The organism is Stenotrophomonas capsici (genome assembly GCF_034961085.1).
Classification (GTDB): domain Bacteria; phylum Pseudomonadota; class Gammaproteobacteria; order Xanthomonadales; family Xanthomonadaceae; genus Stenotrophomonas; species Stenotrophomonas capsici.
The window spans coordinates 56167-165642 of sequence record NZ_JAYFUH010000085.1; the positions used below are offsets into that span (position 1 = coordinate 56167).

The 109476-nt window shown below is 67.5% G+C and carries 117 protein-coding genes and 1 tRNA gene (1 of these 118 only partly in view); 51 read left to right on the plus strand and 67 right to left on the minus strand.

Features of this window, described 5'->3' with window-relative positions; all coding sequences use genetic code 11:
• Positions 1-139 precede the first annotated feature (139 nt).
• From dnaX to VA603_RS07505, 5 genes are all read left to right on the plus strand, one after another.
• A complete protein-coding gene (gene dnaX, locus VA603_RS07485; RefSeq protein WP_323438411.1) occupies positions 140-2071 on the plus strand; it encodes a DNA polymerase III subunit gamma/tau in 1932 nt (643 codons plus the stop codon).
• A 5-nt stretch (positions 2072-2076) separates the two neighbouring features.
• A complete protein-coding gene (locus VA603_RS07490) occupies positions 2077-2397 on the plus strand; it encodes a YbaB/EbfC family nucleoid-associated protein (RefSeq protein ID WP_132864806.1) in 321 nt (106 codons plus the stop codon).
• Positions 2398-2488: 91 nt separating this feature from the next.
• Positions 2489-3088, plus strand: coding sequence for a recombination mediator RecR (recR, locus tag VA603_RS07495; protein WP_132864805.1), 600 nt, complete (start codon positions 2489-2491; stop codon positions 3086-3088).
• A 51-nt stretch (positions 3089-3139) separates the two neighbouring features.
• Positions 3140-3490, plus strand: a complete 351-nt coding sequence (locus VA603_RS07500) for a histidine triad nucleotide-binding protein (protein WP_132864804.1) — start codon at positions 3140-3142, stop codon at positions 3488-3490.
• A gap of 59 nt (positions 3491-3549) precedes the next feature.
• Complete coding sequence (locus VA603_RS07505) at positions 3550-4848, plus strand: hypothetical protein (RefSeq protein WP_323438412.1); 1299 nt, start codon at positions 3550-3552, stop codon at positions 4846-4848.
• Positions 4849-4917: 69 nt separating this feature from the next.
• On the opposite strand, the gene VA603_RS07510 is transcribed toward VA603_RS07505, so the two are convergent.
• The 4 genes from VA603_RS07510 to VA603_RS07525 are packed head-to-tail and all read right to left on the minus strand — an operon-like array spanning position 4918 to position 9310.
• The gene (locus tag VA603_RS07510; protein WP_132864802.1) at positions 4918-5445 is read right to left on the minus strand and encodes a Slp family lipoprotein; all 528 of its coding nucleotides are present in this window, start codon (positions 5443-5445) and stop codon (positions 4918-4920) included.
• Positions 5442-7403 carry a transglutaminase TgpA family protein gene (locus VA603_RS07515; protein WP_323438413.1) on the minus strand — a complete coding sequence of 654 codons (1962 nt, stop codon included), beginning with the start codon at positions 7401-7403 and terminating at the stop codon, positions 5442-5444. The genes VA603_RS07510 and VA603_RS07515 overlap by 4 nt, the downstream gene beginning before the upstream one ends.
• Positions 7400-8356 carry a DUF58 domain-containing protein gene (locus VA603_RS07520; RefSeq protein WP_323438414.1) on the minus strand — a complete coding sequence of 319 codons (957 nt, stop codon included), beginning with the start codon at positions 8354-8356 and terminating at the stop codon, positions 7400-7402. Before VA603_RS07520 ends, VA603_RS07515 begins: the two co-directional genes overlap by 4 nt.
• Positions 8357-9310 (minus strand): AAA family ATPase, encoded by a 954-nt coding sequence (locus tag VA603_RS07525; protein ID WP_425603675.1) that lies wholly within the window; start codon positions 9308-9310, stop codon positions 8357-8359.
• 38 nt (positions 9311-9348) lie between these two features.
• On the opposite strand from VA603_RS07525, the gene VA603_RS07530 reads away from it, so the two are divergent.
• Entirely contained in the window at positions 9349-11193 is a 1845-nt protein-coding gene (locus VA603_RS07530) for a glycosyltransferase family 39 protein (RefSeq protein WP_323438498.1), read from the plus strand.
• Between the two features lie 32 nt (positions 11194-11225).
• On the opposite strand, the gene VA603_RS07535 is transcribed toward VA603_RS07530, so the two are convergent.
• The gene (locus VA603_RS07535) at positions 11226-11798 is read right to left on the minus strand and encodes a Maf family protein (RefSeq protein WP_323438416.1); all 573 of its coding nucleotides are present in this window, start codon (positions 11796-11798) and stop codon (positions 11226-11228) included.
• 115 nt (positions 11799-11913) lie between these two features.
• Here VA603_RS07535 and VA603_RS07540 point away from each other — a divergent pair, with 115 nt between their 5' ends.
• From VA603_RS07540 to VA603_RS07620, 17 genes are all read left to right on the plus strand, one after another.
• Positions 11914-12423: a YceD family protein gene (locus VA603_RS07540; protein WP_323438499.1), complete on the plus strand. Its 510-nt coding sequence runs from the start codon at positions 11914-11916 to the stop codon at positions 12421-12423.
• 104 nt (positions 12424-12527) lie between these two features.
• Positions 12528-12725 (plus strand): 50S ribosomal protein L32, encoded by a 198-nt coding sequence (gene rpmF, locus VA603_RS07545; protein ID WP_132864798.1) that lies wholly within the window; start codon positions 12528-12530, stop codon positions 12723-12725.
• 88 nt (positions 12726-12813) lie between these two features.
• Complete coding sequence (locus VA603_RS07550) at positions 12814-13779, plus strand: beta-ketoacyl-ACP synthase III (protein ID WP_132864797.1); 966 nt, start codon at positions 12814-12816, stop codon at positions 13777-13779.
• A 62-nt stretch (positions 13780-13841) separates the two neighbouring features.
• Positions 13842-14624 (plus strand): BUD32 family EKC/KEOPS complex subunit, encoded by a 783-nt coding sequence (locus tag VA603_RS07555; protein ID WP_323438417.1) that lies wholly within the window; start codon positions 13842-13844, stop codon positions 14622-14624.
• Positions 14625-14706: 82 nt separating this feature from the next.
• The gene (gene fabD / locus VA603_RS07560) at positions 14707-15651 is read left to right on the plus strand and encodes an ACP S-malonyltransferase (protein WP_192286527.1); all 945 of its coding nucleotides are present in this window, start codon (positions 14707-14709) and stop codon (positions 15649-15651) included.
• Positions 15652-15740: 89 nt separating this feature from the next.
• Positions 15741-16484, plus strand: a complete 744-nt coding sequence (fabG, locus tag VA603_RS07565; RefSeq protein WP_132864794.1) for a 3-oxoacyl-ACP reductase FabG — start codon at positions 15741-15743, stop codon at positions 16482-16484.
• 149 nt (positions 16485-16633) lie between these two features.
• Positions 16634-16873, plus strand: coding sequence for an acyl carrier protein (acpP, locus tag VA603_RS07570; protein ID WP_132864793.1), 240 nt, complete (start codon positions 16634-16636; stop codon positions 16871-16873).
• Between the two features lie 130 nt (positions 16874-17003).
• A complete protein-coding gene (gene fabF / locus VA603_RS07575; protein WP_313253991.1) occupies positions 17004-18266 on the plus strand; it encodes a beta-ketoacyl-ACP synthase II in 1263 nt (420 codons plus the stop codon).
• A gap of 153 nt (positions 18267-18419) precedes the next feature.
• Complete coding sequence (locus tag VA603_RS07580) at positions 18420-19775, plus strand: aminodeoxychorismate synthase component I (RefSeq protein ID WP_323438418.1); 1356 nt, start codon at positions 18420-18422, stop codon at positions 19773-19775.
• Positions 19776-19845: 70 nt separating this feature from the next.
• Positions 19846-20907: an endolytic transglycosylase MltG gene (gene mltG / locus VA603_RS07585; RefSeq protein ID WP_323438500.1), complete on the plus strand. Its 1062-nt coding sequence runs from the start codon at positions 19846-19848 to the stop codon at positions 20905-20907.
• A complete protein-coding gene (gene tmk / locus VA603_RS07590; RefSeq protein ID WP_192286523.1) occupies positions 20904-21572 on the plus strand; it encodes a dTMP kinase in 669 nt (222 codons plus the stop codon). The genes mltG and tmk overlap by 4 nt, the downstream gene beginning before the upstream one ends.
• Positions 21565-22524 (plus strand): DNA polymerase III subunit delta', encoded by a 960-nt coding sequence (locus VA603_RS07595; protein WP_323438419.1) that lies wholly within the window; start codon positions 21565-21567, stop codon positions 22522-22524. Before tmk ends, VA603_RS07595 begins: the two co-directional genes overlap by 8 nt.
• Positions 22521-22874 (plus strand): PilZ domain-containing protein, encoded by a 354-nt coding sequence (locus VA603_RS07600; RefSeq protein ID WP_132864788.1) that lies wholly within the window; start codon positions 22521-22523, stop codon positions 22872-22874. The genes VA603_RS07595 and VA603_RS07600 overlap by 4 nt, the downstream gene beginning before the upstream one ends.
• Positions 22875-22937: 63 nt before the next feature.
• Positions 22938-23012: transfer RNA gene (locus VA603_RS07605), tRNA-Val, on the plus strand.
• A 326-nt stretch (positions 23013-23338) separates the two neighbouring features.
• The gene (locus VA603_RS07610; protein ID WP_313319653.1) at positions 23339-23911 is read left to right on the plus strand and encodes a Panacea domain-containing protein; all 573 of its coding nucleotides are present in this window, start codon (positions 23339-23341) and stop codon (positions 23909-23911) included.
• Complete coding sequence (locus tag VA603_RS07615; protein WP_323438420.1) at positions 23835-24410, plus strand: hypothetical protein; 576 nt, start codon at positions 23835-23837, stop codon at positions 24408-24410. The genes VA603_RS07610 and VA603_RS07615 overlap by 77 nt, the downstream gene beginning before the upstream one ends.
• Before the next feature lie 97 nt (positions 24411-24507).
• A complete protein-coding gene (locus VA603_RS07620) occupies positions 24508-25356 on the plus strand; it encodes a hypothetical protein (protein ID WP_323438421.1) in 849 nt (282 codons plus the stop codon).
• A 252-nt stretch (positions 25357-25608) separates the two neighbouring features.
• Here the strand turns inward: VA603_RS07620 and VA603_RS07625 are convergent, their stop codons facing one another.
• Complete coding sequence (locus VA603_RS07625) at positions 25609-26064, minus strand: hypothetical protein (RefSeq protein ID WP_323438422.1); 456 nt, start codon at positions 26062-26064, stop codon at positions 25609-25611.
• A gap of 77 nt (positions 26065-26141) precedes the next feature.
• Between VA603_RS07625 and VA603_RS07630 the strand changes: the two genes are divergently transcribed.
• The 5 genes from VA603_RS07630 (at position 26142) to VA603_RS07650 (ending at position 31092) form a co-directional block, all read left to right on the plus strand.
• Positions 26142-26561 (plus strand): VOC family protein, encoded by a 420-nt coding sequence (locus VA603_RS07630; protein ID WP_323438423.1) that lies wholly within the window; start codon positions 26142-26144, stop codon positions 26559-26561.
• Positions 26562-26667: 106 nt separating this feature from the next.
• On the plus strand, positions 26668-27093 hold the full coding sequence (locus tag VA603_RS07635) for a hypothetical protein (RefSeq protein ID WP_323438424.1): 426 nt from the start codon (positions 26668-26670) through the stop codon (positions 27091-27093).
• Positions 27094-27392: 299 nt separating this feature from the next.
• Positions 27393-27812 (plus strand): GNAT family N-acetyltransferase, encoded by a 420-nt coding sequence (locus VA603_RS07640; protein ID WP_323438425.1) that lies wholly within the window; start codon positions 27393-27395, stop codon positions 27810-27812.
• Positions 27813-28117: 305 nt separating this feature from the next.
• A complete protein-coding gene (locus tag VA603_RS07645) occupies positions 28118-29143 on the plus strand; it encodes an Lnb N-terminal periplasmic domain-containing protein (RefSeq protein WP_313253976.1) in 1026 nt (341 codons plus the stop codon).
• Positions 29140-31092, plus strand: a complete 1953-nt coding sequence (locus VA603_RS07650) for an alpha/beta hydrolase (RefSeq protein WP_323438426.1) — start codon at positions 29140-29142, stop codon at positions 31090-31092. The genes VA603_RS07645 and VA603_RS07650 overlap by 4 nt, the downstream gene beginning before the upstream one ends.
• A gap of 66 nt (positions 31093-31158) precedes the next feature.
• On the opposite strand, the gene VA603_RS07655 is transcribed toward VA603_RS07650, so the two are convergent.
• The 5 genes from VA603_RS07655 to VA603_RS07675 form a co-directional block, all read right to left on the minus strand.
• The gene (locus VA603_RS07655) at positions 31159-31566 is read right to left on the minus strand and encodes a hypothetical protein (RefSeq protein WP_132864781.1); all 408 of its coding nucleotides are present in this window, start codon (positions 31564-31566) and stop codon (positions 31159-31161) included.
• 73 nt (positions 31567-31639) lie between these two features.
• The gene (locus VA603_RS07660) at positions 31640-33013 is read right to left on the minus strand and encodes a phosphatase domain-containing putative toxin (RefSeq protein ID WP_323438427.1); all 1374 of its coding nucleotides are present in this window, start codon (positions 33011-33013) and stop codon (positions 31640-31642) included.
• Between the two features lie 269 nt (positions 33014-33282).
• On the minus strand, positions 33283-33741 hold the full coding sequence (locus VA603_RS07665; protein ID WP_132864779.1) for a DUF4426 domain-containing protein: 459 nt from the start codon (positions 33739-33741) through the stop codon (positions 33283-33285).
• Between the two features lie 25 nt (positions 33742-33766).
• Entirely contained in the window at positions 33767-34612 is an 846-nt protein-coding gene (gene proC / locus VA603_RS07670) for a pyrroline-5-carboxylate reductase (RefSeq protein WP_132864778.1), read from the minus strand.
• 18 nt (positions 34613-34630) lie between these two features.
• The gene (locus VA603_RS07675; RefSeq protein ID WP_425603677.1) at positions 34631-35293 is read right to left on the minus strand and encodes a YggS family pyridoxal phosphate-dependent enzyme; all 663 of its coding nucleotides are present in this window, start codon (positions 35291-35293) and stop codon (positions 34631-34633) included.
• A 97-nt stretch (positions 35294-35390) separates the two neighbouring features.
• Here VA603_RS07675 and VA603_RS07680 point away from each other — a divergent pair, with 97 nt between their 5' ends.
• Together VA603_RS07680 and VA603_RS07685 are read left to right on the plus strand one after the other, a co-directional pair.
• Positions 35391-36428, plus strand: coding sequence for a type IV pilus twitching motility protein PilT (locus VA603_RS07680; RefSeq protein WP_132864776.1), 1038 nt, complete (start codon positions 35391-35393; stop codon positions 36426-36428).
• Between the two features lie 114 nt (positions 36429-36542).
• Complete coding sequence (locus VA603_RS07685; protein ID WP_132864775.1) at positions 36543-37673, plus strand: PilT/PilU family type 4a pilus ATPase; 1131 nt, start codon at positions 36543-36545, stop codon at positions 37671-37673.
• Between the two features lie 327 nt (positions 37674-38000).
• Here VA603_RS07685 and VA603_RS07690 read toward each other — a convergent pair whose 3' ends face one another.
• Positions 38001-38537, minus strand: a complete 537-nt coding sequence (locus VA603_RS07690) for a DNA-3-methyladenine glycosylase I (protein ID WP_132864774.1) — start codon at positions 38535-38537, stop codon at positions 38001-38003.
• Positions 38538-38615: 78 nt separating this feature from the next.
• On the opposite strand from VA603_RS07690, the gene VA603_RS07695 reads away from it, so the two are divergent.
• From VA603_RS07695 to VA603_RS07705, 3 genes are read left to right on the plus strand one after another with little or no spacing between them, the layout of a single operon-like run.
• Positions 38616-39182 carry a YqgE/AlgH family protein gene (locus VA603_RS07695; protein ID WP_323438429.1) on the plus strand — a complete coding sequence of 189 codons (567 nt, stop codon included), beginning with the start codon at positions 38616-38618 and terminating at the stop codon, positions 39180-39182.
• Positions 39175-39642: a Holliday junction resolvase RuvX gene (gene ruvX / locus VA603_RS07700; protein WP_323438430.1), complete on the plus strand. Its 468-nt coding sequence runs from the start codon at positions 39175-39177 to the stop codon at positions 39640-39642. The genes VA603_RS07695 and ruvX overlap by 8 nt, the downstream gene beginning before the upstream one ends.
• A 19-nt stretch (positions 39643-39661) precedes the next feature.
• Positions 39662-40612 carry an aspartate carbamoyltransferase catalytic subunit gene (locus VA603_RS07705; protein ID WP_132864771.1) on the plus strand — a complete coding sequence of 317 codons (951 nt, stop codon included), beginning with the start codon at positions 39662-39664 and terminating at the stop codon, positions 40610-40612.
• Between the two features lie 83 nt (positions 40613-40695).
• On the opposite strand, the gene VA603_RS07710 is transcribed toward VA603_RS07705, so the two are convergent.
• From VA603_RS07710 to VA603_RS07785, 16 genes are all read right to left on the minus strand, one after another.
• Positions 40696-41430 carry a tetratricopeptide repeat protein gene (locus VA603_RS07710; protein ID WP_323438431.1) on the minus strand — a complete coding sequence of 245 codons (735 nt, stop codon included), beginning with the start codon at positions 41428-41430 and terminating at the stop codon, positions 40696-40698.
• A 70-nt stretch (positions 41431-41500) separates the two neighbouring features.
• Entirely contained in the window at positions 41501-41767 is a 267-nt protein-coding gene (locus VA603_RS07715) for a hypothetical protein (RefSeq protein WP_132864769.1), read from the minus strand.
• 114 nt (positions 41768-41881) lie between these two features.
• On the minus strand, positions 41882-43243 hold the full coding sequence (gene mgtE / locus VA603_RS07720; protein ID WP_132864768.1) for a magnesium transporter: 1362 nt from the start codon (positions 43241-43243) through the stop codon (positions 41882-41884).
• A 118-nt stretch (positions 43244-43361) separates the two neighbouring features.
• Positions 43362-45080: a phosphoenolpyruvate--protein phosphotransferase gene (ptsP, locus tag VA603_RS07725; RefSeq protein WP_192286504.1), complete on the minus strand. Its 1719-nt coding sequence runs from the start codon at positions 45078-45080 to the stop codon at positions 43362-43364.
• Between the two features lie 46 nt (positions 45081-45126).
• Positions 45127-45396 (minus strand): HPr family phosphocarrier protein, encoded by a 270-nt coding sequence (locus VA603_RS07730; RefSeq protein WP_132864766.1) that lies wholly within the window; start codon positions 45394-45396, stop codon positions 45127-45129.
• Complete coding sequence (locus VA603_RS07735) at positions 45389-45781, minus strand: PTS sugar transporter subunit IIA (protein ID WP_132864765.1); 393 nt, start codon at positions 45779-45781, stop codon at positions 45389-45391. The genes VA603_RS07730 and VA603_RS07735 overlap by 8 nt, the downstream gene beginning before the upstream one ends.
• Before the next feature lie 76 nt (positions 45782-45857).
• A complete protein-coding gene (gene rapZ, locus VA603_RS07740; protein ID WP_323438432.1) occupies positions 45858-46736 on the minus strand; it encodes an RNase adapter RapZ in 879 nt (292 codons plus the stop codon).
• Complete coding sequence (gene hprK, locus VA603_RS07745) at positions 46733-47683, minus strand: HPr(Ser) kinase/phosphatase (RefSeq protein WP_132864763.1); 951 nt, start codon at positions 47681-47683, stop codon at positions 46733-46735. The genes rapZ and hprK overlap by 4 nt, the downstream gene beginning before the upstream one ends.
• The gene (locus VA603_RS07750; RefSeq protein ID WP_192286502.1) at positions 47680-48132 is read right to left on the minus strand and encodes a PTS sugar transporter subunit IIA; all 453 of its coding nucleotides are present in this window, start codon (positions 48130-48132) and stop codon (positions 47680-47682) included. Before VA603_RS07750 ends, hprK begins: the two co-directional genes overlap by 4 nt.
• A 24-nt stretch (positions 48133-48156) precedes the next feature.
• Positions 48157-48471, minus strand: coding sequence for a ribosome hibernation-promoting factor, HPF/YfiA family (gene hpf / locus VA603_RS07755; RefSeq protein WP_132864761.1), 315 nt, complete (start codon positions 48469-48471; stop codon positions 48157-48159).
• A 59-nt stretch (positions 48472-48530) separates the two neighbouring features.
• A complete protein-coding gene (locus tag VA603_RS07760) occupies positions 48531-49964 on the minus strand; it encodes an RNA polymerase factor sigma-54 (RefSeq protein WP_323438433.1) in 1434 nt (477 codons plus the stop codon).
• A 42-nt stretch (positions 49965-50006) separates the two neighbouring features.
• Entirely contained in the window at positions 50007-50726 is a 720-nt protein-coding gene (gene lptB / locus VA603_RS07765; RefSeq protein ID WP_192286500.1) for an LPS export ABC transporter ATP-binding protein, read from the minus strand.
• Positions 50726-51253, minus strand: coding sequence for a lipopolysaccharide transport periplasmic protein LptA (gene lptA, locus VA603_RS07770; RefSeq protein ID WP_132864758.1), 528 nt, complete (start codon positions 51251-51253; stop codon positions 50726-50728). Before lptA ends, lptB begins: the two co-directional genes overlap by 1 nt.
• The gene (gene lptC / locus VA603_RS07775; protein ID WP_132864757.1) at positions 51231-51797 is read right to left on the minus strand and encodes an LPS export ABC transporter periplasmic protein LptC; all 567 of its coding nucleotides are present in this window, start codon (positions 51795-51797) and stop codon (positions 51231-51233) included. The genes lptA and lptC overlap by 23 nt, the downstream gene beginning before the upstream one ends.
• Entirely contained in the window at positions 51797-52342 is a 546-nt protein-coding gene (locus VA603_RS07780) for a KdsC family phosphatase (RefSeq protein ID WP_323438434.1), read from the minus strand. The genes lptC and VA603_RS07780 overlap by 1 nt, the downstream gene beginning before the upstream one ends.
• A gap of 58 nt (positions 52343-52400) precedes the next feature.
• Entirely contained in the window at positions 52401-53402 is a 1002-nt protein-coding gene (locus tag VA603_RS07785) for a KpsF/GutQ family sugar-phosphate isomerase (RefSeq protein ID WP_132864755.1), read from the minus strand.
• Between the two features lie 53 nt (positions 53403-53455).
• On the opposite strand from VA603_RS07785, the gene VA603_RS07790 reads away from it, so the two are divergent.
• Genes VA603_RS07790 through VA603_RS07800 form a run of 3 tightly spaced genes read left to right on the plus strand, consistent with a single transcriptional unit; the run spans position 53456 to position 55307 of the window.
• Positions 53456-53686 carry a BolA family protein gene (locus VA603_RS07790; protein WP_323438435.1) on the plus strand — a complete coding sequence of 77 codons (231 nt, stop codon included), beginning with the start codon at positions 53456-53458 and terminating at the stop codon, positions 53684-53686.
• Between the two features lie 41 nt (positions 53687-53727).
• Positions 53728-55002 (plus strand): UDP-N-acetylglucosamine 1-carboxyvinyltransferase, encoded by a 1275-nt coding sequence (murA, locus tag VA603_RS07795; RefSeq protein ID WP_132864753.1) that lies wholly within the window; start codon positions 53728-53730, stop codon positions 55000-55002.
• Positions 54999-55307: an EF-hand domain-containing protein gene (locus tag VA603_RS07800; RefSeq protein WP_132864752.1), complete on the plus strand. Its 309-nt coding sequence runs from the start codon at positions 54999-55001 to the stop codon at positions 55305-55307. Before murA ends, VA603_RS07800 begins: the two co-directional genes overlap by 4 nt.
• 122 nt (positions 55308-55429) lie before the next feature.
• Here VA603_RS07800 and VA603_RS07805 read toward each other — a convergent pair whose 3' ends face one another.
• The 6 genes from VA603_RS07805 to purM form a co-directional block, all read right to left on the minus strand.
• Positions 55430-56104, minus strand: coding sequence for a DUF3108 domain-containing protein (locus VA603_RS07805; protein ID WP_323438436.1), 675 nt, complete (start codon positions 56102-56104; stop codon positions 55430-55432).
• A gap of 2 nt (positions 56105-56106) precedes the next feature.
• Complete coding sequence (locus VA603_RS07810; RefSeq protein ID WP_323438437.1) at positions 56107-56883, minus strand: DUF3108 domain-containing protein; 777 nt, start codon at positions 56881-56883, stop codon at positions 56107-56109.
• A 66-nt stretch (positions 56884-56949) separates the two neighbouring features.
• Positions 56950-57609, minus strand: coding sequence for a phosphoribosylglycinamide formyltransferase (gene purN / locus VA603_RS07815; RefSeq protein WP_323438438.1), 660 nt, complete (start codon positions 57607-57609; stop codon positions 56950-56952).
• Positions 57606-58214, minus strand: a complete 609-nt coding sequence (locus VA603_RS07820) for a DUF2238 domain-containing protein (protein ID WP_313253926.1) — start codon at positions 58212-58214, stop codon at positions 57606-57608. Before VA603_RS07820 ends, purN begins: the two co-directional genes overlap by 4 nt.
• 43 nt (positions 58215-58257) lie before the next feature.
• The gene (locus tag VA603_RS07825; RefSeq protein WP_192286492.1) at positions 58258-58701 is read right to left on the minus strand and encodes a hypothetical protein; all 444 of its coding nucleotides are present in this window, start codon (positions 58699-58701) and stop codon (positions 58258-58260) included.
• Positions 58702-58730: 29 nt separating this feature from the next.
• Positions 58731-59789 (minus strand): phosphoribosylformylglycinamidine cyclo-ligase, encoded by a 1059-nt coding sequence (purM, locus tag VA603_RS07830; RefSeq protein WP_323438439.1) that lies wholly within the window; start codon positions 59787-59789, stop codon positions 58731-58733.
• A 97-nt stretch (positions 59790-59886) separates the two neighbouring features.
• Between purM and VA603_RS07835 the strand changes: the two genes are divergently transcribed.
• The 3 genes from VA603_RS07835 to hda are packed head-to-tail and all read left to right on the plus strand — an operon-like array spanning position 59887 to position 62893.
• The gene (locus VA603_RS07835; RefSeq protein ID WP_323438440.1) at positions 59887-61020 is read left to right on the plus strand and encodes a DUF2066 domain-containing protein; all 1134 of its coding nucleotides are present in this window, start codon (positions 59887-59889) and stop codon (positions 61018-61020) included.
• On the plus strand, positions 61017-62192 hold the full coding sequence (locus tag VA603_RS07840; RefSeq protein WP_323438441.1) for an AI-2E family transporter: 1176 nt from the start codon (positions 61017-61019) through the stop codon (positions 62190-62192). Before VA603_RS07835 ends, VA603_RS07840 begins: the two co-directional genes overlap by 4 nt.
• Positions 62189-62893: a DnaA regulatory inactivator Hda gene (gene hda / locus VA603_RS07845; protein ID WP_323438442.1), complete on the plus strand. Its 705-nt coding sequence runs from the start codon at positions 62189-62191 to the stop codon at positions 62891-62893. The genes VA603_RS07840 and hda overlap by 4 nt, the downstream gene beginning before the upstream one ends.
• A 161-nt stretch (positions 62894-63054) precedes the next feature.
• Here the strand turns inward: hda and murU are convergent, their stop codons facing one another.
• The 4 genes from murU to VA603_RS07865 form a co-directional block, all read right to left on the minus strand.
• Positions 63055-63768: an N-acetylmuramate alpha-1-phosphate uridylyltransferase MurU gene (gene murU, locus VA603_RS07850; RefSeq protein WP_323438443.1), complete on the minus strand. Its 714-nt coding sequence runs from the start codon at positions 63766-63768 to the stop codon at positions 63055-63057.
• On the minus strand, positions 63765-64775 hold the full coding sequence (locus VA603_RS07855) for an aminoglycoside phosphotransferase family protein (RefSeq protein WP_323438444.1): 1011 nt from the start codon (positions 64773-64775) through the stop codon (positions 63765-63767). Before VA603_RS07855 ends, murU begins: the two co-directional genes overlap by 4 nt.
• Positions 64776-64836: 61 nt before the next feature.
• A complete protein-coding gene (locus VA603_RS07860; RefSeq protein WP_313253911.1) occupies positions 64837-65109 on the minus strand; it encodes a GlsB/YeaQ/YmgE family stress response membrane protein in 273 nt (90 codons plus the stop codon).
• Between the two features lie 71 nt (positions 65110-65180).
• Positions 65181-66674 carry a M20 family metallopeptidase gene (locus tag VA603_RS07865; protein WP_323438445.1) on the minus strand — a complete coding sequence of 498 codons (1494 nt, stop codon included), beginning with the start codon at positions 66672-66674 and terminating at the stop codon, positions 65181-65183.
• 136 nt (positions 66675-66810) lie between these two features.
• On the opposite strand from VA603_RS07865, the gene VA603_RS07870 reads away from it, so the two are divergent.
• Positions 66811-67218 (plus strand): ComEA family DNA-binding protein, encoded by a 408-nt coding sequence (locus VA603_RS07870; protein ID WP_192287272.1) that lies wholly within the window; start codon positions 66811-66813, stop codon positions 67216-67218.
• Between the two features lie 598 nt (positions 67219-67816).
• Here the strand turns inward: VA603_RS07870 and VA603_RS07875 are convergent.
• A complete protein-coding gene (locus VA603_RS07875; protein WP_192286485.1) occupies positions 67817-69223 on the minus strand; it encodes a GntP family permease in 1407 nt (468 codons plus the stop codon).
• A 160-nt stretch (positions 69224-69383) separates the two neighbouring features.
• Between VA603_RS07875 and VA603_RS07880 the strand changes: the two genes are divergently transcribed.
• Together VA603_RS07880 and VA603_RS07885 are read left to right on the plus strand one after the other, a co-directional pair.
• On the plus strand, positions 69384-71624 hold the full coding sequence (locus VA603_RS07880) for a TonB-dependent receptor (RefSeq protein WP_132864736.1): 2241 nt from the start codon (positions 69384-69386) through the stop codon (positions 71622-71624).
• 516 nt (positions 71625-72140) lie between these two features.
• Complete coding sequence (locus VA603_RS07885) at positions 72141-75476, plus strand: PAS-domain containing protein (RefSeq protein ID WP_323438446.1); 3336 nt, start codon at positions 72141-72143, stop codon at positions 75474-75476.
• A gap of 72 nt (positions 75477-75548) precedes the next feature.
• On the opposite strand, the gene VA603_RS07890 is transcribed toward VA603_RS07885, so the two are convergent.
• Positions 75549-75872 carry an ArsR/SmtB family transcription factor gene (locus VA603_RS07890; RefSeq protein WP_323438447.1) on the minus strand — a complete coding sequence of 108 codons (324 nt, stop codon included), beginning with the start codon at positions 75870-75872 and terminating at the stop codon, positions 75549-75551.
• Positions 75873-75950: 78 nt separating this feature from the next.
• Between VA603_RS07890 and VA603_RS07895 the strand changes: the two genes are divergently transcribed.
• The 3 genes from VA603_RS07895 to VA603_RS07905 are packed head-to-tail and all read left to right on the plus strand — an operon-like array spanning position 75951 to position 77673.
• Positions 75951-76841, plus strand: coding sequence for an MBL fold metallo-hydrolase (locus VA603_RS07895; RefSeq protein WP_323438448.1), 891 nt, complete (start codon positions 75951-75953; stop codon positions 76839-76841).
• Positions 76838-77251, plus strand: coding sequence for a YeeE/YedE family protein (locus VA603_RS07900; RefSeq protein WP_323438449.1), 414 nt, complete (start codon positions 76838-76840; stop codon positions 77249-77251). The genes VA603_RS07895 and VA603_RS07900 overlap by 4 nt, the downstream gene beginning before the upstream one ends.
• A complete protein-coding gene (locus VA603_RS07905) occupies positions 77248-77673 on the plus strand; it encodes a DUF6691 family protein (RefSeq protein WP_323438450.1) in 426 nt (141 codons plus the stop codon). Before VA603_RS07900 ends, VA603_RS07905 begins: the two co-directional genes overlap by 4 nt.
• Positions 77674-77781: 108 nt before the next feature.
• Here the strand turns inward: VA603_RS07905 and VA603_RS07910 are convergent, their stop codons facing one another.
• Both VA603_RS07910 and VA603_RS07915 read right to left on the minus strand, forming a co-directional pair.
• The gene (locus VA603_RS07910; RefSeq protein WP_132864728.1) at positions 77782-78444 is read right to left on the minus strand and encodes a response regulator transcription factor; all 663 of its coding nucleotides are present in this window, start codon (positions 78442-78444) and stop codon (positions 77782-77784) included.
• A 123-nt stretch (positions 78445-78567) separates the two neighbouring features.
• Positions 78568-79365 carry a 3-hydroxybutyrate dehydrogenase gene (locus VA603_RS07915; RefSeq protein WP_132864727.1) on the minus strand — a complete coding sequence of 266 codons (798 nt, stop codon included), beginning with the start codon at positions 79363-79365 and terminating at the stop codon, positions 78568-78570.
• 115 nt (positions 79366-79480) lie between these two features.
• On the opposite strand from VA603_RS07915, the gene VA603_RS07920 reads away from it, so the two are divergent.
• Complete coding sequence (locus VA603_RS07920) at positions 79481-81313, plus strand: 3-hydroxybutyrate oligomer hydrolase family protein (RefSeq protein WP_323438451.1); 1833 nt, start codon at positions 79481-79483, stop codon at positions 81311-81313.
• 181 nt (positions 81314-81494) lie between these two features.
• Complete coding sequence (locus tag VA603_RS07925; RefSeq protein WP_323438452.1) at positions 81495-82091, plus strand: HutD/Ves family protein; 597 nt, start codon at positions 81495-81497, stop codon at positions 82089-82091.
• A 62-nt stretch (positions 82092-82153) separates the two neighbouring features.
• Here the strand turns inward: VA603_RS07925 and VA603_RS07930 are convergent, their stop codons facing one another.
• From VA603_RS07930 to VA603_RS08025, 20 genes are all read right to left on the minus strand, one after another.
• Positions 82154-83764 carry a sulfite reductase subunit alpha gene (locus VA603_RS07930; protein ID WP_323438453.1) on the minus strand — a complete coding sequence of 537 codons (1611 nt, stop codon included), beginning with the start codon at positions 83762-83764 and terminating at the stop codon, positions 82154-82156.
• Positions 83761-84735, minus strand: a complete 975-nt coding sequence (locus tag VA603_RS07935) for an FAD:protein FMN transferase (RefSeq protein WP_323438454.1) — start codon at positions 84733-84735, stop codon at positions 83761-83763. The genes VA603_RS07930 and VA603_RS07935 overlap by 4 nt, the downstream gene beginning before the upstream one ends.
• A 171-nt stretch (positions 84736-84906) precedes the next feature.
• A complete protein-coding gene (locus VA603_RS07940) occupies positions 84907-85713 on the minus strand; it encodes a DUF4198 domain-containing protein (RefSeq protein ID WP_132864722.1) in 807 nt (268 codons plus the stop codon).
• 28 nt (positions 85714-85741) lie between these two features.
• Positions 85742-86263: a DUF2271 domain-containing protein gene (locus VA603_RS07945; RefSeq protein ID WP_132864721.1), complete on the minus strand. Its 522-nt coding sequence runs from the start codon at positions 86261-86263 to the stop codon at positions 85742-85744.
• Between the two features lie 25 nt (positions 86264-86288).
• The gene (locus tag VA603_RS07950) at positions 86289-86933 is read right to left on the minus strand and encodes a PepSY-associated TM helix domain-containing protein (RefSeq protein ID WP_323438455.1); all 645 of its coding nucleotides are present in this window, start codon (positions 86931-86933) and stop codon (positions 86289-86291) included.
• A gap of 80 nt (positions 86934-87013) precedes the next feature.
• On the minus strand, positions 87014-88087 hold the full coding sequence (locus VA603_RS07955) for an acyltransferase family protein (protein ID WP_323438456.1): 1074 nt from the start codon (positions 88085-88087) through the stop codon (positions 87014-87016).
• 166 nt (positions 88088-88253) lie between these two features.
• On the minus strand, positions 88254-90659 hold the full coding sequence (locus tag VA603_RS07960) for a TonB-dependent receptor domain-containing protein (RefSeq protein ID WP_323438457.1): 2406 nt from the start codon (positions 90657-90659) through the stop codon (positions 88254-88256).
• 125 nt (positions 90660-90784) lie between these two features.
• On the minus strand, positions 90785-91186 hold the full coding sequence (locus VA603_RS07965; protein ID WP_323438458.1) for a hypothetical protein: 402 nt from the start codon (positions 91184-91186) through the stop codon (positions 90785-90787).
• Positions 91187-91301: 115 nt separating this feature from the next.
• Positions 91302-91958, minus strand: a complete 657-nt coding sequence (locus VA603_RS07970) for a tetratricopeptide repeat protein (protein ID WP_323438501.1) — start codon at positions 91956-91958, stop codon at positions 91302-91304.
• Positions 91959-92014: 56 nt separating this feature from the next.
• On the minus strand, positions 92015-92707 hold the full coding sequence (locus VA603_RS07975) for a Fe2+-dependent dioxygenase (protein WP_192286468.1): 693 nt from the start codon (positions 92705-92707) through the stop codon (positions 92015-92017).
• A 64-nt stretch (positions 92708-92771) separates the two neighbouring features.
• Positions 92772-95051, minus strand: coding sequence for a TonB-dependent receptor (locus VA603_RS07980; protein WP_323438459.1), 2280 nt, complete (start codon positions 95049-95051; stop codon positions 92772-92774).
• A gap of 120 nt (positions 95052-95171) precedes the next feature.
• Positions 95172-95585 (minus strand): hypothetical protein, encoded by a 414-nt coding sequence (locus VA603_RS07985; protein ID WP_132864714.1) that lies wholly within the window; start codon positions 95583-95585, stop codon positions 95172-95174.
• A gap of 316 nt (positions 95586-95901) precedes the next feature.
• Complete coding sequence (locus VA603_RS07990; protein ID WP_323438460.1) at positions 95902-96234, minus strand: non-heme iron oxygenase ferredoxin subunit; 333 nt, start codon at positions 96232-96234, stop codon at positions 95902-95904.
• Entirely contained in the window at positions 96231-96767 is a 537-nt protein-coding gene (locus VA603_RS07995; protein WP_132864712.1) for a GNAT family N-acetyltransferase, read from the minus strand. The genes VA603_RS07990 and VA603_RS07995 overlap by 4 nt, the downstream gene beginning before the upstream one ends.
• Before the next feature lie 177 nt (positions 96768-96944).
• Complete coding sequence (locus VA603_RS08000; RefSeq protein WP_132864711.1) at positions 96945-98201, minus strand: cysteine desulfurase; 1257 nt, start codon at positions 98199-98201, stop codon at positions 96945-96947.
• Positions 98198-99460, minus strand: coding sequence for a Fe-S cluster assembly protein SufD (gene sufD / locus VA603_RS08005; RefSeq protein ID WP_323438461.1), 1263 nt, complete (start codon positions 99458-99460; stop codon positions 98198-98200). The genes VA603_RS08000 and sufD overlap by 4 nt, the downstream gene beginning before the upstream one ends.
• On the minus strand, positions 99460-100224 hold the full coding sequence (gene sufC / locus VA603_RS08010; protein WP_132864709.1) for a Fe-S cluster assembly ATPase SufC: 765 nt from the start codon (positions 100222-100224) through the stop codon (positions 99460-99462). The genes sufD and sufC overlap by 1 nt, the downstream gene beginning before the upstream one ends.
• A gap of 39 nt (positions 100225-100263) precedes the next feature.
• Positions 100264-100674: a lysozyme inhibitor LprI family protein gene (locus tag VA603_RS08015; RefSeq protein WP_132864708.1), complete on the minus strand. Its 411-nt coding sequence runs from the start codon at positions 100672-100674 to the stop codon at positions 100264-100266.
• Positions 100671-102146, minus strand: coding sequence for a Fe-S cluster assembly protein SufB (gene sufB / locus VA603_RS08020; protein WP_323438462.1), 1476 nt, complete (start codon positions 102144-102146; stop codon positions 100671-100673). Before sufB ends, VA603_RS08015 begins: the two co-directional genes overlap by 4 nt.
• 18 nt (positions 102147-102164) lie before the next feature.
• Positions 102165-102611 (minus strand): SUF system Fe-S cluster assembly regulator, encoded by a 447-nt coding sequence (locus VA603_RS08025; protein ID WP_132864706.1) that lies wholly within the window; start codon positions 102609-102611, stop codon positions 102165-102167.
• A 260-nt stretch (positions 102612-102871) separates the two neighbouring features.
• On the opposite strand from VA603_RS08025, the gene VA603_RS08030 reads away from it, so the two are divergent.
• Positions 102872-103339, plus strand: a complete 468-nt coding sequence (locus VA603_RS08030) for an SET domain-containing protein (protein ID WP_132864705.1) — start codon at positions 102872-102874, stop codon at positions 103337-103339.
• Between the two features lie 144 nt (positions 103340-103483).
• On the opposite strand, the gene VA603_RS08035 is transcribed toward VA603_RS08030, so the two are convergent.
• From VA603_RS08035 to VA603_RS08050, 4 genes are all read right to left on the minus strand, one after another.
• Positions 103484-104068, minus strand: a complete 585-nt coding sequence (locus VA603_RS08035; RefSeq protein WP_132864704.1) for a YceB family lipoprotein — start codon at positions 104066-104068, stop codon at positions 103484-103486.
• Positions 104069-104141: 73 nt separating this feature from the next.
• Positions 104142-104681 (minus strand): hypothetical protein, encoded by a 540-nt coding sequence (locus tag VA603_RS08040; RefSeq protein ID WP_132864703.1) that lies wholly within the window; start codon positions 104679-104681, stop codon positions 104142-104144.
• A 64-nt stretch (positions 104682-104745) separates the two neighbouring features.
• Positions 104746-105051 (minus strand): DUF3861 family protein, encoded by a 306-nt coding sequence (locus VA603_RS08045; RefSeq protein ID WP_323438463.1) that lies wholly within the window; start codon positions 105049-105051, stop codon positions 104746-104748.
• Between the two features lie 203 nt (positions 105052-105254).
• Entirely contained in the window at positions 105255-105653 is a 399-nt protein-coding gene (locus VA603_RS08050; protein ID WP_132864701.1) for an HU family DNA-binding protein, read from the minus strand.
• Positions 105654-105954: 301 nt separating this feature from the next.
• Between VA603_RS08050 and VA603_RS08055 the strand changes: the two genes are divergently transcribed.
• From VA603_RS08055 to VA603_RS08065, 3 genes are all read left to right on the plus strand, one after another.
• Positions 105955-106389: an OsmC family protein gene (locus tag VA603_RS08055; RefSeq protein WP_132864700.1), complete on the plus strand. Its 435-nt coding sequence runs from the start codon at positions 105955-105957 to the stop codon at positions 106387-106389.
• 142 nt (positions 106390-106531) lie between these two features.
• Positions 106532-107197 carry a glycine zipper 2TM domain-containing protein gene (locus VA603_RS08060; RefSeq protein WP_132866151.1) on the plus strand — a complete coding sequence of 222 codons (666 nt, stop codon included), beginning with the start codon at positions 106532-106534 and terminating at the stop codon, positions 107195-107197.
• An 89-nt stretch (positions 107198-107286) separates the two neighbouring features.
• Positions 107287-108972 (plus strand): amidohydrolase, encoded by a 1686-nt coding sequence (locus tag VA603_RS08065; RefSeq protein WP_192286460.1) that lies wholly within the window; start codon positions 107287-107289, stop codon positions 108970-108972.
• 97 nt (positions 108973-109069) lie between these two features.
• Here VA603_RS08065 and VA603_RS08070 read toward each other — a convergent pair whose 3' ends face one another.
• Positions 109070-109476, minus strand: the 3' end of a protein-coding gene (locus VA603_RS08070; protein WP_323438464.1) for a fatty acid--CoA ligase. The gene runs 1252 nt beyond the window's last position; 407 of the gene's 1659 nt are visible here — the last part of the coding sequence; its start codon lies beyond the right edge, outside the window — the gene reads right to left on this strand; its stop codon occupies positions 109070-109072.

Below are 109476 nucleotides of genomic sequence, written 5' to 3' on the forward strand. Positions count from 1 at the left end.
GATCCTGCTGCTGCAATGCCTCAGCAGGGGCGCAGATTCTATAGGGACTGGCCGCCGGCCACAAGCACCCCCCTGGACAGGGTGCTGGCGGACAGGGTGGGCATGGCACAATGGGGCTTCAGATGAAGACGGTTGCCTGATGTCCTATCTCGTCCTTGCCCGCAAGTGGCGTCCGAAGCGTTTTGCCGAGCTGGTGGGCCAGGAACACGTGGTCCGCGCGCTGAGCAATGCGCTCGACAGTGGCCGCGTCCACCACGCCTTCCTGTTCACCGGCACCCGCGGTGTCGGCAAGACCACCATTGCCCGCATCTTCGCCAAGTCGCTGAACTGCGAGCAGGGCACCAGCGCCGACCCGTGCGGCCAGTGCCGGGCCTGCCTGGACATCGACGCCGGCCGCTACATCGACCTGCTGGAAATCGACGCCGCCTCCAATACCGGCGTGGATGACGTGCGCGAGGTGATCGAGAACGCCCAGTACATGCCCTCGCGCGGCAAGTACAAGGTCTACCTGATCGACGAAGTGCACATGCTGTCCAAGGCGGCGTTCAACGCGCTGCTCAAGACGCTGGAAGAGCCGCCGGAGCACGTGAAGTTCCTGCTGGCCACCACCGACCCGCAGAAGCTGCCGGTCACCGTGCTCAGCCGCTGCCTGCAGTTCAACCTCAAGCGCCTGGACGAGGAGCAGATCCGCGGCCAGATGACCCGCATCCTCACCGCCGAGGAGATCGCGTTCGACGACAGCGCCCTGGTGCAGCTGGCGCGCGCAGCCGATGGCTCGCTGCGCGATGGCCTGTCGCTGCTGGACCAGTCCATCGCCTATGCCGGTGGCGCGCTGCGCGATGACGTGGTGCGCGCCATGCTGGGGACGGTCGACCGCACCCAGGTGGCGGCGATGCTGGACGCCCTGGCCGATGGTGATGGCACGCGGCTGCTGCAGGTGGTCGCGGCGCTGGCTGATTTCTCGCCGGACTGGAGCGGCGTGCTGGACGCGCTGGCCGAGGCGCTGCACCGCATCCAGGTACAGCAGCTGGTCCCGGGCACCGTGGTGCCGGGCGAGGGCGTGGATGCGGTGGCCTTCGGCCAGCGGTTGCGCCCGGAAGTGGTCCAGCTCTGGTACCAGATGGCCCTGGGCGGCCGTCGCGACCTGCACCTGGCGCCCAGCCCGCGTGCCGGTTTTGAAATGACCGTGCTGCGCATGCTGGCGTTCCGTCCGGCCGGCGCGGTACCGGCCGTGCCGGAAGGCTCGGGGCAGGGCACCGGGGAACAGGTCGGTGCCGCAACGACGGGCAGCGGTGTGACGGCCGCGGCCGTTGCCGCGCCAGTGACTGCGTCCAAGCCGGTTGCTGAGCCCGTGGTGCCGGTGGCACCGCCTGCAGCCGTGGCCGACGTGGCTGTGGCACCGGTGAAGCCGGTCGCGCCGGTCGTGGCCGCATCCGAGCCGGCGCCGCCGGCCAAGTCGCAGGTAGCCGATGACGACCTGCCGCCGTGGGCGGTGGAGGCGGCTGAAGCCGCCGCGCGTGACGAGGCGATGGCGGCGGAAATGGCGATGTCCGAACCGGTCGAGGAAGCGCCGGTACGTCAGGCCGCGCCGGCGGTTCCGGTGGCCCCGACCGCGCCAGCGCGCCCGAGCGGAATCGAGATCGCCCCGGCCGCCAAGCCGGCGGCCACCGGCGGTGGGCGCGCGCTGGACAGCGCCGAACAATGGCTGGACCTGATCGTCGACAGCGGCCTTTCCGGCCCGTCGCGCGAACTGGCCGCCAACACGGCGTTCGTCAGCTTCCAGAACGGCGTGCTGAAGCTGGCGCTGCTGCCGGGCTTTGAGTACCTGCAGTCCGAGCGCGCGTTGGCGACGCTGGCGCAGGCCTTGTCGCAGGCCTTGGGCAGCACTCCGAAGATCGTGATTGAAACCGGCAACGTCCAGGCCGAGACGTTGCACGAGCGCGCTGATCGCCAGCGCGGTGAGCAGCAAACCGCGGCCGAAGCCGTTTTCATGGCCGACCCCCAGGTGCAGCAGCTGATCCAGCAGGGCGCCCGGGTCGTGGCCGACTCCATCCGTCCCTTCAAAGAGTAAGAACCATGCGCGGCAATATCGCCCAAATGATGCAGCAGGCCCAGAAGATGCAGGAGAACCTGCAGAAGGCCCAGGAAGAAATCGCCAAGCTGGAAGTCACCGGCAGCGCCGGTGGCGGCATGGTCAGCGTGACGCTGACCGGCACCAAGGAGTGCCGCAAGGTGCGCATCGATCCGTCGGTGCTGTCCGACCAGGAGATGGTGGAAGACCTGATCGCCGCCGCCTTCAATGATGCCTCCAACAAGATCGACGCCGAATCGCAGAGCCGCATGGGCTCGGCCACGGCCGGCATGAAGCTGCCGCCGGGCATGAAGCTGCCGTTCTGATGATGCTGGCGCCGGCCGGGCCGGCACCTGCGTTACCCGTGTCGCGAAGCCTCCGGGCTTCGCGCGCTTGTTTTGAAGAGAGCCTGTCGCGATGAGCCTGCCGCTGCTGGAACAACTGATCGAAGCCTTCCGTGTGTTGCCGGGCGTCGGCCAGAAGACGGCCCAGCGCATGGCGTACCACGTGCTGGAGCGCGCACGCGACGGCGGCCAGCGCTTGTCCGAGGTTCTGGCCGAGGCCATCGAGAAGATCGGCCACTGCGAGCAGTGCCGGGATTTCAGCGAAACCCCGGTGTGTGCGGTCTGCGCCAGCAGCAGCCGCGAGCGGCAGACGCTGTGCGTGGTCGAATCACCGGCCGACCGGCTGGCGATCGAGCACGCCACCAGCTACCGCGGCGTGTACTACGTGCTGCAGGGGCGGCTGTCGCCGCTGGACGGCATCGGCCCGCGCGAGCTGGGGCTGGACAAGCTCGAAGCCCGGTTGGCGCAAGGTGAGGTCACCGAGCTGATCATCGCCACCAATTCCACCGTCGAAGGCGAGGCCACCGCGCACTACCTGGCGCAGCTGGCGCGCCGCAACAAGGTACGGCCCAGCCGCCTGGCACAGGGCCTGCCGCTGGGTGGCGAACTGGAGTACGTGGACCGCGGCACCTTGTCGCATGCCTTCGGCAGTCGCAGCGAAATCAGCGAATAAGCCACGGTGGGGCGGTAAGCTGTAGGCCGTTCAACGCCAGTGAGCCGTCGCATGACCGATACGATTTTCGGCAAGATCATCCGCCGCGAGATTCCCGCCAACATCGTCTATGAAGATGACGAGGTGCTGGGCTTCAAGGACATCGCCCCGCAGGCGCCGGTGCATGTCCTGTTCATTCCCAAGAACGACGTCATCCCGACCCTGGACGACCTGCAGCCCTCGCAGGCGCACCTGGTGGGCAAGCTGGCCCTGGCTGCTGCCGAGTACGCGCGCAGGGAAGGCTTTGCGCAGAACGGCTACCGCATCGTCATGAACTGCCGCGAAGATGCCGGCCAGACGGTGTTCCACATCCACCTGCATCTGCTGGCCGGCGCGCCGCTGGGGCATTTCGGCGCGGCGTGAGCCGACATCGGTGGGTTTGACGACGCGCGGAACACGGTTCCGCCATGAGGGGGTGTTCGGTGGCTGGAGGCATCTGCAGGCGCATTGGCCTGCTGTTCGTGTTGTTCCCGTCGGCAGCATTCGCACAGGGCTTGCCGGAGGCATCCGTCGCCAGCGCGGCCTTCCAGCGCATGCAGCAGCTGTGTACGGCCGATGATGGCAAGACCTGGGGCGTGAGCCTGTGCGGGCCAGTGCTGTTGGCCGATCCGGCCAGCCGCCAGTTCATTGCCAACATGGACGGCGTGGATGCCGCGCTGGAGCGCGAAGGCGCACTCTTCCGTGGCCGCTTGCCCGACAAGGTGCCGGTGGCCAACACCGCGGTGGATTGGAATGGGCGTACCTGGACGATGTTGATGCTGCCGCTGCCGGAAGATCCGGTGGCGCAGTCCATCCTCTTCATGCACGAGGCCTGGCACCGCATCCAGGCGCAGATCGGCCTGCGCGCCACCCATGCCGACCAGGACCAGCTGGAGACGGCGCAGGGGCGTACGGCCCTGCGGCTGGAGCTGCGTGCGTTGCGTGCGGCAATGGAGGCAACGGACGCGGCGCAGCGGCAACGGGCCAGCCGTGATGCCTTGACCTTCCGGGGCTGGCGGCAGGCGCGTTTCCCGGAGGCGCGTGCTGCCGAGGATGCGATGGAGCGCCATGAGGGCATCGCCGAGTACACCGGCCGCATCCTCGCGCAGGATGCGGCGCAGGAAGCACACCTTGCCGAACACCTGCGCCGCGGCGACGGCGTGACCGCCTATGCCCGTTCCTTCGCCTACTACACCGGGCCTGCCTACGGTGTCCTGCTGGACCGGGCTGCGCCGGACTGGCGCACCCGTTGGAACCGGAAGGACGGATTGCCACAGCTGCTTGCGGTCGCCCTGGGGGTACCCATCGACGCCGATGAGGCCGCGTTCCGGCGTGCTGGCGCGCGCCATGGCCTGGCCGAGGTCGAGGCCGAGGAGGCCGCCCGCGCCAGGCAGCAGGCCGAGGTGTTGGCGGCCCTGCGTGCGCAGCTGGTCGATGGCCCGGTGCTGGGCGTACCGGTGAACGGTGCCAGCTTCAGTTTCGATCCGAACCGGGTGACGCCGCTGCCACCGCAGGGTGCGGTGTACGGGGTGATCCGCGCGGCAGCCGAATGGGGCGTGCTGGAGGTGCGTGGTGATGGGCTGTTGTCCAGCGACTGGAAGCGGCTGTCGGTGGCCCATGCCGGGGCACGGCAAACGGCCGAGGGCTGGGCGGGCGAGGGATGGGAGCTCGCCCTCAAGCCTGGCTGGGTGCTGCGGCCTGATGCCCGCGAGGGCGACTGGACGATCCGCCGGCAGGAGTGAGTTCTCCTGCCGCCACGAAAAACGCCGCCCGGAGGCGGCGTTTCCTGTTTGCCGTGAGCGCTGGGCGTCTTACCACCAGCCGCCGCGCCAACCCCAGCCCCAGCCGGGCCCCCAACCCGGGCCCCACGGGCCGTACGGGTAGGCAGGCACCACTTCCACTTCACGCTGCACCGGCCACAGGTAGACCACGTCGGCGTTGATCTTCGGCAGTGGGTAGTCGTACTCGCCGATCTTGGTGGTCTGGTAGCCATCGATGCGGCCGATGAAGGTCACGTCGCGGCCCGGCTCGAATACCGCCGGGTCGTAGAAGCCGGCGCGGCAGGCGATGAAGCGGCCGTCGCTGGCGTCGGAGGAGGTGCTGCTCGGGCGACCGGTACCGGTGAGCGGACGGGCGATCATCTGGAAGCAGGTCTCACCCTGGCTCGGCAGGGTTTCAATGATGCGACCACCCCAGCGCACCGGCGTACCGGTCTGCTTCTGCGCCACCGAATCACGCGGGGAAACCGTGCTGAACTGCCCCTGCAGCGGCTTGGGAGCGGTGGCACAGGCGGCCAGCGTGAGGCTGGCGGCGACAATCAGGGCAATGCGGGTGTTCATGGTGATGCTCCGGGTTTCGGGCGGTGCCTGCGCAGGTCCCGCAATAATGAAACGTGGTCGGACAGGACGCCAGCGTAGCGTGCTTCGGCGAAACGTTTGCTGAGCGCCATCAGACCGCTGCCGGGGTAGCGGAGTTCCACCCGGCGCGCCCAATCGCCGGCCGGCTCGTGGGGCTCGCGGGCCAGGCCGAGGCGGGCATAGCGCCGGCCCAGCCGGTGCCAGGCGCGCAGCAGCGGGTCGCGCTGGCGCTCGCCGCGTGCCAGCAGCCAGGCCATGCCTCCCATGGCGATTACGGCGAAGCCGGCGAACAGGGCAACCAGTTGCGAGGGCGACAGTTCCCCCACGCCGAAGGGGCGGAGCAGGTGCTGCTGGCGCTGGGCATCGAAGGAAAGGAAAGCGGTGTTCCAGCCACGGCGCATCCAGTCCCCGAACTGCAGGATACTGTCCCAGCGACCGGACAGGTCCAGTCCGTCAGCAGCGGCGCCATCCAGGGCGAGGCGGTCTTCCAGGGTGTCGTAGATGCGCTCCGGGGCTACCGCGGCGGTGGGGTCCACCCGCACCCAGCCGCGTTCGGGCAGCCACACTTCGGCCCAGGCATGGGCATCCATCCGCCGGACCACCCAGTAGTCGCCGAAGCGGTTGCGCACGCCGCCCGCGTAGCCGGTGACCACGCGGGCCGGGATGCCGGCACCGCGCATCAACACCACGAAGGACGAACTGAAGTGCTGGCAGAAACCCTGCTTCTGGTCGAACAGGAACTCATCCACGCTGTGGCGCCCGGGCAAGGGCGTGGACAGCGTGTAGGCGAACTCGCGGTGGATCCAGTCCAGGCTGCGCTGCACGATGGCAGCATCATCGGTGCCGGCCTCGCTGCGCCATTGCCGGGCCAGGGCGAGGGTCCGAGGGTTGAAGCCATCGGGCAGTTGAAGGTTCATCCGGCGCCCGCCGGGCGAGAGTGCGTCGGCAAAAACCGGGGAGGTCGAGGATTGCAGTCGCCAGCGGGTCAGTGCGGACAGCGGGCGGGCACTGGTGAGCGAGAACTCGGCGTCCATCTCCGCGTCTTCCGGCGCGTGGGTGGGTAGATCAAGGGCGACGAGCTGGCGGTTGTCGGTGGGCTCGTACTCGATCTGGTAGTCCCAGCGCGTGGCATCGGCATTGAAGCGCGGTGGCGCTGCGTCGCGCCGAGCATCCGCCCGGACCCAGAGCCGGCCGTCAAACCGGCTGAGCACGGGCCCCCGCCAGTAGCGTTGTTCGGGCGCGGGCGTGGCGCCGAAGAACTGTGCGCGCAGGGCGGGCGTGTCGTCGGCCATCAAGTCCAGCCAAGCGCTGGGGTCCATGCTGTCGGACAGGCCGGGGCGGCCCACCGCACGTTCGGGAATGCCCCAGAGCGGACTGCCCAGGCGCGGCACCAGCCAGAACGCCGCCATCGCCAGTGGCAGGGCAAGCGCCATCAGGCGGCCTACCGTGCGCAGTTGGGCCGTCACGGGCAAGGGGGTGATGCCGGCTTCCTCATCGGCCAGCCGCTGCAGGGCAAGCAGTGCGCTGGTCACTGCGGCCACGGCCAGCAACAGGGTGGTCGGACTCTGGTCGAGCAGGAACGCGGCAAAGGGCGCGAACAGCGCGAAGCCGATCAGGCTGCGTGCATCGCGCAGGCTGCGCAGCTCGCTGGACTTGATGGCCAGCATCGCGGCCAACAATGCGCAACCGGTGTCCCGACCTGGTCGAGCCCCCATCTGCCAATAGATCGCCACCAGCATGGCCGCGACCAGCAACAGGCGCAGCACCAGCGGCGAGGCATGCCGCCAGGACAGCGCCGCCACGATCACCGCCGCCGCGGCGATCACGCCTGCCAGCACGCCAGGCAACTGCAGCAACAGTGGCAACAGGGCCAGGGCGGTGGTCAGCATCGCCCCGCTGCGTGCGGTGTTGCTGGCGTCAGGAGCGTTGTCGCGCTTCATGCGGGCGGTAGCAGGGCAAGGGCGCGCAGGCACAGGTGGCGATGGGCATCGCCGCTGGCCGGGCCGATCGGTGGGGTGCCGGGCAGGCGCAACTGGTAACGGCGGCCCTCGCGTTCGGCATCGTCCACCCAGCGTGCGAGGCGGGAGATGCGGCGCTCATGGGGCAGTGCGTGCAGCTGTTGCCAGTCCAGTACCAGTTCGGTGCCGGCCGGGCGCTCGTACTCGCGCACCAGCAGCGTGTCTCGGCGTGCGGAGTGTTTCCAGGCGATGGTCCGGCGTGCATCACCGGCACGATAGGGCCGCAACTGCTGCAGTTCGTCGCCTAGCGGATGCACCCGGGTACGCGTGGAATGGTTGCCGGTATCGGGCAGGGGCGGCGGGTTGGCTTCGGGCGTGGGATAGACCAGCAGCGGTGCTTCGGGCCAGAACCAGCTCCACGCACGTACCAGGCCAAGCGGTTGGGTGGTGGAGACGCGGATGCGCGACAGGTCCATCCAGCCGCGCGCGGTGGTGGGCAGCCACAGGTCGGCCTCGGCCTGGCTGTCCTGGGCCAGGCTGGCGTTGCCGTGGACCTGTTCGTGGTCGAGCTGCAGTGCACGTCGGCTGCGGCTGTCGCTGCGTGACAGCGCGAGCCGCAACTGGATGGGGGTGCCGGCCGCCACCGGCTCGGCGGACATCGCCTCCAGGCGGAGGCCGGACAACTGCAGGTGGGCGTACACGGCACTGGCCATGGCGGTGGTGGCCAGCGCCAGGGCCAGCAGCAGCGCCGGGTTGTTGTTGTAGTTCAGTGCGCCCAGCAGCATCACGGCCAGCAGTGCGGCCAGGAACAATCCGAAGCGGGTCGGCAGCACGTAGATGCGGCGCCGGTCCAGTTGCACCGGCAGCGTTTCGGGGTGGCGTGGGCGCGCCAGCCATTGCAGTGACTGCAGGCGTTGCCGCAGGCGGTCGATCATTCAATCGACCTTGACGCTGTGCAGGATGGCGCGTGCCAGGGTCGGGCCGGACGAGGACTCGGCCTCGGCGACCAGCCGGTGCCCGGCCACGGCGATGAACAAGGCCTGCACATCCTCGGGCACCACATGCCCGCGGCCCAGCAGCAGCGCATGCGCCTTGGCCGCGCGCAACAACGCGATGCCGGCGCGCGGCGACAGGCCGACCTTCACCCCCGGATGCTGGCGACTGCGGGTCAGCAGCGCCTGCACGTAGTCGATCAGTGCGTCGCTGGCGTGCACCTGTTCCACCGCCTCGCGCAGCTGCAGGATGTCCTGGTCGGACAGGCGGGGCGTGGTGCGCGCGATCAGGTCACGGCGGCTGCCGCCACTGAGCAGCGCGCGTTCGGCCTGGGCATTCGGGTAGCCCAGGGTCAGGCGCAGCAGGAAGCGGTCCAGCTGCGAGTCGGGCAGCGGGAAGGTGCCGGACAGGTCCACCGGGTTCTGCGTGGCGATCACGAAGAAGGGATCCGGCAATGCATGCGTGACGCCGTCCAGGGTGACCTGCTGCTCGGCCATCGCTTCGAGCAGCGCGCTCTGGGTGCGCGGCGGCGCGCGATTGATCTCATCGGCCAGCAGGACGTTGCAGAACACCGGCCCGGGATGGAACTGGAAGCTGCGGCTCTGCGCGTCGTAGACCGAGATGCCCAGCACGTCGGCCGGTAGCAGGTCCGAGGTGAACTGCACGCGCTGGAACTGCAGGCCGAGCGTGGAGGCCATGGCGTGGGCCAGCGTGGTCTTGCCGAGCCCGGGCAGATCCTCGATCAGCAGGTGTCCCCCGGACAACAGGGCGACAAATGCCAGCCGTACTTCCTGTGCCTTGCCCAGCAGCAGGGCGTTGACCTGTTCCTGCGCCTTGTACAGGGAGGGCAACGTGACATCGGTTAGCATTCCGGGTGTGGCCAGACTCATGGTCATCTCTCGATTCTTGCAACTTTGAGGAAGTGTAAGTGCCTATCAGGGGGGAGCGCCGCGCCTACATCATGTTCCTGACGTTGTGGGTGTTGGCCACGGCGGTCAAGGTCCTGGTGGCGTCACGGTTGCCGTTGTTCGTCGACGAAGCGTTCTATTGGCAGGAAGGCCAGCATCTTGCGGCGGCCTATTCGGACCTGCCGGGGTTGACGGCCTGGCTGACGCGACTGGGCGTGGAAGTGGCCGGCGGGCATCGTCTCGGCGTGCGCCTGCCATTCCTGGCGCTGGGTGCATTGTTGCCGTGGATGGTGGCGTGGATCACCGGGCGTTGGTTCGGCGGGCGGATCGGCTGGCAGGCCGGTTGCCTGGCGTTGCTGATGCCGATGTCGGCCACGCTGGGCATCCTGGCGGTGCCGGACGTGCCGATGGCCATCGCGGCATTGCTCTGCCTCGGGGCGGGTGCGCGGCTGTTGCGCGGCGTGGATGCCGGCGGTGCGCTGCTGCTCGCGCTGGGCCTGGTGGTGGGGGCCCTGAGCCACTATCGGTTCCTCGGCGTGATCATCGTGGGATTCATTGCCTTGGTGCTGTTGCCGGAAGGGCGGCGTGTATTGCGTGATCCCCGGATCTGGATCGCGCTGGCCACCGGCATCGTGGCATGGCTGCCATTGATGGCATGGAACCTGGAAAACCAGGACGCTGGCCTGAAGTTCCAGATCATCGAGCGCCACCCCTGGGTGTTCAGCAGCGAGGGTCTGCTGTTCCTGCTGATACAGCCGCTGATGGTCACGCCGGTGCTGTTCGTGGCCATGGTGATGGTGGGCATCAGCGGCGTACGCAAGGCTGCGGGTGGGTTCCATCACGTGCAGTGGCGCTACTTCGCGTTGGTGGGCGCCGCCTCGACGGCGTTGATCTTCCTGCTGGGCTTCTTCACCGATGCCGAGCGGATCAGCTTCCATTGGCCGCTGCCCGGATATCTGGCCCTGCTGGTCGGGGTGCCGATGCTGCTGACGCATTGGCCGAAGGCGTGGCGGCGCGCGGTATGGGTGACGGCGGCGATCGGCCTGGTCGTCGCGCTGGGGTACTACCTGGTCGTGTCCATGCCCGGCCTGCGCCAGGAGATGGCGGGTAGCAAGTACTACCCGCGCAATTTCGCCGGCTGGTCACCGCTGGCCGCGGCCGTGCGCGAAGAGTTGCAGCACATGCCGGCCGACACCACGGTCCTGGCCGGCAGTTTCAAGGTGGGTTCCGAGCTGGGGTTCGGCCTGGACGATCCGTCCATCCAGGTGCTGCCGCATCCGCTCAACGATCGTCATGGGCGTACCGCGCAGCTGGCCCTGTGGGGCCTGGTCAGCGATGGTCATCGCGACAAGCCGCAATTGCTGGTGCTGGCTCCCAGTGACCAGCGCTACCGCGACCTGCTGGCCCGCTATCACGCGGTCTGCGAACTGGTCGGGCCGCTGCCGCCGCCACGGGTGGTGTCGTTGGACCATGGTTTCCAGCGGTTCCTGCTGTTCCGGCTACCAGCAACCCGGCAGGAGGGGCCGTGCGTCACCCCGGCGATGGCCTGGGTGGATGTGCCGGCGGCCGGTGCGTCGGTCGCGCGCGGCGCGGTCGACGTGCAGGGGTGGGCATTCAAGGACGGTGTCGGGCTGGACCGCGTGGAGCTGCTGGTGGACGGGCACAGTGTCGGTGATGCCGTCTATGGACGGGTCTTCGACATCCGCCAGGCGTGGCCGGGCACGAATGACCCGCAGCATCCGGCGGTGGGCTTCGACGCCAGGGTGGATACCCGCGCGCTGGCGCCGGGCCGGCATTGGCTGGGCATGCGCCTGCACGGCAAGGACGGCAGCGTCGAGGAATGGGCCGAACAGCCGTTCGTGGTGGAGTAGGGCGCTCTCCCGGGTGCTTGCGCTGCCGGCGATCAGGGCAGCGCGTAGCCGGCGCGCCGCAGCAACTGTGACAGGGCGATCAGCGGCAGGCCGACCAGTGCGGTCGGGTCGCTGCAATGGATGGCCTCGAACAGGCTGATGCCCAATCCCTCGCACTTGAAGCTGCCGGCACAGTCCAATGGTTGCTCGGCGTCAACGTAGCGGCGGATTTCTTCGTGGTTCAAGGCGCGGAACCGGACCCGGGTGACGTCCATGGCCTGCAGGTGCTCGCGGCCATTGTCCAGGCACAGCGCGGTATGGAAGCGCACCTCCTGGCCGGACATGGCGGCCAGTTGCGCGCAGGCGGCGTCGACAGTGCCCGGCTTGCCCAGCGGCGCCCCATTCAGTTCGGCGACCTGGTCCGAGCCGATCACCCAGTCGCCCGGGTGTCCGGCCGCCACGGCCTGCGCCTTGGCCGCCGCCAGACGGGCGGCCAGCGCAGCCGGCGCCTCCCCGGCCAGCGGGGTTTCATCGACTTGGGGGGCGATGGAGCTGAACGGCAGCCGCAGCCGGGACAGCAATTCGGCCCGGTAGCGGGAAGTGGAGGCGAGGATCAGGTCGGTCATGTGGGAAAATGGCGGATCCGGGCGTGGCAGTCTGCTGCGACCAGCCCGTGGTGACAATGATTCCTTGCCGCCGGGTTTGACAGCGGCGGGCCTGGTCCTTAACATTCTGCAGCTTATGTCCGCGAACGTGCCCGAATTGCTGGATGCTTGGCGGATGGTCGCAGCACGCAGGTGCTTCGATGGCCAGGTGCCCTTGTCCGATTTGCCCCGCCTGCAGGGCCTTGTTGCCGATGCCGAAGGGCAGTGCCGTTACGCACTGGAATTTGGGCGCGACGAGGTGTTGAAGGTAGCCTATGTCGAGTTGACCATCGATACCGAGCTGCCGCTGATCTGTCAGCGCAGCATGCAGCGTTTCCTGCTGCCGGTGGCGATCCGCCAGCGACTGGGCCTGATCCGCGACGAGGAAGAGGAATCGGCGCTTCCGCCGGATTACGAAGCGCTGCTGGTGCCGGAAGATGGCAACCTGCAGCCGCTGGAACTGGTCGAGGATGAATTGGTGTTGGCGGTGCCGGTGGTGGCGCTGGCACCGGGGAGCGAGGCGGTCGAACGTGACTGGCCGGCGACCGAAGAGGAACAGAGCAAGGCCAATCCGTTCGCGGCATTGGCGGCGCTGAAGAAACAATAGCGGCCGGTTATCGTCGGCGGCTGCGGCGAAAGCGAGTAGTGCAGGACGCTGGCGTCCCGTGCAATTAAACGACGAAGCAAACGAACCGAGTTTGGAGCAATCCCATGGCTGTGCAGAAATCCCGTGTTACCCCGTCCCGCCGCGGCCAGCGTCGTGCGCACGACGCCCTGAGCGCCAAGCAGCTGTCCACCGACCCGACCACGGGTGAAGTGCACCTGCGCCACCACATCACCGCCGACGGTTTCTACCGTGGCAAGAAGGTGATCACGACCAAGTCGTCCTCGGTCGTCGAAGAAGATTGATTCGTGACTGCCGCCACGTACGCGTGGCGGCGGTTGCACCGATTCTTCCGGGGCCGCCTTCGGGCGGCTTCGCGCAACAGGAAACAGCATGAGCAAGCGGATCTACTCGAGGATCGCGGGCACTGGTAGTTACTTGCCCGAGAAAGTGTTGACCAACGACGATCTGACCAAGATCGTGGACACGACCGATGAGTGGATTCAGTCGCGAACGGGTATCCGTGAGCGACATATCGCTGCCGAAGGCGAAACCACCAGCGATCTCGGCTATCACGCCGCGGTGCGTGCGCTGGAGGCGGCCGGCATCGAGGCTTCGCAGCTGGACATGATCGTCGTGGGGACCACCACGCCGGACATCATTTTCCCGTCCACCGCCTGTCTGATCCAGGCGCGCCTCGGCGCGGCCGGCTCGGCGGCGTTTGACGTCAATGCGGCATGTTCGGGCTTCCTGTTTGCCCTGAGCGTGGCCGATAAATTCATCCGCAGCGGCGACGCCAGGCATGTGCTGGTGATCGGTGCGGAAACCCTGACCCGCATCGTCGACTGGAACGACCGCACCACCTGCGTGTTGTTCGGCGATGGCGCGGGCGCCGTCGTGCTCAAGGCCGACGAAGACACCGGCATTCTCAGCACCCACCTGCATGCCGACGGCAGCAAGAAGGAGCTGCTGTGGAACCCGATCGGCGTGTCGGTCGGCCTGGACAAGCCCGGCAAGATCAACATGAAGGGCAACGACGTGTTCAAGTACGCCGTCAAGGCGCTGGACTCGGTCGTCGACGAAACCCTGCAGGCCAACGGCCTGGATAAGTCCGACCTGGACTGGTTGATCCCGCACCAGGCCAACCTGCGCATCATCGAAGCCACGGCCAGGCGCCTGGACATGTCGATGGACCAAGTGGTGGTGACCGTGGACAAGCATGGCAACACCTCGGCCGGCTCGGTGCCGCTGGCACTGGATGCGGCGATCCGCTCCGGCCGGGTCGAGCGTGGCCAGCTGCTGCTGCTGGAAGCCTTCGGCGGCGGCTTCACCTGGGGTTCGGCGTTGCTGCGTTACTGATCACGGTTTGCGTGCCGGCCGCGGCGTGAGGCGGCGGCACGGGTGATCCGGGAGGTTGCGTCATGGCAGAAGCCATTCTTATCGAGGGCCAGCGTGCGTGGCTCAAGTACTACGGTGAAGGCAGCCGGGCATTCGCCCTTGGCCTGCTGAACCTTGTCGCCCATCGTTTCGGCATGGACGCGTTGCGGCCGCCGCCGCACCGGGGTGGCGAGCAGGCGCGTGACATCGAGGCGCGCCGCCTGGCCGAGTTGCGCGAGCAGGGCGTGAACGTTCCGGCCGTCATCGGCGAGGGGCGGGCGGCCCTGTTGCTGGAGCATACCGGCGACTCCTTCAACCAATGCATGCGCGATGCCGATGATGCCGGCCGCGACCGGCTGGTGAAGGCCGCCATGGCCACCCTTGCCGATGCGCATGCGCGCGGGGCCTACCTGGGCCAGCCGCTGCCGCGCAACATGACCTGGGACGGCGAGAACGTCGGTTTCCTCGATTTCGAGGAGGACCCGCTGGAAGTGATGGACCTGCCCACGGCGCAGGCGCGCGACTGGCTGATGTTCGGCTACGGCGTGGCCAAGTACTACGACCACCGTGGCGAGGTCTTGCAGGACCTGCTGATCGAGGCGATGGAGCGGGCGCAGGGGCCGGTGGTCGAGCAGGCCAACGAGGTGACCGCGCGGCTGCAGTCACTGGCGCGCCTGTTGAAGCGGGCGGGCCGGTCCGGCCGGGTGCTGGCGCAGGCCATTTTCGCCCTGCACGCGGCCACTTCGCTGGGCCTGGTGCTGCTGACGGTGGTCTGCGTGGACTGGCTGATCGACGGCCAGGTCGACCTGCTGGGCATGCTCGGCTGAGCGCCCTGCATACGCTTCAGTACAGACGAGCGGGCAGGTTCGCGCTTATGATGCCCCGCTTCGAAGTGCAGCAGATGACCGCGTGACTGATTCCCGACTCGCTTTCGTGTTCCCCGGCCAGGGCTCCCAGTCCCTGGGCATGTTGGCCGAACTGGCTGAATTGCACCCGCAGATCCGCGAAACCTTCGCCGAGGCGTCCGATGGCGCCGGCGTGGACCTGTGGGCGTTGTCGCAGGGCGGCCCGGAAGAGCAGCTCAACCGCACCGAGTTCACCCAGCCGGCACTGCTGGCTGCGAGCATCGCGGTGTGGCGCCTGTGGAACGCACAGGGCGGTGCCAAGCCGGCCGTGCTGGCCGGGCACAGCCTGGGTGAATACACCGCGCTGGTCGCTGCCGGTGCCTTGTCGCTGCGTGAAGGCGCACACCTGGTGCGTCTGCGCGGCCAGCTGATGCAGGACGCGGCCCCGGCCGGCGTCGGCGCCATGGCGGCCGTGCTCGGTGCCGAGGACGCTATGGTGCTGGAGGTCTGCGCCGAAGCGGCGGGCAGCCAGGTCGTGGTGCCGGCCAATTTCAATTCCCCGGGCCAGATCGTCATTGGTGGCGATGCCGACGCGGTCGACCGCGCGCTGGCGCTGCTGGCCGAGAAGGGCGTGCGCAAGGCGGTGAAACTGGCCGTCAGCGTGCCCTCGCACACCCCCTTGATGCGTGAAGCCGCCAACCGCCTGGCCGAAGTGATGGCCGGGCTGGACTGGCGCGCGCCGCAGCTGCCGGTGGTGCAGAACGTCGATGCCAAGGTGCATGACGGCGTGGATGCCATCCGCCAGGCGCTGGTGCAGCAGCTGTACCAGCCGGTGCAGTGGACCGGTTGCGTGCAGGCGCTGGCCGCCCGTGGCGTGAGCCGCGTGGCCGAGTGCGGCCCGGGCAAGGTGCTGACCGGCCTGGTCAAGCGCATCGACAAGACCATCGAAGGCCGCTCGCTGGCGACCCCGGCCGATTTCGCCGGTGCGCTGGAAGAGTGGGCCAACTGATCCCATGGGCATGAGGGCGGGCGCAACCTGCGTCCGGCCGTGAACGGCTGCCGCCACCGCGGCGCCGCCTGAAAGAAGAGAGAAACCGCATGAGCAAGCCATTGCAGGGTGAAATCGCGCTCGTCACCGGCGCCAGCCGCGGCATCGGTGCCGCCATCGCCGACGAACTGGCCGCCCAGGGCGCCACCGTCATCGGCACCGCCACCACCGAGTCCGGCGCCGCCGCCATCGGCGAACGCCTGGCCGCGCAGGGCGGCCACGGCCGCGCCCTGAACGTGACCGAGCCCGGCGCGGTGGACGCGCTGATCGAGGCGGTCAGCAAGGAGTTCGGCGCCATCACCATCCTGGTGAACAACGCCGGCATCACCCGCGACAACCTGCTGATGCGCATGAAGGACGAGGACTGGCAGGCCATCCTCGATACCAACCTGACCAGCGTCTACCGCACCTCCAAGGCGGTGATGCGCGGCATGATGAAGGCGCGCAAGGGCCGCATCATCAACATCGCCTCGGTGATCGGCGTGACCGGCAATGCCGGCCAGGCCAACTACGCCGCGGCCAAGGCCGGCATCATTGCCTTCTCCAAGTCGCTGGCCAAGGAAATCGGCAGCCGTGGCGTGACCGTGAACGTGGTCGCACCCGGCTTCATCGATACCGACATGACCAAGGACCTGCCCGAGGACGCCAAGGCGGCGATGCTCGGCCAGGTCGCGCTGGGCCGCCTCGGCGAGCCGGCGGACATCGCCAAGGCGGTGGGCTTCCTGGCCGGCCCGTCGGCCAGCTACATCACCGGCGAAACCCTCCACGTCAACGGCGGGCTGTACATGCCGTAAGCGTGTGGTGCAGGGACTGCACCCAAGTGGTTGATCGCCGGGGTTTTTTGCCAGAATGCATCGGCCCGGCGCTTTCCACTACACTATCCCACGGCCATCACCACGTGGTGGCGTCTTTTGAACCACTACTCCATCTGGAGCGATATCCAATGAGCACCATCGAAGAACGCGTCAAGAAGATTGTTGTCGAGCAGCTTGGCGTCAAGGAAGAAGAAGTCACCAACAGCGCATCGTTCGTCGATGACCTGGGTGCAGACTCGCTGGACACCGTCGAGCTGGTGATGGCGCTGGAAGAAGAGTTCGAGTGCGAAATCCCGGACGAGGAAGCCGAGAAGATCGGTACCGTCCAGGCTGCCATCGACTACGTCAAGGCGCACGTCAAGGCGTAATCCACGCCTGACAGAACGCGGCCGGCATGAACTTCCGCCCGCGTTGCAAATCCATGGGGCCGCGGATGCGGCCCTGTGCTTTTCACCGCTTCAACCCCCGCCCCCGTGAACGGGGCCAGGAGAATCCGCAATGAGTCGTCGCGTCGTCGTTACCGGCATGGGCATGGTGTCGCCGCTGGGCAATGATCTGGCCAGCAGCTGGGAAGGCATCATCAATGGCCGCTCGGGCATTGGCCCGCTGACGAACGTTGCAGATGCCTATCTGGAACGTTTCACCACCAAGATCGCAGGTGAGGTCAAGGATTTCGACATCACCGCCGACAACCCGTTGTTCGGCAAGTTCAGGGTCAGTGGCAAGGATGCCAAGAAGATGGACCCGTTCATCCACTACGGCCTGGGTGCCGCCTTCATGGCGCTGCATGACTCTGGCCTGGAAATCACCGAGGCCAATGCCGAGCGCATCGGCGCCATCGTCGGCGCCGGCATCGGTGGCCTGCTGGGCATCGAGGAACAGACCATCGAGTTCCACGAGGGCAAGAAGATCTCGCCCTTCTACGTGCCCAAGACCATCATCAACATGCTGCCGGGCCAGCTGAGCATCATCACCGGCCTGAAGGGGCCGTCGTTCTCGGCGGTGTCGGCCTGCGCCACGTCCAACCATTCCATCGGCACGGCGATGCGCATGATCCAGTACGGCGATGCCGACGTGATGGTCGCCGGCGGCGCCGAGCGGGGTTCCTCGCCGACCGCCCTGGGCGGCTTCTGCGCGATGAAGGCCATGTCCACCCGCAACGACGCACCGGAAAAGGCATCGCGCCCGTGGGACAAGGGTCGCGACGGCTTCGTGCTGGGCGATGGTGCCGGCATCCTGATCCTGGAAGAGTACGAGCACGCCAAGGCGCGCGGCGCACGCATCTACTGCGAGCTGGCCGGCTTCGGCGCAAGCTCCGACGCGTACCACATGACTGCGCCGAGCGAGAACGGCGAAGGCGCCGCCCGCTGCATGGTCGCGGCGATGAAGGACGCCGGCGTCACCCCGGAGCAGGTGGGCTACCTCAACGCGCACGGCACCTCCACGCCGCTGGGCGACCTGGGCGAGACCATGGCGATGAAGACCGCCTTCGGCGAGCATGCCTACAAGCTGCTGGTCAGCTCCACCAAGTCGATGACCGGCCACCTGCTCGGCGCGGCCGGCGGCGTGGAAGCCATCTTCTCGGTGATGGCGCTGGAGACCGGCATCATCCCGCCGACGATCAATCTGGAAGATCCGAGCGAAGGCTGCGACCTGGATTACGTGCCGAACGTGGCCCGCAAGGCACAGGTGGACGTGGTGATGTCCAACGGCTTCGGCTTCGGCGGCACCAACGGCACGCTGGTGTTCAAGCGCATCTAAGCTTTAAGCCCCTCTCCCGCAAGCGGGAGAGAGGTTGGGGTGAGGGCGGCTTTTTTAAGGGCTTTAGCAGCTCCCCCTCATCCGCCCTTCGGGCACCTTCTCCCGCAGACGGGAGAAGGGAAGAGCCTGCATTTCTGACATTTCGGGCCCACGATGCACATCCTCCCCCTGCACGCCGACACCGACCTGCTGGGGCTGCATCGGCTCGCGCCGCATCGCTATCCCGTCCTGCTGGAATCCACCGCTGCCGGCAAGCAGGGCCAGTGGGACATGCTGCTGATCGCCGACGGCGGGCAGCTGCGGCTGGAAGCCGATGGCCAGGTGCATCGTGAAGACGGCAGCGTACTGGCCGGCACCTTCCTCGACGTCCTCGACCAGCACTGGCAGGCGCTGCGCACCGCGCGCGCGCCGTTGTTCGCTGAATTCCCGTTCCGCGGCGGCTGGGCGCTGCTGCTGGATTACGAACTGGCCGGGCAGGTCGAGCCGATCCTGAACCTGCCGGCGCGCGCCGATGGCCTGCCGTCCGCCGTGGCCCTGCGTTGCCCCGCCGCGATCCTGCGCGAGCGCGACAGCGGGCGCTGCGTGGCGGTGGCCGAGGACGACCATGCCGGGCTGCTGGCCGACCTGCAGCAGCACGTGCAGGACGCCACCGCGTTGGCGCCGCTGCCGCGCTGGCAGGCCCCGGCGGACATCACCGAAGACGCCGGCCAGCGTTTCACCGATGGCGTGCGCCGGGTGATCGATTACCTGCATGCTGGTGACGTGTTCCAGGTGAACCTGTCGCGGCGCTGGCAGGCGCACTTCGACGCGGCACTGCCGCCGGAGGCGCTGTATGCGCGCCTGCGCACCGCCAACCCGGCGCCATTCGCCGGCCTGTTCGTCGCCGCCGGGCGGGCGGTGGTCAGCTCCTCGCCGGAGCGCCTGGTATCGGTGAGCGGTGACGTGGTGCAGACCCGGCCGATCGCCGGCACCCGCCCGCGGTTCGCCGGGGACGACGATGCCGCGCGCATCCAGGAGCTGGTCGGCCACCCGAAGGAACGTGCCGAGCACGTGATGCTGATCGACCTGGAGCGCAACGACCTGGGCCGCATCGCCGCGGCCGGCAGCGTCGAGGTCGATGAACTGATGACGGTGGAAAGCTACGCCCATGTCCACCACATCGTCAGCAACGTGCGCGCCCGCCTGCGTCCGGAGGTGACGCCGGGCGAGGTGATCGCCGCCACTTTCCCGGGCGGCACCATCACCGGCTGCCCGAAGGTGCGCTGCATGGAAATCATCGCCGAGCTGGAACAGACCGCGCGCGGGGCCTACACCGGTGCCTTCGGCTGGCTGAACCGGGACGGCGACATGGACCTGAACATCCTGATCCGCACCGCCGAGGTGCAGGGCGCGGCGGCGACGTTCCGCACCGGCGCCGGCATCGTGGTCGATTCGGACCCGGCCAAGGAACTGGACGAGACCCGGGCCAAGGCACGCGGCCTGCTGCGGGCGCTGGATCCGGTCGAATGAAGGCTGCCTTTGGCCGGCGTTGCCGGCCACGCGGTATCCTGCGCACCGGATTGAATTGATCGGGGTGACCATGGCGGGTGCCAAGCGCGGATGTCTGGCAGTGCTGGCGGTGGTGGTATTGCTGGTGGCATTGGCCGGCGCTGCGGGTGTAGCGCTGGTGTGGGTGCGGCAGGTGGATTTCGCCGTGACTCCGGTGACCCCGAGCCAGCCCAGCGTGGTGGTCGCTTCCGGCGATTCGTTCAGTACCGTGCTCGGCAAGCTGCGCGCGGCCGGCATCGACGAAGGCCATGACCTGCAATGGCAGTGGCTGGCGCGGGAGCTGGATGCGGCCGGCAAGATCAAGGTCGGCGAGTACGCACTGGAACCGGCGCCTACCCCGGAGGCCCTGCTGCGCAACATGCGCCAGGGCAAGGTGCTGCAGTACCGGGTGACCATCGTCGAGGGTTGGAACATCCGCCAGCTGCGCGCCGCGCTCAACCGCGCCGATCCGCTGCGGCACACCACCACCGAGATGAGCGACAGCGAGCTGATGGCGGCGCTGGGCTTCCCTGACCAGCACCCGGAAGGGCGCTTCCTGCCGGAAACCTACGTCTACCAGCGTGGTGACACCGACGTGGACGTGCTCAAGCGCGCCCATGCCGCGATGGAGAAGGAACTGGCCGCGGCCTGGGCCGACCGTGCCGATGACCTGCCGCTCAGCTCGCCGTACGAGCTGCTGACGCTGGCATCGATCATCGAGAAGGAAACCGGCCTGGCCAGCGAGCGCCCGCAGATTGCCGGGGTGTTCGCCCGTCGCCTGAAGATGGGCATGCGCCTGCAGACCGACCCGAGCGTGATCTACGGCATCGGCAGCGCCTACGACGGCAACATCCGCAAGGTGCACCTGACCACCGACACGCCCTACAACACCTACACGCGCGCCGGCCTGACGCCGACGCCGATCGCGATGCCGGGCCGTGATGCCCTGCACGCCGCCGCCCGGCCGGCGGCAGGGGATGCGCTGTACTTCGTCGCCGTGGGCGACGGCAGTGGCGCGCATGCGTTCTCGGCCACCTATGCCGAGCACAACGCCGCGGTCGCACGCTACCTGCAGCGGCTGCGCGGGAAGAACAACGAGGCAGTACAACAATGAACCAAGCGTTGCTCCGGCATCCGCGTTTCGTCAGCCTGGAAGGCGGCGAGGGTGCCGGCAAGACCACGGCGATCAACGCCATCCGCGACCTGCTGCGGGCACAGGGCCATGAAGTGGTGTTGACCCGCGAGCCGGGCGGCACGCCGTTGGCCGAACGCATCCGCGGGCTGGTGCTGACGCCGGATGCGGAGATCGCCGGCGAGCCGCTGTCGCCGGAAGCCGAGCTGCTGCTGGTGTTCGCCGCGCGCGCCCAGCATGTGCGGCAGGTGATCCGGCCGGCGCTGCAACGCGGCGCGTTCGTGGTCAGCGACCGCTTCACCGATTCCAGCTACGCCTACCAGGGCGCCGGCCGCGGCCTGGACCCGCAATGGATCGCGGACCTGGAAAAGCGCGCCGTTGGCCTGCAGCCGGGGCTGACCCTGCTGCTGGACGTGGACGTGGCCGTCGGCCGCGCCCGCGCCAATGGCCGCGACCTGTGGCCTGACCGCATCGAGACCGAGCAGGACGACTTCTTCCAGCGCGTGCGTGCGCAGTTCCGCCAGCGCGCCCAGAACGACCCGCAGCGTTTCAGCCTGATCGACGCCAGCCAGGACCAGGCCGGCGTCGCCGCCCAGGTGCGCGGCGCAGTCAGCCACTGGCTTGAACAGGAGCGCGTGCATGAGTGAGCCCTTCGCCCCCTGGCAGCAACGCGCCTATGACCAGACCGTGGCCGCGCTCGACGCCGGGCGGCTGGGCCACGGCCTGCTGATGTGCGGGCCGGCGGGCATGGGCAAGCGCGCGGTGGCCTTGAAGCTGGCCGAGCACGTGCTTGGGCATGGCGTCGATGCCGCCGTCCGGCAGCGCAATGCCCAGCTGATCGCCGCCGGCACCCACCCGGACCTGCAGCTGACCTCGTTCATCCCGAACAAGACCGGCGACAAGCTGCGCACCGAGATCGTCATCGAGCAGATCCGCGAGATCTCGCAGAAGCTGGCGCTGACCCCGCAGTACGGGGTGGCGCAGGTGGTGATCGTCGACCCGGCCGATGCAATCAACCGCGCCGCCTGCAACGCCCTGCTCAAGACGCTGGAAGAACCGGCGCCCGGCCGTTACCTGTGGCTGGTGAGCGCCGACCCGGCGCGGCTGCCGCAGACCATCCGCAGCCGCTGCCAGCGGCTGGAGTTCCGGCTGCCGCCGCGCGAGGAAGCGCTGGCCTGGCTGCAGGCACGCGGCTACACCGAAGGCGTCTCGCGCGAGGCGCTGGATGCCGCGCGCGGCCACCCGGCGCTGGCCGACCGGTGGCTGCAGGGCGAGGGCATGGCCCTGCGCCGGCAGGTGGCCAGCGAGCTGGAGCAGCTGTCGTTGGGCAAGCTGGGCAGCGTCGAACTGGCCCAGCGCTGGACCGGCGACGAGCACGCCGACCTGCGCCTGCGCCATGCCGCCGACCTGGCCCTGAAGAAGGCTGCCGACGGCTTGACCGATCCGGCGCGATTGAACAAGCTGGCCGCCTGGTTTGATGCGGCCAACCGCACCCGCGACCTGCTGCGCACCACGGTGCGCGCCGACCTCGCCGTGGTGGAGCTGCTGCTGGCGTGGAACGCGGCCAACCAGATGCAATCCAAGGGGACCAATCGATGAGTGCGATGAACGCACGCCAGGGCATCCTGTCGCTGGCAGTGAAGGACAAGGCCGCGCTGTACAGCGCCTACATGCCGTTCGTGAAGAACGGCGGCGTGTTCGTGCCCACGCCCAAGCGCTACTTCCTGGGCGATGAAGTGTTCCTGCTGCTGACCCTGCCGGATTCCAGCGAGCGCCTGCCGGTGGCCGGCAAGGTGGTCTGGGTGACCCCGCTGGGCGCGCAGGGCAACCGCCAGGCCGGCATCGGCGTGCAGCTGGCCGACGGCGTGGACGGTGAGGGCATCCGCAACAAGATCGAGACGCTGCTGGCCGGCACCTCGAGCTCGGACAAGCCCACGCAGACGATGTGAAGATTGTTTGTGAAAACCGTTGACGTGCTCGCTCAAGCCCCTATAATGAGCGGCTCGCAACACGGGCGGTTAGCTCAGCGGTAGAGCATTGCCTTCACACGGCAAGGGTCACAGGTTCGATCCCTGTACCGCCCACCATAAAAATCAAAGTGTTGCAGAAGAACCGGCGAAAGCCGGTTTTTTGTTGTCCTGCAAAGCTCCTGCAAACTGACTTCGCTAATTCGCGTCGTCGATGGCCCTTCTGTTGCGTCCTCCAATCGGAGAGAGCAATTGCGTCAGCCCGGGCCAGCCCCAATGTAATTTCTTGTGGTTGGCCCGTTGACTTAGCCACAACATGTGGTATATCGCCCCTGCCGGGGCGGATGTACAATTGCTTCGCATGGCGCTTAGCGAATGCTTGCGCTGCCGAGTCTGCAGGACATGGCCTGTGGACTCCTGACTACCTCCCCCCTGGAGTGACTGACATGACGTATTCGCCAGCCACCATTGCCAACTATTTCATCGACAAAGCGTCGCGTGAGGTGCGGGCGGTTACGCCTATGCAACTCCTCAAGCTGGTGTATATCGCGCACGGCTGGCATCTCGGGTTCCGTGGTGAGCCACTAATCAACGAGCCCGTCGAGGCTTGGCAGTACGGTCCAGTAATCAAGAGTCTGTACCGTTCGATCAAGCACTATGGGAGCTCAGCAGTGACCGATCGTTTGAGCACTTCTTTCTTCCCATGGGCGGGACCCTCAACGGTTGAGGACCCGAAGGTGGTGAGCTTGCTCGATAGTGTTTGGGAGGGGTACAGCCACTTTGGAGGAATTAAACTCTCCGAAATGACGCATATGAAGGGATCGCCATGGTGGAAGGTTTGGAACGACGAGGGAGGGCATGCTCGGAAGAATGCTGTCATCCCCGATGCGGACATCCAGAAGTTCTACCAGAAGAAGATTCGCGCGCATAAGGAAGGGCACTATGAATCAAGGACGCGGGACCAAGCCCAAGAGCGGCGATTCAAGAGCGAGCGCAAAGCCGTCGACGCCAATTGCTGAAGAAGATGGCTCGGCGGAAGCGAGTACTATCACTGATTCAGCTAAGGATGAAGGGGCTGTAAAGCCCCCCGCACCGGCAAACGGCGACCCGGGGAAAATCGATCCAGATCTAACTCCCGATGGAATGAAAAGGGAGCTCGAGAAGAACGTAGCCGCAAATAGAAGTAAGCGCTGGTGGGCGTTTGCGTTTGTTGGGCTCGTAGTTGCGGCCTTCTTCGCACTGCTTCTTGCTGCTTTCTGCAAGTTATTTTTTGGTACTTATCTGGTCGATGCCATCAAGGCGGCCAACGAGAGCTGGCAGTGGCATGTGCTGGTGTTCCTAGGTGTGTCTCTTGTGCTGCTCGCAGCTATACCACTTTCTCTCAGCTTGGCGATGGTCAAGATGATTGGAGGTGGGGGCCAGGAGGAATCGGGAGCAGCGGTGAAGACTCCGTCTGTTGAACTCGTGAAAGCATTGGCAGACATCTTCAAAGCCGTAGCAGCGTCGATTAAGCCGTAAGACATGCAATGGTTGCGGGTGAGCGGCCTTCCTTTCAGTTGGCGCTGTGTCTCTACGGGACCTGAAGGATCGGATCTAGACATCAAGGAGGTGGGGGATGCAGTTTGCATTGCTTACGATAGATGGAAGTGATCTCGGTGCGGCTCAGGTCGAGCTGTTGCAACCCTCTGAACGAGGTTTGCTGAGGGGGCAGCTCGTATGTAGAACATGTCGTGGTCCGGCGCATTTTCGCCGGAGAAGCACGAATGGAAATGCCGCGTGTTTTGCAGCAAGACATGTCTCCGGCTGTCCCGAGGCGGTGTTGTCTGATTCGCCTTGGCCAGAGCCAGGTGATGAAGAGGTTGCTCGGTGGGAGGCGAATGAAAATGTTATTGCCTTGGCCATCGATGGTGCTGAAGATGCCACTGAACCTGATGATTCAACCGCTCGCGTAAGGACGCCAGGCCAAGGAGCCCACCGGTATGCTAGAACCGGTCCGGCGTTTGGTTCGACCATTCAACGTGGAGCAACGAACTTGCTTCGTCAATTGGTCAACTGGCCTACCTTCAAAACGTCTTCCGTGAACATGCGCCTCCCGAGTGGAGAGCTGGTTCCTGTACACACGTTCTTCTCGCGCGTTAGGGATGCAAGCAGGGAGGGACATGTTGGTCATCTGCGTGGATTTTGGGGCCTTGTGCATACGTTGGATGATTGGAATGGGCGCGGCCTGTGGATTAACAGTCCCCCTGCTTACAATTTGGATTCCCTCAGGCTGTTCCTGCCAAGCTCTATTCATCCCGCGATAATCGAAAAGTTTGGGCTAGCGAGTATTGATGAGCTGAGGGGGCGCTACGTGCTGCTAATTGATACTGCGCGAATTTCTGGCGGTAACAGATTTATGGCCGATGTGTATCAGGTGGAGAGGTTTGCGACCATTCCTAAACCCGAGAACGACCCTAACGACTGACCCGCGAAGACAGCGAAGGCTCCCTAATAATCGTATATCTAGGTGATGTTCGCGTCGTTTTCGGTCGATTTTCATTGCTCATTGTGGGCAGCGGCTAGGTAGCATTTACTCGGCGGGGCACGTCACATCTGGGTGCAGAAGATGGGCTGTTGGGTGGCCCGGTCACCGGCATGAGGTATCTGGATCTGTGAGGCTGCCGGCCCGGACTGCAGGTGTTGTTGGGGACACCGCCTGCTGGTCCCTCCTGGCGAATCAGTCGGCCAGCGTTATCGCGGGATTGGCATTGCTGCGGCGGGGGATGTTCTTGCCGGCCGCAGCGGCCTCCCGGATCAGCGACTCTTCCTGGCGCTCCAGCTCCAACTGCTGCGCCTCCAGCCGCTCCTTCTTGCGGTCGTCGGTGATGGTCACCTCGCCCTGGTAGAGGGCTTCAACTTTGGCGCGCAGGCGCTCACGGATGGCGTCGGGGAAGAACTTGCACGCGTAAGCGTGGGCACTGTCGGGATAAGCCGATACGGCAGGGCAGGCGCCGCCAGTGAAGGCGCTTGGCCGAATCTTGACGCTGTTGGCCTCGCGCTCGATGTGAGTATTGATGGCAGCCAGCGCATCATCTTTCGACGGCATGCCGTCGATCAGGTTGCGGATCTCGTCAGCCAGGTCTTCGATCTGGGCGCGGATGCTCGTCGCCTTGGGCAACAAGTAGCTGGTCATGGTCGCAACGGCACCAGACAGTGCGGAATGACGTTCCGAACTGGAACCGTGCAGAATGGCCCCCACAGGAGCCTTCCATGCCAAACCCCTTTTTCGTGCAGCGAATCGATCACGTGGTGTTCCGGGTGGCTGACCTGGAGCGGAGCATTGGTTTCTACGGGGCCGTGCTCGGTTGCGAGGTTGTCCGGCGGCGTGAGCATCTGGGGCTTGTTCACCTGCGTGCTGGTGCGTCGATGATCGACCTGGTGAGCCTGGACGGTCCGCTGGGGTCGCGCGGTGGCGCGGCGGCCGGGAAGGAGGGGCGGAATGTCGATCATCTGTGCCTGCGCATCGCGCCGTTCGATGAGGCCCGCCTTGTCGCTCACCTTGAACAGCACGGCGTCTCGGCGGTGGGCAAGGCCGAGGTCAATTTCGGTGCCGAGGGCGATGGCCTTTCGCTGTACTTCCTCGACCCGGACGGGAACACGATCGAGCTGAAGGGGCCGTCTGAAAACTGAGGCGCGATTTGTTTCCGGGAACAGGGGGCAGAGCCAGGTTCATGTTGGCATGGGCGCCTGTACCGGGGTCTGATTGTGGCAATGGTTCATCAAGGGATGCGACTGCGTGAAAAGCCCCGGCCAACTGATGGCTATTTCAATCAAGAAAGTCCTGCTGCCCGCGTTGCGCCAGCGCGGCTTCGGCGGTAGCGGCGTGGCACACTTCGTTCGCGCCAGTGACGCTCACCGCGACTTCCTGTCGATCCAGTACTGGACGTATGGCGGTAGCTTCATCCTGGAGTTCAGCCGCGTTCCCGCGGCTTGGGTTGATCCGGAGTCCGGCGAAGCGCCGAAGAGGGTGTTCGAGACGGACCCGCTGTTGAGAAAGCGCTTGATCGATACGGAACAGCACAAGGATTTCCGCGGCTTCAGTTTCAAGGCTTTCGGCAGCGAGCAAAGCCGGTACGACCAGTTGGCGGCCTCCGTTGTTGCATTGTTGCCGCAGATCGAGGCGTGGCTGGAGGACGGGATCCAAGGGCCGAATATCCACTGAAATGCGGCGTCACCCTGCTGGTCTGCGGCGGACTGTCGTGTTGAAACCGCCTGGCCAGCGTCGGCGGGTGGCGTAGCCGGTAAGCGCAGCGCAGGGGTGCCATGACGCATGCGGGTGCGAGGCACTCACTCTGACTTGCAGGCCGCGTGCTCGGAACGTTGAGCGTCCGGGTGCCGTGCGTTCCCTCGAACGAGTGGTGCTGGGCGCTAGGCTTGGCGACCCACCGACGTCACATCGACTTCAGGCGCCAGTCGGCGTCTACTTGCATCTCCGTCTTTCTCCAATCGCGAGTGCAATGAATGAATCCTTCGGCTTCCTATTCCTGCCTGCTGCAGACGCCTTCGGTGCAGACGTACCGCGCGCTTCGGGTGGGTGCCGGATTGAGTGCAAAGAGCGATACGGCGGCCGAGCGCGGCTTGCCCAATACCTTGTTCGCGGTGCAGGTGCTGCACGGCGATGAGGTGATCGGGATGGGCCGGGTGATCGGTGATGGCGGCTGTTTCTACCAGGTGGTGGATATCGCGGTGCTGCCCGCGCACCAGGGGCAGGGGCTGGGCAAGCGGATCATGGGCGAGATCATGAAGTACATCGAGGCCGAGGTGCCGGCCAGCGGTTACGTCAGTTTGATCGCCGACGGGCAGGCGCAGGACCTGTATGCGCAGTTTGGGTTTGTCCTTACCGCCCCGCGGTCGGTGGGAATGGCGTACCTGCGGCGCTAACCGGGGCGAGGTGCGCAGCGGGATTGCCGGTCCCGCTGCGCCGGGTTTATCCGGGCTGCGCTGCGAGGGGAATGGCCGTTGTTTCGTCCCGGCCTCCGGGTCAGGGACACCGGTTCCCGTTCGGCGGGCAGGGCCCGGGGCGGTTTCACTCGGCTTTCCGCATTCAGCAGGCTATCTTTACGCCCGCCCGCGAGGGGCCGGTGTCCCTAGCCTGGCGGGCAGAGTATTCCAGGGCGGTGGGTAGCCGCCGATAGCCAGTGCACGGTCGTGCGGAGGTGGGTGTGGTCCAGGAAGGGAAGCAGCGCATGCGCCGCGTGTTGGGTGGTGTGGGCGGAGCGTTGTTGGCGCTGTGTTGCCTGTTGGTGGGTATCTGGGGCGGCTTCGCGCTGTGGTACCAGTTCCCCGGGGGCGTGGTGGCGCGGGTGGTGGCGATCCTGGTGTGGTGCGTGCCCAGCATATGGGCGGTGCGCGCCGGCTTTTCGCCCCGGCGGCGCTGGCATTCGCTGGCGGTGTTCGGCGGGGTGTTCGCGCTGATGCTGGCGTGGTGGTCGACCATCACCCCGCTGCAGGACCGTGACTGGGCCGACGACGTGGCCCAGCCGCTGCACGCGCGCATCGAGGGCGACCGGCTGGTGATCGACAACGTGCGCGACTTCCAGTGGCGCAGCAAGACCGATTACGACGTGCGCTGGGAGCGGCGCGAGTACGACCTGTCACAGGTGCAGTCGGTGGACATGATCCTGTCCTACTGGATGGGCCCGGCCATCGCCCACACGCTGGTGTCCTTCGGCTTCGCCGATGGCCGGCAGCTGGTGTTCTCGCTGGAGATCCGCAAGGAGCAGGGGGAGTCGTTCTCGGCGCTGGGCGGGTTCTTCCGCAAGTTCGAGGCGGTGCTGGTGGCCTCGGACGAGCGCGACATCGTGCAGGTGCGCAGCAACGTGCGCGGCGAGGATGTCTACCTGTACCGGTTGCAGGGGCTGACACCGGAGAAGATGCGCGAGCTGTTGCGTTTCTACGTGGAGCGCGGACAAGCGTTGGAGCAGGCCCCGGCGTTCTACAACACGCTTACCAGCAACTGCACCACGGTGGTGTTCGAGCTGATGCGACGCATCGTGCCGGGCCTGCCGCTGGATTACCGCTTGTTGGCCTCCGGCTACCTGGCCGAATATGCGCAGGATGTCGGCGGGCTGACCCCGGGTGTTCCCTACGAACACCTGCACCGGCTTGGCCGCATCACCCAGCGGGCACGCCAAGCCGATGATGGCCCCGATTTCTCGGCACGGATACGCCAGGGCGTACCCGGCATCTCCCCCCAAGGAAACGTTCCATGAGTCCCATTGCGCAAGCATGGATGCGCCGGCTGCTGCCGGTGATGGCGGTCGCGGCGCTGCTGCTGTCCAGCGGCTGCGCGATGGTGAAGATGAAGTCGGTCACGGCCACCGACCACGTGGCGCTCAAGCGCGGCGACATCCTGACCGACGGCAAGCTCAGCGCGTTGTCGCAGGAAGCGCTGTCGGTGATCGGCCTGACCGCCAGTGCCTGCGGCAAGGACCTGCCGGCCTGCCGGCAGACCGTGGCGACCATCGACGGGCTGCAGACCGAGCAACGGCTCTCGACGCTGGCCGAGCTATGGATGCAGGAGGCCCTGGCGGTCACGCCCAAGTCCAAGCCCGGGCAGCCGCCGGAGCTGTCACCCGCGGCACTGGACGCCTGGCTGGAAACGGCGCGCTATTCCTATGCGTACCTGTTCTTCAGTGGCCGCACGCCGGCGCAACGGGCACTGGAAGACCGCCTCACCCAGGTGCGTGACTACTACAACTACGCCACCGAGCAGGCCTCGTCGGTGGTGTTCCAGCGCAGCAAGGCGCGGGCGCTGGAAGGCGAGGACCTGACCAAGCCGGTGCAGGTGGACAGCTGGACCATCCGCAGCGAGTTCGACCAGCTCAACCTGACCGGCATCCCCAGCCAGCTGGTGGCCGCCTCGTCGGTGAGCTTTGCCGGCCTGCGCAGTTCCTACCGTCGCGACGGTTTCGGCGCCGAGCTGGTGGTGGTGCTGGAGAAAGCGCCACTGGCGGTGCCGGTGGAAGGCGAGGGCGGGCCGACCCTGCCGGTGTTCAGCGAGATGCCGGCGATCAACGCGACCACGCTGCTGTACTTCAGCGGTGACACGCTGGAGGAAGTATTGGCCACGCGCGACATCCGCCTGGAGGCGTACTCGCCCGACCTCACCAGCACCATCATGCTGCGCGGCCAGGAAGTGCCGCTGGCGGCGAACTTCACCGCCGCCTACGGCGTATGGCTTGCCCAATCGGGGTTCGCCACCGAGTCGTTGCGCACGCTGTTTGGCCGCGGCGAGGGCATCCGCGAGCCGCATATCTACCTGATGCAGCCGTACGACCCGAACCGCCGCATCATCTTCATGCTGCACGGGTTGGCCAGCAGCCCGGAGGCCTGGGTGAACCTGGCCAACGAGATCATGGGCGACCCGGAGATGCGCCGGCACTACCAGGTGTGGTCGGTGTACTACCCGACCAACGCGCCGATCGCGTTGAACCGGTACACGGTGAGCAACGCGTTCAACCAGACCTTGAAGCACTTCGACCCCAACGGCACCGCGCCGGCCACGCATGACATGGTGTTCATCGGCCACAGCATGGGCGGGGTGATCGCGCGGCTGATGCTCAGCAGTTCCGGCGATGTGCTGTGGAACGACGCGGTGCAGCGCTTCAAGCTGGAGGGCGACCGGCTGACGCGGGTGCAGGGCCGGCTCGGGCCGCTGCTGAACTTCACCCCGCAGCCGAACGTGGAACGGGCGATCTTCATCGCGTCCCCGCACAAGGGCACCGATGCGGCGGGCAACCGGCTGGGGCGGATGATCGGCCGGCTGGTGCGGTTGCCGTTCACCATCCTGGGCAAGTTCGGCGAAGTGTTCCTGGAGCTGCAGGAGCCCGGCGAGGCCGGCAAGAAGCCGAAGGAACCGCAGGTCGGCAACAGCATCGAGAACCTCAAGGCCAGCGACCCCTTCATCCGGAAGTCGGCGGACCTGCCGATCGCGCCGGGCCTGAAGTACCACTCGATCATCGCCCAGCGCAAAGCCGACGTGCCCACCGCGCAGTCCGATGACGGGCTGGTGCCGTACTGGAGCGCGCACCTGGACGGCGCGCTGTCGGAGAAGGTGGTGATCTCCGGCCACAGCGTGCAGGAAACCCCGGAGGCGGTGCTGGAAGTGCGGCGCATCCTGCGCGAGGACCTGCGCGAGGTGGACGGCGTGCAGCACTGAGCGCGCCACCCCCGGCATCAACGAACAAGGCCACCGCGAGGTGGCCTTGTTCGTTGCGCAAGCGGGTCAGATGGCCGCTTCGATGCCCGGCATCGCAAGCCGCGAGCGGGTCAGTGCCATGCCCAGGTTGGCGGTGCGGCGGCAGACGAACACCATCACGTAGTCCGGGTAGCGCTTGCCGCGCATGAAGATGTGGATCAGGTTCTCGCTGTTGACGATGATTTCCTGAAAGTAATGTGCGCCTTCCTGCTCCTGCAGGCCACGGGCGCGGCGGAACATCTGCTCGATGCTGCGGATGTTCGGGCCCTGGTACAGGTCGGCGGTGGCGGCGGCGACCAGGTCCAGCACTTCGCGCGGATGCGAATCGACGGTACGGACCGAGAGCAGCATGCCGGAGCTGATGTCGACGTAACCGGCGGCCACGCATTCGGGAACGGAGGCAACGGCCTGTTGCAGGGTGGTATCGAGGGACATGGGGGTGGTTCCTTGAGGGGGAGGCAAACGCAATGCGCGCGGGCCGGGAGGCCCGCGTGCGGAAAGGGGGGAGTCAGCAGGCGCGGATCAGCAGGTTTTCTTCGAGGGCGTGCAGCAGGTCTTCCTGCTCGCGCGATTGCACGAAGCCCGGTTCCAGGGTGCGCAGGCGGCGCAGTGCTTCGTCGGCGGTGAGCCCTTCGCGGACCAGCCATGCCGCCAGCACCATGCCGGTGCGGCCGAGCCCGGCCAGGCAATGCACGGCGACGACTTCGCCCTCGCGCAGCATCACTTCGATCTTGGCCAGCAGCAGCTTGGCCCACAGCAGCGGCGGTGCGCCGCGGTCGGCGATACCCAGGTGGTAGCTGCGCAGGCCGTGCGGGGCCAGCAGCGCGTCGGGCATCGGGTTTTCGGTCAGGTTGACCAGCACGGTGACGCCCATGCCGCGCAGCAGGGCCAGGTCGTGGTCGGCTGCGAACACCACGCCCGGCATCGGGCAACCGGCGAGCTTGCCGGGTACCAGCCAATGGAAGCCATTGGGGCCACGGCGCGACGGCGTCGCCGGCAGGCGGACCGGTTGCACGACGGGTGCCGGAGCGGGTGGCGGCGCAACCTCCGCTGAGGGAGCGACCTGCAGCGGGGCAGGGGGGGGCACGTTGTCGGCCAGTTCCTCGGCGCGCGCGTCCGGCGCCGGCACATGGCAGCTGCCGGTGCGCAGGAACTGCGCCAGTACCGGGTGCTGCATGGCGTTGCTGAAGAAGGCGGCCGTGTCGGCATCCACCTGCACGTGGCCGCCGGCCAGCAGGATCACCCGCGAGGCGATGCGGCGGGCCTGGCCCTGGTGGTGCAGGGTGACCAGGCAGGCATGGTCACGGCCCAGGCGTTCGATCAGGCCGAGCACGACCTCGGCCTCGTGCGGCTCCAGTTCGCTGGTGGGCTCGTCGATCAGCAGCAGCGGGCTGCCGCTGAAGGCCGCGCGGACGATGGCCAGCTGGCGGGCAAGCACGCGCGGCAGGTCGATGACCCTGTGCGACAGGTGCTCGACCAGGGCGTCGGCGGCCAGTGCCTGCAGGCGCGCGACGATGTCCTCGCGCAGGATGTGCTGGCTGCCCCCAGGATGCTGGCGCAGTGCGGCGGCCAGGTTTTCCTGCACGCTGAAGCCCAGTTCGCGTGGCTGCTGGTGGACCAGCACCGGCGGCCGTTGCGCGGCCTCCAGCGGTGCGCCGTTGAACAGCAGCCGCCCCCAGCGTTCGCCGTGGGCGTTGTGCTGGCCCGACAGTGCCTGCAGCAGCGAGGACTTGCCGGTGCCTCCGGGACCCATCAGCACCACGATGCCGGGGCCGTCCAGGGTCAGGTCGAGGTGGGCCAGCACCGTACGGCGGCCACGGCTCATGCCCCAGCCTTCCAGCTGCAGCAACGAGGGGACAGCAGTTTGAACAGGGGAGGTCATGGAACCTTGTCCGACGCAGACCGCATCCGGCGGGCGCGGGCGGAAGAGGGAAAGGCGGGCAGTATGGTTTGCCTCAAATCCCTGTCAATTTGACTTTGTGTTGACGCGCATCAACATCCGTGAATAGGGAGGGGGCGCCGGGTATTGTCCGAAAGCCCTGCTATCCAATTGATGTGGAAGGGAAAAGGTGGCTGGCCGATAGGTCATGGCCTTGTCCTGCCAATGTCATCGGGCCGGCCCCGACGTCACATTTCCGGTTTCGGCCGGATTCAGAAATTTCGCGCGAAACGCACCGTCCCCTGCGCGGTTGGCGCAGCCACCTGCAGTTCCAGCCGCAACTGGTCGCGGGGATGGGCATCGAGCACGCCGATCAGGTCGGTATAGGGGCCGGTCCGGACTTCACGCAGCAGCACCTGCTGGCGTTGGCCAGACAGGTCGGTCGCGGTGGCCTGCACGCTGCCGCCGGCCGGCAGCTCCTCGCCGTTGCTGAGCTGGCGCAGCGCGACCACCAGCAGGGCGCGGTCGGCTTCGCGGTTGACGCCGTAGCTGCGGGCGACCGCCTCGTTCATGGCCAGCGTGGGCAGCAGGTTGTAGTGCACGCGCAGGCTGCCCAGGTCGGCATGCCCCGGTTGTGGCTGCACCGGCGAGGCCGGGCGCGGGGTTTCCTGCGCCGAGCAGGCGGCCAATGACAGCACGGCGGACAACAGCAGCAGCGGGAACCGGGACATGCGGACCTCCGGGTGGGCGGTGGGGTCAGTCGTTGGCGGCGGAGAGCTCGCGGCCACGGCGGGTGGCCGCGTCGATGGCGCGGGCGGTCAGTGCTTCGAAGCCGCCGGCCTGGAAGGTCTCGATGGCGGCCTGGGTGGTGCCCCCCGGCGAGGTGACGCGGCGGCGCAGCTCGGCCGGCGCCTCGCCGGCCTCGGTGAGCATGCGCGCCGCACCGAGCACGGTGTCCAGCACCAGCGTGCGCGCGGCCTCGGCGGGCAGGCCCTGCTCGAGCGCGGCTGCCTCCATCGCCTCGGCCAGCAGGAACACATAGGCCGGACCGCTGCCGGACACGGCGGTCACCGCATCCATCCTGGCTTCCTCGTCGATCCACACCGTGCGCCCGGCGCTGGCCAGTACCTGTTCGGCCTGCGCGTGCTGGCTGGCCGAGACGCGTGCGTTGGCGAACAGCCCGGTCACGCCGGCACCGAGCAGGGCCGGGGTGTTGGGCATGGCGCGTACGACCGCCTGGTCGCCGCCCAGCCAGCGGTCCAGCTGCCCGGCGGTGATGCCGGCGGCAATCGAGACCACCACCGGCTGCCGTGCCGCGGCGTGGGCGGCCAGCTCGCCGCAGACCGCGCGCATCACCTGCGGCTTGACCGCCATCAACCACAGCCCGGCTTGGCCGGCGGCACCGGCGGCGCCCTCGTGGACGTTCACGCCGAAGTCCTGCTGCAGTGCCTCGCGCAGCGCCTGCACCGGTTCGGCGACGTGGATGCGGGTGGCCGGCATGCCGCGCCGGACCAGCCCGGCGATCAGGCTGCGGGCCATGTTGCCGCCGCCCACGAAGGCGATGTCGGTGTCGGGAAGGGCGGCGTGCGGCGTGCTGGTCATCGTGGAATCTCGGTTGGATCAGGGAGTCGGGCGTTGGCCGAACAGCGCGGTACCCACCCGCACCATGGTCGAACCGGCGGCGATGGCCTCGGCGAAATCGCTGCTCATGCCCATCGACAGAGTATCCACGTGGGCATGGCGGGCGGCCAGCGCGTCGAACAGGCCGCGCATGCGGGTGAAGGCGGCCTGGCGCCTGTCGCGCTCGGGGAACGGGGCCGGGATGGCCATCAGGCCGCGCAGGCGCAGCCGCGCATGCGCGGCGATGGCCTCGGCCAGCGCCGGGACCTGCGCCGGCTGGCAGCCGTGCTTGCTGTCCTCGTCGTCGATGTTCACCTGGATCAGCACATTCAGCGGCGGCAGCGCCGGCGGCCGGTGCCGTGCCAGGGCCTCGACCAGCTTGGGCCGGTCCACGGTCTGCACCCAGTGGAAGCTGCGCGCGGCCACCTCGGCCTTGTTCGACTGCAGGTGGCCGATCAGGTGCCATTCCAGCGCCAGCGCGGCCAGTTCCTGGATCTTGGCGGCCGCTTCCTGCACGTAGTTTTCACCGAACGCGCGCTGACCTTGTGCGGCCAGCGCGGCGATCGCCGCGGCCGGCTGCAGCTTGGAAACGGCCAGCAGGCGGACCGGCTGGCCAGGCCGGGAAACAGCGTCGATCTGCTGCTGGAGTGAGGCCAGGGACACGGTTTGCAAAGACATCAACCTCTTACGCGGGAAGGCTATACTGCCCGCCAGGGGAAACACCTTCCAGATACTCGCAACGCAGGGGACATAGCGGCGTATGGATATCGCTGAACTTTTGGCGTTCTCGGTCAAGAACAAGGCCTCGGACCTCCATCTCTCGGCCGGCTTGCCGCCGATGATCCGTGTCGACGGTGACGTCCGTCGCATCAACATTCCCGCGCTGGACCACAAGCAGGTGCACGCGCTGGTCTACGACATCATGTCGGACAAGCAGCGGCGCGACTTCGAAGAGTTCCTCGAGGTCGACTTCTCCTTCGAGATCCCGTCGCTGGCGCGCTTCCGCGTCAATGCCTTCAACCAGAACCGCGGCGCCGGTGCGGTGTTCCGTACCATTCCCTCCGAAGTGCTCACGCTGGAAGACCTTGGCTGCCCGCCGATCTTCCGCCAGCTGATCGAGCAGCCGCAGGGCCTGATCCTGGTGACCGGACCGACCGGCTCGGGCAAGTCGACCACGCTGGCTGCGATGATCGACCACATCAACAAGAACGAATACGGCCACATCCTCACCGTCGAGGACCCGATCGAATTCGTGCACACCTCGCAGAAGTGCCTGATCAACCAGCGCGAGGTGCACCGCGACACGCACGGCTTCAACGAGGCCCTGCGCTCGGCGCTGCGTGAAGACCCGGACATCATCCTGGTCGGCGAATTGCGTGACCTGGAAACCATCCGCCTGGCGCTGACCGCCGCGGAAACCGGCCACCTCGTGTTCGGCACCCTGCACACCAGCTCGGCGGCCAAGACCATCGACCGTATCATCGACGTGTTCCCGGCCGGCGAGAAGCCGATGGTGCGCTCGATGCTGTCCGAATCGCTGCGCGCGGTGATCTCGCAGGCGCTGCTGAAGAAGGTGGGCGGCGGCCGTATCGCCTCGCACGAAATCATGGTGGCCACCCCGGCCATCCGCAACCTGATCCGCGAAGACAAGGTGGCGCAGATGTATTCGTCCATCCAGACCGGTCAGCAGGTGGGCATGCAGACCCTGGACCAGAACCTGCAGGACCTGGTCAAGCGCAGCCTGATCACCCGCAATCAGGCCAAGGAATACGCCAAGGACAAGCGGCTGTTCGAGTAAGCAGGCAAGGCGGGGCAGGGGCCCGGCAACGGTGCATGGCACCGGCCGCAACCTGCCTCCAGTCGTCGCAACCCTGTTTCGTGACCACCCTTATTGGCTCCGAGGGAGCATGCCATGAGCACCATTGATTTCACCTCGTTCCTCAAGCTGATGGCGCACCAGAAAGCGTCGGACCTGTTCATCACCGCCGGCATGCCGCCGTCGATGAAGGTCAACGGCAAGCTGTCGCCGATCACCCAGACCCCGCTGACCAGCCAGCAGAGCCGCGACCTGGTGCTGAACGTGATGACGCCGGCACAGCGCGAGGAATTCGAGAAAACCCACGAGTGCAACTTCGCCATCGGCGTGTCCGGCGTGGGCCGTTTCCGCGTGAGCTGTTTCTACCAGCGCAACCAGGTGGGCATGGTGCTGCGTCGCATCGAGACGCGCATTCCCACCGTGGAGGAGCTGAACCTGCCGGCGGTGATCAAGACGCTGGCCATGACCAAGCGCGGCATCATCCTGTTCGTCGGCGCCACCGGCACCGGCAAGTCGACCTCGCTGGCGGCCATGATCGGCTACCGCAACCAGAACTCCAGCGGCCACATCATCACCATCGAGGACCCGATCGAATTCGTGCACAAGCACGAAGGCTGCATCGTCACCCAGCGTGAAGTGGGCATCGACACCGACAGCTGGGAGGCGGCGCTGAAGAACACCCTGCGCCAGGCGCCGGACGTGATCATGATCGGCGAAATCCGTACCCGCGAGGGCATGGACCACGCCATCGCCTTCGCCGAAACCGGCCACCTGGTGTTGGCCACGCTGCACGCCAACAACGCCAACCAGGCGATGGACCGCATCATCAACTTCTTCCCGGAAGACCGCCGCAACCAGCTGTTGATGGACCTGTCTCTGAACCTCAAGGGCGTGGTCGCGCAGCAGCTGGTGCCCAAGCCCGACGGCAAGGGCCGTCGCGTGGCGATGGAAATCCTGCTGGGCACGCCGCTGGTGCAGGACTACATCCGCGACGGCGAGATCCACAAGCTCAAGGAAGTGATGAAGGACTCGGTGCAACTGGGCATGAAGACCTTCGACCAGAGCCTGTTCGAGCTGTACCAGGCCGGCGAGATCAGCTACGACGACGCACTGCGCTACGCCGACTCGCAGAACGAGGTGCGCCTGCGCATCAAGCTCTCGCAGGGGGGCGATGCCAAGACCCTGTCGCAGGGTCTGGATGGTGTGGAGATCGCCGAGGTCCGTTGAGGGCTGGAGGCGAGTGGAAAGGCTGGTCCTGCGGAAGCGGGACTGGCCTTTTTGTTTTGGAGTACTGCGCGAACGGCGTACCCCTCCCCGGCCCTCCCCTTGCTGCGCAAAGGGAGGGGGAGAGGCCGCATTACTGCGCAGAAAATGGTGTTGCTGCCGCCTGATCGATCGCAGGAACAGCCCCCCTCCCTTTGCGCAGCAAGGGGAGGGTTGGGGAGGGGTGCTCTTCGCTCGATTTCCCCGCGAAGCAAAGGGGATGGCCGGGAAGGGGGGAGGCGCTTTCCAGCCCATCCCCGCTTCGCGGCTGAAGCCGCTCCTACCCGGTCTTCAGCCCTTCAACCACTTCGGCTTGAGCTTCAGCACCCGTGCGTACACCGGGCAGCTTTCGTGGTGCGCACCGGGCAGGTAGCCCAGGCTCATCAGGAACTCGCCGGTGATCTCGCCGCCGGTGAAACGGAAGGTTTTCTTGAACAGCTTCACCCATTCGGCCTTGCTCAACGGGTGGTGCGCGTCCAGCCAGGCCGAGAAGCCGCCATGGGATCGGCGCAGCCCCTGGATCACCTGCGCATTGTGGATCGCGGCCTGCACCTTGAGCCGGTTGCGGATGATCGCCGCATCACCCATCAGGCGGGCCACGTCGGCCTCGCCGTAGGCGGCCACGGTGTCCACGTCGAAGCCGTCGTAGGCGGTACGGAAACCCTCGCGCTTGCGCAGGATGGTTTCCCAGCTGAGCCCGGCCTGGTTGATCTCCAGCAGCAGGCGCTCGAACAGCTCGCTTTCCGCATGCTGCGGAAAGCCGTACTCATTGGCGTGGTAATGGTCGTGAACGGGATGGCCGGGAGCGATGTCGCAGTACGTGGGCATGGGCGCGGATCAGCAGGGACGTGGCCCGATTATCGCCGCTGCACGCCCCGGACACGCGTAACCGCTAGAATATGCGCCATGTCCGCGCTGTCCCTGCCCCTGTCCAACCACCTGCTGGTCGCCCTGCCGTCCCTGGCCGATGGCACGTTCGCGCGCAGCGTCGCGCTGATCTGCCAGCACGACGAGAACGGCGCCATGGGCGTGGTCGTCAACCAGGCCTCCGATTTCACGCTGGGCGAGGTCTTCGAACAGATGGAGATCGACTGCGACGACGGTGACCTGCGCGCGGCGCCGGTGCTCAATGGCGGGCCGGTGCATACCGAACGTGGCTTCGTCATCCATGACGACGCGCGCGCTTGGGATTCCAGCCTGACCGTTGCCGACGGCCTGTACCTGACCACCTCGCGCGACATCCTCGAGGCCATGGCCATCGGCCAGGGGCCGCGCAACGCGCTGGTGACCCTGGGTTGCGCCGGCTGGGGGGCCGGGCAACTGGAACAGGAACTGGCCGACAACAGCTGGCTGACCGTACCGGCCGATGCCGCGTTGCTGTTCGCCACGCCGCTGGAAGAACGCTGGCAGTTGGCCGCCGCGCGGATCGGCGTGGACCTGTTCCGCCTGACCGGGTACAGCGGCCGTGCCTGAGCCGGCCCGCCTGTCCACCGACAGCACCGTACTCGGCTTCGACGTCGGCTCGCGCCGCATCGGCGTGGCCATCGGCAGCGCCTTCGGCGTCGGTGCACGCGCCATCGCCGTGGTTGACGTGCATGCCAACGGACCGGACTGGACCACGCTGGACCGCCTGCACAAGGAGTGGCGGCCGCAGGGCCTGATCGTCGGCGACCCGCTGACCCTGGAGGGCGAGGACCAGCCCAACCGCAAGCGCGCGCATGCCTTCGCCCGGCAGTTGCAGCAGCGCTACAAGTTGCCGGTGCTGCTGGTCGACGAGCGCTCCAGCTCGGTCGAGGCCGCACACCGTTTTGCCGTCGAGCGCGCCGAAGGCCGCAAGCGCCGCCGTGATGCCGCCAACCTCGATGCCGTGGCCGCCGCGGTCATCATCGAGCGCTGGCTGTCGGCGCCGCACGACGCCACCCCCATTTCCTGACTGCCGAAGATCTCCCGCCATGACTGCTGCGCAACTCGATGACCAAGGACGCCTCCGCCACCTGCTGACCCTGGAAGGGTTGCCTCGAGAGACCCTGCTGCAGCTGCTCGACCGCGCCGGCCAGATCCGTGACGCGGCGGTGGGCCGGATCAGCAACAAGCGCGCGGTGCTGGCCGGTACCGCGGTGTGCACGCTGTTCTTCGAACCGTCCACGCGCACCCGCAGTTCGTTCCAGCTCGCCGCGCAGCGGCTGGGCGCGGACGTGCTCAATTTCGATGCCTCCACCTCGTCCACGCGCAAGGGGGAAACCGCCTGCGACACGCTGAAGAACCTGGAAGCGATGGGCGTGCGCGGCTTCGTCATCCGCCATCCGGACGACGGCGCGGTGGCGGCGCTGGCCGCCGCGGCCGGCGAGGGCACCGCGCTGGTCAACGCCGGTGACGGTCGCAGCGCGCACCCGACCCAGGGCCTGCTCGACATGCTGACCCTGCGTCAGGCCAAGGGGCCGGACTTCTCCAAGCTCAAGGTGGTGATCGTCGGCGACGTGAAGCACTCGCGCGTGGCCCGCACCGACCTGCATGCGATGCGCACGCTGGGCGTGGGCGAGATCCGCGTGTGCGGCCCGCAGTCGTTGCTGCCCGATGATGAAACCCTCAAGGGCTGCGTGGTCGGACAGGACTTCGACGCGCTGCTGGAAGGTGCCGATGCGCTGATGATGCTGCGCCTGCAGCGCGAGCGCATGGAAGAAGGGCTGGTGCCGTCGCTGGAGCAGTACCACGCGCAGTACGGGCTGACCAACGAGCGCCTGAAGCGTGCCGGCAAGGACGCGGCGGTGCTGCACCCGGGCCCGATCAACCGCGGCGTGGAAGTCACCGACGAAGTGGCCGACGGCCCGCAGTCGTGGGTGCTGCGCCAGGTCGCCAATGGCGTGGCGGTGCGCATGGCGGTGCTGGAAACCTTGCTGGGTTGATGCCGGCTGCCGCGGCAGGAGCGGTCTCGGCCGCGAAGCCAGGATTCCATCCGCTCCACCGTTGATCGCCCCAACCGTAGGCGTCACTTCCCGCCGGCACGCTCCCGCAGCTGCTGGATGTAGGTCAGCTCCTGCAGCGCGACCGGGTTGTCGGGTTCCAGTTCCAGCGATTGCTCGTAATGGGATTGTGCCGACGGCAGGTCGCCCAGCTCGATCAGCGAGAACCCCACGCCGCGCAGCGCCAATGCCTGCAGATGCGCGGCCTCGGGATGGCTGCGGGTCAGTTCCAGCGCCTGCTGGTAGCTGGCCAGCGCACCACGCCAGTCCTTGCGCTGGTTGAAGGCGATGCCGCGTTCGGTCAGCACGTCGGCCTCATACGGGGCAGTTGCCTGGGCCTGGTCCAGCCACTGCATGGCCTGGTCGGTGTCGTGGTACTCCACGGCGATGTAGGCCAGCTGCTTGTAGGCATCGGCGCAGGCCATGTCCAGCCAGTCCAGCGGCGTGCCGTCGTTGTGGTCGGCCAGGTACAGCTCGTACTGTCGTTGGGTACGGAAGCTCACCGCACGTCGCCCGGCGGCCGCCCGATAGGCATCGCAGTGCTGGGCGACCTCCAGCAACGCAACGCGCGCCTGCGCGTTGTCACCTTTCAGGCTCTGCTCGACCGATTGCTGGACCGATGCCCGTAACTCCCTGCCCAGGCCCGGCTCGGCGGGGCGCGGGGCGACCGGCGCGGTGGTCAGCTTCCACGGGCCGGTTTCGGTCTGTGCGAAGGCGAGGTTGCAGCACAGTCCGAGCGTGACGATCAACAACAGGCGCATACAACCCCCCGGTGCAGTGGCGTTGCCGGCGAGCTTTGCACGCCGTGGTCGCCGTTGCCAGTGGTTCGCCTCAGCTGTCGCGCGGTGCCATCGCCAGGATGGCCAACTGCTGTTGGGCTTCCTCGTTGCCCGCGTCGGCGGCGGCCTTGACCTCCTGCAGCGACGGGTGCATCACCACCAGCAGCGGGTACTCGCACTGCGGGCAGGTGTATTCGGTCTGCTCGTCGTGCAGCTCCATCTCCATCTGCCGAGAGCTTCCCTGCCATTCGCAGGCCGGGCAGGCATGGTTCTGGTCGCGCCAGCCGGGCTGGTAGTAATCGGTGACGGTGGTGGTCATGGGGGGTGCCTGCGGATGGGCTGCGGAGTGTAGTACGTCAGGCTTCACGTCATCCGGGAGGTCGCGGGCAGCCAGGTCGCCGGGGCGTCGCGGATGCACGACGCCCCGCTGCAATCAATGCAGCAGCACCAGCGTGGCCAGGCCCAGGAAGGTGAAGAAGCCCATCGTGTCGGTCACGGCGGTCAGGAAGATGCCGCTGGCCAGCGCCGGATCGAAGCCCAGCCGCTTGAGCGTCAGCGGCACCAGTACGCCGGCCGAGGCGGCGAACAGCAGGTTGCAGGTCAGGGCCACGGCGATCACCAATGACAGCCCTGGCATGTGGAACCAGGCCAGCACGATCAGGCCCAGGATCGAGCCGAGCAGCAGGCCGTTGAGCAGCGCCACGCGCAGTTCCTTCCACAGCAGGGTGCGTGCGTTGGACGCGCCCACCTGGCCCAGCGCCAGGCCGCGCACCATCAGCGCCAGTACCTGGGTGCCAGCGTTGCCGCCAAGACCGGCGACGATCGGCATCAGCACGGCCAGCGCCACCAGCTTGTCGATGGTGCCTTCGAAATGGCCGACCACGCTGGAGGCCAGGAACGCGGTGCACAGGTTGATCGACAGCCACATCAGGCGCCGGCGCATGGCGCGCCAGACCGGGCTGAACAGGTCCTCGTCCTCGTCCAGGCCGGCCGCGCCCAGCACCTGGTGCTCGGCCTGGCCACGGATGATGTCGACCACGTCGTCGATGGTGATGCGGCCGATCAGGATGTTGTTGTCATCCACCACCGGTGCCGACACCCAGTCATGGTCGGAGAACTGGCGGGCCACTTCGTCGGCGCTCTCGCCGACGTCGATGGCCGGCTGCTCGTCGTCGATCAGGCGGTTGATCGGGGTGGTGTCCTCGTGGGTCACCAGCGAGGCCAACGACAACCGGCCCAGGTACTGGTGACGACGGCTGACCACGAACAGGTGGTCGGTATGGTCCGGCAGCTCGCCGCGCAGGCGCAGGTAACGCAGCACCACGTCGACGTTGACGTCGGCACGCACGGTGACCACGTCCGGGTTCATCAGGCGGCCGGCGGTGTCTTCCGGATAGGACAGCACCTGCTCGAGCCGCTCGCGGTTCTCGCGGTCCATCGACTTGAGCACTTCGTCGATGACGGTGTCGGGCAGGTCCTCGACCAGGTCGGCCAGGTCGTCGATGTCCAGGTCTTCGACCGCGGCGATGATCTCGTCCGGGTCCATGTCCGCCAGCAGGCTCTCGCGCACGTCGTCGCCGACGTGCACCAGCACCTCGCCGTCATCCTCGGCGTCGACCAACCCCCACACCACCTCGCGCTTGCCCGGCGGCAGCGATTCGAGCAGGTTGCCGATCTCGGCCGGCGAAAGAGTGTTGACCAGGCGGCGTACGGGGCCAAGCCGGCCGCTGTCGAGCGCATCGGAAAGCAGACGCAGCTGTCGTGCGGTCTTGTCGTGGCGTACCGCTTCGGCCATGCGCTGCTCCCGGGAATGAAAAGGCCGCTATCCGGGGCAAGGATGCGGCATCGGCGGTGTTGAGCCCGTCATTATCGCGTGCACGGCGTGCCGATGCACAGGTGCCGGGGCATCGGAATCAGTCGCGGGCGTTGCCGTTGATCCAGCGCTCGATGCCACGCCGGTCGCGGGCGGCCAGCAGTTGCGGTGCCTGCGCGCGCAGGCCGGTAAGGTCCACTTCGCGGATGGCGCGGCGCACCTCCAGCAGGGTGCCGGGGTGCAGGCTGAACTCGGTCAGGCCCAGCGCCAGCAACATTGCCGTCATCTGCGCGTCACCGGCGATCTCGCCGCACACCGCCACCGGGGTCTGGTGGCGTCGCGCGGTCTCGATCACCTGCCACAGCAGCCGCAGCACCGCCGGATGCAGCGGCGAGTACAGCTCGCTGACCGCCTCGTTGTTGCGGTCGGCGGCCAGCAGGTACTGCACCAGGTCGTTGGTGCCGATCGACAGGAAATCGACCTGGTCGATGAAGCACTCCAGCCCGATGGCTGCCGCAGGCACCTCGATCATCGCCCCGACCGGGATGTTCTCGGCCACTTCATGGCCATCGTTGCGCAGCAGCGCGGCCAGTCGCGACAACCGGCGGCGCACCGCCATGATCTCCTCGCGGCTGCTGACCATGGGCACCAGGATGCGCACCGGCCCGTAGCCGGAGGCGCGCAGGATGGCGCGCAGCTGGGTGTCGGCGACCTTGGGGTTGGCCAGCGACAGGCGCACGCCGCGCAGGCCCAGCGCCGGGTTCTCCTCGTTGCCCATCACCAGGCCGGTGCGATCGGCCTTGTCCGCGCCCAGGTCCAGCGTGCGGATGGTGACCGGCCGGCCGCTCATGCCGAGCACGGTGTCGCGGTAGGCGCGGAACTGTTCTTCTTCGTCCGGCAGGTGGTTGCGCTGCAGGAACAGGAATTCGGTGCGGTACAGGCCCAGCCCGCGTGCGCCCAGCGCATGCGCCTGGGCCACGTCGTCCTGGGATTCGGCGTTGGCCAGCAAGGTGATTTCCTCGCCGTCCAGCGTGCGGGTGGGCTTGGCGCGCAGGCGGCCCAGTTCGCGTTGCTCGCGGGCCAGCTCGCGCTGGCGCGCACGGTACTGGCGCAGGTCGGAGGAGGCGGGCTCGATGACGATCTCGCCGCTGCCGCCATCCAGGATCATCACGTCGCCGTCGTTGACCTTGTTCAACACGGCGCTGGCGCCCACTACTAGTGGCATGTGCAGGCTGCGGGCCAGGATGGCGCTATGCGAGAGCACGCTGCCGCCGCTGCTGACGATGCCGACCACGCCCTGCGACTGCAGTTGGGCCAGTTCGGACGGGGCCACGTTCTCGCAGACCAGGATCTCCCCGGCCAGCCCCTTCACATGGGTGGCGCGCTTGTGCAGGAACGAATGGATGCGGCCGATGACGTGGTCCAGGTCGTCGATGCGGCTCTTGAGGTAGGCGTCCTCCATGCCCTCGAACACCTGCGCCAGGCGATCGCGCTGGACGCGCAGCGCATGGCTGGCGCTGTAGCGCTTGCCGCGCACCAGTTCATCCAGCGCGGCAAGCAGTTCGGGGTCGTCCAGCAGCATGGCGTGCAGGTCGAGGAACTCGCCGACCTCGGCGGGCAGGGCACCCTGCAGGCGGCTGCGCAGTTCACGCATCTCCGCGCGCGCCGCATCGGTGGCGCGGTGCAGGCGTTCCAGTTCCTGTTCGACGGCCGATGCGGCAATGCGCTTTTCGCCGGTTTCCTGCACGTGCGGCAGGCGGACACGGGCACGTCCCAGGGCCGTGCCACGCGACGCCGCCAGCCCATGCAGCCGGGTCATGGCAGCAGGCCCCTTGGCGTGTCGGCGGGAGGCGGCAGCGCGCGCATCAGTTGTCTTCGTCGAAACGGCGTTCGAACAGGGCGGTGATGGCTTCCAGCGCGGCACCTTCGTCCTCGCCATCGACGCGGACGGTGACCGGGGTGCCCTGGCCGGCGGCCAGCAGCATCACGCCCATGATGCTCTTGGCATTGACCTCGCGGCCCTTGGCCACCAGCGTGGCATTGGCGCGGAAGGCCGATACCACCTGCACCAGCTTGGCGGTCGCGCGGGCATGCAGGCCCAGGCGGTTGGATACGGTGAGTTCTTTCTCAAGCATCGTCGACGATGACTCCATTGCGAGCGCCCGCCGCCGCAGTGGCGGGCAGTTGGTCCAATCCCTGTTCCGGATAGTTCATCACCCGCAGCAGCATCGACAGGCTCAACCCGGAGACGCGCCTGGCCGGGGTGCCCAGCCGGACCAGCTGGTTGGCCAGGTTGCTGGGGCTGGCGCCGTACAGGTCGGTCAGCACCAGCACGCCTTCGTCACCCTCGACCCGCCGCATCGCGGCCGAGGCCGCGGGCAGCAGTGCGTCGAGGTCGGCATCGAAGGGGACTTCGAAGGCTTCGGTCTTCAGCGGCAACTGCCGCAACAGGGTGGTCGCCACTTCCAGCAGGGAAGTGCCGACGCCGGGATGGGTCACGAGGAGAATGCCGCAGGTCATCCCTGAACGTTAACAGGTCACCATGAGTCCGCGATAGCGTCGGAACCTGTCTTCTGTGTGCCGTTCAGTACGGGGTTCAATCCTGCTCGCGGTGGAAGGTGGCCACGTCCGGCCAGCCCTGTTCGCGGGCATGCCGGGCCAGGCGCTCGGCCAGGTACACCGAACGGTGCTTGCCACCGGTGCAGCCGAAGGCCACGGTCACGTAGGCGCGGGTCTCGTTGCCCAGCTTGGGCAGCCAGGTGTCCAGCAGGTCCTGCAGCTGGGCGACATAGCGCACCACCTCCGGCTGGGCGTCCAGGTATTCGCGCACCTCGCGGTCACGGCCGGTCAGCGAGCGCAGTTCCGGGTCCCAGTGCGGGTTGGGCAGCACGCGCGCATCGAACACGAAGTCGGCCTCGGCCGGCACGCCGCGCTTGTAGGCGAAGGACTCGAACAGCAGCGAGAGCTTGCCCTGCTGGCTCAACGCGAATTCGGTGATGACCCGGCGCCGCAGCTGGTGCACGTTGAGCCGGGTGGTATCGATCACCGCATCGGCTTCGCGGCGCAGGGGGGCGGTCAGCTCGCGTTCGCGGATGATCGCCTCGGGCAGCGACAGCCCGAGGTGGCTGAGCGGGTGGCGACGGCGGGTATCGGCATAGCGCGCCAGCAAGGTGTCGTCGTCGGCCTCGAAGAACAGCAGGCGGGCATCGATGCCGTACTCATTGGCAGTCTGGCGCCACTTCCCCAGTTGGCTCAGATCGCTGCGCCCACGAACGTCGATACCGATGGCCAGTCGCTGTGGGCTGCTGTCATTGCGCTGGCCGAGCACCCCGCGCACGAATTCCGGCAGCAGGTTCACCGGGATGTTGTCCGAGCAGTAGTAATCCAGGTCCTCGAAGGTCTTCAGGGCGACCGATTTGCCCGAGCCGGACAGGCCGCTGACGATGACCAGCACCGGGGACGGTAAGGTGCTCATGGACTGCGTTGCTCCAACAGGTTGCTGTGACGGGCGATGAACATGGCGGCCGGGTCGATGCCCTTGGTGCGCAGGATGTGCAGGCGCGTGGCGGCCTCGGTCAGCACCGCCAGGTTGCGGCCGGGCATCACCGGCAGGGTGATCAGCGGCACGTCCAGGTCGAGCACATGGCGCTTGCCGGAATCGCCGGTCAGGCGCTCGTAGCCGTAGGCGCTGGGTTCGGTCATCGGCTTGGTCAGGTGGACGATGAGGCGAAGGTACTTGTTCTTCTTTACAGACGTGTCACCGAACATCTGGCGCACGTTGAGCACGCCCAGGCCACGGACCTCGAGCAGGTCCTGCAGCAGTTCCGGGCAGGTGCCGTCGAGCACGTCCGGGGCGATCTGGGTGAACTCCGGGGCATCGTCGGCGACCAGCCGGTGCCCGCGCGAGAGCAGTTCCAGCGCCAGCTCGCTCTTGCCCGAGCCGGCCTCGCCGGTGATCAGCACGCCGATGGAGTAGATCTCCATGAACACCCCGTGCAGGGTGATGCGGGGCGCCAGGGTCCGGGCCAGGTGGTAGCTGAGGTGGTTGAGCAGCTCGTGGCCGCGCTTGGGCGAGACCCACAGGGGGGTCTGGGATTCGTCCGCGGCCGCACGCAGGTCTTCCGGGCAGCCATGGCTCTTGGTGATGACCAGCGCCATCGGGTGGGCCTGGATGATCCGTTCGATCACCTCCCAGCGCTGGCGCGCGTCCAGCGAATCCAGCCAGGTCAGTTCCTCGGTGCCGAGGATCTGGACCTTGTTGGGGTAGATCGTATTCAGGTAGCCGGCCAGCGACGGCCGCCGTGACACGGTGTTGCCCGCCTCCAGTTCGCGGCGTGCGCCTTCGCGTCCGGCCACCCAGCGCAGGTCGAGCTTCTCGCGCTGCTGGTCGAACAGTTCCTGGGCAGTGATGCTGGTATTCATCCGCGGGGCGCCTGTGGCGGTTGGGTGATGATCTGCTGCAGTGCCTCGGCATCGGGCGCATCGCGCAGGGCCTGGCGGACGCCGGCATCGGAAAACAGCTCGGCCAGCTCGGACAGCAGCATCAGGTGCTGGTGGGTGTAATGCTCGGGTACGGCCATGGCGAAGACCAGGTCCACGCCCTCGTCACCGCCGAAATCGACCGGCTGCTGCAGGCGCAGCAAGGCGCCACGGGGCCGTTGCAGGGTTGGGGAGCGGCCATGCGGGATGGCGATGCCATGGCCGATGGCGGTGCTGCCGACGCGTTCACGCTCGCGCAGGCTGTCAAAAAGGCTGTCTGCGCCGGCTTCGCGACAGGCCAGCAGGCGCGAGGCGGCAAGAAGGGTGCTGTCTCGATCAGCGGCCGCGAGTACCTGGGTACTCACGGCCGCCATCAGGTCGGTCAACGGCATGTCTGGTGCGGAGAGTGGCTGCTGTCAGCCATTGTCGCGCAGTGCATGCGATGCGTGGGGAAGATGTTTTTCCTTGTGCTTGATGACCAACCGGTCCAGCTTGTCGGCAAGGACGTCGATGGCCGCGTACATGGTCGAGCCGGCGGCGTCGGCATGCAGGGTGCGCCCGGGCAGATTCACCGTGGCGACGACGAGGAAGTCAGGCTTGCGAGTGGACAGCTGCACCCGTATCTCGCAGTGCTGGTCGACGTGTCGTCCCACCCGCTCCAGTTTCGTTTCCACGTACTCCTTCAGGGCGGGAGTGACTTCGATCTGCTGGCCATACGTCTCGATACGCATCGGATTCCTCCTGTGGTTCGGGGTTGCCTCATGAACCCTCTGCCCAGCCAGCGAAAGCTTCAGACGATGCGGACGCGTTCGTGGGAGGCAGAAATGTTCATGGCTTCACGATACTTCGCCACGGTGCGCCGCGCCACCGGTATTCCACTGGTCTTGAGCAGCTCAGCCAGCTTCGCGTCAGAAAGCGGTTTGCGCGGGTTTTCGCCATCGATCAGGTTGCGGATCATCGACTGGATGGCGGTGCTGGACGCCTCGCCGCCACCCTCGGTATCGATGCCGGAGGCGAAGAACGCGCGCAGCGGCAGGGTGCCGCGCGGGGTGCGCACGTACTTGCGGGCGATGGCGCGGGAAATGGTGGATTCGTGCAGGTCCAGTTCGCTGGCGATTTCACGCAGCGTCAACGGGCGCAGGGCCTGTTCGCCGAATTCCAGGAAGCCGGCCTGGTGGTGCAGCAGGCTGCCGACCACGCGCAGCAGGGTTTCGCCGCGCGCCTCCAGGCTCTTGAGCAGCCAGCGGGCCTCCTGCAGCTGCGCGCGCAGGTAGCTGGCGTCGGCATCGCCGCAGCGGCGGATCAACTGTTCGTAGCCGCGGTGGATGACCACCCGGGGGCCGGCGTGGCCGGCCAGCGCGCAACGCCAGATGCCGCGCTGGCGCCAGATCACGCAGTCCGGCACCACGTAGGTGTCCGAGGTCAGTTCGCCGAGTTGCTTGCCCGGGCGCGGGTCCAGCGAGCGCAGCAGCTGCACGGCCTGCTCGACCGCGTCCAGGGGCTGCTTGAGTTCCTGGGCGATGCCGGGGATGCCGGCGCGCGGCAGGCGCTCCAGCGGGCCGGCGGCGATGCCGCGGGCCAACACCAGGCCCGGGGTGTCGGCGGGCAGGGCATCCAGTTGCAGGGACAGGCATTCCCCCAGCGAGCGCGCGCCCACGCCGGCCGGGTCGAAGCGCTGGATCTGGCTTAGCACCGCGAGGATTTCGTCCTCGTCGGCATGGATATCGGGAAGCAGGGTTTCGGCGATGCCCGGCAGCGGCTCGCGCAGGTAGCCGTCCTCGTCCAGTGCATCGATCAGGGCCACGCCGATGGCGCGGTCGCGGGCACTGAGGTGGGACAGGTGCAACTGCCAGAGCAGGTGGTCGGCCAGCGTGTCGGCTTCGGCGGCCTGTTCGCGGCTGTCGCCGTCGCCGTCCTCGTCGAAGGAGCCGCCGTGGCCGCTGCTCCAGTCCTCGTCCCGGCCTTCCCAGCTGTCGCCATCGTCGCTGATGTCGCCCTGGCCGAGGTCGGCCGGAGCTTCATCGCCGGACGCGCCCGGCGCGGCCTCGTCGTCGCCGGCGTTGTCGCCGTTCTCGGCCCATTCCAGCAGGGGATTGGTTTCCACCGCCTCGACCAGTTCCAGTTCGAGCTCGGTGCTGGACATCTGCAACAGCCGGATGGCCTGACGCAACTGGGGCGTCATGACCAGGCTCTGTCCCATCGATGTCTGCAGCCGAGCTTTCATGCCGGGTTCCGTCCGGGGAAGGGCGTGACGTTGGCCGCAGGCTCAGAGGGTGAACGCGTCTCCCAGGTAGACGCGGCGAACGTCGGTGTTGGCCAGCAGCTGTTCCGGTGCCCCCTGCGCGAGAACGCTGCCTTCAGCGAGGATATACGCCCGGTCGCAGATTCCCAAGGTCTCGCGCACGTTGTGGTCGGTGATCAATACGCCGATGCCACGCTGCTTGAGGTGGGTGACGATGCGCTGGATTTCGCCGACCGAGATCGGGTCGACGCCGGCGAAGGGTTCGTCGAGCAGGATCATGCGCGGCTTGGCCGCCAGCGCGCGGGCGATCTCGCAGCGGCGACGCTCACCACCGGACAGGCTGGCGCCGGCCTGGCTGGCGACGTGGCTGATCTGCAGTTCTTCCAGCAGCGCCGACAGTTCGCGCTCGCGGCCCTCGGCGTCGAGGTCGTCGCGCAGCTCCAGCACCAGCCGGATGTTGTCGGCCACGCTCAGCTTGCGGAACACCGACGGCTCCTGCGGCAGGTAGCCTACGCCCAGCTTGGCGCGCGAGTACATCGGGTCGGCGGTGATGTCCTGGCCATCGAGCACGATGCTGCCGGCATCGGCGGCGACCAGGCCGACGATCATGTAGAAGCAGGTGGTCTTGCCGGCACCGTTGGGGCCGAGCAGGCCGACCACTTCACCGGCTTCCAGGGTGAGCCCGAAGTCCTTGACGACTTCGCGGTTCTTGTAGCGCTTGCGCAGGCCTTGGGCGACGAGCATTACTTCTTGTCTCCCTGCGCGGCCGGTGCCTTGGCCTTGGGCTGGATGACGGTACGCACGCGGGTGCCGTCGCCGCCGCTCTGCATCGCGCCGGTGCGGGTGTTGTAGACCATGCGCTGGCCGGCATTGGTGCCGCGCTCGGACTCGACGTTGTAGTTGCCGGTGAGGATGATCACTTCGCTGCTGATGTTGTAGTCCATGTTGTCGGCACGGGCGTTCATCCAGGTGTTGTCATCCATCTGCTGCTTCAGGGTGGCCTGCTTGCCGGTCAGGATCACCCGCTCGGTCTCGCCGTTGCGCTGGATCACGTCGGCGCTGTCGGCGTGGATCTCCAGCGTGCCCTGGACGATCACCACGTCACCGCGGAACTGGCATTTGCCGTTGTCGCTGAAGTTGCAGTCGTTGTTGTTGGAGTCGATCGTCATCGGCTGGTTGCGGTCCGAGCTCTTGGCCCACGCCAGGCCAGGTGCGAGCAGGGCGGCGAGCAGGGTGATCGACGCGAGCTTAGCGGGCAGCATTGGGTTCATAGCGGGTCTTGACTCGGGATTGGAGGGAGTACTGCTGGGTTTTCAGGTTGGACTGGAAGCCGACGCCGGTCTGGCTCAGGCCCGGCCGGGTCAGGGTGACCTGGGCCTCGGTGCGGGCCAGGTTCTGCTTCGGGAAGATATCCAGCGAGGTCGTGCGGAAGGTGGTGGGCGGGGTCTTGCCGTCCTTGGGGCTGTCACCGGCCACGTTGCCGCGCAGGCGCAGCTCCTCGCCCTTGGGGCTGACCCAGCCGGTGTCGGCGCGCAACTCCCAGTGGTTGCCCGCATCATCGGGCAGCAGGAACAACGGCTGGGTGATGGTCGAGGTCTGGTCGGCGCGCTTGCGCTGCATCGCCGGTGCCCGCAGCGTGGCCGACTCCTTGCCTTCCTCGTCCAGGCTGATGATCTCGAAGTTGGAGAGCACGAAGTCGTTGACGTTCTCGCTGATCTGTTCCGGGCCGGCCACGGTTCGATGGCGCCAGGCCGAAATGCCGGTGACCAGCGCGGCGATGAACAGGCCGACGCCTAGGACGGTGCGCCAGTTCATCAGGCGTACCTCGCCAGCACGGCTTCCACCTGGCCCTGCGCCGCCAGCAGGGCGTCGCACAGCTCGCGCGCTGCGCCGCGGCCGCCGGCGGCGCGGGTCTGCCAGTGCACGCGTTCGGCGATCCACGGGTGGGCGTCGGCCGGGGCAACGGCCAGCCCGACCGCGCCCAGCGGGGCCAGGTCCGGCAGGTCGTCGCCGAGGAAGGCCACCTGGTCCAGGCCGATACCGTGCTGCTCGCACAACGCCCGCACGCTGGCCAGCTTGTCGCCGACGGCGATCTGGGTATCGATGCCCAGGTCAGCACCACGCTTCTGGGCCGACAGGCTGTTGCGGGCAGTGATCAGCACCGGATGGATGCCGTGCTGCTGCAGCAGTTTCAGCCCCAGCCCGTCCTGCACGTAATACGCCTTGCTCTCGTTGCCGGCATGGTCGTAGTACAGGCGGCCGTCGGTCAGCGTGCCATCCACGTCGAAGCAGGCCAGCCGGATGCGTGCGGCCACGGCGTGCAGCGGGGCGGGGAAGTGGTCGAGCGGGGAATAGGGCATCAGCGGGCAAGGTCCGTTGCGGCGGGCATTTCGGGGTAGATGGGGGATTGTGCGGGGTTTAAACCACTTTTGCCCGCAACAGGTCATGAATGTTCAGGGCGCCGACCGGGCGATTGTCGCCATCGACCACGATCAGGCCGTTGATCTTGTGCTTCTCCAGCAAACGTGCCGCTTCCACGGCCAACTGGTCGGCGCCGATGGTGCGCGGGCCGCGGGTCATCACCTGGGCGATGCCGGCGGTGCGCACGTCCACGTCGGTGTCCAGGGCACGGCGCAGGTCACCGTCGGTGAACAGGCCGACCAGGCGGCCGTCGGCATCGACCACCGAGGTCATGCCCAGGCGCTTGCGGCTCATTTCCATCAGCGCCTGGCTCAGGCTGGCGTCCTCGGGCACGCTGGGTAGGTCCGCGCCGCTGTGCATCACGTCGGTGATGTGCAGCAGCAGGCGCCGGCCCAGGCTGCCGGCCGGGTGCGAGCGGGCGAAATCGTCGGCGGTGAAGCCGCGCGCGTCGAGCAGGGCCACGGCCAGTGCGTCGCCCATCGCCAGCGAGGCGGTGGTGCTGGAGGTCGGGGCCAGGGCCAGCGGGCAGGCCTCGTGGTCCACATTCACGTCCAGGTGCACGTCGGCGGCCTTGGCCAGGCTGGACTGGGGCCGGCCGGTCATCGAGATCAGGGGGTTGCCCTGGCGCTTGAGCACCGGCAGCAGCATCAGCACTTCGTCCGACTCACCGGAGTAGGACAGCGCCAGTACCACGTCGTCCTCGGTGATCATGCCCAGGTCGCCATGCCCGGCTTCACCGGGGTGCACGTAAAAGGAGGGGGTGCCGGTGGAGGCCAGGGTGGCGGCGATCTTGCGCGCGATATGCCCGGACTTGCCCATGCCGGTGGTCACCACCCGTCCCGGGGAGGCCAGCACCAGCCGGCAGGCGGCGGCGAATTCGGCGCCGATGCGGCCCCCCACGCGGTCCAGCTCGGTACGTTCGATCTCGAACACGCGCCGGCCACTGGCGACCAGGTCGGTATCACGCAGGGTATCGAGAGAAAGCGGGGAAGCAGCCATGCGGGCGCCACTCGGAATAGTAGAATGGACGTTCATTTTATTAGGAAAGCGCTTTGGACGCCGAGACCATCCGAAACCTTATCGAAGCCGGGCTGCCCGGCGCCCGTGCCGACGTGCAGGGTGAAGACGGCGTTCACTTCGAAGCGATGGTGGTCTGCGAGGCCTTTGCCGGCAAGCTGCCGCTGGCCCGCCACCGCATGGTCTATGCGACGCTGGGCGACCTGATGGGCGGCGCGATCCACGCGCTGGCGCTCAAGACCGTTACCCCGGGTGAAGCCGGCTGAGCCGGCGCACCTCCATTTCCCCTATTCCGGCTTCCACATCCATGGCAAAAATCGTAGTCACCGGCGGCAAGGCGCTGAACGGTGAGGTTCATATCTCCGGCGCCAAGAACGCCGTCCTGCCGATCCTGTGCGCCACCCTGCTGGCCGATGCGCCGGTGGAAATCACCAACGTGCCGCACCTGCACGACGTGATCACCACCGTGAAGCTGCTCGGCGAGCTGGGCGCCAAGGTCACCATCGACCAGGGCACGCTGTCGCGCGGCAGCGCGGTGGTGGTGGACCCGCGCAGCGTGGACCAGCACGTCGCGCCGTATGAGCTGGTCAAGACCATGCGTGCCTCGATCCTGGTACTGGGGCCGCTGCTGGCCAAGTTCGGGCAGGCCGAAGTGTCGCTGCCGGGTGGCTGCGCCATTGGCTCGCGCCCGGTCGACCAGCACATCAAGGGCCTGCAGGCGCTGGGTGCGCACATCAACGTCGAGAACGGTTTCATCAAGGCGCATGTCGACGGTCGCCTGAAGGGCGGTCGCTATACGTTCGACATGGTCAGCGTCACCGGTACCGAGAACGTGCTGATGGCCGCGGTGCTGGCCGAAGGCACCACCGTCCTGGAAAACGCGGCGATGGAGCCGGAGGTGTCCGACCTGGCGCACTGCCTGATCGCGCTGGGCGCGAAGATCGAGGGCATCGGCACCGCGCGGCTGGTGATCGAGGGCGTGGAGCGCCTGCACGGCGGCCGCCACGCGGTGCTACCGGACCGCATCGAGACCGGCACCTTCCTGGTCGCCGCGGCGATGACCGGCGGCCGCATCGTCGTGCGCAACGCGCGCCCGGACACGATGGACGCGGTGCTGCAGAAGCTGGTCGAGGCCGGTGCCGAGATCAGCACCACCGAGGACACCATCACCCTGGACATGCACGGCAAGCGGCCCAAGGCGGTGAACATCACCACCGCGCCGCACCCGGCCTTCCCGACCGACATGCAGGCCCAGTTCATGGCCATGAACTGCGTGGCCGACGGCGTGGGCGTGATCAAGGAAACGATCTTCGAAAACCGCTTCATGCACGTCAACGAGCTGCTGCGCCTGGGCGCGGACATCCAGGTGGAAGGGCATACCGCCATCGTCCGCGGCGCCGAGCGGCTGAGCGGTGCGCCGGTGATGGCCACCGACCTGCGCGCCTCGGCCTCGCTGATCCTGGCCGGCCTGCTGGCCGAGGGCGACACCACCATCGACCGCATCTACCACCTTGACCGTGGCTACGAGAACATCGAGGAAAAACTCGGTGCCCTCGGTGCCAGCATCCGGCGCGTGTCATGATCCTCAAGGGCCGTTTCACCCCGCGTCGCAAGGCATTGCTGGTCCTGGTGCTGATGGCCCTGGCCTGGCTGGGCTGGGGCTGGTACAGCGGCGTTGCGATCACCCGTGGCGTGGAAAAAGAACAGATGGACTGGAACGGCGATGGCCAGGTCAGTGGCGAGGAGTTCTTCCAGGCCTTCTACGCCGTGCAGGTGAAGGACACCGAGGAAGGCAACCGGCAATGCCGCAGCTTCGTGTGGCGCAGCAGCGGTGAGGAATTCCGCCGCGACTGCCGCACGGTGTTCAAGAAGGACGCCGCCGAATGAAAGAAGCCTCCGGACAGGAGGCTTCTTTTTTGCATTTCTGCATGTCGCGGTGACCGGGCGGCGGTCGTCACCGTGCGGTGCGACCTTCGGCCGGCCCGGGAGGGGCCAGCCGCGGGCGAGACTCAGTGGATCGAGCGGATGGTCAGGTCCAGCGCGTCCTTGCCGTTCTCACGCTGCAGCAGGCGCGCCGGCACCGGCATGCCGGGGACGATCCAGGCGATCTGTTCCTTGTTGCCGTCCACGCGCGACACCTTGGTCGCTTCCTGCGAGCGGCCATCGACGGTGACGTTTTCCTTGCCGATGACGCGGTAGGTCATCGGCTTGATGCGGCCGTCGTCGACCATGCGGTAGGTCAGCGGCTTGCCGGCGGCCAGGTCGCGGGCGATCGCCAGGTTGATCAGCAGGGCGTCCATGTCACCGGCGCGCAGGCTGATCGGGCCACTGCGGTCGGCCTTCACGTCACCGGTCCAGGTGGCCTGGTGGGTGTTCCAGTCATAGCGCGCGTCCACCTGCTTGCGCTTGATCAGCAGCACCGAGCGGTCATGGCTGGAGAGCGGGCGCAGCGTGCCGCCCTGTTCCTCGAACACGGTGCTCTGGCTCAGGTCGGCCATCGGGTTCTTGATCTGCAGGCTGTAGCGCCAGCGGTTGTTCGCCTCGCTGGCCAGGGTCATCACGCCACTGGCCTGCATGCCCATGTAGCTGGCCTGGTAGTTGGCGGTGAATGGCTCCAGCGCCAGGGCGGGGAGGCTGGCGATGGCCAGCACCGAGGCGGCGGCGATACGGAAGAGGGTCTTCATGCTCAGGCTCCTGTGTATTCGATCAGGCGCAGGTCGATCTCATCCTGCCCATCCTTGCGTTGCAGGATACGCACCGGCGTCGGCACGCCGTTTGCGATCCACATGATCATCTCGTCGTTGCCGCCGTTGGTGCGGTACACGCGCAGCGCGTCGTAGCTCAGCTCGCCGACCTGCACGTTCTCGGTGGCGTCGGCGGCGCGGTACTCGTGCTGGCGTACCCGGCCAACGTCGACGAAACGGTACTGCAGCGTCTTGCCGGGCATGGCATCGCGCATCAGCGACAGGTTGAGCAGCAGCGCACTCTGGTCACCCCGCTGCAGCGGGATCGGCTGCTGCCGTTCCTTCTTCAGGTCGCCCTGCCACTGCGCGGTGCCGGTCTGCCAGTTGTAGGTGCCGGTGACCTTCTTGCCCAGGAACAACGCCTTCTTGACCGTGCTCTGGCTCAGTGGCGTGTACACGTTGCCTTCGTTGTTGAAGACGGTGCTCTGCTCCAGGTTCAGGCCGAGCACGCTGGCGAAGCCGCGCTTGCCATGCACGCCCATGTCCACGCGCCACTGCGTGCCTTCGCCGCGCACCACCCGCATGGTGGCATCGCCGGCTTCCTTGCCCTTGTAGAAGGCCTGGTAGGTGGCTACGAAGGGCTCCAGCGGCGGTGGGGTCCATTCCATCGCCGGCAACGCGACGACCGTCGGCGGGGCCGGCGCCTGTTCCTGCGCCTGGCCTCCGGCGGTCGCCAGCAACGAGCTCAACACCAGCCATTTGAAGGGTTTGAGGGTCATGCGCAGCCGTCAGGCGAAAGGGAAGGGAGGGATCATGCCAGCACGCGGGTCAGCGCCATGTCGGGATCAGCCAGCCAGCGTGCCGTCGGAATCTAGGCGCAGCGGGCTGAGCAGGGACTGACCATCCAACTGGATGATGCCTCCCTGTTCAGCTACGCGTCCGGCGACCAGCAGCCGGGCGGTTGCCAGCAGCAGTGGGTGTTCGACCGCCAGCACGCGCCGGGCCAGCTGCTCGGCGCTGTCGCCGGCCAGCACCGGTACCCGTGCCTGGGCGATGACGTTGCCGGCATCCAGTTCAGGAACCACGAAGTGGACACTGGCGCCGTGCTCGGCATCCCCGGCCTCGATTGCCCGGGCGTGGGTATCCAGGCCCTTGTGCAATGGCAGCAGCGACGGGTGGATGTTGACCAAGCGGCCCTGGAAGCGTTCCACGAACGCGGCGCCGAGGATGCGCATGTAACCGGCGCAGATGACCCAGTCGGGCCGGCAGGCGGCTAGGGCATCCCCCAGCGCGGCGTCGAAGGCCTCGCGGTTGTCGAATTCGCGCGGCGAGCGTGCCCAGCGCAGGGCTGGCGGTACCTTTCCCAGGGCGGCCGCGGCCGGTTTGTCGGACAGCACGCCGACGATCTCGGCATCCAGCTGGCCGCCGGCAATGGCGTCCAGAAGGCATTGCAGGTTGCTGCCGCGACCGGACGCCAGCACGGCGATGCGTGAACGGGTGTTCATGCAAGCGCCTTGCGGGCCAATGGCCAGACCAGCAGGCTGCCCAGCGTGGCCAGCAGCATGTCGGCATGGGCATCCCAGGGATCGCCCTGCTGGCCGTTGTAGGCCTCGGCCGCGTCGGGGGACAGCGCCAGCGCGATGCCCCATTCGAACCACTCGTAGACCAGGCTCGAGCACATGATCGTCATCACCGCGAGGGTGAAGGCGTGCCCGAAACGGAGCCGCGGCCAGGCATGGCGGACCAGCTGGACCAGCGCCGGGGTGAAGCACACCCCGTACAGGAAATGGATCAACCGGTCGAAATGGTTGCGCTTCCAGCCAAAGGCGGCGTCCGGCGACCAGCCCACCAGCGACTGCAGCCACTGGTCATAGGGAATGTTGGAGTACAGCCAGCGGGCGGCAATGCAGTGGATGGCGATGAAGCCGCAGATCGCCGCGAAGGCGCCATTGCCCAGGCGCCAGCGCCGGTCCACCCACCACAGGCCGGCCAGGCCAAGGACGGTCAGCGAACTGTGCAGTGACTGCTCCAGCGGCCACAACGGCTTTATCCAGGTGGCAACGAACACCGCCAGCACAGCGCCGAAGGCGAGTTTCTTGGCGGTGTTCATGCGAGGCGGCCCCGCAGCGGGGAAGGCAGCGACAGGACAGGGTTCAAGCAAAGGCCGCCTTGACCTGGGGGCGCAACAGCACGATCAGGGTGAATACACCCAGGACCGTGCCGAACGGCATCATCATGCAGGAGATGCCGGCCACCACCAGGCACAGGGTATGGCGCCGGCGCTGCGCCAGGCAGCGCCCGGCGTAGACCATGAAGCCGGCCAGGGTCAGCCCGCAGGTGATGAAGATGCCGGCGAAGGCGACGAAGAACCAGCCGACCAGCTGCGGCTCGAGCTCCGCGTTGGGGTTGTTCGCGTCCACCGGCAACTTGCCCGACACCATGGCCAGCCCCAGCACCAGGTGCAGGACGGGGAACAGCGAGAACAAGCCGGTGAAGCCCGCCAGCACGTAGTGGAAGATCGACAGCAGGCGCAGGTGGTTGGCGTCCTCTGCGGGCAGGTCGAGTGGTGGCGGAACGGGGGCGTTCACTGCGTCCATGAGTGGCACCTTGTGGGTCGGGAGGGGCTTCAGCCGATGCGCACGCGTTCGGTGCCGGTGGCCGCGACCACCTCGCCGACCTGCCAGTGCGCCAGTTCCAGGGCGTCGAGCGAGGCGTTGATGGCGGCGACCTGGTCGGCCGGCACCAGCAGCACGAACCCGATGCCGCAGTTGAAGGTGCGCCACATCTCGCTGTCGGCGACGTTGCCTTCGCGCTGCAGCCACTGGAACACCGGCGGCAGCGTCCAGCTGCGCGCGTCGATGTCCAGGCCCAGGCCTTCGGGTACCACGCGGATGATGTTCTCGGTCAGGCCGCCACCGGTGATGTGGGCCATGCCGTGGATGGCGGTGCCGTGTTCCTTGAGCAGGGACAGCAGCGGCTTGACGTACAGGCGGGTCGGCGCCATCAGCGCATCGACCAGCTTCACTCCGTTCTCCAGCACCAGCTCGGCCGGGCTGCCGGCACGCTCGTAGATGCGGCGGACCAGCGAGTAGCCGTTGGAGTGCGGGCCGGAGGAGGCGATGCCTATCAGCACGTCGCCCTGCTGCACGGCCGAGCCGTCCTTCAGCTCGCTCTTTTCCACGGCCGCGACGGTGAACCCGGCCAGGTCGTATTCGCCCGGGGCGTACATGTCCGGCATTTCGGCGGTTTCACCGCCGATCAGGGCGCAACCGGCTTCGGTGCAGCCATTGGCGATGCCGCCCACCACCGCGGCGGCGGTGTCGATGTCCAGCTTGCCGGTGGCGAAGTAATCCAGGAAGAACAGCGGCTCGGCGCCCTGCACCAGCACGTCGTTGACGCACATGGCAACCAGGTCGATGCCGATCGTGTCATGGCGGCCCAGCTGCTGGGCCAGCTTCAGCTTGGTGCCGACGCCGTCGGTACCGGACACCAGCACCGGCTCGCGGTACTTGTTGGACAGGTCGAACAGGGCGCCGAAGCCGCCCAGCCCGCCCATCACCTCCGGGCGGAAGCTGCGCTTGACCAAGGGCTTGATGCGCTCCACCAATTCATTGCCCGCGTCGATGTCGACACCGGCGTCACGGTAGGTGAGGGGAGAGTTGGCGGAAGTCGGGGTGCTGGTCACGGTCGGCTGCGCTGGCGGGGTGAACGGTCGATTTTAACAGGCCACGTTGGCGCGAAGGCCCCATTCGGGCAACAATTCCCCCCGGAACCGTCGAGCAATGGAATATTCAATGCGTCGCAGCCTGGTCACAATCCTGTTTCTGGCGCTCTGCCTGCCCTTGGGCGGCGGTGCGCTGGCCCAGTCGGGCATGCGTACCGAAGGGGACGTCGCCAATGCCAGCGGCACCTACGAGGCCGAAGTGCCGGTCAACAGCCAGAGCGACGCCGACCGTGGCGGTGCGCTGGCGCGCGCGCTGGGCGCGGTGCTGGGCAAGTTGTCCGGTGACCGCGCCGCGATGACCCGCCCGGGCGTGGCGCAGGCGCTGCGCAGCGCCAAGGACATGGTCGAGAGCTACGACTACCGCCAGGACCAGAGCATCGGCGCCAGCGGTGCGCCGAGCTACCGGACCATGCTGGTCGCGCGCTTCCGCCAGGACGACGTGGACGGGCTGGTCGCCGCGCTGGGCCTGCCGGTCTGGCCGCAGCCACGGCCCAAGCCGGTGATCTGGCTGGCCATCGACGATGGCAGCGGCCCGCGCCTGGTCGGCACCCAGCAGGCCAATGCGGCCCGCCCGTTGCTGGACCGCGCGATCGAGCGCGGCTACCGGCTGGGACTGCCGGCCGGCGGCGCCGCCGAGCAGGCGCTGGTCGGCGCGATCTGGCGCCAGGACACCGCCGCGGTCGCACGCGCCTCGGCGCGCTACGCGCCGCCGATGCAGCTGGTGGGCAAGCTCTACCGCGCCGGCGGTGGTGGTTGGCAGGCCGATTGGGTGTTCGTCGACAACGGCCGCGAACTGTCCAAGTGGACCACCCGTGATGGCGATGCCCGCCGCGCGATGGCCGGTGGCGCCGACGGTGTCGCCGATGCGTTGGTGCGTCGCTATGCCAAGGCCCCGGTGGCCGGCGCGGCGGGCACGTACCGCATCGCGATCAACGGCATCCGCGGTGCCGACGACTACCTGCGGGCAGCCTCCGCGCTGCAGGGCGCGGCCGTGGTCAAGTCGATCATCCCGATCCAGGCCAACGGTGACCGGCTGGAGCTGGACGTGGAGCTGATGACCGGCCTGCCGGGCCTGAACCGCATGCTGGGCCAGAATTCGCCGTTGCAGCCGGTTGGCCAGGCGGTCCAGGACGGCGATGCGACCGAAGGCACCGACACCGGCAGCAAGCAGGGCGAGTACCGCATTCGATGAGCACCGAAACCCCGGAAGCAGAAATCGCACTGTTCCTGCGCCGCCTGAAATGGATGGTGGTCTCCGCGTTCGGCTTGTGGGTGATGTGGCTGCTGGCGCCGATCCTGACCCCGTTCGTGGTCGCGCTGATGCTGGGCTGGCTGGGCGACCCGCTGGTGGACCGGCTGGAGGCACGTGGCCGCTCGCGCAATACCGCGGTGGTCATGGTGTTCGCGCTGATGGTGCTGTTGCTGGTGTTGGCGCTGCTGATCCTGGTGCCGATGATCGAGCGGCAGATCACCACCCTTGTGGCCGCGTTGCCGCAGGGCCAGGCCTGGTTGATGGGCACGGCGATCCCGTGGATCGAGGCCAAGACCGGCCTTGAGCTGATGGGCTGGCTGGACCCGGACCGCCTGATCGATTGGATCCGCAGCCACTGGCAGCAGGCCGGCGGCGTGGCCAGCACTTTCTTCGGCTACCTGTCGCGCTCGGGTTTCGCGATGGTGGCCTGGGTGGTCAACCTGGCGCTGCTGCCGATCTTGGCGTACTACTTCCTGCGTGACTGGGACAAGCTAGTGGAGCGGGTGGCGTCGGTGATCCCGCGTAACCACATCGAAACCGTCTCGCGGTTGGCCAAGGAATCAGACGAGGTGCTCGGGGCGTTCATCCGCGGGCAGATCGCGGTGATGATCGCGCTGGGCGTGGTGTATGCGGTGGGCCTGTCGGTGGTGGGGCTCAAGCTGGGCCTGCTGATCGGCATCGTGGCTGGCCTGATCAGCTTCATCCCGTACCTGGGCGCGACCACCGGCGTGGTCATGGCGGTGCTGGCCGCGCTGGTGCAGGCACAGGGGTTCGACCTGAAGCTGCTGGTGCTGGTGGGCGTGGTGTTCACCGTCGGCCAGCTCTTGGAAAGCTACGTGCTGACCCCACGTATCGTCGGCGACAAGATCGGCCTGCACCCGGTGGCGGTGATCTTCGCGGTGATGGCCGGTGGCCAATTGTTTGGTTTCCTGGGGATGCTGCTGGCCCTGCCGGCGGCAGCCGTGATCAACGTGCTGCTGCGCTACGCGCACGAACGTTATCGCCAGAGTGAGTTGTACGCAGGCCATGGGCCGACGATCGTGCTGGACCCGCGGAGCAGTGATGCCCCGACGGAACTGGCCATCGTGTCGAAGGATGTAGAACCGAAGTGAGTGTGCCGCAGTTGCCGCTGGCCTTGCGCTATCCGCCTGACCAGCGATTCGAGACGTTCATCGGCGCGCCGGATGGCGCGCTGGCCCAGTTGCGCGCGCTTGCCGTCGGCAGCAGCCACGACTGGATCTTCCTTGCCGGTGCCGGTGGCACCGGCAAGACGCATTTGTCGCTGGCCACCTGTGCCGCCGCGCTGGAAGCTGGGCGTCGCCCGGCCTACCTGCCGCTGCAGGCGGCCGGCAAGCGCCTGAACGAGGCGCTGGAAGCCCTGGAAGGCCATGACGTGGTGGCGCTGGACGGGCTGGAGTACATCGCCGGCCGCCGCGAGCAGGAAGTCACCCTGTTCGAGTTCCACAACCGCGCGCGCGCGGCCGATGTGACCCTGCTGTACACCGCGCGCTGCACGCCCGACGCGCTGGGGCTGGTGCTGCCGGACCTGCGCTCGCGGCTGTCGCAATGCGGGCGCATCATGCTCGACCCGCTGGACGACGAAGGCCGCGCGGCGGTGCTGCGCGAGCGTTCGGTGCGGCGTGGGCTGGTGATGGACGAGGCCACGCTGGACTGGCTGCTGAACCGCACCGGCCGCGACCTGAGCGGGTTGGTGACGCTGTTGGAGAAACTGGACCGCGAATCGCTGGCGGCCAAGCGGCGCATCACCGTGCCGTTCCTCAAGCGCGTGCTGGAAGCGGGTAGCGGCGAGTAAGCCCGACCGCCTGGGCTGGGATGGAATTCCCGTGTTGTTGTTCTATTGGCCGTTGGAGAGCGCAGCCCTCCCCTTCGCTGCGCGAAAGGGAGGGCTGGGGAGGGGTAAGCGCTTCGCGTTTGACCCGAAAAGCCTGCCAGGCAACTTCCGCAGCGCTGAACTCAGCCGGCAGTACCGCGGAGTTCCGCATCCAGTTGCCGCAAGCGCTGCGGCGTGCCGACGTCGGTCCAGGCGCCGGCGTGGCGCTGGCCGCTGATTGCTCCCTTTGCCATTGCCGCACGCAACAAGGGGGCGAGCTTGAAACGGGGAGGCGTTTCCGCGTTGCGCTCGCCATCACCGATCACGGCCCGCCAATCCTGCAGCAGCGCTGGCCGGTAAAGGCCGATGCCGGAGAACGTCAGCCGCACGGCATCACCGTCATCGCGCAGTTGGCCATCCGGGCCAAGGATGAAGTCCCCGCGTGGGTGATGCGCCGGGTTGTCGACCATCACCAGGTGCGCCAGGCCGTCCAGCGTGGACGGCAGGCGCGCGAAATCGAAATCGCTCCAGATATCGCCATTGACCGCGATGAACGGCGCATCGCCGAGCAGGGGCAGTGCGTTGCACATGCCGCCGCCGGTCTCCAGTGGCGTCGGGCCTTCGTAACTGAAATGCAGGCGCAGACCCCAGCGGCTGCCATCGCCCAGCTGCCGGGGAAACTGCTCGGCGAGCCAACTGGTGTTGATCACCACCTCGTTGATCCCCAATGCGGCCAGGCGCTGCAGGTGCCATTCGATCAATGGTGTGCCGGCAACCGGCAGCAGCGGCTTGGGCGTGTGGTCGGTCAGCGGGCGCATGCGTTCGCCCAGGCCGGCGGCAAAGATCAGCGCCTTCATGCCTCGCCCTTGGCGGCCAGCGCAGGCTTGATGCGGCGCTCGAACACGTCGTGCAGCGGCGCCAGCTCCGGATGGCGTGGCAGCACTTCGTCCAGGTAGCGGAGGAAGCGCGGTGCGTCGGCGTAGTAGTGCGGCTTGTGGTCGCGGTCGCGCAGGCGCACGAACAGGCCCAGGATCTTGAGGTGGCGCTGCACGCCCATCCAGTCGGCATCGCGCAGGAACAACGGCCACGGCCGCACCGGCAGGCCGGCTTCCTGTGCGCGGGCGTGGTAGCGCGCCAGCCAGCCATCCACGCGTGCCAGCGGCCAGCTCAGGAACGCGTCCTTGAACAGGCTGACCGGGTCGTAGGCGATCGGCCCGCGCACCAGGTCCTGGAAATCCAGCACGGCCAGCGTGTCGTCGACCGGCATCAGGTTGCGCGGCATGAAGTCACGGTGGGTGAGCACCTGCGGCTGGTTGAGCGCGTTGTCCATCAGGCGGCGCTGGACCCGCTGAAGCTGGTCGACCTCACCACAGTCCAGTTGCAGGCCAAGGTGCTTGCGCAGGAACCACTCGTCGAACAGGCCGGCATCGCGTTGCAACAGCGCTTCGCCGAACGCGCCGAGCCCCTCCGGGACCGGGATCGACTGCAGCCGGATCAACTGGTCGAAGGCCGCCTCGAACCAGGCATCGGCGTTGTCTTCGTTGATGTGGCGGGCGAGGGTGGGCACGCCGAGGTCTTCCAGCAGCAGGAAGCCGTTGTCGACGTCGCGGGCAAGCACCTGCGGCACCCGCACGCCATGCGGGGCGAGCAGGTCATGCATGCGCAGCCAGGGCGTGACGTCTTCCAGCCCAGGCGGCGAATCCATCACGATGTGGCTGCCGCGTGCGCCGGTGGCACGCCAGTAGCTGCGGAAGCCGGCGTCGACCGAGGCGCGCTCCAGCGCGGCATCGGCATCGCCCAGGGCGGTACGTGCCCAGTGCAGGCGCTGCTGCGCGCGCAGCGGGTCGGTAGCGGGATCGGTCATGGACGGGTACGTCAAAACGGCGCCTTGCGACGCCGGGAATCAGGGAATGCGGCGGGAAGGCTCAGCGCTTGTTGCCGCTGATCAGCCGCAGCAGGGCGAGGATGGCGACTGCACCGATGATGGCGCCGAGGAAGCCGGCCGGCTGTCCCGCCGAGTACCAGCCCATCTCGCGGCCGAACCAGCCGGCGAACACGGCACCAGCAATGCCGAGCACAATGGTCAACAGGCAGCCCATGCGGTTGTTGCCGGGCATGAAGAACCGCCCCAGCAGGCCGACGAAGAAGCCGATCAGGATGATGTACAGCCAGCTGTCACTGCCAAACAGTCCGCTCATGTGCGTGCCTGCCAGAAGGAAAGACGCAGCCTAGCAAGGCCGGGCTGCGTCCGTCATCAAGCCGGCCGGGCTCAGCAGCAGCCGTGGCCGCCGTGGCGGGTGCCGCTGTCGGCATGCACCTTGGAGCCGCTGGTCTCGCCGCGCAGGCTGGCTGCGTGGTGGTCGAACAGCACCTTGGACACGCACGAGGTCACGCGCTTGCCCATCGGGATGTGCAGGAACTCGTTCGGGCCGTGCGCGTTGGAGTGCGGGCCGAGCACGCCGGTGATCATGAACTGCGCGCCCGGGAACTTCTCGCCCAGCATGCCCATGAACGGGATCGAGCCGCCTTCGCCCATGTACATGGCCGGCTTGCCGAAGAAGGCCTGGCTGGCGTCGTCGATGGACTTCTCCAGCCACGGCGCCATCGCTGGCGCATTCCAGCCGGTGGAGGCCTTTTCCAGGTCCAGGCTGACGTGCGCGCCGTTCGGCGGGTCGCGCAGCAGCGCTTCCTTGAGCAGCTCGCCGCAGGCCTTGCCGTTGGCGGTCGGCGGCAGGCGCAGCGACAGCTTCACCGCCGTTTCCGGGCGCAGTACGTTGCCGGCCGATTCCAGCGGCGGCATGCCGCCGATGCCGGTCACCGACAGCGCCGGGCGCCAGGTGCGGTTGAGCACCAGCTCGGCCAGGTCGTCGTTCATCGGCTTGAGGCCATCGACCAGCGGGAACTTGTCGAAGATGGCGGTATCGACCACCTCGGCGGCGCGCTTGGCCTGCTCCAGGCGTTCGGCCGGGATCTCGGTGTGCAGGCCGTCGAGCAGGATGCGGCCGGTCTTTTCGTCCTCGATGCGCGAGAGCAGCTGGCGCAGCAGGCGGAAGCTGGACGGCACCACGCCGGAGGCATCGCCGGAGTGCACGCCCTCGTTGAGCACCTTCACGGTGAAGTTGCCGCCGGTCAGGCCGCGCAGCGAGGTGGTGCACCACAGCTGGTCGTAGTTCGCGCAGCCCGAATCCAGGCAGACCACCAGCGACGGCTGGCCGATGCGGTCGGCCAGGTGGTCGACGTAGGCCGGCAGGTCGTAGGAGCCGGATTCTTCGCAGGCTTCGATCAGGATCACGCAGCGGGCGTGGGGCAGGCCCTGCTCCTGCAGGGCGAGCACGGCGGCCAGCGAGCCGAAGATGGCGTAGCCGTCATCGGCGCCGCCGCGGCCGTACAGCTTGTCGCCGCGCAGCACCGGCTTCCACGGGCCGAGGTCGTCGTCCCAACCGGTCATTTCCGGCTGCTTGTCCAGGTGGCCGTAGAGCAGCACGGTGTCGTCGCCCGTCTCCGGGCCGGTGGCCGGGATTTCCAGGAAAATCAGCGGGGTACGGCCTTCCAGACGCACCACTTCAACCTGCAGGCCGGGGATCTTCTGCGCCTTGGCCCAGGTCTCCATCAGGCCCACGGCCTGGTCCATGTAGCCGTTGGCGACCCAGTTGGCGTCGAACATCGGCGACTTGTTGGGGATACGGATGTAATCGACCAATTGCGGGACGATGTCGTTGTCCCACTTGTCGCTGAGAAATTGGCCGATCTTGGCGCTGTCCATCTGGATCTCCGGTAGCAATGTCAGGTGTAACCATTCTACGCCCGCTGCCCTTGAATGGGCCTTGTAGGGGTTTTCCTACAAGACGTCGGGATGTTCGCCGGCTGTGTAAACGAGGCGTGACGGATAGCCTATGTTCATGTGGTGCGGAACACTTGTTCCACCGGCGGGAATGCCGGGGAGCGGTCCCAAACCACAAGGAGTAGTGATGAAGCTTTTCACCGTGATGCTGAAGTCACTGGTTCTGGCGTTGGTGTTGACCCTATCGGCGAAAGCCACGGACAAGGTCGATATCAACACCGCCTCCGCGGCGGAGCTGGATCAGGTGATGGTGAATGTCGGCCCCTCAAAGGCGCAGGCAATCATCGATCATCGACAGGCAAACGGCCCCTTCAAGAGTGTCGAGGAACTGGCGCTGGTGAAGGGAATCGGGCTGAAGACGGTCGAACGGAATCGAGACCTGATCGAGGCGAGGGCTGGAGCTGCCCCCGCCGACAGCAGGAGGCCGGCAGGAACACCGGCAGTCAAACCGATCGAAAGGCGCTGACAAGGACGTGACTTATTCGTGTTCCGCCAGGAGGGCGGACCACCAGGAACCCAAAAGGGCCAGGACGCTGGGGATAGGCAGGACGCCAACAGGGAAGTGAGATCGCCCGGTGTTGCACAGTGACGTGCAGCCGGGCGTTCTTTTTGGGCTTGGTTAGAGCAGAAGGCGCCTCGTGGGACGCCTTTCTCGTGTCTGGAATATTGAATGCTGGAATGCCGCAGGAAAGGCGTGGCTTGTCGCCAATCCGGGCATCCCTTCGCGATCCTCCGGAGCAAACCTCCGGCCCTGCGACATGGCCATCGGCGTTCATCCGGCCGCATGCCAAAGGCGTGCAAACGGTCCTCTCCCTGCCTTCTGCGGCGCGAACAGTGGCGAGCAATTGGCTTCCGCCATTGCCTTTGCTGTTCTGCTCCTTTCCTGCCGTGCAGCGAAGGGGAGGTGTAGAGGGGCGCTTGTTGAGCGCTGGTGGTGATGGCTGACGCCGCTAGCCGCAAGAGGTACAGGGCCAGAGCGGGCAATGACACGGCGCTGCGATCACATGGCAGCCTTTCCGAGTTCCGAGTTCCGAGTTCCGAGTTCCGAGTTCCCTGTCCCGGTATCAAACCAGCCCGGTCATGTAATACACCGCGATGATCGCGAATACCGCCAGGGTCTTGATCAGGGTGATGGCGAAGATGTCCTTGTAGGACTGGCGGTGGGTCAGGCCGGTGACGGCCAGCACGGTGATCACCGCGCCGTTGTGCGGCAGCGTGTCCATGCCGCCGGAGGCCATGGCCGCCACGCGGTGCAGGACTTCCATCGGGATGCCCGCGGCGTGCGCATTGGCGATGAAGCTGTCGGCCATCGCGGCCAGCGCGATGCTCATGCCGCCCGAGGCCGAGCCGGTGATGCCGGCCATGGCGGTGACCGACACCGCTTCGTTGACCAGCGGGTTGGGGATGGCGCCAAGGGCGTTGGAGACCACCAGGAAGCCGGGCAGGGCGGCGATGACCGCGCCGAAGCCGTACTCCGAGGCGGTGTTCATCGAGGCCAGCATGGCGCCGCCGATGGCCGACTTGGTGCCTTCGGCGAAGGCCGTGACCACGGGTTTCCAGGCGAAGGCGATGACACTGAGGATGCCGAGCAGCAGCGCCCCCTGTACCGCCCAGATGGCGGCCATCTTGGAGACCTCCTGCACCACCGGGGCCGGATTGCCGATGACCGCCGGCAGGAAGGACTGGGTTTCACCGTAGAAACCGGGGATCCAGCGGGTGAACAGGAAGTTGGAGACGCCGACCAGGATCAGCGGCAGGATCGCCAGCAGCGGATGGGCCAGCTTGTCGCCACGGAAGGCCTCTGGCTCGTTGCGCAGCTCCTCGCCGGTGCCGGCATAGCCTTCGCCTTTGGCGATGGCGGTACGGCGGCGCCATTCCAGGTAGCTCATGCCCAGCAACATGATCACCACGGTGCCGATCACGCCCAGCCATGGGGCGGCCCAGCTGTTGGTGCCGAAGAAGGCCGACGGGATGATGTTCTGGATCTGCGGCGTGCCCGGCAGGGCATCCATGGTGAAGCTGAAGGCCCCCAGCGCGATGGTGCCGGGGATCAGTCGCTTGGGGATGTTGCTCTGGCGGAACAGTTCGGCCGCGAACGGGTAGACCGCGAACACCACCACGAACAGCGACACGCCGCCGTAGGTCAGCACGGCGCAGACCAGCACGATCGACAGCATCGCGCGTTGGGCGCCGACCAGCTTGATGGTGGCGCTGACGATGGACTTGGAGAAGCCGGAGATCTCGATCAGCTTGCCGAACACCGCGCCGAGCACGAACACCGGGAAGTACAGCTTGAGGAAGCCGACCATCTTGTCCATGAACAGCCCGGTGAACATCGGCTGGACCAGGGTCGGGTCGGTCAGCAGCACCGCGCCCAGCGCGGCCACCGGGGCGAACAGGATGACGCTGTAGCCGCGGTAGGCCACGAACATCAGGAAGCACAGGGCCGCCAGTACGATCAGAAACGACATCCACGGCTCCCGGCCAATACGTTGCCGGCGAGTATCGGGACGCGCGGGCGGCCGGCCCACTGTACGAAGGGACGATACGCGGCCGGCTAACGCGTCGTTAACGTGCGCAGCATGGCGGCATCCCATTGCCGCTGCGTCATACCCGGGAGGAGGGAGACCAATGAAGCGCAAGTATCTGAGCATGGCCATCGGCGGCATTCTGCTGGCGCCGGCCGCATTCGTGCAGGCCCAGGAGCAGCAGGCCACGGCGGCGGGCACCCAGGCCACGCAGCTGGACGAAGTGACCGTGACGGCACGCCGTCGCAGCGAGTCCATCCAGGACGTACCGGTGGCGGTGAGCGCCTTCGGCGAGGAGCAGATCAAGGACCTGCAGGCCTCGACCGTGGAGGGCCTGCAGGGCGCGGTGCCGAACATGAACATCGCCCAGGGCCGTGGTTCGGCCAACAGCGTCAACGTGTTCATCCGTGGCATCGGCCAGCCGGATGCACTGCAGACCTTCGACCCGGGCGTGGGCATGTACGTCGATGACGTGTACTACTCGCGCATCAACGGCGCGCTGTTCTCGCTGTTCGACATCCAGCAGCTGGAAGTGCTGCGCGGCCCGCAGGGCACGCTGTACGGCAAGAACTCCACCGGCGGCGCGATCAAGCTGACCACCAAGAACCCGTTCGACAACGAGGGCGGCGCGGTGGAAGTGACCGCCGGTGACTACGGTCGCCTGGAGGGCCGCTTCTACGTGTCAGGCCAGCTGAGCGATACGGTGGCCGGCAGCATCGCCGGTGCCAAGATCACCAACGACGGCTACGTGAAGGACGCCGACACCGGCAAGCGCTACAACGACGACGACACCGAAGCGCTGCGCCTGAAGCTGGCCTTCAAGCCGACCGACAACTTCAGCGCGGTGCTGTCGCTGGATACCACCAAGCAGGATGCGGCGCTGACCCTGGGCCGGCCGATGGCCAACCTGGTCCAGACCAGCCTGGCGCCGGGCGGCGCGATCGTGCTCAAGCCGGGTGAAACCGGCGAATGGAACCGTCGCGCGCGGACCTCGTTCGACGATGGCCAGGGCCAGTACCTGAAGCACTCCGGTGCGTCGCTGGCGATGGATTGGGACATCAACGAGCAATGGACGCTGAAGAGCATCAGCTCCTACCGCAAGCTCAAGACCGAGTCGTACATCGACATCGATGCATCCGAGTATGAGCTGGGCGACGTGCTGGTGGCGCTGGACCAGAACCAGAAGAGCCAGGAATTCCAGCTCCATTACGACAATGGTTCCAACCTGCATGCCACCTTCGGCGCGTACTACATGAAGGAGAACGTGCCGTCGTACCAAGAGGCGTATGCCGATGACCTGTTCTCGTTCCTGGGCGCCAAGGTGCCGTTCCTGCGCACGATCGACGACGACCTGACCACTACCTCGACCGCCGCCTTCGCCCACGTGAACTGGGAGTTCGTGCCGAGCTGGACCGTGGCCGCCGGCGTGCGCTGGACCAAGGACAAGAAGGACTACGAGCGTTCCACCAGCACGTTCTGGGGCGCGCCGTTCGCCGGCCTGAATGGAACCGTGGCCTTCGATGCAAAGGCATCGTGGACCGCCGTGACCCCGTCGATCAGCCTGCAGAAGGCCTTCAGCGACAACCTGATGGGCTATGTGTCGGCCAACCGCGGCTTCAAGTCGGGCGGCTTCAATGGTCGCGCCAACACCGTGTATGACACCGAGCATGCCAAGTTCGATCCGGAATACGTGTGGACCTACGAGCTGGGCCTGAAGGGCAGCTCGGCCGACCACCGCTTCCGCGGCAGCGCGGCGGCGTTCTACAGCAACTACAGCGACTTCCAGGCCCGTGTGTCGCAGGACGTGGGCACCTTCCCGGTGTTGAACGCCGCCAAGCTGAACATCAAGGGCATCGAGCTGGAAGGCAGTGCGCTGCTGGGTGAGTCCACCACGCTGAGCGCGCAGGTGGGCTGGATGGACGCCAAGTACGACAAGTTCGAGGACTTCCGCCTGGATCCGTCCTACCCGGGCTTCGACCCGAACGTCAGCCACGCACACGTGCCGTTCTCGCCGGACTGGACCGCGCGCGTGGCACTGCAGCACGTGTTCCCGCTGGGTGACAGCGGCAGCCTGACGCTGGGCGGTGATGTGTCCTACCGCAGCGAGACCTGGCTGTCGGTGGACAACCGTGCCGTGTTGAGCCAGGACGCGTACACGCTGCTCGGCGCCTACGGCGTGTGGGATTCGCCGCAGATGAGCTGGCAGGTGCGCGCGGGCGTGCGCAACCTGACCGACAAGCAGTACATGACCGAAGGCCAGGAGTTCGCCAGCGTGGGCAACATCCAGACCGCGTACTACGGTCTGCCGCGCAACTGGTATGTGTCGGTGCGTTACAACTTCTGATGCAGCGCCAGGGCCGGTGACGGCACCGGGACGCGAATCGAAGCAGAAGCGATGGCCCTTCCCGCAGTAGCGGGAAGGGCCTTGTTCGTTCTTGGGTACGTGTGCCAGAGCGGCCCTCACCCCAACCCCTCTCCCGCCTGCGGGAGAGGGGCTTCAAAGCCACAGCCCAAGCAAACATGAGCCCCTCTCTCCCGCGTGCGGGAGAGGGGCTTCAAAGCCACAGCCCAAGCAAACCTGAGCCCCTCTCTCCCGCCTGCGGGAGAGGGGCTTTAAAGCCACAGCCGAAGCAAACCTGAGCCCCTCTCTCCCGCCTGCGGGAGAGGGGCTTTAAAGCCACAGCCGAAGCAAACCTGAGCCCCTCCCTCCCGCCTGCGGGAGAGGGGCTTCAAAGCCATAGCCCAAGCAAACCTGAGCCCCTCTCCCGCGTGCGGGAGAGGGGTTGGGGTGAGGGATGGCCCTTCTGCGGTGCGGGCTTACTCCGTATCCTGCGCCGATGCATTCGGGGAAGCGGCGTACATGTTGAGTCTGGTGACGGTGGCGCTGGCGGGCCTGGCCTGGTTGGCGCTGATGTTCGGCGCGGCGTTGTATGGCGAGCGCCGACCGACCGCATTCGCGCGGCATTGGCGGCATGTCTATGCGTTGTCGTTGGCCGTGCATTGCACTTCGTGGACCTTCTACGGCACGGTGACGCAGGCCGCGCGCTATGGCTGGCCGCTGCCGCCGACCTTCGTCGGGGCCATCCTGTTCTACGCCCTGGCGATGGGCGTGATGGTGCGCCTGGTGCGGCTTGCGCGCGAGACCAATGCCACCTCGCTGGCCGACCTGATCGCCGCGCGGCTCGGGCGCGATGCCTGGCTGGCGGCGACGGTGACGTTGGTCGCGGCGCTGGGCCTGATTCCCTACATCGCGCTGCAGTTGAAGGCGGTGGCGATGAGCTTCGGCATGATCACCTCGCGTGCGGTCGATGCCGGGCAGGGCGGTTCGCCCTGGCAGGACAGCGCCCTGTACGTGGCGCTGGCGATGGCCCTGTTCGCGATGCTGTTTGGTGCGCGGCGCGCGGATGTGTCCGAACACAACCGCGGGCTGGTGCTGGCGATGGCGGTGGAGTCGGTGTTCAAGCTGTGCGCGATGCTGGTACTGGGCCTGTTCGTGTGGTTCGGGCTGAAGGGCCTGCCGTCGATGCCAGCCCCGGCCGCCGATGCCCACGGGGGCGGGTTCGTGCCGCTGATGTTGCTGGGCGGGCTGGCGATGTTCCTGTTGCCGCACCAGTTCCATGTCAGCGTGGTTGAGTGCCGCGACCCGGCCGATGTACGCACCGCGCGCTGGCTGTTCCCGCTCTACCTGCTGTTGATCGCGCTGCCGATCCTGCCATTGGCACGCGCGGGCACCGCGCTGCTGGGCAACAGCGTGCCGTCGGACATGTATACGCTGGCGCTGCCGTTCTCGGCCGGGCACGAAGGGATCGCGCTGTTTGCCTTCCTCGGCGGCCTGAGCGCGGCCACCGGCATGGTGGTGGTGAGCACGCTGACACTGAGCCTGATGATCGGCAACCACTGGTTCGCGCCGGGCCTGCTGCGCGGTGCGTGGCGGCGTGCCGGTGGACGCGACCATCGCCGCGAACTGGTCTGGCTGCGCCGTGCCGGCATCTGCCTGATCATGCTGCTGGCATGGGCGTACAGCCGTCTGATCGGTGGCGGCAACGTGCTGGCCGACATCGGCGGGATTTCGTTCTCGGCGCTGGCCACCTTGGTGCCGGTGCTGGGCTTTGCGATCTGGCGACCGCAGACGCCCCCGCGTGCGGCCATCGCCGGCGTGCTGGCCGGCTTCCTCACCTGGGCGTGGGTGCTGCTGTTGCCGTCACTGCTGGAAAGCAGCGGCCGCGCACCGGGTTGGCTGGTGGCCGGCCCGTTCGGCTGGCAGTGGCTGGCGCCGCAGGGCCTGTTCGGCCTGACCGGATGGACACCGCTGGGGCGGGCTGTGGGGGCCAGCCTGTTCGTGGGCACCGCGGTCACGTTGCTGGCGATGGTATGGCGGCGTGATACGCCCGACCGCGCCAGCCGCAGCCTGGATGCCGACGCACTGCGCGATGCGGGGCGCCGCTTCCTGCCGCTGGAACAGGTCCAGCGGCTGCTTGCCGATGCGCCGCGCAGCGGCCCGGTGCCGACCCCGATTGAAGCGCGGGTCGAACGGGAACTGTCCGCCGTGCTCGGCGCGGCATCGGCGCGCCTGCTGCTGGATGCCGCGCGCCGGGAGAGCAGCGAGCTGGCGGCGGTGGCCGCCATCGTCAGCGAGGCCTCGCAGGACCTGCGCTTCAGCCAGCAGGTGCTGCAGGCGGCATTGCAGAACATGAGCCAGGGCATCAGCGTGATCGATCGCGACCAGCGCCTGGTGGCATGGAACCGGCCCTATGCGCGGATGTTCGGCTTCCCGGAGGAACTGCTGCAGGTGGGGCGTCCGATCATGGACCTGACCCGCTGGGCATTGCAGGCCATGCCGCAGCGCGGGCGCGACGAGCGCGCGGTGGACCGCCGCCTGGCCTTCATGCGTGCCGGCACGCCGCACCTGACCGAGCGCGTGTTTCCCGATGGCAGCATCGTCGAGATCCGCGGCAACCCGATGCCGGGGGGGGGCTTCGTGGCCACGTTCACCGATGTCACCGCCTTCCGGCGCAGCGAGCGCGAGCTCAAGCGCAGCAACGAAACGCTGGAGCAGCGCGTCGGCGAGCGTACCGCGCTGCTGGAATCGGCCAAGCGCGAGGCCGAGCGTGCCAACGATGCCAAGAGCCGCTTCCTCGCCGCGGTGGGCCATGACCTGCTGCAACCGTTGCACGCGGCGCATCTGTTCACCGACCGCCTGGCACAGCAGGTGGACGATGGGGAGCAGCAGCAGGCCGTGGTGCAGATCCAGGGGGCGCTGGATTCGACCACGGACCTGCTGACCGGCTTGTTCGACATGTCGCGGCTGGAGGCCGGCGGACTGGTGCCGCAGCCGCGCGACATGCCGCTGGCCGAGGTGCTCGACCCGCTGGCCTCGGAGTTCCGCGCGCTGGCCACAGCACGCGGCCTGGCCTTCCATTACCTACCCACCCGCACGTGGGTGAACAGCGACCCGCAGCTGTTGCGGCGGGTGCTGCAGAACTTCCTGGCCAATGCGGTGCGCTACACCGCGCGCGGCGGCGTGCTGCTGGGCGTGCGGCGGGAAGCGGACAGGATCCGCATCGAGGTGCATGACACCGGGCCCGGCATCGCCCGCAGCGAGCAGCGGCGGATCTTCGAGGAGTTCCGGCGCGGTGAGGAAACCAGCGGCCAGGGGCTGGGGTTGGGGCTGGCGATCGCCGACCGCATCGCCGGCCTGCTGCATGCACCACTGGGGCTGCGCAGTGACAGGGGGCGCGGCACGGTTTTCTCGGTGTCGGTCCTGGTGGCATCGGCGCCGCCGGTTGCACTCCACGAGCGTGCAGCGCCCGCAGGCGAGGCCACGCCGGTGCTGGTGGTGGACAACGATCCGGCGGCATTGGCGGCGTTGGCGGGACTATTGCGCGGTTGGGGCTACGCGGTGGCCGAGGGATCCGGTGAAGCCGATGCGGTCGCGGCGATGGAACGGCAGGCCGTGGCGCTGTGGTTGTTCGATTACAACCTGGATGACGGCGATACCGGCACGGCGCTGCAGGCGCGCCTGGCCGAGCGCTACGGCGCCCGGCCGACGTTGATCCTCAGCGCGGACGACAGCCTGGCCACGCGGCGTGACGTGCTGGAGCAGGGGCTGACCCTGCTGCAGAAGCCGGCGCGGCCGTTGGCGTTGAAGTCGATCCTGGACCGCCTGCTGGCGGCGCGGACGGTGACGCAGCGATAGCGATGCGGCGCAGGCCGGGATGAAACCCCGGCCCAACGCGATCGGGAATGCGCCGGGAGTCCGTCCCGCGGACTACCGGCGCTTTCCCTTGCCGCAATACGCTTCATACAGCGCATGCATCACGCCCAGTGCGGGGCTGTCGGCCAGCGCGTAGTAGATGGTCTGCGCCTCGCGGCGGGTGCTGACCAGGCCTGCGTCGCGCATCAGTGCCAGGTGCTGGGACAGCGCCGACATCGACAACGCCACCTGCACCTGCAGTTCGCTCACCGACGCCTCGCCGTCCACCAAGTGGCACAGCACGCGCAGGCGTGCCGGGTGGGCGAGTGACTTGAGCAGGGCGGCGGCTTGCTCGGCGTGGGACTGCATGTCCGCAGCATCGATGTCGGGCGTGTTCATCGGGCCAGCTTTCGGGGGGTTGCGCTTCAGGTGAGAGGAGTTTAATTTAGAAAAATCTAAATTACAAAGGTGCAAGCCATGAGCGACGCAATCCGGCTTCATCCGCAGGTGGAACCGTTCTTCGACAAGGACACCGGCACGTTCACGTACGTGGTGTACGAAGGCGAGGGCGGCGCCGCGGCGATCATCGACCCGGTACTGGACTACGAGCCGGCCGGCGCACGGATCAGCACGGCATCGGCCGATGCGCTGTTGGCGTTCGTGCGCGGCAAGGCGCTGCAGGTGACGTGGATCCTGGAGACGCACGCGCATGCCGATCACCTCAGCGCGGCCGGATACCTGGCCGACATCCTGCAGGCGCAGGTGGCGATCGGGCGCGGCATCGTGCAGGTGCAGGAGCGGTTCAAGGTGTTGTTCGGGCTGGGCGAGGAATTCATCGCCGATGGGCGCCAGTTCGACAGGCTGCTCGTCGATGGGGACCAGTTCGCGATCGGCGCCCTGCCGGTGCGTGTGATCGCCACGCCCGGGCATACCGATGACGGGCTGACGTATGTGATCGGCGATGCGGCCTTCATTGGTGACACCCTGTTTGCGGCCGACACCGGCACGGCGCGCACCGACTTCCCGGGCGGTGACGCGCATCGCCTGTTCGCTTCGATCCAGAAGATCCTGGCGTTGCCGGCGGATACGCGGATCTTCCTGTGTCATGACTACCCCGGCACGCGCCGTGAGGCCGAACCGCTGACCAGCATCGCCGCGCAGCGTGCCGGCAATGCGCACCTGAAGGACGGCGTCGACGAATCGGCCTTCGTGCAACTGCGCCAACAGCGCGATGCGACCTTGCCGGTGCCGCGACTCATCCTGCCCGCGTTGCAGGTCAACATCCGCGGTGGCCGCCTGCCCGAACCCGATGCCAACGGCGTGCGCTACTTCCGCCTGCCGCTGGACCAGATGGGTGATGCGCGATGAACACGTGGATGAGCGCGCTGCTGGGCGGCGTGCTGATCGGCATGGCGGCGAGCCTGCTGCTGTGGTTGACCGGCCGCATCGCCGGCATCAGCGGCATGCTCGGCGGTGTGCTGCTGCCGAAGCGGGGCGAAATCGCGTGGCGGCTGGCCTTCCTGATCGGACTGGTCGGCGCCGGTGCGGCCTGGTTGTGGTCGGTGCCCGGTGCGTATGTGCCACGGCAGGGGTTTCCGCCGCTGTTGCTGGTGGTGGCCGGCGTGCTGGTTGGCATCGGCACGCGGATGGGCAATGGCTGTACCAGCGGGCACGGCGTGTGCGGTTTGGGCCGGCTGTCATTGCGGTCGCTGGCAGCGGTGCTGACCTTCATGCTGACCGCGGTGATCACCACCTTCATCGTGAGGCACGTGGCATGAGCACGCATGCACGCATCACCCTGGCGGCGCTGCTTTCCGGCGCGCTGTTCGGGTTGGGCTTGGCGGTGTCGGGCATGACCGATCCACAGCGCATCCTCGGTTTCCTGGACGTGTCCGGTGACTTCGACCCGGCCCTGTTGTTCGTGCTCGGCGGTGCGGTGCTTACCGCGCTGGTGTTGTTCCGCTTCGTGCTGCGCCGGCCGGCACCGGTGTTGGCGGCGCGGTTCCAGATCCCGGCACTCAAGCAGATCGACCGGCCGTTGCTGCTCGGCGCGGCGTTGTTCGGTATCGGCTGGGGCTTGGCCGGCTACTGCCCGGGGCCAGCGCTGGTGGGGCTGGGCGTGTTGTCGCCGGAAGCGTTGTGGTTCGTGCCGGCGATGCTGCTGGGCATGTACCTGCATCGTTGGCTGGGTGGGCGGTAGGAGCGGCCTCGGCCGCGAAGCCGATCCCGTTCCAGCGCCAGGCCACATCGCGCAATTGCAGTCACGCGATTCCTGCTTCGCGGCCGAGGCCGCTCCTGTACGCGTGGGTCAGAGCACCTGGCGGGCGGGGTCGCTGAGTTCAAGCTCGCGCAGCACGACACTGGCCTGGGTGCGGTTGCGCACGCCCAGCCGTTCGAAGATGGCGGACAGATGCGCCTTGACCGTGCGTTCCTGCACGTCCAGGCGGTCGGCGATCTGCTTGTTGAGCAGCCCTTCGGCGACCAGCACCAGCACCCGGAACTGCTGTGGCGACAGGCTGGCCAGGCGTGCGGCCAGCTCGCTGTCGTGGCTGGAGGACTGCGCGCGTGCCACCGAGGCGCGCAACGAGGCCGGCAACCATTGCTCGCAGGCCATCACGCTGCGGATGGCGTCGTGCAGTTCGTTCAGGCCCGAACTCTTGGGCAGGTAGCCGGCGGCACCGTGGTCAAGGGCGCGCCGGACCACGCGCGGGTCGTCGTTGGCCGAAACCACGATCACCGCCACGCCCGGGTGCTGGGCGCGGATCGCCGCCAGACCGGCCAGGCCGTGGTTGCCCGGCATGTGCAGGTCGAGCAGGATCAGGTCGGTTTCCGGGGCGTCATCCAATGCGGCCAGCACGCCTTCCAGTGACTCGGCCTCGCGCACCTGCATGCCGCTGACCGCGTCGCTGGCAGCCTGACGCAGCGCGGCGCGGAACAGGGGGTGGTCGTCGGCGATCAGCAGGCTGGGCATTCTCGGGCGGGGGCGTGTGGACGACGGAAGCGGTGAGTAAAGGCTGAAGCGGCGACAAACGCAACCGCATCAACGCGCAGCATGCGCGGATGCGGTTGGCCGGTGTCGCCGGCGTGCATGCACTTACTGCGACGTCCAGCCGCCATCCATCGGCATCGCCGCGCCGGTGACGTTGTGTGCCTCGCGGCGGCACAGCCACACCACCATCGCGCCGATGTCCTCCGGCAGCGACATGCGCAGGCTAGGCTGCTTCTCCTCAAGCAGGGCACGCACGCCGTCGTCGCGGCTGCCGCCGTTGCGGTGGGCCTGGATTTGCGGCTCGATCAGCGGGGTTTCGACCCAGCCCGGGCAGATGCAGTTGACGGTGACGCCGCCGCTGTCGCGGCTGCCGGCGGCGGCGTATTCCAGGCCGGCCACCTTGCTCAGGCCAACGATGCCGAACTTGCTGGCCACGTAGGGGGCCTTGTTCTTCGAGGCCACCAGCCCGTGCACCGAGGCGATGTTGATCACCCGGCCGAAGCCACGCTCGGCCATGCCCGGCAGAGTGTGCTGCATGGTGTGGAAGGCGGCGCTGAGGTTGATGGCGATGATGTCGTCCCATTTCTGCGACGGCTGCTCGGCAAGCGGTGCGGCATGCTGGATGCCGGCGCAGTTGACCAGCACGTCGACCTGGCCCCAGGCCTGCACGGCTTCAAGCAGGGTGGTGATTTCGTCGGGTTTGCGCAGGTCCGCGCCGAAGTGACGGGCCTCGCTACCGGCATCGGCCACGCTCTTGAGCGCGGCGTCGATCTGCTCGGGCGTACCCAGGCCGTTGATGGCCACGCGCGCGCCGGCCGCCGAAAGCGCCTGTGCGATGGCCAGGCCGATGCCGGAGGTACTGCCGGTCACCAGTGCGGTGCGGCCTTGCAGGAAGCGGTCCATGGGGGACTCCGTAGAACAGTGGGGAAAGTACGGAAAACGTAGCAGCCGGGGTGCTAAAAGCGTGTGGTACGAAAGTACGATGAGCCGGCCCGTGGGCCTCTGCTAGTGTGCGCCCATGAGCCAATCCCTACTGCGCGCCGCCTGCGGCCTATTCGTCGGACTGAGCCTGGCCTCCTGCGCCAGCGGCCCCGCCTCCCAGTCCGTGGAGCCTTCCATGTTCAGCAACGAACTCCGCAGCGAACACCGCGGCAGCGACGACCTGCTCACCGCCGGCCTCGGCCTGGCCGGCTTGCGCAGCGTGGCCCCGCCGGCCTTCGCCGACGCTACCGCGCCGACCGTCGAGGAGCTGCGTCGCCGCGCCCTGTGGGGCAGCTGGCGTGGCATCGCCGACCTCGCCCCGGGCGGGGGTTATGGCGAGCTGTTCGGCAGCCTGGCGCCGGCGCCGGGCCGTGAGTACTCGGCCTATGCCCGCCTGCCGGGTGCCAGGCAGCCGCACCGGGTGCTGGCGCAGGTGCCGGACAACTTCGACCTGGCCAAGCGCTGCGTGTTGGTGGCCCCGGCCTCGGGCTCGCGTGGCATCTACGGCGCGGTGTCGGTGGCAGCGGCCTGGGGCCTGCCCAAGGGCTGTGCGGTGGTCTACACCGACAAGGGCGCCGGCAGCGACTACTACGACCTGGACGCACAGCAGGGCGTGCGCGCCAATGGCAGCGTCGGTGCACTGGGCGAGGCCGCCGACCTGGCGTTCGCGCCGGATGCGCCGGTCAATGCATCGGGCGTGGCCTTCAAGCACGCCCATTCCAAGGACAACCCGGAGGCCGACTGGGGCCGGCACGTGAAGCAGGCGGCCGAGTTCGCGTTGCTGGCATTGGGCCAGGCCTATCCGCAGGCGGCGCCGTTCACCTTCGACAACACCCGCATCATCGCGGTGGGCATCTCCAACGGCGGCGGCGCAGTGCTGCGCGCGGCCGAGATGGACGGTGACTGGCTGGATGCGGTGGTGGCCGGTGAGCCGAGCATCTATTCCGATGGCCCTGGCGCGCGTGCGCTGTACGACTACACCACCGAAGCCGCGCTGCTGATGCCGTGCGCGCAGCTGCACATGAGCAACCTGCCGCAACCGCCGCTGACCGCCGCATTGCAGGCGGGCGCTGCGGTGCGCTGCGCCACGCTGGCCAGCGAGGGCGTGATCAGTGGGGCGACGCCGGCCGCGCAGGCACAGTCGGCCTACGCGTTGATGCTGAGCAAGGGCTGGACCGATGCCGCGCTGCGTGCGGGCGCGTTGTCCACCGGCTTCGATCTGTGGCGTGCGATCGCCGCGACCTACGCCTCGGCCTATGGCCGCTATGGCGTGGGCGAGCATCCGTGCAGCTTCAACTTTGCCGCGCAGAACCCGGACTTCTCCCCGCGCGTGGCCAGCGCCGCCGAGCGTGCGGCATGGATTTCCGACGGCAGCGGTATTCCGCCGGGCGCCGGCGTCGGCCTGCTCGACAGCAAGGTGCAGTTGCCGGACCTGACCTACGCCGGGCTGAAATGCCTGCGCGGCTTGTGGGACGGGCAGGGCGAGGATGCCAAGCGCGTGCAGGCCGGCATCCAGGCCACCCGCGCCGGGCTGCCGCGCAAGGGGCTGCCGGTGATGGTGGTGCATGGCACCGACGATGGGCTGATCCCGCCGGCCTTCAGCAGCAAGCCCTACGCCACTGCCGCCAAGGCGGCCGGTCGTGAGGTGAGCTACTGGCAGGTGCAGCACGTGCAGCACTTCGACGGGTTCCTGGGCCTGCCGGATTACGGCGCGCGCTACCTGCCGCTGTTGCCATATGTGTATGCCGCGCTGGACCGCGTGGAAGCGCGCCTGGACAACGGCACCGCGTTGCCGGCCGATGCGGTGATCGCGACCACGCCGCGTGCCGGCCAGCCGCTGACCGCCGAGCACCTGGCCGTGCCGCGCTGACCCCACGGCAGGAGCGGCTTTGGCCACGAGGTCGGTTGAGGTTGCGGGGCGCATGAAGCCTGTCATCTGATTTCTCGGATGGCAGGCTTCTGCGTTCATGCGTGCATTGTTGGTTTCGCGACTGAAGTCGCTCCTGCCGTCCTGGCGCCCTGCCGCGCGCGGGCGATGGCATCATGCGCGCATGGACCTTCTGAATTTTTCTTCCCGTGTCATTCCCGCCGCCCAGTACCAGCGCGAGCGCTGGCGCAACGGGCTGGGCTGGACCCGCGAGATCCTGCGCCTGCCCGAGCAGGGCGATTGGCAGCTGCGCTTGTCCATTGCCGAGATCGAGCAGGACGCCGCGTTTTCCGCCTTCCCGGGCATCGAGCGCGAGCTGGTGCTGCTGCAGGGCGAAGGCCTGCGCCTGCGCTTTGCCGATGGTCGCTGCGAAACCCTGTTGCCGCCCTACCAGCGGCTGCGTTTCGCGGGTGAGGACGTGATCACCGGCGAGCTGGTCGATGGCTTCACCCAGGACTTCAACCTGATGTGGCGGCGCGATGAGGTGAATGCCGAGCTGCTGCATCGTCCGTTGGTCGGCAACATGCTGTTCTTCACCGAGCCACAGGCGGCCTGGGCGATCCACCTGCTGGCCGGGCAGGCCCGCTTCGAAGGCGATGTGCTGCCGGCGCTGGCAGCGGGCGATACCGCCTGGTTGGGTGCCGGGGCACGCGAGCGCTTCACGCTGCACGGTGGCGGCGAGCTGCTGGCGATCCGGGTGGCTCCGGCAGTGACGCGGTAGAGCGGGGCCCTGCTCCGCTGAGGCGCTGGCGGGAAAGCCCCGGCGCTACCCGTTGGGAGTACTCAGTACACGTCGCGCCGGTAGCGGCCGGCGATGCGCAGGGCCTCGTGGGCCTCGCTGCCAAGGGCATCGAGGATCACCGCGTCCACCGCCGGGGCCATGCCCTGCAGGCTGCCGCAGACCAGCACGGTGGCGCCGTGGTCGATCCACTCGCGCAACCGCGGCGCGTGAGCGGCCAGTGCATCCTGCACGTAGTGGAAGGCGCCGCCATCACGGCTGAAGACCGCGTCGAGGTGTTCGATCCAGCCTTCGCGCTGCCACTGCTGCAGCTCGTCGCCGAAGTGGAAGTCATGGGCGAGGTTGCGCTCGCCGAACAACAACCAGTTGCGCCGCGCGCCCGCATCGATGCGCGCACGCAGGTGCGCGCGCAGGCCGGCGATGCCGGTGCCGTTGCCGATCAGGATCAGCGGGACGTCCGCGGCCGGCGGATGGAAGTTGGCGTTGCTGCGCAGGCGCAGGTCGATGCGGTCACCGGGTTGGGTGTAGTCACATAGCCATCCACTGGCCAGGCCGGGTTGGCCGTCCGGGCGCAGCTGGCGGCGCAGCATCAGTTGCAGGTTGCCTTCGCCGGGCATCGAGGCGATGGAGTATTCGCGATGCGGCAGCGGCCTGAGCTGGGCGGCGAGGGCGGCGATGTCGATGTCGGCGGCATGCTCCGGCAACTGCGAGGCAGCAAGCAGTTCGCCCAGCAGGCGACCGTCCGGCAAGCGGGTGCCGGGGTCGAATCCATGTGCCTGCATCCAGGCCTGCACCGCCGCGGTGGATTGGCGTGGCCCGATCTCGGCGATGTCGCCTGCCTGCCAGGATGGCAGCGCACCTTCGGCCGGTTGCAGTGCCAGGTGGAACACCGGGCCACCGACGCTGTCGGGGTTGAGCAGTTGGCGCGATTGCAGCCGCCAGGGCTGGTACTCGGGCGCGCTCCAGTCCGGCACGTTGCTGGTGGTGCCGCCCAGTTGGCCGAGCAGCTGTTGCCAATGGCGCAAGGCATCGGGATCGGCGTTGTCGACCTCGACGAGGTCGAACAACGGTTGCGCGCCATGTGCGCGCAGCCATGCATCGAGTTGGTGGCCGAAGGCGCAATAGTGTTCGTAGCTGCGGTCGCCCAGAGCAAGCACCGCGTACTGCAGCCCCGGCAACGCACTTGCCTGCGGCATCACCCGGCGCAGGAAGGCCAGTGCATGGTCCGGCGGGTCGCCTTCGCCGGTGGTGCTGGCGATGAACAACGCCTGGTGGCTGCTGCCCAGCAGGGCGGCGTCGACCTGGTCCAGTGCGCGCAGGCGGGTGGCATGGCCGGCGGCACGCAGGCTCTGGGCGCTGCGTTCGGCCAGTTGTCGGGCAAAGCCGGTCTGGCTGGCCCAGACGATCAGCAGCGGCGGTTGCCCGGTGTCCCTGGCCAGCTCCTTGCGCGGGCGCACGCGCCACCACAGGACGAAACAGGCAAACGCATAGACCGCGCCCACGCCCGCCGCGCTCCACCATTGCCAGGGCAGTGGCGAGGCCAGCCACCAGCCCTCGCCCAGGTGCAGGCGCAGCAGCAGCACGGCGACGGCCACCAGCACCGCGATCACGGCCAGGTTGCCGAACAGCGCCCGATTGAAGCGGGGGGTACTCATGTGGCGTTTGCGTCCAGGTATTGCTGGAAGGCGGGGGTCATGGCTTCCTGCAGGCCACTGCCATCGCGCGAGACGAAGCGTGCGGCCAGCCCTTGCGCCTGGGCAAAGGCCAAGCCCTGTTCGGCACCCAGCACGGTCAATGCGGTGGCCCAGGCATCGGCGTGCATGGCCTGGCGATCGATTACCGTCACCGCGGCCGCGGCGCGGGTGACCGGGGCCTGCGTGCGGGGATCCAGCGTGTGGCTGTAGGACACGCCATCGTGGTCATAGTGGTGCCAGCGATCGCCGGAGGTGGCGATGGCCAGATCGTCCAGTGCCAGCACCCGCGGTGGGTACTCTGCACCGGCATCCTCCTCGGGCGCGGACTCGACCAGCACGCGCCAGGGCTGGCCGTCGGGCTTGCGACCGTAGCCGTGCAGTTCGCCGCCGACTTCGACCAGCGCGGCCTCGACGCCGTTGCGACGCAGCCAATGGCTGACCAGGTCCACCCCATAGCCCTTGGCGATGGCGGACAGATCCAACTGCAGGCCGCCGGGTTGCAGCGCAGCGCGTGCCGGTTGATCCAACTGAAGTTTCTGCCAGCCGCAGTGGCGGGCGACCGCTGTCCTTTCTGCAGCGTCGGGTACGCGCTGCGCGCGCGCCTGTGCACCGAAGCCCCACAACGCGACCAAGGGGCCGATGCTGGGATCGAATGCACCGTCGCTGCGCCGGGCGATGTCGTGCGCGGCGCTGAGCACGGTCCAGAAGTCCTCGGGGAGCGGCTGCCAGTGGCCGGCAGCGGCACGGTTGTAGCGACTGATGTCCGAGTCTGGTTCCCAGGTGCTCATCTGCGCGACCACGCGATCAAGTTCCCCCTGGATGCCCGCGTGCAGCGCATGCAGGTCACGGCTGCGTGGCGCGACCAGCTTGACGCTCCAGGTGGTGCCCATGGTGTGGCCGCCAAGGGCGGCGATGTCGGCGTTGGGGGACATCAGTGTCGGGAATCGAGGGACCTTTTGTCCTTCTCCCGTGTGCGGGGGAAGGTGCCCCGAAGGGGCGTATGGGGGAGCGTTCTTGCTGACGTTGATCGGCGACGGGGCCGCTCCTCGTGCCCTCACCCCAGCCCCTCTCCCGCAGGCGGGAGAGGGACTTTGAGCAATTGCTTACTGCGGCAGCACTTCCAGCGTGGCGACGTAGGTCAGGCGACGCACGTTGGCCTGCGCGACCGTGGTCTTGTTGTCCTCGGTGCCGGTTTCCAGCCAATACATGCCGGCCTCCGGCCAGGTCACCGAGAACTCGCCGTTGGCGTCGGTGGTGACCTTGATCTCCTCCTGCGCGTTGCGGTAACGGGTGCCGCCGCGGGTAATCTCCACTTCCAGGCCGGCCTGCGGCTTGCCATCTACCAGCAGGCGGAACCTGGCGGCCTCACCGGCGAACAGGTCGTTCGGGTGGCCCACGGCCACCATCTCCAGGCCCTTGCCGGTCGGCTTGAGCGCGGTGTCGTTCGGTGCGCCGTTGGTGACGAAGGTCTCGACCCGCCCGGCGGTCTCGGAGACCTTCAGCTCCGGTGCGTTCTTCGGCACTTCGGTGGCGAACTTCTCGGCGTTGCCGCGCCAGCGCTTGGGCTTGCCGTCTTCCTGCCAGGTGGCCGAGAGGCCGGCGTTGACGTTGGCCAGGCGGTAGGTGCCCTGCTGGGTGAGTTCGACGTCGAACACGCTGCGGTACTTGCCGGTGGCCACGTTCTGCGGCTGCACGGTGCTGCCGTCCGGTGCGGTGATCACCAGGTTGTCGATGCGCAGCGGCACGTGGTTGAAGTAGAACAGGTCGTTGGAGACGGCCGCGTCCACGGTGATCCACGGGTTGGTGCCGGAGATGACGGTCTGCGACGGCTGCAGCCAGGCCTTGTGGGCCGAGGCAGTGAACGGAACCAGCGCGGCGATGGCGGCGGCAATCAGGAGGGAACGCTTCATTCGGTGGGCTCCAGTGCGGTGGTGCGGATCAGGGCTTGACGGACAGGGTGACGGCGCCGAGTTCGGACGTGCCCTGGGCACTGCCGTTCTGGACGCTGCGCGCCGGCCAGGTGAAGGGGATCTTGAGCAGCTCGCGGCCACCGACCTCGCGGGCGGCTTCCACCACCAGGGTGTACTGGCCGGCGGGCAGGCCGCGCAGCTGCGGCTGGCGGTCGTTGAAGCTGAGCTGGTGCTTGCCGACCGGGCGGGTCGGGCCGGTGACGCCATCGACCGGCACCTGCAGGGTGCGGCCGCTCTTGCGCCACCACTGACGCAGGTCCGGCAGCCACTTGGTGCCATGGCCCTCGGCGGTGTCGCGCAGCTGGTACCAGACCGACAGGTTGGCGGCGACCTTCTGGTCGGCACCCTCGATCCACACCGCGACATACGGGCGGTGGTATTCGGCGACGTTGAGCTTGGGCACTTCAACGTTGACGTCGAGGCTGGCGGCGTAGGCGGCCGGGGCGGTGGCGATCAGGCCGCTCAGGGCGATGGTCAGGGTGACGCGCATGGTGCGACTCCGGGAGGAATGACGATCAGTGGATGAGGAGCAGGGCGATCAGCAGCGGGATCAGCAGGCCCAGGCCGACCAGCGGCCAGGTCATGCGCCGCTGCCGCGCGTGCAGATGCAGCAGGAACAGGCCGGTGATGCAGAACACCAGGCAGGCCACGGCGAACAGGTCCAGGAACCAGCCCCAGCCCGGTCCGGCGTTGCGGCCCTTGTGCAGGTCGTTGAAGTAGGACACCCAGCCACGGCGGGTCTTCTCGAACTCCACCGCGCCGGTCTGGCGGTCGATGCTCAGCCACGCATCGGCACCGGGCCCGGGCATGGACAGGTAGATCTCTTCGGGCGACCACTCGGCCGGGCGTTGGCCGATGGAGACGTCCAGCCGCGCCGACAGCCAGTCCGAGACCCGCGCCGGCAGCGGCGCGTTGCCATCCTCGCGCGTACCCAGCGCCTTGAGCACCGGCGCCGGCAGCTCCAGCTGCAGGTTCTGTACCTGCGGCTTGGCTTCGATCTTCGAGGCGTGGTTGAGGGTGATGCCGGTGATGGAGAACAGCAACATGCCGATCAGGCAGACCGCCGAACTGATCCAGTGCCACTGGTGCAGCGTGCGCAGCCAGAAGCCGCGGCTGGCCTGTTGCTGCACGGTGTTGGTGGAAGCGCGGTCTGCGGACACGGGAACAAAGCGGATGGGAGACCGGGAATTAGATCATTAATGAGAATGATTCGCAATTTGTATCAAATTGTATCGCGGCCTCACCCGCTGGCCGCCGCGGTATCGGGCCGCGGCGTGCGTCGGCCCGGACGCAGGCGTTGCAAGGGTTGCTCGAGCCAGCGCCAGGAGGCCCAGCCGGCGCCGATGCAGGCCAGGACGGTGAGCGCGATGAAGGCCCCGGACTGGCAGGGGCCGTGGTTCCAGCCGCTCGCCTGCCAGAGCCGCCCGGCGGCGGAGATCACGAACACATGGCTCAGGTACAGCGAGTAGGAACTGTCGCCGATCCGCAGCAATAGAAGCGGGACCCGGGGCGATCCGGCACGTTCCCAGCGCACCAGCCCCAGCGTGAGCAGGGCCGCCGGCAGGCCGAAGGCACACAGGCGCATTGCCATGGAAGGGGGCGGGCCGCCGGCTTCGGACAACAGCAGCATCGCGCCGGCCAGGCCCAGCGCGCCGGCAACGGCCACCGGCAAGGCCATGGGTGCAGGCAGGTGCCTCCAGTACAGCCCGACCAGTGCGCCGGCAATGAATTCCAGTGTCAGCGGACTGCTGGCGACCTGCTGCCATGGCGCACCGGCATCGAGCAGGAAGTGTGCCGCCAGGGTCAGGGCACCCCAGCCAAGCAGCAGTGCCGGCAACCAGGTCTCGCGCGCGAAGGCGATCATCCCGGCCATCACCAGGTAGAAGAACATCTCGTGGATCAGGGTCCAGCCGACGGTCAGCAGGGGCAACTGCGGCTGTGGCCAGAGCAGGTACGAGGCCAGGACGCTCTGCTCCTGGTAGGCGCTGTTGGCGATGCCCGGGGCGACCAGCATCAGCACCACCACTGCGGTGGTGTAGAACCAGTAGGGCGGCAGCACGCGCCAGCTGCGTCGCACCAGGAAACGCCCGGCCTGACGCGGTGAACCATAGCTGCCGGCGGCGATGGTGGTCATCACGAAACCGGACAGCACGAAGAACAGGTCCACGCCACTGTCGGCATGGCGGATGAAGCCCGGCAGCAGCGGCATGCCGGCGGTGTACTTGGCCTCCACGATCTGCAGGTGGAACAGCACGACCAGCAGGGCGGCAATGGCGCGCAACGCCTGGATGGAATGAAAAGGGCGGGTGGCCATCACGACGGGGAAGCTCAGAGTGTGCGGACTCTAGCATCGTGCCCGCGCCGCGTGTTGAGGGTGGACGGCGCCGCCGGCCGTCACGGTTCAGCGGCCGGAGCAGTGCCTGTACGGGTGCGGCACGGGCCCTGCCGCCGCCTGTGGTGGGGCGGCGGCAGGCAACGGTTCAGAAGCGCGCGTTGAGCGAGATCCAATAGCTGCGACGCTGCTCCTTGACCGCGTAGTCGTCCACGCAGCTGTACTCGCTGGGCGAGGTCAGCAGGCACGACTGCGAAACGAAGTCCTTGTCGAACAGGTTGTTCACGCGTGCGTTGAAGGTCAGCCAGGGGGTGGCCTTCCAGCTGCCGCCGAGATGGAAGAGGGTGTAGTCCTCGTAATAGCGGGTCTGCGGGGTGCCGTTGGCGTCCGGCAGGGTGTCGCGGTAGCGGTCGTAGCGGCCTTCGCCGATCAGCGACAGGCTCAGTGCATCGCTGATCTGCCAGTTGAGGCTGGCATTGGCCATGTGCTTGGCGGGGTTGCCGGCGATCGGCAGGCCCTTGCCGGTGCCGCTGGTCTGCTCGCTCTTGGTCCAGGTGTAGTTGCCGCGCAACTGCAGGTTGGCGAGCAGGTCGACATGGCTGGCCAGCTCGACGCCGCGGGTCTCGGCCTTGTCCAGGTTCACGCTCTGGCCGAAGACGCTGTAGCCCAGCGCTGCCCAGCCCGGGCCGACATCGACGCAATAGCCACCGCCGGCCGGGGCGACCTCGCAGTTCGGGTAGCTGCCGCCGCTGGCGATCTTGTCCTCGAAGCGGTTGAAGAAGGCGGTGGCGTTGAAGCCCCAGCGCTCACCCTCGTAGTAGCTGGCGATCTCGTAGTTGGTGCTGGTTTCCGGCTTGAGGTTGGGCGAGCCCACCATCGGGATCACGCCCTGGCCGCCGAAGCCGGTGACGCCGGGGAACAGCTGGTCCGGGCGCGGGGTCTTGTAGCCGGTGCTGATACCGCCCTTCACGGTCCAGGCATCGCTGGCGTTCCACACCAGGTAGGCGCGCGGGCTGACATGGCTGCCGAAGATGTTGTGGTGGTCATAGCGCAGGCCGAGCGTGGCGGTGAGGCGCTCGGCCAGCGACCAGTTGTCCTCGGCGAACACCGACCAGGTGCGGTGCTTCTGCTTGACGTTGTCCTTGTAGCCGCCGCCGTCCATGCCGAACACGCCGTCGGTCATGTCGGTGTTGTTGTACTGGCCGCCCAGGGTGAGCTGGTGTGCGCCGAACTGCAGGTCCAGCAGGGTGTCCAGCACCAGCGCGTCCAGTTCCATGGTGCGCAGCGGGCGCGGCAGGAAGGCCTGCAGGCGGGCGCGTTCGGCATCGTTGAGGATCGAGACGTTGCCGTTGGTCATGTTGCAGTTGGCGGCCTGGCCGCGGCGGCTGCAGACGTCGTTCCACAGGGTCTGCAGGTCGGCGCGCTCTTCCAGCGTCAACGGCAGCGAGCGACCGAGGTTGTTGCTCTGGGTGCGGGCCAGGCTGGTCTGCCAGGTGCCGAAGTCATAGCGACTTTGGTGGGTCAGGGCGAGCTGGTCCAGTTCGTAGCGCTGGTAGGCGGTATAGCCCACGCGCGGCTGCACTACGCGGCGGCTGGTGGTGCCGCCACTGCCGTTGGGAATGGTGGCCACGCCACTGCGCCACAGGCTCTCCAGCCCGTCCAGGGTGCCGGTCTGGCCCTTGCTGTTGTCGTACTTCTGGCGGGAGAGGTCATAGTCCAGCCACAGGCTGTGGTTTTCCGACACGCTCCAGTCCAGGCGCATGCCCGTGTTCCAGTTGGTGTTGGCCACGGCCTTGCCGCCGCCGCCGAAACCGAGCGCGCGCTCCCAGCTGCTGCCATCGGGCAGCGGCAGGGCCGACCACTCCGGCGAGGATTCGTCACTGTCATACCAGCTGCCGCGCACGGTCAGGCCCAGCGTGTCCTTGACCAGCGGGCCGCTGAGATACAGGTCGCTGGTGCGGGCGTCGCCGAACTGGCTGTCCTGCTGCACGGTGAAGCCCTGGGTGAACGAACCGCTCCACTGCCCCTTGTTGCGGCGGGTGATGACGTTGATCACGCCGCCCATCGCGTCGGCGCCGTACAGCGTGGACATCGGGCCTCGCACCACTTCGATGCGTTCGATGGCATCGAGCGGCGGCAGGTAGGCGAACTGGCCGCCGCCGAAGTTGTTGGGGTACAGGTTGCCGACGTTGCTCTGGCGGCGGCCGTCGATCAGGACCAGGGTGTATTCCGAGGGCATGCCACGCATGGAGATGGTGGCACGGCCGTTCTTGTCGGTGGTTTCCATGCCCACGTCGATGCCTTCGACGTCACGCAGTGCGTCGATCAGGCTGGTGTAGGGGCGCAGCGCGAGTTCCTCGCGGCTGACCACGCTGATGCTGGCCGGCGCATCGACGATCTTCTGTTCAAAGCCGGCGGCGGTGACCACCACCTTGTCCAGCGTGGTGGGGGCCCCGGTGCCACTGGCGTGGGCGGAGACGGACAGCGCGCCGAGCACGGCGGCGGTGAGCAGGTGGCGGGAAACGGACGCACGACGACGATGGCTGGCAGCCATGGAAGCAACCTCGGGAAAGATGGATGAGCGGTGCGCAGGCCGGTGCCACACGCGTTGGCGTGCGGCCGCTGCTGCGGCAGGAAGGAGCAGGGAGCCAGGGCCGGACCCGGCCAGTGGTGACGCTGTCAGGCCAGTGGCGGTGCCTGCCCGCGCTGTTGGCGCGGACTGTGCAGGGCGGGCGGGGCTTGATGCGATGCGGCGGGGATCGGCAGGGGTGCGACGGCGCGTGCAACGGCGGCACGACGCGGCAGGAACCCGGGATGGGGCAGGGCGGCACGCGCCGCATGCAGGGGGGCGGCCCGGCGCAGCTTGGCCGGGCCCTGTTCTTCGAGCGGGGTTTCGCCACGTTCCTCGCCCGCCGTGGTGCAGGTGCTCTGGGCGCCGCCCAGGCGTGGCAGGTGGGTACCGTGCTGCGACAGCGAGGCGAGCAGCGACAGCAGCAGCAACGCGCACAACGCCACCGGGCGGATCGCGCTGGCGCGATGCGCGACGATGGCCACGTCCTGTTGGCGCTGCAGCTGGTACACGTGAAATCCCCGGTGATGCGCACGACAGGAAGGCCATGCGTTTCGGGCGGGAATTTTAGATGGGACGCGTTAGCTTTTGCAAATGATAACCACTATCAATGATGGCTGTTGGCCATCACATCGCCTGACCTGTAACCAGGGCACGGATCGCCGCATGGGGCGAGGCCGCCAGTTGTGGACGGATTGCCGCCATGAATGAGGGGCTGCCATTGGCCAATGCCTTCCTCAGCCAGTGCACGGCGGCATCCACCTCGCCGGCCGCCAGCAGCAGGGAAGCGTGGCTGGCCTGGCCACGGAAGTCGCCGGCTTCGGCCGAGCGCAGGTACCAGGCAGGTGCGGCGGCGGGATCGGCGGCGACGCCGCGGCCTTCCTCCAGGCAGCGGCCGACCAGGTTCATCGACTTGGCGTGGCCGGCCTGGGCGGCACGCAGGTAGAGCGCATAGGCGGCGACCTCGTCCCTGGCCAGCCCGCGTCCGGTGGCAAGCAGATTGGCAAGGTTGTACATCCCCCAGTCCAAGCCGCCATCGGCGGCCTGGCGATACCAGACCGCGGCCAGTTCATGGTTGACCGGTGTACCGTGGCCGAGCTCGTGGCAGCGGCCGAGCATGTTCATCGCCTGCGCCAGTCCACCATTGGCGGCGCGCTCGAACCAGGCCATGCCCGCTCCGGCATCGATGTCGCGGCCACGGCCTTCCATGCAGGCTTGGCCGAGCAGGAACTGGGCCAGTACCTCACCGCGCTGCGCGCGCTGCTCGAGCTCGGCCATGACCATGGCCGGGTTGTCCGGGAGTTGCCGCAGCAACGACTGGAGGTCCTGCAGCGCGGTGCTCACGCTTCGGCCCATTGCCGCAGCAGGTTGTGGTAAACGCCGGTCAGGCTGACCAATGACGGGTGCTGGGGATGGTCGCCGGTGAGGCCACGGATGGACAGGTCCAGCTCCCACAGCAAGCGGCGATGGCCGTCGTCGCGCACCATCGACTGGATCCAGAAGAACGATGCCAGGCGCGCACCGCGCGTCACCGGGGTCACCTGGTGCAGGCTGGTCCCGGGGTACAGCACCATGTGCCCGGCGGGAAGTTTGACCCGCTGGTTGCCGTAGGTGTCCTCGATGACCAGTTCGCCCCCGTCGTACTCATCCGGATCGGACAGGAACAGCGTCGCCGACAGGTCGGTGCGGACCGGTTGCGGGTCATCGGGCCGGCTGATGTGGTCGTAGCGGATGGCGTTGTCGACGTGGAAGCCGAAGGTTTCGCCTTCGCGGTAGCAGTTGAACAGCGGTGGGTACACGCGTCGCGGCAAGGCGGCGGCGAAGAAGGTGTCGTTGCGGCCGATGGCATCCAGGACCATCGACCCCAGCGCACGTGCGACCGGATCGGATTCGGGAAGCTGCAGGTTCCGCTTGGCCTGCGCCGACTGGTAGCCGGCGGTGGCCTTGCCGTCGGCCCAGCCCGCATCCTGCAGGCGCTGGCGGGCGAGTGCGACCTGTTCACGCGTGAGTACGTCGGGGATGTGCAGCAGCATGAGTATTCCCTTGATGCGAAGCCCCCGGCACGAGGCCGGGGGCGGGTGGAGCGGTCCAGCGCGATCAGAACGTGACGTTCAGTGCCAGCGTGGCTGAGCGGCCCGGGGCGATGCTGGCGTAGTGCGAAGCATACGCCTTGGTGAAGTACACCTTGTCGCTCAGGTTCTGTACGTTCAACTGCAGGCTGATGTTCTCCTGGATGGCGTAGCTGGCCATCGCGTCCCAGCGGGTGTAGCTGGGGATCCACTTGAGGTTGGCAGCGTCACCGTACTGCTTGTCCGAATAGGTGGCACCGGCGCCGAGGGTCAGGCCGAACGGGAAGCTGTAGGTCGTCCACAGGTTGGCGCTGTGCTTGGCGGTGTTCGGGAACTGGTTGCCGTTGTTCGGCGACGGGATCCACACGCCCGGTGCCGGGCAGCCGGTGCGGCTGGAGACCGAGCAGGTGAAGCCATTGTCCTTCAGCTCCGAATCCAGGTAGGTGTAGCCGCCGTAGATGCTCCACGCGTCGGTCAGCTGGCCGGTGAAGCCCAGCTCGAAGCCGTCGATGACCTTCTTGCCTGCGTTCTGGGTGGTGCCGTTGTCGATCACCACGCGCGCGTTGTTCAGCTCGGTGTGGAAGAGGGCGGCGGTCAGGTTCAGACGGTTGTCGAACAGGTCCCACTTGGTGCCCAGTTCGAGGTTCTTGGTCTCCTGTGGCTTCAGGTCGGCGTTGGCGGCATTGATGCCGTCCGAGCCGTCACCACCGTCCATGCCCGGCGGGGTCGAGGAGGTGCCGTAGGACAGGTAGATGCTGCCGTTGGAGACCGGCTTGAACACGACGCCGGCCTGGTAGTTCACGAAGTCGTTGTCGTTGTTGAACACCGTGGGGGCCTTGCCGAGCACCGGGGTGACCTGTTCGGTGGAGTAGTCGTCGTAACGCAGGCCCAGGTTGACCGACCACTGCGCGTTGAACTCGATGGTGTCGAACGCGTAGACCGACTTGGTCTTGGTGGTCTGGCGGACGTCCAGTGCCTTGTTGCTGCGGTAGACGATCTGGTTGGCCGACCACGGGTCGTTCGGGTTGGGGTTGTTGAAGTCGGTGCAGTTGTAGCCGGTGGCCGGACCGGTGGTCGGGCAGGCGGTGCTGCCGGTGAGCGGATTGTTGGTGCCCGGCGTCATCTGGTAGGTGCCGCGGGTCATCTTCTCGTCGCTGTACTCCACGCCGGTGCTGTAGCTGTGCTTGAGCGAGCCGGTGGTGAAGCTGCCGGTCAGGCTCAACTGGTCGGTGAAGTTCTTCAGGTCGACGGCGCGGGCGTTGGTACGGCGCCACAGGGTGCCGTACAGGTTCGGGTTGCCCTTGCTGTCGTCCGGCTGGGTCCACAGGTAGTCGTTGCTGGTGTTGCCCAGGCGCGCGATGTTGCGCAGCTTGTGGTCGCCGAAGTCGTAGCTGGCGTCGATGGTGCTGATATCGGCGCGGGTGCGCTGGAAATCGCGGTCCTTCAGGCCGTAGTAGTTGTTGCGGTCCGGTACCAGCGGGCTGCCGTCGCCGTTCTTGGCGACGTTCGGGCCGCTGCTGAAGGGGTTGCTGTACGGGAAGCCGCCGGCATCGGGCAGGTCGTCGGTTTCCATGTGGTAGTGGCCCACGATCAGCTGCGCCGGGCTGTTCAGGCCGAACGCGATCGACGGCGCAATGCCCCAGCGATCGACGTTGGCGGCGTCACGGCCAGCAATGTCGGACTGGTGCTTCATCAGGTTCAGGCGGGCAGCGATGCCGTCACCGAGCACGTAGTTGCTGTCCACGGTGCCGCGCGCGTAGCTGTCGGTGCCCGCGCCCATGCTGACGCTGGTCTCGTTCTTCAGCTTCGGGGTCTTGCTGACCAGGTTGAGGCTGCCACCACCGGAATCACGGCCGCCGTAGGCCGAGCTCGGGCCCTTGACCACTTCCACCTGCTCAAGGTCGAAGATCTCGCGGGTCTGCGAGCCGACGTCGCGCAGGCCGTCGACGAAGATGTTGCTCTGCGAGTCGAAGCCACGGATGAAGGGGCGGTCGCCGGTCGGATTGCCGCCTTCGCCGGCACCGAAGGTGATGCCCGGAACCATGCGCAGGGCATCCTGCAGGCTGGTCGCGCCGGTTTGCTGGATCAGCTTCTCCGAGACGATGGACACGGACTTCGGGGTGTCGAGCAGGTCAGCGGTGAACTTCGGCGAAGAAGGGGCGAACCAGCTGCCGCGGACCTGCACCTTGTCCAGGTCGGTGGCCTTGCGCGGGTCGGCGCTATTGTCGGCGCTGTCGGCGGCGTGGGCAGCCAACGGGGCGATGGCGATCAGGAGGGCGGACGTCAGCGGAGTGCGAGCAGGGTTCATTGCAAAGACTCTGTGGGTAGGCGAAAGGATGGCGACGGCAGGGAGCCGGCGCGGAAAGCGGAAACGGGGGATCAGGCAGACGCGTGGCCGGCGACAGCCGGAACCGGCGTGGATACGGGCTCAGGCCCGCGGAGGGGCGTGGCCGCGATTGATCAGCAGGTAGGGCGCACGCGGATAGCGATGTGCGCTTTCCAGTGCCTGGCGCAGGCGGGTATCGGTCGCTGCGTTCAGGAACGTGCGGCTGGGCGGTGCCGGCAGGGGCCGGAGCGGCAGGCTGCCGGTGGACGCGGGGCGTGGCCGCGCGCTGCGCAGGCTTTCGGCCCCGGACTCGGAAATGGCGGCCATGTCCGGCAGGTCGCCGGGCTGGCCACCGCCGGGGAGGGCACTGACCAGGTCGACGGACGCGCTGGGTGCCAACGCGCCGGGCGCGGCCACGGCATGGCCGAGCATCGCCCAGGCGATCAGCAGGCCCAGTGCCAGCATCAGCCACGGCTGGCGCTGCCGCAGCTGGGCGGCGAATCGCTGAATGGCCATGGCGCTGGAAGCGGGCATCGAAGACAGGCGTGTTAAGAAATCATTGCAGGACGCAATGGATGCGCATCTTATTGAGAATTGTTTGCGTTATCAATATTGAGTGGGCCGGCCGGGCCATGACGCCAGGCGAATCACCCGGGCAGGCGCTGCCCGGCCGGTAGGCCAAAGGGGGAGTGGGGAAGGGGGCGCGGCAAGCAGCCGACGGCCGCCAGCCGCGTGCTGGCCCCCGCGTCAGGGGCCGGCGGCCAGACGGCCGTTGCCCGGTGCCCTGTCGGGCGAGCGGCCTCCGCCGTGTCGGCGGGTGAGGCCTGCGGGCTCAGTCGCGGTCGTCGCGCGACCAGATGCCGCCGTGTTCGCGCTTGACCGGGAACTTGGGCACCGGGGAATAGGCCGGCGCGCACAGGGCGCGGCCATCGCGGATGTCGAAGCGGGCTCCGTGCAGGATGCACTCGATGCTGCCCTCGGCCGCGTCGATCACGCCGGAGGACAGTTCGAACTCCTCATGGCTGCACTGGTCTTCCAGGGCGTACAGCTCGCCATCGAGGTTGAAGACGACCAGCGGGGTACCGGTGACCTCGTCGAAGGCGGTCTTCATTTCCCCGGGCAGCAGTTCCTCGCTGGCGCAGATGAAGGTCCAGGTCTCGCTCATGCCGCCGCTCCCAGCGGCTTCTCCAGCACTTCGAACTGCAGGTCATCGCGCTTGGGCAGGCCGTAGCGGGCATCGCCGTAGGGGAAGGGCTTCTTGATGCCGGTGCGGACGTAACCGCGGCGTTCGTAGAAGGCGATCAGTTCGTCGCGGCAGTCGATCACCGTCATCTGCATGGTCGGCAGCTGCCACTGTTCGGCGGCAAAGCGCTCGGCGTACTGCATCACCTGCTTGCCGACGCCGCCGCCCTGCGCCTTGGGGTTGACCGCGAACATGCCGAAATAGCCGTGGCCGTTCTCATCGGCGACATGGCAGCAGGCCATCAGCTGGCCGTCCTGTTCGGCCAGCAGGACCACGCTGCGCGCGCGGTTGATGTCGGCCAGGATGCCGTCGGCGTCCACGCGCTGGCCATCGAGCAGGTCGGCCTCGGTGGTCCAGCCGACGCGGGAGGCATCGCCACGGTAGGCGGAAGTCACCAGTTCAATCAGGGCCGGGATGTCGGCGGCGGTCGCGGTGCGGAAGGTCAGCTCGTTCATCGGCACATTCTAGTGCGCGCGAGGCGAAGGGGAAGCGGCGGTGCACGGCGCGGCCGGGAAGGAGGCGGCGCGTGGCCGGGGTGTCCGGAGACAGCGCCGCGCGTGGCTCGGCACTACCGCATTGCGCCCTCCCTTTCGCGCGGCGAAGGGGGAGGGCTTTCGCGGCCGCTCCTGGCCTCAGCCCAGCAGGGTGCGGACCTTCTTCAGGGCCACCATGAACGACTCGATCTCGTCATGCGTGTTGTAGAAGGCCAGCGAGGCGCGGCAGGTGGCGGCGACGCCGTAGTACTGCAGCAGCGGGTGCGCGCAATGCTGGCCCGAACGCACGGCCACGCCCTGCAGGTCGAGCAGGGTGGCCAGGTCGTGCGAATGCGCGCCTTCGACCAGGAACGACACCACCGCCGCCTTGTGCGGCGTGGTGCCGAAGATGCGCACGCCGTCGATGCGTTGCAGCTCCTCGGTGAAATGCGCCAGCAGCGCCTGCTCGCGGTCGGCGATGTGGTCGCGGCCAAGCGCGTCGAGGTAGTCCACCGCCACGCCCAGGCCGATGAAGCCGGCGATGTTCGGCGTGCCGGCCTCGAACTTGTGCGGGGCATCGTTGAACACGGTGCCGTCGAAGCTGACTTCCTTGATCATCTCGCCACCGCCCAGGAACGGCGGCATTTCCTGCAGCAGCTCGCGGCGTGCCCACAGTGCGCCGGTGCCGGTCGGGCCGCACATCTTGTGCCCGGTGATGGCGTAGAAATCGCAGCCGATGGCCTGCACGTCCACGCGCAGGTGCGGGGCGGCCTGCGAGCCATCCACCACGGTGACGATGCCGCGCCGGCGTGCCTCGCGGCAGATCTCGCGCACCGGGTTGATGGTGCCCAGCACGTTGGAGACGTGGGTCACCGCCAGCAGCTTCACCTCGGGGGTCATCGCCGCGTGCAGGGCATCCAGGTCCAGCGAACCGTCGGGCAGGATTTCGGCCACGCGGAGGGTCGCGCCGGTACGCTGCGCCACCAACTGCCACGGCACGATGTTGGCGTGGTGTTCCATGCGCGAGACCAGGATCACGTCACCGGTCTTCAGGCGCGGCAAGGCCCACGAGTAGGCCACCAGGTTGATCGCGAAGGTGGTGCCGCTGCACAGCACCAGCTCGTCGCTGCGCACGTTGAGGAAGCGCGCCAGCTTGGCGCGCGCGCCTTCGTACGCTTCGGTGGCTTCGGTGCCCAGCGCGTGCACGGCGCGGCTGACGTTGGCGTTGTAGCGGCGGTAGAACTCATCCACCGCGCCGATCACCTGTAGCGGCTTCTGCGCGGTGTTGGCGTTGTCGAAATACACCAGCGGCTTGCCGTTGACTTCACGCATCAGCAGCGGGAAATCGGCGCGCACGCGGTCCCAGTCCGGAGCGGTGGCCGAAGGGTGGATCGGACGCGGGGAGGAAAGGTTCATGCCATGCCAGCCTGTTGCAGTGCCTGGTCCAGGTGCCGGGCCAGCTTCTCGGTGAGGATGCCATCGACCGCGGCGAGCGGCTCGTGGCAGAACGCCGCGCTGAGCATGGCGCGGGCCTGCTCGGCCGGCACGCCACGGGTGCGCAGGTAGAACAGCGCATTGGCGTCGAGCTGGCCCACGGTGGCGCCATGCGCGGCCTTGACCTCGTCGGCGTCGATCACCAGCGTCGGCTGGGTATCGATCTCGGCGTCGGCGGACAGCAGCAGGTTCTTGTTGGACAGGTTGGCATCGGTGCCATCGGCGCCTTCGCGGATGTTGATGCCGCCATGGAACACCACGCGGCTGCGGTTGGCGGCCACGCCGCGCCAGACCAGCTCGGCGCTGGTGTCGCGGGCGATGTGGTCGATGCCCAGGCGGGTGTCGATGTGGCGACGGCCATTGCCCAGCAGCACGCCGTTGGCGACCAGCCTGGCGTTGTCACCTTCCAGGCGCACGTTGAGCTCATGGCGGGTCAGCGCCGCGCCCAGTTCCAGGTCGATGCGACGGTACTGCGCGTCGCGCGCAAGTACGGCGTCGGTGCGCAGCAGGTGGGTGTCGCGGCTGCTGCCGGCCTGCACGCGGGCGTGCGCCAGCTGGGCATCCTGGGCCAGGTGGACGTGGACCAGGGTGTTGTCGAAGTTGGCGCTGTCGCCGTCGTGCAGGTGATGCTCGACCAGCCTGAGCGAGGCCCCTCGACGCAGTTCCACCAGGTGCCGGTGGTGCCACACGCGGTCGCTGCCGTCGCCGGTGCTGATGAACACCAGGTGCAGCGGGGTATCGCTGTGGACGCCGTTGGCCACCTGCACCAGCACGCCTTCATCGGCGAGCGCGGCGTTGAGCTGGGCGAAGATCTCCTCGGCGCGGTCGAAGCGGCGGCCAAGGAAGCGGACGGCTTCCGGCTCCTGCTGCTTCACCGCCGACAGGGTGCGCACCTGCACGCCCGCATCCACGCCTTCCAGGTCGCTCAGGTCGCTGCTGGGGCGGCCGTTGACGAACACCAGGCGGGGGGTGGGGATGTAGGCCACCTGCGCGGCATCGATAGCCGGTGCCCGCAGCGGAGCAGCGCTGAAGCTGCGGCGTTCGAACTGGCGCAGCGAGGTGTACTTCCAGGCCTCGCTGCGCGCGGCCGGCAGGCCGGTCTTCAGCGCGGCCTCGAGCAGTTCGGCGCGTTCGTTGCTGCCGCAGAAGCCGGCGGCCAGGGAATCCAGCAGGACGCTCATTACTTGGCCGCCTCGCGCACCACGCGGTCCTTCAGGAAGTCGTAGCCGTGTGCTTCCAGCTCCAGCGCCAGTTCCGGGCCACCGCTCTTGACGATGCGGCCGTTGGCCAGCACGTGCACCACGTCCGGCTTGATGTAGTCGAGCAGGCGCTGGTAGTGGGTGATGACCAAGAACGAACGCTCCGGCGAACGCAACGCGTTGACGCCGTCGGCCACGCTCTTGAGCGCGTCGATGTCCAGGCCCGAGTCGGTCTCGTCCAGGATCGCCAGCTTCGGCTCCAGCACGGCCAGCTGGAAGATCTCGTTGCGCTTCTTCTCGCCACCGGAGAAGCCTTCGTTGACGCCCCGGTGCAGCAACTCGTCCTTCAGGTGCAGCACGGCCAGCTTCTGCCGGACCAGCTTCAGGAACTGCATCGAGTCGAGCTCTTCCTCGCCGCGCGCCTTGCGCTGTGCATTGAGCGCGGCACGCAGGAAGTAGGTGTTGTTCACGCCGGGGATTTCCACCGGGTACTGGAAGGCCAGGAACAGGCCGGCGGCGGCGCGCGCTTCCGGTTCCAGCTCCAGCAGGTCGCTGCCTTCGAACTGCACGCTGCCTTCGGTGACCTCGTAGCCATCGCGGCCGGACAGCACGTTGCCCAGCGTGGACTTGCCGGCGCCGTTCGGGCCCATGATGGCGTGGACTTCACCGGGCTTCACGTCCAGCGACAGGCCCTTGAGGATTTCCTTGTCGCCGATGCTTGCGTGGAGGTTTTCGATCTTCAACATGAGGGTGCGGTCTTCAAATTTGAATGTGGGGCGGGGCGATCAGAGCTCGCCTTCGGCGCGATCAAGGAAGGTGGCGCGCAGCCACTGGGTGCGCTGCCGGGTGAGCTCGGCCTTGTTGGCCGAATACAGCATCGGGTACATCGAGCCATACAGGACGCGCGGGTTCTCGTCCTTGCCCACCGGGTAGCGTGCGTCGATGTCGGCATCACGCAGCTGGATCCACAGGCGTTGGGCGCTGCGCAGCTTGTCGATGGCCACCGGCTGGCCCTGCAGCTTCTGCATCACCTGCCGGTACACGGCGTTGAGCTCGGCATCGCTGGTGTCGGCTTCACGCGCGGCGCATTCGTTGATGTCCAGCTGGGTGCGGGCATCGTCGCAGGCCTTGCCCGGCGAGGCGGCCGAGGCCGCCACCGGCAGCAATGCCAGCAGGAGCAGGGGCAGGCGGCTCATCCGACCGAGCCTTCCAGCGACACTTCCAGCAGCTTCTTGGCTTCCACCGCGAATTCCATCGGCAGTTCCTTGAACACCTGCTTGCAGAAGCCGTCGACGATCATCGACACCGCGTTCTCCTGGTCGATGCCGCGCGCGCGGCAATAGAACAGCTGGTCATCGGAGATCTTGGAGGTGGTGGCCTCGTGCTCGACGGTGGCGCTGGGGTTCTTAACCTCGATGTAGGGGAAGGTGTGCGCGCCGCACTTCTTGCCGATCAGCAGCGAGTCGCACTGGGTGTAGTTGCGCGCGCCCTCGGCGTTACGGTCCACCTTGACCAGGCCGCGGTAGGTGTTCTGGCCGCGCCCGGCGCTGATGCCCTTGGAGACGATCTTGCTCTTGGTGCGCTTGCCGAAGTGGATCATCTTAGTGCCGGTGTCGGCCTGCTGGCGGTGGTGGGTGAGCGCCACCGAGTGGAACTCGCCCACCGAGTCGTCGCCCAGCAGCACGCAGGACGGGTACTTCCAGGTGATGGCCGAACCGGTCTCCACCTGGGTCCAGGTCACCTTGGAGCGCGCGCCGCGGCATTCGGCACGCTTGGTGACGAAGTTGTAGATGCCGCCCACGCCGTTCTCGTCGCCCGGGTACCAGTTTTGCACCGTGGAGTACTTGATCTCGGCGTCTTCCAGCGCCACCAGCTCGACCACCGCGGCGTGCAACTGGTTCTCATCGCGCATCGGTGCGGTGCAGCCTTCCAGGTAGGACACGTAGGCCTTGTCCTCGCAGATGATCAGCGTGCGCTCGAACTGGCCGGTGTTGTTGGCGTTGATGCGGAAGTAGGTGCTCAGTTCCATCGGCGAGCGCACGCCCTTGGGCACGAACACGAAGCTGCCGTCGGAGAACACCGCCGAGTTGAGCGCGGCGAAGTAGTTGTCGCCGACCGGCACCACCGAGCCCAGGTACTTCCGGACCAGCTCGGGGTGCTCGCGGATGGCCTCGGAGATCGAGCAGAAGATCACGCCCTTCTCGGCCAGTTCCTTGCGGAAGGTGGTGCCGACGGAGACCGAGTCGAACACCGCATCGACGGCGACACCGGCCAGCTTGGCGCGTTCGTGCAGCGGCACTCCCAGCTTGTCGTAGGTGTCCAGCAGTTCCTTCGGCACCTCGTCCAGCGACTTGTACTTCGGGCCCTTGGGCGCGGAGTAATAGCTCAGCGCCTGCAGGTCGATCGGGCCGATCTGCAGCTTGGCCCAGTCCGGCTGGCGCAGGGTGAGGAAGTGACGGTAGGCATCCAGGCGCCACTGGGTCATCCATTCCGGCTCTTCCTTCTTGGCCGAGAGGGCGCGGATGACGTCCTCGTTCAGGCCCGGCAGGAACGAATCGGATTCGATGTCCGTGACGAAACCGGCGTCGTACTTGCGACCCAGCTGTTCGTGGATTTCACGGTTCGGAGTGTCGGCGATGCCGACGTTTTCAATGGTCTCGGTGGCCATGGGGCTGCCTACGGTGGTTCAGGAGACGACGTCGGCGGTGATCCGTCGACGGTCGGCAAGCGGTAAGGGATGCAGCATCTGGGCCAGGGTGACGGCGCGCAGGGCGTCGCTGACGACATCGTTGATCAGCCGCCAGTTCGAGCGCACGCCGCACTGGCTGGCGATGCCGCAATGGCTCTGGCCCTGGCTGCATTCGGTGATCGCCAGCGGGCCTTCCATCGCCTCGACGACCTCGATCAGGGTGATTTCGCTGGCCGGACGGGTCAGCCGGTAGCCGCCACGCACGCCGCGCAGGCCTTCCACCAGCCCGGCCTGGGCCAGGGGCTTGAGCAGCTTGCTGACGGTGGGCGGTTCCAGACCGGCGGCCTCGGCCAGCTCGGTCGCGCTCAGCACTTCGTCCGGCCGTGCGGCGAGCACGGTCATGACGACGGTGGCGTAATCGGTGAGCTTGGTGACGCGGAGCATCTCGGCAGGTGGGTTCAAAGCGGACCAAAATTGTACGCTTTGTCGCCGGTCGAGTCCAAGCGCCCTGTTCAGGCAGGGGCGGGGCAGGTGACGGCGGTGGCTGCCGTGGCCGGCGGCGGGTACCGGCACCGGGACGTGATCGCCGGGCGGGGCGGTGTCCGCGGAGGGGCGCGATGGCCCGGCCCCGGTCCGGCGCGTACTTGGGTCATTGGCGCAGATGGGAGAGAATCTGCGCCTCTCATTCGTTTCCGGTCATTTACATGCCCAAGAAGATCCAGGCGCGCAAATCCAGCATCCATGGCAACGGCGTGTTCGCCGTGGCCGACATCAAGCAGGGCGAGCGCGTCATCGAGTACAAGGGCAAGCGCCGGACCCATGCCGAGGTGGATGCCGATGACACCGGCGACGTCGAGAGCGGGCATACCTTCCTGTTCACGCTGAACGAGGACTACGTCATCGACGCCAACCACAAGGGCAACGATGCGCGCTGGATCAACCACAGCTGCGACCCGAACTGCGAGGCGATGATCGAGGAAGCCGAGGGCGACGACCGCACCGCCGACAAGGTGTTCATCGAAGCCGTCCGCGACATCAAGCCGGGCGAGGAGCTGACCTACAACTACGGCATCACCTTGGCCGAGCGCCACACCGCGCGCCTGAAGAAGATCTGGGAATGCCGCTGCGGCTCGCCCAAGTGCACCGGCACGATGCTGCAGCCCAAGCGCTGATCCGCACATCGATTGGGTGAATGAAGGGGCCGCCTGCGCGGCCCTTTCCCGTTGTGGCGTGGGCCGGGAGGGAATGCTGGCGGCGGGGGCGCACAAACGCGGAAGGCCGCTTTCGCGGCCTTCCTGCCTGCATGCAGGAGGGGCTTACTTGCCCAGCAGGCCCTGCGGCACCAGGTTGCCCAGGCCCTGGTTGAAGGTCACCGCGATGCGGCCGTTCTCGATGCCGACCGACTGTACCTGCAAGGCGCCCATCACCCGCGCGATGGTCGGGTCGATCTTGTAGATCGGTTCGCGGCGGGCGTAATCGGCCAGCCAACTGTTGAGCAGGCTGCGGGTGCTGGAATCCAGTTCGCCACCGGCCATGGCCGGGTTGAAGCGGTCGACGGTCGGCTGGTCCAGGTGGAAGCCCTGCGTCTGCGCGTCGTAGCGCAGGCCGCTGCTGATCTGCACCTTGCCGACCGGCATCGAGGTGCCACCGGCGGCCATGGCCAAGGCGAAGCCCAGGTCCAGGCGGTTGCCCTGCGGCAGGGTCAGGTGCGGCTCGCTGACGGTCAGCGCCAACAGGCCGCCGAGCGCCTTCTGCGTGCGCGGGAAGCTGCCGTCCAGATAGTCCTGCACGTCGCTGGCGCCCACGGTCAACTGCCGTCCGTTGACCTGCGGCGCGGCGTGGGCGGTGGTGGCCAGGGCCATGCAGGCGACGGCGGACAGGAGCAGGTGGCGCAGGTTCATGGGGTCAACTCGTGAGGGGACGGTGATGGGTGAGCACGATACCCGCTGCAGGTGAATACCTGGTTAGCGGCTTTTACTGCAATTCCACTTGTACGGACGCCGAGCTCAGTTCCCAGCCCGCGCCGTCGATGGTGCGGCGGACCCGGTACCAGCCCTTGTAGCGCAGCGGTGCCCCGTCCTTGGTCATGCGCAGGTCGACGGGGATTTCCAGAGCGCGATGTGGCGCTTCGCGATCCAGTGGCACGGCGGCGCGGGTGAGGATGCGCAATGACCCGGCATCAACCAGCATGCTGCGCAGGGCGGCATCATCGGGCTGCGGTGCCGGCTGGCCACCGGCCCACATGCGGTCGGCATTGGCACGGTCGGTCATCAGCAACTCCAGGTAGCGGTGCACGGTCATCTCCGGGGTGGTCTGCTCACCGCGCGAGGTGTCCGGGTCGGCCTGCCGCGCCGGGGCAGGTGCGGCGTCGATGGCGGTGGTTGCGTGCGCGGTGGTGCCGGTGTCGGTCGCGGAGGTGGTCGGGATGCTGCTGTCAGGATCATCGGTGGGCGTGCGCTGGCAGGAGCAGCCGGCCGTCAGCAGGACCAGGATCAACAGCGGAAAACCACGCATCGGCGCACCCTCTGCAAAAAGTGGAGGCCAGTCTACGTGCTGCCGTTCAGGAGCTGCCAGCCATTCAACCGGGCTGCTGCAGCTTTTCCAGCTTCAACAGCAGTTGGTCCAGTTCCGGCTGCAGGTTCTCCAGGGCGTTGCCGTGCCGGCCCGAAGCGGCCGACAAGCTGTGCAGCAGGCCGGTTGCGACCACCAGCGATGCGTCGTCGTTGGAGGGCAGGCGGCGTTGGCGCTGGGCCTGCTCGAACTGCTTCATCCAGCTGTAGGTGGTGCGCTGGTCGAACTCCAGCGTGCAGCGCCCGGTGCACTGCTGGCCATCGGTTTCGATGGGAGTGACGGTGATGCGATAGCGGTGCGTGTTGCTGGACATGATGGCGTGGGGGTAGGGGGATGGCCCCACCATAGGCCCGCCATCGGGGTGTTGCGAGGCGCCGGACCATGACGCTGTGTTCCAGTGTGCCCGGGTACGGCGTGGATGGAACGCAGTGGTCCGCCTACGCGCCATGGGCGCCCCCAAAAAGAAACGGGACGGCTTTCGCCGTCCCGTCCGGTTCGCCACAAGGGGCGCGCTGATCAGAGCGCGGCGTCCTTGAGCTTCTTGAGCGGACGAACCTTCAGCTTGGTGGTGGCCGGCTTGGCGGCGAACCACTGCTCTTCCTTGGTGAACGGGTTGATGCCCTTGCGCTTCGGCTTGGCCGGAACGTTCACGGTGCTGATCTTCAGCAGGCCCGGCAGGGTGAAGGAGCCAGCGCCCTTCTTGTTGACCGAGGCGGCAACGGCGCCTTCCAGGGCGGCGAACACAGCGCGCACGTCCTTGGCAGCGACGGAGGTGGCTTCGGCGATGTGGGCAACCAGACCCGACTTGGTCAGAGCTTCCTTGATCGGCTTCACTGCGGCCGGCTTGGCGGCAGCCTTGGTGGCGACTTTCTTCACTGCCTTCTTCGGGGCAGCCTTTTTAGCGGTCTTTGCCATGATTTCCTGTTCCGTGAACGGTTGGTTGTTTGGTCGTGCCGACCCCGTCGGCAAGCGAAATGTAGGGCATGAATTGCATGCCGCCAATAGGCAATCGACAAAAAAGCCCATAAAAATTGCTTCTGGCCGGTTTGTGCATGCTTCCACATGCCAAAACACAGGGGAAAACAGCATCGATAGGGATACAGTGCGGCGTCACCCGGCATGTCCACGGCAGGCCAGGTGATCGGCGACGCACCGCACAATGCGCTAACGAACGCTGTCTTAGGCTGGGCTGCCAACCACCACGAGGAGTTCCACCATGGGTATTTCGCGTCATGCCACCGCGCACTGGGAAGGTGACCTCAAGACCGGCCAGGGCCGCCTAGCCACGCCGCAGAGCGGGCTGCTGGAAAACACGCGCTACGCCTTCAGCACGCGCTTTGGCGAGGAGAAGGGCACCAATCCCGAGGAGCTGATCGCCGCAGCGCACGCCGGCTGCTTCACCATGGCGCTGTCAGCCAAGCTCAGCGAGGCCGGCTTCCCGCCCACTTCGCTCGATACCCGTGCCGACGTCGACCTGTCGATGGAAGGCGGGCCGCAGTTCTCGCAGATCCGCCTGAAGGTCAAGGCGGTGGTGCCGGGGCTGGACGAGGTACGCTTCCGCGCGATCGCCGACGACGCCAAGCAGAACTGCCCGGTGTCCAAGGCGTTGAGTGCGGTGCCGATCAGCCTGGAAAGCGAGTTTTCCGCCTGATCCAGGCAGGGGCTGGCGGGCGGGGAAGGGCCCGCCGGTCCGGTTCAGGGACGTTTCACCCGGCGCGCCCGAGCATCGCGCCATCCAACCACGGGGACCTGTTGCCATGTTTCGTTCGCTGCCTATCGCCGGTGTCCTGATCATGGCCGGCCTGTCCAGTTTTGCCGCGTCCGCACAGAACTACGACGACGGCCAGTACCGTCCCGGCTACCGCGATGACGATGGCCGCTACCGCGACGGCGGCTATGCCGGCGACAACGGGCCGGCCTACGACTACGCGCGGGTGGTGCGCGTTGACCCGATCATCGTCAGTGGCAACGGCGGCCGCAACGAGCGCTGCTACCAGCGCAGCGATGGCAGCTACGTGAACGAGGATGGCTACCGCGACACCGGCCGCTACAACGGCAATGGCTATCGCAATGACGGTTACGACGACCGCGGCAATGACAATGGCCAGTACCGCCAGGGCAGCGAGACCGGGCGTCAGATCGCCACGGTGATCGGTGGCCTGGCCGGCGCGATGATCGGTAGTCGCATCGGTGGTGGCGACGGCCGCTACCTCGGCACCGCGGTGGGAACGATCGCCGGCGGCGCGGCCGGGCGCGCCATCTACGAAGCCAGCAACCGTGGCCCGGACTACCGCCGCGGCGACGTGCGCGTCTGCGAGCCCGGTGGCTATGGCAGCGAGAGCGAACGCGTGGACGGCTATGACGTGACCTACGAGTACGCCGGCCGCGAATACCACACCCGCCGTGACTACCACCCGGGCGAGCGCATCCGGGTACGGGTGGACGTCAACGCCGACTGAGGCAAGCCTGCGGCGCACGCCGCAGGCCGCGGTTTGTCATGCCTGCGGGATGGCGGCATAGTCGCCGGGTCCCGTTCAGGAGTGATCGTATGCGCCGTGTCGCCTGTCTTGCCCTGTTGCTTCCCTGCCTGTCCCTGAGCCCGGCCCAGGCCGAGGTCAAGGTGCTGGTGGCCGACACCATCCGTACCGGAGACCCGGCGCAGCCGGTGGTGGGCGCGATGGCCTGGGATGCGCAGACTGGCCGCGTGCTCAGCGTGGGCACGCGCGAGGCGGTGCTGAAGCAGCATCCGCAGGCACCCCGCATCGACGCCGGCAAGGCCACGGTGGTGCCGGGGCTGATCGACGCACATGCGCACCTGGTCTACCTGGGCAACACGCTGGCGCAGGCCGACCTGTCCGGCGCGCGCACCCGCGGCGAGGTGGTGGAGCGGCTCAAGGCATTCGAGAAGACCCTGGCGCCGGGAGAGTGGCTGCAGGGCCGTGGCTGGGACCAGAACCGGTGGGACAACACCGACTTTCCCACCGTCGCCGACCTGGATGCCGCCTTCCCGGAACGGCCGGTCTACCTGGACCGCGTCGACGGCCACGCCGGCTGGGTCAACAGCGCCGCGCTGCGCATCGCCGAGAAGGCGGGCAAGCCGTTGGCCGGGGACTGGCAGCCGGACGGTGGACGGATCGTGCGCGACGCCGCCGGCAGGCCGACCGGCGTGCTGGTCGATGCGGCCTCCAGCCTGGTCACCGCGCAGATCCCCGCACTGGATGACGCCGCCCGCGAGAAGCGCCTGCTGGCCGCGTTGCAGGCGGCGGTGAGCAACGGCCTGACCGGCGTGCACGACATGGGTGTTTCGCGCGAGGACCTGGCGTTGATGAAGCGCCTGGCCGACGCCGGCAAGCTGCCGTTGCGCATCGATGCCTATGCCGACGGCAACCAGGCCGCGCTGGATGACCTGTGCCGTGATGGCCTGTACCAGCATCCGGGCGGTCGCCTGGAAATGCGTGGCGTGAAGCTGTTCATGGACGGTGCGCTGGGCAGCCGCGGCGCGGCCCTGCTCGCCGACTACAGCGATGACCCGCACAACCGCGGCCTGCTGGTGACTTCGCCGGCCGATTTCGAGGTGGCGGTGCGCAAGGCCGAGGGCTGCAAGGTGCAGGTCGCCACGCATGCCATCGGTGATCGCGGCAATCGCATCGTGCTGGACACCTACGAAAAGGTGCTGGGCGCGCGCAAGGGCAGTGACCACCGCTGGCGCGTGGAACACGCGCAGGTGGTGTCGCTGGAGGACATTCCGCGCTTCGCCCGATTGGGCGTGATCGCCTCGATGCAGCCCACGCATGCCACCTCGGACATGGGGTGGGCCGCGCAGCGGGTGGGGCCGGAGCGCATCCTGGGTGCGTATGCCTGGCAGCGCTACCTGCACAGCGGGGCGCGGTTGGCATTGGGCTCGGATTTCCCGGTGGAGAACGTCGATCCGCGCCTGGGCCTGTACGCCGCGGTGACCCGCCAGGACCGCGACGGCCAGCCGCCGGGCGGTTGGCAGCCCGACCAGCGCCTGAGCGCGGAGGAAGCGGTGCGCGGCTTCACCAGCGATGCGGCCTGGGCCGGGCATGACGAAGCGCAGGTGGGCCGCCTGCAGGCGGGCCTGCGCGCCGACTTCGTGGTGTTCGACCGTGATCCGCTGACGGTGGATGCCGCGCAGCTGGATGACCTGAAGGTGTTGTCGACCTGGGTGGATGGCGAGCCGGTCTACACCGCCGAGGCCGCGCCGGCGGGTTGAGCCGGCGTCTGCCGGCAAGGTGCCAGCGGCCCACGCGCGCCGCTGGCACTGCCGCGGGAGGACAGGTCCGATCCCGCGGTGAAGGGCGCGGTTTCCCTCAAGGGGATGCGGCGCCGCCGGGTTCGGCCGGCGCGTCATGCTGGTCGCGCAGCCGGCGCTTGTTGATCTTGCCCACGCTGGTCCGCGCGATGGTGTCGACGAAGCGCACCCGCTCGGGGATGGCATAACGGGAGATGTCGCCGGCTTGGCTGCGCGCGGTGACCAGCGCGATGATCTCCTGCTCGGTCACGTCGCGGCCGGCATGCGTGACCACCAATGGCAGCGGTCGCTCGCCCCACTTGGGATCGGCGACGCCGATCACCGCGACCTCGGCGACCCCGGGGTGCATGGCGATGATGTCCTCCAGCGCGAGCGAGGAAATCCATTCACCGCCGGTCTTGATGACGTCCTTGATGCGATCGGTCACGCGCAGGTAGCCGCCCGCGTCGATGTTGCCGATGTCGC

What these genes read in the sequence shown, in the direction of transcription:
- VA603_RS07800 (WP_132864752.1), top strand. Translation starts at nt 54,999, where the DNA reads ATGATCCTCAAGGGCCGTTTCACCCCGCGTCGCAAGGCATTGCTGGTC.
- VA603_RS07920 (WP_323438451.1), top strand. Translation starts at nt 79,481, where the DNA reads ATGAGCCAATCCCTACTGCGCGCCGCCTGCGGCCTATTCGTCGGACTG.
- VA603_RS07840 (WP_323438441.1), top strand. Translation starts at nt 61,017, where the DNA reads ATGAGCACCGAAACCCCGGAAGCAGAAATCGCACTGTTCCTGCGCCGC.
- VA603_RS07525 (WP_425603675.1), bottom strand. Translation starts at nt 9,310, where the DNA reads ATGACCATGAGTCTGGCCACACCCGGAATGCTAACCGATGTCACGTTG.
- VA603_RS07520 (WP_323438414.1), bottom strand. Translation starts at nt 8,356, where the DNA reads ATGATCGACCGCCTGCGGCAACGCCTGCAGTCACTGCAATGGCTGGCG.
- VA603_RS07540 (WP_323438499.1), top strand. Translation starts at nt 11,914, where the DNA reads ATGTCCGCGAACGTGCCCGAATTGCTGGATGCTTGGCGGATGGTCGCA.
- VA603_RS08030 (WP_132864705.1), top strand. Translation starts at nt 102,872, where the DNA reads ATGCCCAAGAAGATCCAGGCGCGCAAATCCAGCATCCATGGCAACGGC.
- VA603_RS07955 (WP_323438456.1), bottom strand. Translation starts at nt 88,087, where the DNA reads ATGGCCACCCGCCCTTTTCATTCCATCCAGGCGTTGCGCGCCATTGCC.
- VA603_RS07595 (WP_323438419.1), top strand. Translation starts at nt 21,565, where the DNA reads ATGAGTGAGCCCTTCGCCCCCTGGCAGCAACGCGCCTATGACCAGACC.
- VA603_RS07940 (WP_132864722.1), bottom strand. Translation starts at nt 85,713, where the DNA reads ATGAAGCGTTCCCTCCTGATTGCCGCCGCCATCGCCGCGCTGGTTCCG.
- VA603_RS08000 (WP_132864711.1), bottom strand. Translation starts at nt 98,201, where the DNA reads ATGAACCTTTCCTCCCCGCGTCCGATCCACCCTTCGGCCACCGCTCCG.
- VA603_RS07535 (WP_323438416.1), bottom strand. Translation starts at nt 11,798, where the DNA reads ATGACCGACCTGATCCTCGCCTCCACTTCCCGCTACCGGGCCGAATTG.
- mltG (WP_323438500.1), top strand. Translation starts at nt 19,846, where the DNA reads ATGGCGGGTGCCAAGCGCGGATGTCTGGCAGTGCTGGCGGTGGTGGTA.
- VA603_RS07510 (WP_132864802.1), bottom strand. Translation starts at nt 5,445, where the DNA reads ATGAACACCCGCATTGCCCTGATTGTCGCCGCCAGCCTCACGCTGGCC.
- VA603_RS07710 (WP_323438431.1), bottom strand. Translation starts at nt 41,430, where the DNA reads ATGCGCCTGTTGTTGATCGTCACGCTCGGACTGTGCTGCAACCTCGCC.
- VA603_RS07880 (WP_132864736.1), top strand. Translation starts at nt 69,384, where the DNA reads ATGAAGCGCAAGTATCTGAGCATGGCCATCGGCGGCATTCTGCTGGCG.
- VA603_RS07600 (WP_132864788.1), top strand. Translation starts at nt 22,521, where the DNA reads ATGAGTGCGATGAACGCACGCCAGGGCATCCTGTCGCTGGCAGTGAAG.
- VA603_RS07960 (WP_323438457.1), bottom strand. Translation starts at nt 90,659, where the DNA reads ATGGCTGCCAGCCATCGTCGTCGTGCGTCCGTTTCCCGCCACCTGCTC.
- VA603_RS07610 (WP_313319653.1), top strand. Translation starts at nt 23,339, where the DNA reads ATGACGTATTCGCCAGCCACCATTGCCAACTATTTCATCGACAAAGCG.
- VA603_RS07910 (WP_132864728.1), bottom strand. Translation starts at nt 78,444, where the DNA reads ATGCCCAGCCTGCTGATCGCCGACGACCACCCCCTGTTCCGCGCCGCG.
- fabG (WP_132864794.1), top strand. Translation starts at nt 15,741, where the DNA reads ATGAGCAAGCCATTGCAGGGTGAAATCGCGCTCGTCACCGGCGCCAGC.
- VA603_RS07650 (WP_323438426.1), top strand. Translation starts at nt 29,140, where the DNA reads ATGAGTCCCATTGCGCAAGCATGGATGCGCCGGCTGCTGCCGGTGATG.
- VA603_RS08025 (WP_132864706.1), bottom strand. Translation starts at nt 102,611, where the DNA reads ATGCTCCGCGTCACCAAGCTCACCGATTACGCCACCGTCGTCATGACC.
- VA603_RS07930 (WP_323438453.1), bottom strand. Translation starts at nt 83,764, where the DNA reads ATGAGTACCCCCCGCTTCAATCGGGCGCTGTTCGGCAACCTGGCCGTG.
- fabF (WP_313253991.1), top strand. Translation starts at nt 17,004, where the DNA reads ATGAGTCGTCGCGTCGTCGTTACCGGCATGGGCATGGTGTCGCCGCTG.
- hpf (WP_132864761.1), bottom strand. Translation starts at nt 48,471, where the DNA reads ATGCGTATCGAGACGTATGGCCAGCAGATCGAAGTCACTCCCGCCCTG.
- dnaX (WP_323438411.1), top strand. Translation starts at nt 140, where the DNA reads ATGTCCTATCTCGTCCTTGCCCGCAAGTGGCGTCCGAAGCGTTTTGCC.
- VA603_RS07680 (WP_132864776.1), top strand. Translation starts at nt 35,391, where the DNA reads ATGGATATCGCTGAACTTTTGGCGTTCTCGGTCAAGAACAAGGCCTCG.
- lptB (WP_192286500.1), bottom strand. Translation starts at nt 50,726, where the DNA reads ATGCTCGTCGCCCAAGGCCTGCGCAAGCGCTACAAGAACCGCGAAGTC.
- VA603_RS07990 (WP_323438460.1), bottom strand. Translation starts at nt 96,234, where the DNA reads ATGAGCGAGACCTGGACCTTCATCTGCGCCAGCGAGGAACTGCTGCCC.
- murA (WP_132864753.1), top strand. Translation starts at nt 53,728, where the DNA reads ATGGCAAAAATCGTAGTCACCGGCGGCAAGGCGCTGAACGGTGAGGTT.
- VA603_RS07885 (WP_323438446.1), top strand. Translation starts at nt 72,141, where the DNA reads ATGTTGAGTCTGGTGACGGTGGCGCTGGCGGGCCTGGCCTGGTTGGCG.
- VA603_RS07995 (WP_132864712.1), bottom strand. Translation starts at nt 96,767, where the DNA reads ATGAACGAGCTGACCTTCCGCACCGCGACCGCCGCCGACATCCCGGCC.
- lptA (WP_132864758.1), bottom strand. Translation starts at nt 51,253, where the DNA reads ATGAACCCAATGCTGCCCGCTAAGCTCGCGTCGATCACCCTGCTCGCC.
- VA603_RS07810 (WP_323438437.1), bottom strand. Translation starts at nt 56,883, where the DNA reads ATGACCCTCAAACCCTTCAAATGGCTGGTGTTGAGCTCGTTGCTGGCG.
- VA603_RS07695 (WP_323438429.1), top strand. Translation starts at nt 38,616, where the DNA reads ATGTCCGCGCTGTCCCTGCCCCTGTCCAACCACCTGCTGGTCGCCCTG.
- lptC (WP_132864757.1), bottom strand. Translation starts at nt 51,797, where the DNA reads ATGAACTGGCGCACCGTCCTAGGCGTCGGCCTGTTCATCGCCGCGCTG.
- VA603_RS07625 (WP_323438422.1), bottom strand. Translation starts at nt 26,064, where the DNA reads ATGACCAGCTACTTGTTGCCCAAGGCGACGAGCATCCGCGCCCAGATC.
- VA603_RS08060 (WP_132866151.1), top strand. Translation starts at nt 106,532, where the DNA reads ATGGCCGGCCTGTCCAGTTTTGCCGCGTCCGCACAGAACTACGACGAC.
- recR (WP_132864805.1), top strand. Translation starts at nt 2,489, where the DNA reads ATGAGCCTGCCGCTGCTGGAACAACTGATCGAAGCCTTCCGTGTGTTG.
- rpmF (WP_132864798.1), top strand. Translation starts at nt 12,528, where the DNA reads ATGGCTGTGCAGAAATCCCGTGTTACCCCGTCCCGCCGCGGCCAGCGT.
- ptsP (WP_192286504.1), bottom strand. Translation starts at nt 45,080, where the DNA reads ATGACCCGGCTGCATGGGCTGGCGGCGTCGCGTGGCACGGCCCTGGGA.
- VA603_RS07915 (WP_132864727.1), bottom strand. Translation starts at nt 79,365, where the DNA reads ATGGACCGCTTCCTGCAAGGCCGCACCGCACTGGTGACCGGCAGTACC.
- purN (WP_323438438.1), bottom strand. Translation starts at nt 57,609, where the DNA reads ATGAACACCCGTTCACGCATCGCCGTGCTGGCGTCCGGTCGCGGCAGC.
- VA603_RS08035 (WP_132864704.1), bottom strand. Translation starts at nt 104,068, where the DNA reads ATGAACCTGCGCCACCTGCTCCTGTCCGCCGTCGCCTGCATGGCCCTG.
- VA603_RS07665 (WP_132864779.1), bottom strand. Translation starts at nt 33,741, where the DNA reads ATGTCCCGGTTCCCGCTGCTGCTGTTGTCCGCCGTGCTGTCATTGGCC.
- VA603_RS08040 (WP_132864703.1), bottom strand. Translation starts at nt 104,681, where the DNA reads ATGCGTGGTTTTCCGCTGTTGATCCTGGTCCTGCTGACGGCCGGCTGC.
- VA603_RS07630 (WP_323438423.1), top strand. Translation starts at nt 26,142, where the DNA reads ATGCCAAACCCCTTTTTCGTGCAGCGAATCGATCACGTGGTGTTCCGG.
- VA603_RS07870 (WP_192287272.1), top strand. Translation starts at nt 66,811, where the DNA reads ATGTGGTGCGGAACACTTGTTCCACCGGCGGGAATGCCGGGGAGCGGT.
- VA603_RS07895 (WP_323438448.1), top strand. Translation starts at nt 75,951, where the DNA reads ATGAGCGACGCAATCCGGCTTCATCCGCAGGTGGAACCGTTCTTCGAC.
- VA603_RS07865 (WP_323438445.1), bottom strand. Translation starts at nt 66,674, where the DNA reads ATGGACAGCGCCAAGATCGGCCAATTTCTCAGCGACAAGTGGGACAAC.
- VA603_RS07645 (WP_313253976.1), top strand. Translation starts at nt 28,118, where the DNA reads ATGCGCCGCGTGTTGGGTGGTGTGGGCGGAGCGTTGTTGGCGCTGTGT.
- VA603_RS07555 (WP_323438417.1), top strand. Translation starts at nt 13,842, where the DNA reads ATGGCAGAAGCCATTCTTATCGAGGGCCAGCGTGCGTGGCTCAAGTAC.
- VA603_RS07550 (WP_132864797.1), top strand. Translation starts at nt 12,814, where the DNA reads ATGAGCAAGCGGATCTACTCGAGGATCGCGGGCACTGGTAGTTACTTG.
- VA603_RS08045 (WP_323438463.1), bottom strand. Translation starts at nt 105,051, where the DNA reads ATGTCCAGCAACACGCACCGCTATCGCATCACCGTCACTCCCATCGAA.
- VA603_RS07705 (WP_132864771.1), top strand. Translation starts at nt 39,662, where the DNA reads ATGACTGCTGCGCAACTCGATGACCAAGGACGCCTCCGCCACCTGCTG.
- VA603_RS07855 (WP_323438444.1), bottom strand. Translation starts at nt 64,775, where the DNA reads ATGACCGATCCCGCTACCGACCCGCTGCGCGCGCAGCAGCGCCTGCAC.
- VA603_RS08015 (WP_132864708.1), bottom strand. Translation starts at nt 100,674, where the DNA reads ATGAGCCGCCTGCCCCTGCTCCTGCTGGCATTGCTGCCGGTGGCGGCC.
- VA603_RS07890 (WP_323438447.1), bottom strand. Translation starts at nt 75,872, where the DNA reads ATGAACACGCCCGACATCGATGCTGCGGACATGCAGTCCCACGCCGAG.
- VA603_RS07685 (WP_132864775.1), top strand. Translation starts at nt 36,543, where the DNA reads ATGAGCACCATTGATTTCACCTCGTTCCTCAAGCTGATGGCGCACCAG.
- VA603_RS07640 (WP_323438425.1), top strand. Translation starts at nt 27,393, where the DNA reads ATGAATCCTTCGGCTTCCTATTCCTGCCTGCTGCAGACGCCTTCGGTG.
- VA603_RS07735 (WP_132864765.1), bottom strand. Translation starts at nt 45,781, where the DNA reads ATGACCTGCGGCATTCTCCTCGTGACCCATCCCGGCGTCGGCACTTCC.
- VA603_RS07970 (WP_323438501.1), bottom strand. Translation starts at nt 91,958, where the DNA reads ATGGTCATGGCCGAGCTCGAGCAGCGCGCGCAGCGCGGTGAGGTACTG.
- proC (WP_132864778.1), bottom strand. Translation starts at nt 34,612, where the DNA reads ATGACCAGCACGCCGCACGCCGCCCTTCCCGACACCGACATCGCCTTC.
- VA603_RS07500 (WP_132864804.1), top strand. Translation starts at nt 3,140, where the DNA reads ATGACCGATACGATTTTCGGCAAGATCATCCGCCGCGAGATTCCCGCC.
- VA603_RS07715 (WP_132864769.1), bottom strand. Translation starts at nt 41,767, where the DNA reads ATGACCACCACCGTCACCGATTACTACCAGCCCGGCTGGCGCGACCAG.
- VA603_RS07615 (WP_323438420.1), top strand. Translation starts at nt 23,835, where the DNA reads ATGAATCAAGGACGCGGGACCAAGCCCAAGAGCGGCGATTCAAGAGCG.
- VA603_RS07875 (WP_192286485.1), bottom strand. Translation starts at nt 69,223, where the DNA reads ATGTCGTTTCTGATCGTACTGGCGGCCCTGTGCTTCCTGATGTTCGTG.
- VA603_RS07750 (WP_192286502.1), bottom strand. Translation starts at nt 48,132, where the DNA reads ATGCCGTTGACCGACCTGATGGCGGCCGTGAGTACCCAGGTACTCGCG.
- VA603_RS07730 (WP_132864766.1), bottom strand. Translation starts at nt 45,396, where the DNA reads ATGCTTGAGAAAGAACTCACCGTATCCAACCGCCTGGGCCTGCATGCC.
- VA603_RS07900 (WP_323438449.1), top strand. Translation starts at nt 76,838, where the DNA reads ATGAACACGTGGATGAGCGCGCTGCTGGGCGGCGTGCTGATCGGCATG.
- rapZ (WP_323438432.1), bottom strand. Translation starts at nt 46,736, where the DNA reads ATGAGCACCTTACCGTCCCCGGTGCTGGTCATCGTCAGCGGCCTGTCC.
- VA603_RS07780 (WP_323438434.1), bottom strand. Translation starts at nt 52,342, where the DNA reads ATGCCCTATTCCCCGCTCGACCACTTCCCCGCCCCGCTGCACGCCGTG.
- VA603_RS07905 (WP_323438450.1), top strand. Translation starts at nt 77,248, where the DNA reads ATGAGCACGCATGCACGCATCACCCTGGCGGCGCTGCTTTCCGGCGCG.
- hprK (WP_132864763.1), bottom strand. Translation starts at nt 47,683, where the DNA reads ATGAATACCAGCATCACTGCCCAGGAACTGTTCGACCAGCAGCGCGAG.
- VA603_RS07805 (WP_323438436.1), bottom strand. Translation starts at nt 56,104, where the DNA reads ATGAAGACCCTCTTCCGTATCGCCGCCGCCTCGGTGCTGGCCATCGCC.
- sufD (WP_323438461.1), bottom strand. Translation starts at nt 99,460, where the DNA reads ATGAGCGTCCTGCTGGATTCCCTGGCCGCCGGCTTCTGCGGCAGCAAC.
- VA603_RS08065 (WP_192286460.1), top strand. Translation starts at nt 107,287, where the DNA reads ATGCGCCGTGTCGCCTGTCTTGCCCTGTTGCTTCCCTGCCTGTCCCTG.
- VA603_RS08055 (WP_132864700.1), top strand. Translation starts at nt 105,955, where the DNA reads ATGGGTATTTCGCGTCATGCCACCGCGCACTGGGAAGGTGACCTCAAG.
- VA603_RS07760 (WP_323438433.1), bottom strand. Translation starts at nt 49,964, where the DNA reads ATGAAAGCTCGGCTGCAGACATCGATGGGACAGAGCCTGGTCATGACG.
- VA603_RS07925 (WP_323438452.1), top strand. Translation starts at nt 81,495, where the DNA reads ATGGACCTTCTGAATTTTTCTTCCCGTGTCATTCCCGCCGCCCAGTAC.
- VA603_RS07660 (WP_323438427.1), bottom strand. Translation starts at nt 33,013, where the DNA reads ATGACCTCCCCTGTTCAAACTGCTGTCCCCTCGTTGCTGCAGCTGGAA.
- VA603_RS07490 (WP_132864806.1), top strand. Translation starts at nt 2,077, where the DNA reads ATGCGCGGCAATATCGCCCAAATGATGCAGCAGGCCCAGAAGATGCAG.
- sufB (WP_323438462.1), bottom strand. Translation starts at nt 102,146, where the DNA reads ATGGCCACCGAGACCATTGAAAACGTCGGCATCGCCGACACTCCGAAC.
- VA603_RS07945 (WP_132864721.1), bottom strand. Translation starts at nt 86,263, where the DNA reads ATGCGCGTCACCCTGACCATCGCCCTGAGCGGCCTGATCGCCACCGCC.
- VA603_RS07655 (WP_132864781.1), bottom strand. Translation starts at nt 31,566, where the DNA reads ATGTCCCTCGATACCACCCTGCAACAGGCCGTTGCCTCCGTTCCCGAA.
- sufC (WP_132864709.1), bottom strand. Translation starts at nt 100,224, where the DNA reads ATGTTGAAGATCGAAAACCTCCACGCAAGCATCGGCGACAAGGAAATC.
- tmk (WP_192286523.1), top strand. Translation starts at nt 20,904, where the DNA reads ATGAACCAAGCGTTGCTCCGGCATCCGCGTTTCGTCAGCCTGGAAGGC.
- VA603_RS07985 (WP_132864714.1), bottom strand. Translation starts at nt 95,585, where the DNA reads ATGGCCATTCAGCGATTCGCCGCCCAGCTGCGGCAGCGCCAGCCGTGG.
- VA603_RS07515 (WP_323438413.1), bottom strand. Translation starts at nt 7,403, where the DNA reads ATGAAGCGCGACAACGCTCCTGACGCCAGCAACACCGCACGCAGCGGG.
- VA603_RS07820 (WP_313253926.1), bottom strand. Translation starts at nt 58,214, where the DNA reads ATGAACACCGCCAAGAAACTCGCCTTCGGCGCTGTGCTGGCGGTGTTC.
- mgtE (WP_132864768.1), bottom strand. Translation starts at nt 43,243, where the DNA reads ATGGCCGAAGCGGTACGCCACGACAAGACCGCACGACAGCTGCGTCTG.
- VA603_RS07580 (WP_323438418.1), top strand. Translation starts at nt 18,420, where the DNA reads ATGCACATCCTCCCCCTGCACGCCGACACCGACCTGCTGGGGCTGCAT.
- VA603_RS07860 (WP_313253911.1), bottom strand. Translation starts at nt 65,109, where the DNA reads ATGAGCGGACTGTTTGGCAGTGACAGCTGGCTGTACATCATCCTGATC.
- VA603_RS07620 (WP_323438421.1), top strand. Translation starts at nt 24,508, where the DNA reads ATGCAGTTTGCATTGCTTACGATAGATGGAAGTGATCTCGGTGCGGCT.
- murU (WP_323438443.1), bottom strand. Translation starts at nt 63,768, where the DNA reads ATGAAGGCGCTGATCTTTGCCGCCGGCCTGGGCGAACGCATGCGCCCG.
- VA603_RS07935 (WP_323438454.1), bottom strand. Translation starts at nt 84,735, where the DNA reads ATGTCCCCCAACGCCGACATCGCCGCCCTTGGCGGCCACACCATGGGC.
- VA603_RS07975 (WP_192286468.1), bottom strand. Translation starts at nt 92,707, where the DNA reads ATGCTGCTGCACATCCCCGACGTACTCACGCGTGAACAGGTCGCACTC.
- VA603_RS07690 (WP_132864774.1), bottom strand. Translation starts at nt 38,537, where the DNA reads ATGCCCACGTACTGCGACATCGCTCCCGGCCATCCCGTTCACGACCAT.
- VA603_RS08050 (WP_132864701.1), bottom strand. Translation starts at nt 105,653, where the DNA reads ATGGCAAAGACCGCTAAAAAGGCTGCCCCGAAGAAGGCAGTGAAGAAA.
- VA603_RS07980 (WP_323438459.1), bottom strand. Translation starts at nt 95,051, where the DNA reads ATGAACCCTGCTCGCACTCCGCTGACGTCCGCCCTCCTGATCGCCATC.
- acpP (WP_132864793.1), top strand. Translation starts at nt 16,634, where the DNA reads ATGAGCACCATCGAAGAACGCGTCAAGAAGATTGTTGTCGAGCAGCTT.
- VA603_RS07835 (WP_323438440.1), top strand. Translation starts at nt 59,887, where the DNA reads ATGGAATATTCAATGCGTCGCAGCCTGGTCACAATCCTGTTTCTGGCG.
- VA603_RS07825 (WP_192286492.1), bottom strand. Translation starts at nt 58,701, where the DNA reads ATGGACGCAGTGAACGCCCCCGTTCCGCCACCACTCGACCTGCCCGCA.
- VA603_RS07785 (WP_132864755.1), bottom strand. Translation starts at nt 53,402, where the DNA reads ATGGCTGCTTCCCCGCTTTCTCTCGATACCCTGCGTGATACCGACCTG.